Below are 106,086 nucleotides of genomic sequence, written 5' to 3'. Positions count from 1 at the left end.
CGCGCCACGCCGCTGCCGGTCGGCAAAATTTTGGCTGCTCATACCTAATAGGTTACATGTATGCGTGGATAAAACTGCACTTCAACACACCTTTAAGGCGTGTTTTGAGAATTTAACGCCTGATAAGCGGCGGGCTCGGTGTTCCACCTACAGGGCGATCTCGTCGACGAGAACCGGCTGTCGGCATGTGCTGACCTGTTGATGACGACCAGCCCGAATGTGCTGGTGTACAGCGCGATTGATGGCTGGCGGCGTCAGATGGTCGAACACGGCCACGAGTTGATGGGCGCTGCCCTGGATTTGGCGAACGAAACGCGACGCGAGATCGAGGAGATCGACGACATCGAAGTGCTTGACGAGGAACTGCTGGGCAAGCAGGCCTCGCACGATCTGGACCGGCTTCAGGTGCTGATCGATGTCTCTGCGACAGGCACTTCGGGATATCAGGCCGCCGACTGGTTGCGTGAGTACTGCCAGCTCGACCTGGGGATGACCGACCATCGCCGGGTATTGGCGACCATGTCGCTGGCCGACGGACCGGACACCGCCGGCCGGTTGATCGAGGCGCTGAAGCTGTGGCGTAAGGCCGCGCACGATTTCGCCGCGCCGCCACGGGTCGATCTGCCCACGCCTGAAGAGTTGGAACTGGAGACCGTGATGGCGCCGCGGGACGCGTTCTTCGGGACGGTAGAGGATGTTCCGGTGGAACACGCCGCCGGACGGATCTCCGCCGAGCAGATCACCCCCTACCCGCCGGGGATTCCCGCCGTGGTTCCCGGAGAACGCCTCAACGAAGCCGTGCTGGATTACCTCCGTACCGGCCTTGAGGCGGGCATGAACCTTCCGGATCCCGCCGATCCCGCGCTGGACACCGTTCGCGTCGTCGCATAGGCGGTGCGAAGGTCGGCAACAAGCCCGTCGAAGGCCTCCTGGCGGGACTCCGACGGTCCCCGCAACACCGCCGACGGGTGAATCGTCGCGACCAGCGCGGGTTCCTCGTCGAGTAGACCGGTGGCGTGCAGGATCTCGCCGCGGTGGCGTGTCAGCCGAAAGTCGTTGCCGAGCAGACATTTGGCCGCGGTCGCCCCGAGTAGCACGACAACTTCGGGAGCGACGGTATCCAGCTCGGCGAGTACCCAGGGGCGACAGGCTTCGACCTCGGTGCGGCTGGGGGTCTTGTGGATACGGCGCTTGCCACGCTCGTTGGTGGTGAACTTGAAATGCTTTACCGCATTGGTCAGATAGAGCTCGGCACGGTCAATCTCGGCTGCCGCCAAGGCTTTGTCCAACACCCGGCCGGCCGGACCGACGAAGGGGGCTCCGGCCAGGTCCTCCCGGTCGCCGGGTTGCTCACCGATCAACATCATTCGGGCCGAAGACCGTCCGGATCCGAACACGGTTTGGGTGGCATCTGCGTACAGCGGGCATCCCTTGCACTGTCGCGCCGCCTTGGCCAGCTCGCTCAGCTTATGTGTTTCGGGGACGTATGACGCCGCGCTGTTCATGACCGGTGGATACCCGCATCGACCGTTTTGTCATGCGCAGTTGGGGTATTCGTTGTCATGACAACAGGAGATGATCGCCATGACGGGGGCGTATGCCGCTAAACGGGTATTGCATCGCACAAGCAGTCTTGAGGCGGCGGCCCTGGGAATCGGCTGTCGGGTAGCCGTGAAAAATGCGATCCGCGCGTGGGCATGGCAGCCGGATCTGGCTTGGCCGTTGGGCTCGATCGACCGTCTGGTGGGTCTGATCCCTGGCCGGCCGGCCGCGTCGGTGCGGCCGGTGGCGTTGCCCAATTGCCCAGCAGAACTGGTGCGAGCACCGGGAACGTCCGGGCACAACGCGGTCCTCCACTTGCACGGTGGGGCGTTTCTCACCTGTGGGCTCAACACCCACCGTGCTCTGGCTACACGCTTGTCGGCTGCGGCAGATGCGCTGGTGCTCAACGTCGGTTACCGGATGCTGCCTGCATGCGGGCTGGCAGAAGCTGTCGAGGATGCCCTGGCCGGATTGTCCTGGCTGCGCCGACGTGGCTACGGCGCGGAACGCACGGTGATCGCCGGCGACTCGGCCGGTGGATACCTGGCCTTCGGGACGGCACTCAGGTCGCTGGCCCGCGGTATCGTTCCCGCCGCCGGTCTGGCTGCGATCTCGCCGCTGATCGACTTGGACCCGGCCCGAAAACTAGCTCACCGCAACATCTCCCGTTGCTCGATGTTCACCGGAACGGCCCTTTCGGCATTCGCCCGGTCCGTGCGTCGCAGCCAAGGCCGGCCGAATCGGTGTGACGCCGAGCCGCTGATCGACCCGGCCACCGCCGATCTCACCGGCATGCCACCGGTGATGATCCATGTGGGTGCCGACGAACTGTTGTTCGCCGATTCGGAACTGGTGGCCGAACGGCTGGCCGACGCGCACGCGTCCTGCGAGCTGCATGTCTGGAGCGGCCAGGTGCATGACTTCCCGCTGGCGGCCGACATCCTTCCGGAGGGCAGACAGGCCATCCGCTACATCGGCGACTTCGTCAAGGGCGTGACCGCCGCTTCGGTACGGACTGCAGCCTGATCGGTCCCCGGGAAGAGTTTCCCGCCGCGGCGACGCGGGCATCCCAAGACCATGAGCGATATCGAGAATGGACCGGATGACACGCTGTCGCCGAGTGAGTCGACCGATTCCGACGAGGTCGCCAACGCTGACGGCGACGAGGTCGTCGATCCGCCGGCGCAGTGGCACGGCGCGGACCGCGCCGGGCGTCCGGAATCACTCGACGACAGGCTCGCCGAGGAAGAGCCGGACGTGACGGCAGCAGAACCGCGCCCCCGCGATGTCGACGAGAACGTCGCAGAACCCCGGGACGTCGAGATCGTGCACCCCGACGACAATCCCGAGGACGATGGCGACTCCCTGTACCCGGTGGTGAAGTAACCTCAGCCGGCCTGACGTTGCAGCGTGACCGAGGCGGTATTGGCGTCGGCGTGGGTGGCGATGCCACTTCCCTGGGCCGTGACCGCCAGGGCCGTGCGGTCTCCGCGGAAAAGGTCGCGGGAGAACTCGCACGGAGAACCGTTCTGGTCATAGGTGACGCGGGTGATCAACAGCAGCGCGGCCTTGGGCTTGATCCCCAGCAGGGTGGCTTCGCTGCTGGTGGCGTTGACCGCCTCGATGCGCTCATCGGCTCGGCCGGTGACCAAACCGTATTGGGATTCCAGGAGTTCGTAGAGCGACCCGCCCAGCTGCTGATCGAGCAGGCCGGGAAAGGCATCGGCCGGAAACTGCGCGTGTTCGAGCGAGATCGGTGAGCCGTCGGCGAGCCGGAGGCGTTGGATCTCGGTGACGTAGTCGCCGGGTCCCAGGCGCAGGGCGGTTCGGGTGGCGTCGTCGGGGGTGGTGATGCGGGTGGAAAGCACCCGCGTCCCGGCGACGTAGCCCTGATTGGCCAGGAAGGCGGGGACGCCGACCACGTCGGAGAGATGGCGCTCGACCTGACCGTGGCTGATGAAGATGCCGCCGGCCCGCCCGATCACGCGGTGTACCAGCCCGGCTTCCTCCAACGCGGCCAGCACTTGACGCAGGCTGGAGCGGCTGGTGCCGTACCGTTCGGCCAGCTCGCGTTCACTGCCGAGTTTGGCGCCAGGGGTGCCCGCGTTGATCTCGGCGACGATGCGCCTGCGTAACTCCTCGCTGTGAACTGCCACCCCGGCCCCCTGCCCATGTTTTGGTACAGCCAATTCTAGCCGGGTTGAACTAGAGTTCAGCGATCGCCATGTGAGATTCGGGCAGAATCTGCCCGCCGTCTACGACCAGCGACTGTCCGGTGATGTAGGCGGCCTCGTCGGTGGCGAAGAACAGGGCAGCATTGCCGATGTCGGCGACCGATCCGAGCCGGCCCGCAGGCACCGCCGACGCCATTTGGTTTTGGTAGTCCTCACCCATTTCGATGAGTCCCTCGGTGATGATGTTGCCTGGGAGCACGGCGTTGACGGTGATCTTCTTGGGTGCCAGTTCCATTGCGGCGGTGCGCAGGAAGCCCAGTTGCGCGGCCTTGGACGCACCGTAGTGCGACCAGCCGGGGTAACCGGTGATCGGACCGGTGATCGAGGACGTGATGACGACGCGTCCGTGGCCACTGGCGGTCAGTGCCGCGAGAGCGGCCTGCACGATGTAGACGGTGCCTTTGAAGTTGACCGAGAGAACCTGGTCGATGTCGTCCGGGGTGAGGTCTTCGAGGCGACCGGACGGGAAGATGCCGGCATTGGCGCAGACGATGTCGAGTCCACCGTGGCGCTCGACGGCGGTGTCGACCACGCCGCGGGCATCCTCGGGGCTGGTCACGTCCGCACGCAGGGCACTGACCCGGCCCGGGGTGTCGGCGAGCGCCGCGACCGCCTCATCGAGGTCGGACTGATTGCGCCCGGTGATCAGGACGTGCACCCCGGCGTTGGCGAACGTCTGGGCGATGCCGCGGCCGATGCCCTTGCTGCCGCCGGTGACGATGGCCGAGCGGCCCTGAAGTGATGCGAACATATCTGGGATCCTTTGCGAGTCAGGTCAAGGTGAGGCCGCCCGAGCGCAGGTAGCGCTCGGCGAGTTCACAGCTGCCGGCGGCGTAGCTGACGGCCTTGGTGGCCGATTCCTTGGAGTGGCTGTGGCTGCCCATCCAGGCCAGCAGCAACAGCCGGCGCAGCAACACGAACGAGGCCAGCATGTCCTCGTCGGAGGCCGGCAGGTCGCGCCGTGTGCGGTAGCCGCGCATCCAGGCATCCTGCCATTCCGGCAGTGCCGGGTCATCTTCGATGAACGACACCGCGGTGCCGAAATCGTAGAAATACCAGCCGAATCCGCAGTCGTCGAAGTCGATGACGGTGATCTTGGAAGATCCTGTGGACCCTGCCGAGCCGTCCGGGTCGGGGTCCACCAGCAGGTTGGCCAGCCGAAGATCAGCGTGGATCAGACCGTAGACATCGGGGCCGGTGCCGTAGGCGTGGAGCCGGTCGTGCAACAGTGCCTGGGCGCGTTCCAGCACCTGTTGCTCGGCGGCGCCGACCCCTTCGGCGTCGTGCCAGCGGCCCCAGCGTGGTGCGGCTCCCAGGCTGTGCTCCCAGTCCCAGGAAAATCGGCCGAACCCGGCGGGGCGTTCCCACCGCTGCGAATGGTCGTGCAGCGCAGCGGTGATCCGGCCCAGCGTGTGGAAATCGTCGAGGGTCAAGGCACCCTCGTCAGGTTCGGCCCCGGCGACCATGCCGAAGTGCACGACATGGCGGTCCGTCCCGTCGGCGTCGACGGTCACCAGGCGACGGCCGTCACGGGCCGGCAGCACGGTCGGAACCGTGACGTCGCTGTCGGCGCGCAGTGCTGCCAGCCAGTCCAGTTCCGATTCGATCTCGTGGGGCCGGTGGTAGTTCTGCCGGTGCACCCGCAGGATGGATTGGGTGCCGGCGTCGTCGACGAGATAGGTGGCATTCTCGGACAGGTTCAGCAACCGCAGCGTCGCGTCCGCCCCGATGTCGTACTGGCGTAGCGCCAGTTGGGCGACATCGATCTCGTCGGTGATAACCATCTAGTGCTCCCTGCCTTCGATACCGTCCAGCACCGCCGTGATCCGGTCCCGGGCCACGGTGACCTCAGCGGTGCTGCCGCCGATGTAGAGCCTCCCAGCGGCGCCGATCATCTGCACGTCGACCACAGTAAGTCCAGGCGCGGCCCGTTCCGCCTCATTGGCCGCCACCGCCGCGAACAGCGCCGGAGTCATCTCGTAGACCAGCAAGGACTGTCCGGGCAGGATCATCGACGCCTGCCGGTTGCGGTTGAGGATCACCGCGTGCTGATCGGTGATGTTCTCGATGATGTCGTGGTACAGGACCCGCGGCCGCAACTGGTCGGAGGCCTTGTTGCCGGTGCCGGCCAGGATCGCCTCGCCGGCCCGCTGCACATCCTCCAAGTTGGCCGAGTGGATCTCGAGAACTCCGAACTGGCGTTCCACGTAGAGGATTCCGGGCTGGATGCCAGGGACTTCGCGTAGGGCCAGGTCGATCACCCGCTCGATTGCCAAGGCGGGGGACACTTCGACGATCAGCGCGTGCTCACCCTCGTACGGTGGGTAACCCCGGGCCCGGGTCGGTGTTCCGAGGTAAGCGGCGAACTGACGCTGCAGATCCTCCACCAACAGGTAGACGCGGATCTGGGTGCGAATCCGCGTGCTCTCCTCCGTTTCGGTCGGCATGGCTACTTGCTGGCGACCGAGAAGTGCGCGCCGAGCTCGTTGTGCGGACGCGGGATGACGTGCACGCTGACCAGTTCGCCTACCTGGGAGGCGGTTTCGGCGCCGGCCTCGGTGGCAGCCTTGACCGCACCCACTTCACCGGTGACGATCACCGCGACCAGGCCGTCACCGACCTGCTGGCGATCGGTGATGGTGACGTTGGCGGCCTTGACCATGGCGTCGGCGGCGGCCAGTGCAGCCACGTAGCCCTTGGTCTCGATCAGTCCGATTGCGTTGCTGGACATAGGTGTTTCTCCTTATTTGTTGGGGTTGGTAGCTGGTTTGTCGTCGATGGATCCGATGATGAGTGCGTCGACCGGGGGCGGGGTGCCGGTGAACCATCCCGAGGCCACCGATCCCTGGGCGATGAGGACACGTTCGCCGACTCCGCTGCCGAGGACGTCGAACGCGATCAGCTTCGAGCCGGTGCCGTCGATCTCGACTTCGAGGAACGCCCCGGGCGGGATGCCGTCGATCCGACGGGTCGACCACACGTTGCCGGTGACAACCGCTGAGATCATTTGCGCTCCTTCGTCGCTCGGGCGATCATTTGCGCTCCTTCTCAATCGTGATGCCCAGAGTGCGGGCCTTTTCGCGCGCCAGTGGGGTCAGTACCGCCTTGCGGCCCAGCACGAGCGTGCCGCCGGCCATGTCGGCGATGTGCCGTTCGGTCACGGCACCGGATTCGATGCGCCTACTGGCACCGCCACCGGACGATCGGGTCGACCCGGCCAGCCGGAAGCTGAGCCGGCCTGCCTTGAGATCTGCTCGGGTCTTGGGACTGTCGAAGAGCCGCAACAGCTTTCGGACGAAGTTGTCGAGATCGCGGTCGTTGTTCAGTTGCACGGTCTCGGTGCGGTTCTTGGCGTCGGCGGCTCGGGGGCCGGTCGGTTCCACTCCGAACTGGTCGGCGACCGTCGGCGGTGGTGGAGCCGGGGCCGGTGGTGGGGGGACGGCCACCGGCCCCGGAGTCTTGGCGGCCGCTCCGACATCCCGGACGGCCTCCCGCACCACCTCGCGCACCAGGGCGCGCAACTCTTCCCGGTTGATGCTCACGCGGTGGCCCTCACCAGTGCATCCTGGGCAGCTTCGGCCGCGGTGCGGACATCGGCTTCGGTGCCCGACAGGTACACCCGGCCGGTGGCGCCGATCATCCGGAAGTCGACCACCTTGATGTCCGCGGCCTTCTCGGCTTCGTTGGTGGCCAGGATGGCGTAGGACGCGGGAGCCACCTCGAGGACGAACAACGATTCGCCGGGTAGCACCATCGAGCCGATCTTGTTGCGGTTGATCAGGAACGCGTGCTGATGGTCGACGCTGGAGATGATGCGTGAGGCCAGCACGTTCGGTTGGACCGCGCCCCCGGTGTCGCCGCCGAGCTCGTCCAGAGCGGCATCGGCAGCGGCTTTGACGGCGCCGGTCTCTCCATGAAACTCCAGGTAGCCGAATTGCCGTTCCACCACCAGGATCCCGGCTTTGACCTCGGCATGTTTGAGGGCGACGTCGGTGACGCCCTCGATGTCCAGACCGGGTGCCACCTCGATGATCTGGGCAGCCTGGTTGGCGCGGGGAAGCGCACCCTTGATCCAGGTGCCCAGATACGACATGGTCTGCGGTTGCAGCCGGTCGATGAAGATGAAGGAACGAAGTTCAGCCACAGCCCTACCTCTTGATCAGTTGTGCGAGTTCTTCGGCGACCAGCGCGCGCAACTCCGCACGCAGTGCGTCCAGGCCCAGGTCGGTCGAGTGTGCGGGGGTGGACCGGCGTGGTGCCGTTCTCATCTGCGAGGGCACACCGTGACGGTCATTGGAGGCCCGCGGATACTCCGGCACCGGTCCGGCCGGTGAATGCCACGGATTGATGCCGGCGAAGTTGCCCATGGGCACGGCGGCGTCGCCGTTGTAGGCGATGCGCGCCCAGTTGATCAGGTTCTGCGGTTGCAGGTTCTCTCCGATCGAACTGCGTCCGACGAAGCCGGTACCGATCGTCATCGACGGCGCCAGGTTGGTATCCAGCCCCGAGCTGCCGGTCGAGTTGCCGACATTGACCGACACTCGGAGAACGGGCACCTGAGCCGCGAAATCAGTGATGACGGCCGGGCTTTCGCTGTGGATCGCCGCCGAGTGACCGGCACCGCCGATCCGCACCACGGCGCGTGCGGCACGGACACCCCGCGCGGCGTCGGCGGCGGTGGTCATGCCGAGCACCGGGGACAGCTTCTCGTGAGCCAGCATCTCCTCGGCGATCACGTCGGTGAACGGCGCGATCAGCACCCGGGTCTTGGGGGTGACCCGCAGTCCGGCCTGCCCGGCGATCCAGGCGGCGTCGCGGCCCACCACATCGGTGTTGAGGTGCCCGTCGGCGAACATGTAGGCCCGTAGGCGGCGTGCGCCGTCCTCGTCGAGGATGTGCGCGCCGGCGCGGGTCAGCGCACCGCTGAGCTTGCCCGCGATCGCGTCCTCGGCGATCAGGACAGACTCGTTGGTGCACAGCACCGAGTTGTCGAAGGCCTTGCTGTCCACGATCCGTTCGGCCGCGGCGTTGATGTCGGCGCTGGCGTCGACGAACACTGGCACATTGCCCGGGCCCACGCCCAGCGCCGGGTTGCCGGATGAGTACGCGGCCCGCACGACGCCGGTGCCGCCGGTGGCGACGATGACGTCGGTGCGCTCGTCAGCCATCAGTGCCTGCACCAGCGGGATCGACGGTTCCTCGATCACCTGCACGACACCGTCCGGCGCCCCGGCCGCCACCGCGGCCTCGGCCAGCAGCCGGGCCGCATCGGCCGAGCACTGCTTGGCTCGCGGGTGCGGTGCGACGACGACGGCGTTTCTCGTCATCAGCGCCAGGATCACCTTGAAGTACACCGTGGCAACGGGATTGGTGGTCGGCGTCAGTGCCAGCACCACGCCCGCGGGCCGCGGCAGCTCGACGATCTTGCGTGCTTCGTCGACGCGGGGCGAAACATAGTCGTCACCTCGGTAGTAGTCGACGATGCCACGCGAGCAGGCCCGGTTCTTGGTGACCTTGTCGGCCACCACGCCCATTCCGGTCTCGGCCACGGCTTCTGCGGCGAACCGTTCGGACGCGGCGTAGGCGGCGTCGGCCACCGCGTCGACGATCGCCGACACCGCGGCTCCGTCATAGTCGGAGTACGCACTCGCGGCCCAGCGGGCCCGCTCCAGCATGTGGCCGGCTTGTGCGGTACTGGTCATGATGCTTTGCGTCCTCTCACGACGGTCTCGGCCCTGGCCACGGCGACGGCGAGGCGGTCCAGGACGTCCTCGCAGAGCTCGCGCGAGAGCAGCAGACCTGGTTTGAACTGCAGGACACGGGGATCCAGCGTGGAGAAGATCGCCCACACGCCGTTCTCGTAGAGCTCGCGCATCACGAACTTGGCGCCCTCGGGGTGGTCGAACTCCAGACCGATCACCACACCGTTCTGCCGGATGCCGACGAACCAGTCCGGATGGTCGGCCTGGATGCGCTGCAGCCCTTGGTCGAAGATGTCGGCGATGTAGTGCACCATCGATCGCACCTCGGGGCGGGTGGAGATTTCGAGCGTCTTCAGCGCGGCGACACAGCCCAGCTCGGCGCCGCCGAAAGTGGAGATGTGGCCGAAGCCGTCCTCGTCGAGCCACTTCGCGGCGCGATCACTGAGCAGGGCCGCGGTGATCGGGTACATGCCACCGGACAGGCCCTTTCCGGTCACCAGGATGTCGGGCTCGATGCCGTGTTTGGTGATGCACCACAGCTCACCGGTTCGCATCAGCCCGGTCTGCACCTCATCGGCGATGTAGAGGGTCCCGTGCTTCTCGGTGATGGCCTTGACGGCCTCGAGGTATCCCGGTGCGGGCAGCGGGAATCCGTACGTGGCCGGGATGGTCTCCATGATGACCGCGGCGACGTCACCGGGGGCGAGGACCTTCTCCATCGCCTCGATGTCGTTGAACGGAACCTGGAGGAACTCGTCGGGCTGGTCGGCCAGGAAGAACTTGGCGAACCGGTCGTCGCCGGTGGCCACCGCCAGTCCGGTGTGGCCGTGGTAGGCCTTGACGATCGAGACGATCTTGCGGCGCTTGGTGGCGTGACGGGCGCTCTTGAGCGCGATGTCGATCGCCTCACCGCCCCCGGACCCGTACGCCACCTTCGTGATCGAGGCCGGTGCGGTCTCGACCAGTCGCTGTGCCAGGGCAGTGCGGGCCACCGACGGGAAGTGGTGGTTGCCGACGTCGAAGTGCGCCATGCCCTCGGTAATCGCCTGCATCACTTCAGGGTTGCGATGCCCGAGGTTGTAGGTGCCGCCGTTGAGATGCAGATCGATCAGGCGGCGGCCGCCCATGTCCCACAGGAAATATCCCTCGCGACGGTCGATCACCAGATCGACACCGGTATCAGTCCAGAACTGTGTCTTGTCTGGATTCCAGAACGTCTTCGCCTTGTCCAGCACTTCGGCTTTGGACTCGAACGTGAACGTGCCGTAGTCGTACATGCGGCTCCCTCTCCAGCTATCCGGTAGCTGTGATGGGCCTCACCGTAAACGGTCGCAACCATTTGTGTCAATGGTTGCGGAAAGTGCTTGCCAATCGATTTTGGTAGTGCCAATATACGTACGGCCCGGATGTGGTCCAGCCCACATCGGGTGTCCCACTGTTACCTGGAAGGTATCCCGCTAGATGACCGATCAAGCTGTCGCCGGGAGTGAAGACACAGCTCACGACGTCCAGAGACTGAAACGCAACGCCGTCGGCACCGTCGGCGTCATCTTCATGGCGGTGGCCACCGCCGCCCCGATCACAGCAATGGTCGGCAACGTCCCAATCGCAGTCGGCTTCGGAAATGGTTCGCACGCGCCGGCCGGCTACATCGTGGCAACCGTCGTCCTCGGCCTCTTCGCCGTGGGCTACGCGACCATGGCCAAGCACATCACCACCACAGGAGCTTTCTACGGCTATATCTCCCACGGACTGGGCCGGGTGGTCGGCATGGCCAGCGGCGGTCTGATCACCATGGCGTACGTGGTGTTCGAGGCTTCCCTGATCGGGATCTTCTCGTTCTTCTTCCAGAATTTCATGCAATCCCAGCTGGGGATCCACGTTCACTGGATCATCCCGGCGCTGCTGATGCTGGCGGTCAACGCGATCCTGACCTACTTCGACGTCAACCTGACCGCCAAGGTGCTCGGCGTGTTCCTGGTGACCGAGATCGTCATGCTCGCACTGGGAGCGCTGGCGGTGCTGGTCAAGGGCGGAGGTCCGCAGGGCTTTGCTGTCGCCGATACCCTCAACCCCATCGGCGCCTTCACGCCGGCAGCCGGAATCGCCGGTGCCAGTGCCGGTTTGGGGCTGTTCTTCGCGTTCTGGTCATGGGTCGGCTTCGAATCGACCGCAATGTACGGCGAAGAGTCGCGCAACCCGAAGAAGATCATCCCCCGGGCCACCATGCTCAGCGTGCTCGGTGTCGGCCTGTTCTACGTTTTCGTGTCCTGGATGGCGATCGCAGGCACCGGCCCGCAGCACGCCGTAGAACTCGCGCAGGATTCCGCGACGTCCTCGGAGATCTTCTTCGCCCCGGTGCGCAGCACCTACGGCGAGTGGGCGATCACGGTGTTCAACGTCCTGCTGGTCACCGGATCCTTCGCCTGCGGCATGGCGTTCCACAACTGCGCCTCGCGTTACCTGTACGCGCTGGGCCGCGAAGGCCTTTCCAAGGGACTGCAGAAGACCATCGGCGCAACGCATCCCACGCACGGGTCGCCCTACATCGCCTCGTTCGTCCAGAGCGCCGTTTCCTTGGTGATCATCCTCGCCTTCCTGTTCGCCGGGATGGACCCGTACGTGCACATGTACACACTGCTGGCGATCCTGGGCACCATGGCGATCCTGATCGTGCAGTCGCTGTGCGCCTTCTCGGTGATCAGCTACTTCCACATCCGCAAGAACCATCCCGTGTCCAAGCACTGGTTCAAGACACTGATCGCCCCGGGCCTCGGCGGGATCGGCATGCTTTATGTCGTATACCTGCTGTGGGAGCACAAGGATGCGGCGGCGGGCACTGCCTCGGGGACCCTGCTGTTCAAGCTGACGCCCTGGATCGTGGTGGGCATCTTCGTCCTCGGCGCGGGTATGGCCACCTACTTCAAGCTGCGCGATCCGCGTCGCTACGAGTTGATCGGCCGGATCGTGTTCGAGGACAACGTTGTTCGAGACTAGATGGACTCGTTCGAACGCGTGTTGCTGAAGTTCGTCCTCGCGTGGGCTCCCTATGGGGGACCACGCGAGGACGACGTCTGGCTGGAGTTCGGCATGACCGCCGAGCAGTTGTGTGTCCGTTTCGCCAGGATCGTCGCTGGTCAGATCCCGAAGGCCAGGGCACTTTCGGCAGCCGACCGCTGCCTGTTGGAACGTGCCTGCCGATACCTACGGCACCAGCGTGAATCAGGCAAACGCCGCGCGTAGCCGCGCCAGTTGGCTGGCCATGAAGGCCTGGGCCACCGGAGTTTTCGCCGCGATCTGGTCGAAACCGTGGAACGCCCCGTACACCTGTTCCACCTGGCAGTCGACCCCGGCGGCGCGCAGGCGCTCGGCGTAAGCCATGTCCTCGTCGTGGAAAAGGTCCAGGGTTCCCACCCCGATCCAGGCCGGGGGAAGACCGGCCAGATCCTCGCGACGGCCCGGCACCGCAACGGTGGGATCGGCACCACCCAGGTAGGCCGACCAGCCGAATCTGTTGCTGCCCTGGGTCCACAGCCGATGGCCCGGATTCTCCAACTCCGGTCCCACCGAGCGGTCGTCGAGCATTGGGTAGATCAGTATCTGAGCGGCAAGGGACACCTCGCCGCGGTCACGGGCGAGCAGGGCCAGCGCGGCAGCCAACCCGCCGCCGGCGCTGGCGCCGGCCACCGCGACGCGCGCGGAATCGACAGCGGGCAGTGCGGCCAACCATTTCAGCGCCGCGTAGCAGTCCTCCAGACCGGCCGGGTATGGGTTCTGCGGAGCCAGCCGGTACTTGACCGCGGCCACCGTGGCGCCGAGCTCCCTGGCGAAGCGCCGGCACTGGGCATCGTCCTGCGCCGGGCTGCCCAGCACATAACCGCCGCCGTGGATCCACAGCAGGGCCGGCGTCGGTTCGGCGACGCCGGCGGGCCGGTACAGCCGCACCCCGACCCCTGAGCTGAGGGTGAGCACTTCGACATCCTTGGGTGTCTGCCGGTTCTGCAGCACGGTGAGTCGTTGCAGCAGCGGCAGAGAACGCCTGGTCACCAGCTGTCGCGGGAGGAAGCGGGCGATGCGTTCGAGGTCGGGATGAAACGCGGGCCGGGCGTCTGTGTTCGCAGTCACAATTACCGTTCTACCGGGTGTCCTCGACGCCATGTCGAGCAGGCCCTCCGTCGTCCGTGCGTGCGGTTTCCCGCCAGGGTCGTGCATCGCGTGGCACCGAGACCCGCAGGCCGAAACCGGCGCGCCGTGGCGTGTCAGGGCTTGTTCAGCACGATGAACAACGAGGCGATCAGGGCATCGTGGGTCACGATGTAGTTGGTGAGGATCAGCTCCCCGGGCAGGTTCGTCTTGTCGTAGTCGCCGTCGTAGCGGGCCCGCAGCACCGTCACCCCGGACCGCTGGACCGTCTCGACGACCTGCATCGTGACCCGATCGCCGACGATCTCGTCGTGCACCCAGGTCCGGATGGCGTCTGGAGTGGTGAACTCACGCTGATTGTCGTGGACCAGTGCATCCGGGGTGAGGGTGGCCAAGACCGCGTCGACGTCGAAAGCGTTGACGGCATCGACGTACCTGCGCACCGCCGCGGGCATTTCACACTTCTGCTGAATGGACATGCCGACAGGGTCGACCGTTCGCTGACTGGAGGGTCAAGGCCAGGCGCAATCTTGAGTCTCCCCTTGGGGGAGCGGCCACACTGATCCGGTGACCATCGATCTGGTGCGGACGTCGTGGTCGACGGCGGCACGGTCCCGACGGTGTAAGCCGTCGATCCCGTCGTCCGTGCGTGCGGCTTTCCACGCCAGGGTCGTGCATCGCGTGGAGCTGCGACCGGCAGGTAGAAACCGGCCCCCCGCGAGATACCGACCTACTTCAGCAGCGGGTCGCGGGGCAGGCCCAGGATGCGCTCGGCGATGGTGTTGCGGGTGATCTCCGATGTCCCGCCGGCGATGGTCATCGCCCGGTTGCCCAGGTATGCCCGCGTCAGCTTCGGCGTCTGGCCCGTCACCCCGGCCGAGCCGACCAGAGCCATGCCCAGCTCAGTCAGATGCTGTGAGTGCTCGGCCACCAGCAGCTTGGTGACGTTGCCCTCGGGGCCCGGCTCGGCTCCGGCGATGGCCCGGCTGACCCGGCGCAGGTTGAGCAGCCGCAGCGTGTGGCCGACGGCGATCACCTCACCGGCGCGTCGCACGTAGCGGGCCCCGTCGGGATCCGCATCGATCAGGGCCACCAGCTCGTCGGCGTCGAATCCGGTCGGTGCGGCCGAACCGCCGCCGATCGAGATGCGCTCGTTGCCCAGCGTGGCCCGCGCCACCAGCCAGCCCTTGTTCACATCGCCCACCACATCGGCGTCGGGGACGAACACGTCATCGAAGAAAACCTCGTTGAAGTGCGCGTCGCCGGTCAGGCCGCGCAGCGGATTCACCGTCACCCCAGGGGCTTTCATATCGATCGCCATCATGGTGACGCCGGCGTGCTTGGGCGCGTCAGGGTCGGTGCGCACGGTGGCCAGGCCCCACTGGCAGTGCTGGGCCAAGCTGGTCCACACTTTCTGCCCGGTGACTCGCCAGCCGCCGTCGACCTTCTTGGCGGCGGTACGCACCGCGGCGGCGTCCGAACCCGCGCCCGGCTCGGAGAACAGCTGGCACCACATGACCTGTCCGCGCAGCACCGGTAGGACCCACCGCTCGCGCTGGTCATCGGTGCCGGCTTGGGCGATGGTCAGGGTCACCCAGCCGGTGATGCCCATGTCGGCGCGCTCGATATCGGTGAACTCCTCTTCGATTACCAACTGCTCCAACACATTCGCAGCGCGGCCATACGGCTTGGGCCAGTGCGGCACCAGGTAGCCGGAGTCCACCAGATAGTCGCGACGCTGGTCCTCGGGCAGCGCCTGCACCGCAGATGCGGCAGCCTGCGCGTTCTGCCGGTACTGCTCGGCTTCTGCCGGCAGCGCGAAGGACGCCCCGTGCGCCTGCCCGCTGCGTTGTCCGTCGACGACGTCGATCAGCGGATCGGCACCGTCGCCGAGGACCGCGGCCAGCGTGCGGGCCCGGCGCAGGTAGAGGTGGGCGTCGTGCTCCCAGGTGAAGCCGATGCCGCCGTGCAACTGAACGTTGGTCTCGGCGTTGAACACCACGGCACGGATGGCGTGCGCGGCGGCCACCGCGGCGGCGAAGGACGCCCCGTCGAGGTTGTCGGCGCGGGCGGCATCCCACACTGCGGCGGTGGTCTGTTCGGCGTCGACGAGCATGTTGGCCGCGTGGTGTTTGACGGCCTGGAAAGTGCCGATCGTGCGGCCGAACTGTTCGCGCACCTTCGCGTATTCGACAGCCATGTCGAGTGCGGCCCAGGACACTCCCACCGCTTCGGCCGAGCCGAGGATGCGGAACACCGTGCGCGCCGCTCGCGCCGTGCCGCGCAGGATCCGGCTGTCCTCGACTGCCACGGCCCGCAGGTCCACCGCGCCGATGCTGCGCGTGGTGTCCAGGGAATCCTGTGCGGTGACGGTGATGCCGTCGGCCGCCGCGTCCAGGATCACCAGGTCGTCGCCTGCGGCCAGCACGAGTAGCCCGGCATCGGGGGCCCCGATCACCGCGCGTGCCTGGCCGCCGAGCAGGCCGTCGGGGCCGACGTGCACCGAGCCGGCCAGCCCGAGGGCGGCAACCGTGGTGCCGTCGGCGAGGCCCGGAAGCAGCTCGGCGCGAAGGGTTTCCGGCGCGTAGCGGTCGATGATCACCGAGGCTGACACGGTCGGCAGGAACGGACCCGGGGACAATTCGCGGCCGGCTACCTCGGCCACCACCGCAAGCTCGGCGAGCCCGAAACCGGAACCGCCGTACTCTTCGGAGATGGCCAGCCCGTTCCAGCCGAGTTCGGCGCCGGCTGACCAGATTTCATCGGGATAGGTCCCGGCATCCGCGAGCGTGGCGCGGGCGGCCGCGCGGCTGTCGAGCCGGTTCAGCTGCCCAAGCGCCGCGTCGGCTAGGTCCTGGTGCTCTTCGGTGATGGCCAGCGCAGACTTCGTCATGATTAGCGAAGCTAACGGGGGTTTGAGGGTACGTCGACGTGATGCAGGTCACATTTTGACAGGTGTTGGACAAGTCGGCGAAGTTGTCGCCTGAGTCAATCCGTTGCGGGGTACGCTCGCGCAATGACGGCACGACCGGATAACCGGTACCCCGCACCGACGCTCGGAGATCGCGCGCGATGGTTGCTACGCGCCAATCCTGCCGACCACATGCTGGCACTTAGCTTGGCAACGGCTTCGCTACCGGTGGTGGGCAAGCACCTGGAGCCGCTGGGCGCGCTCACCGCCATGAGTGTGTGGGGGTTCCGTCACCTGCCCGATTTCCTCACGTCCTCGGCGAAGTCTTGGCTCACGCCGGACAACGGCGATTTGCGGCAGGCCGAGCGCGAGCAGACCAACGCGATCGCCCAGGACGCGCTGCGCGGCGTGGTCTCGCCTGCTGACCTGGCCGTCGACTGGCCGGGTCCGGACAGCATGCCGCCGTTGTGGCGCACGCTTGAGTACCGGCGCGATGTCTACCGGACCTCGGTACGTTACGGCGACGATCCGTCCCAGTTGCTCGACGTGTGGCGCCCCGAGCAGTTGCCGGCCCATCCCGCGCCGGTGTTGCTGTTCGTTCCCGGTGGCGCCTGGGTGCACGGCGGGCGGATCCTGCAGGGCTACGCGTTGCTGTCGCATCTGGCCCGGCAGGGCTGGGTGTGTCTGTCGATCGACTACCGGGTCGCCCCGCACCACCGCTGGCCCCGGCACATCACCGACGTCAAGGCCGCAATCGCCTGGGCGCGTGCCAATGTCGACAAGTTCGGCGGTGACCGTAACTTCGTCGCGATCGCGGGCTGCTCGGCCGGTGGTCACCTGGCCGCACTCGCCGGCCTCACCCCGAACGACCCGGACCTGCAGGGGGATCTACCCGACGGGGCGGACACCTCGGTCGACGCCGTGGTCGGAATCTACGGACGCTACGACTGGGAAGACCGCTCCACCGAGGAGCGGGTCCGATTTGTCGACTTCCTGGAACGGATTGTGGTGGGACGCAAGATCGATCGCCATCCGGAGATATTCCGGAAAGCCTCCCCGATCGCCCAGATCCACCCCGACTCGCCGCCGTTCCTGGTCGTCCACGGTACCGGTGACAGCGTCATCCCGGTGGCGCAGGCACGCAGTTTCGTCGACAAGCTCAAGGCGGTGTCACGGGCCGTCGTCGGCTACATTGAGCTGCCCGGGGCCGGGCATGCCTTCGACATGACCGACGGCGCCAGGACCGGGGCGATGGCAACGGCAGTTGGCTTGTTCCTCAACCAAATTCACCGGAATCGTGCGATGGATGAGGCCAAAGCGGTCATATAGACGTTTCCACACACCTGGGGAGGACACCGTGAAGCGGTTGAGTGGGTGGGACGCGTTCCTGCTGTATACAGAGACGCCCAACGTGCACATGCACACGTTGAAGATCGCGGTCATCGCACTTGATGACATGGGTGATCGGACGTTCGGGGTCGACGAGTTCCGTGAGGTGCTCCGCGGGCGGCTGCACAAGCTGGACCCATTCCGGTATCAGCTCGTCGACATCCCGTTCAAGTTCCATCACCCGATGTGGCGCGAGAACTGCGACGTCGACCTCGAATACCACGTGCGGCCGTGGCGGGTACGCGCCCCGGGCGGGCGGCGTGAGCTCGACGAGGCCATCGGCGAGATCGGTAGCGCCCCGTTGGATCGCAGCCGGCCGCTGTGGGAGATGTACTTGGTCGAAGGCCTGGCCAATGGGCGCATCGCGGTGGTCGGCAAGATCCACCACGCCCTCGCCGATGGGGTCGCCTCGGCAAATCTCTTGGCTCGCGGGATGGACCTGCAGGACGGACCGGAACGCGACGACGACTCGTATGCCACCGACCCCGCACCCACCAAGACTGAACTGGTGCGCTCGGCATTCGCCGACCACATGCGCCAGCTAGGCCGGTTGCCCGGCACGGTGCGGTACACGGCCAAGGGGTTCGGGCGGGTGCGGCGCAGCAGCCGCAAGCTGTCGCCCGAGCTGACCCGGCCCTTCACCCCGCCACCCAGTTTCATGAATCACATCCTCGACGAAAAGCGCCTGTTCGCCACGGCCACACTGGCATTGGCCGACGTCAAGGAGACGAGCAAGAAGCTCGGGGTGACGATCAACGATCTGGTGCTGGCCATGTCGTCGGGAGTGCTGCGCACGCTGTCACTCAAGTACGACGGAAAGGCCGACCACCCGCTGTTGGCCTCGGTGCCGATGAGTTTCGACTTCTCGCCGGATCGGATCTCCGGCAACCGGTTCAGCGGTGTGCTGGTGGCATTGCCAGTGGACGTTCCGGACACCGCGGAGCGGGTGCGGCGTGCGCACGACGCGGCCGCTCTGGCCAAGGAAAGCCATCAACTGATCGGCCCGGAACTGATCGCGCGCTGGGCCGCGTACATGCCGCCGGCTCCGGTCGAGGCGATGTTCAAATGGTTGTCGCATCAGGACGGCCAGAACAAGGTGCTCAACCTCAACATCTCGAACGTGCCGGGGCCACGGGAACGCGGCAAGGTCGGCGGCGCCACCGTCACCGAGATTTACTCGGTAGGGCCGATCACCACCGGCAGCGGGCTCAACATCACGGTGTGGAGCTATGTCGACCAGCTCAACATCTCGGTGCTGTCCGACGATGCCACGGTGGAGGATCCCCACGAGGTGACTGACGGCATGCTCGACGAGTTCCGCGAGATTCGCAGGGTGGCAGGTCTTTCGGACAAGCTCACCGTGGTCGAATCCGCGATGCCGCAGTAACTTCTGCACCGCGAGCGACTGTGTCTGCCGGCCGACACGCGGTGCAACAGTGACAGTTTCTGCACGCGCGCGTCGCCGCGGATCGGCCCGGGTTACGCTCCGTTGCGTGGCAGATAGAGACGTCGCCGACTATGTCGTCGTCGGTGCGGGTTCGGCCGGATCGATCGTGGCATCACGGCTGGCGTCGTCAGGTGCCGATGTGGTGCTGATCGAAGCCGGCGGCACCGAGCATCGGCCCGACGTCCGCGTGCCCACCGGGATAGCCTCGCTCTACCTGACCGCGAACTGGAAACACCAGTGCGCACCCGATCCCAGCAAAGGCGACGTCGCCGAGCAATTCCCCGGCGGCCGGATCATCGGCGGCAGCGGATCGATCAACGCCATGGTCTACGTGCGCGGACGCGCCGCAGATTACGACGGGTGGTCCGCGGCCGGATGCCCAGGATGGTCGTTCGACCAGGTTCTGCCGCATTTCAAGGCGATCGAGAACTGGGTCGGTGGTGGCGACGCGTATCGCGGTGACGCCGGTCCGATTCCGGTGTCGTGGTGTGGGCACCACCACGAGGTCGACGACGCGTTCATCACCGCGGCAACGGAGGCCGGACACGAACGCAACCCGGACCAGAACGGTCGGTCGCAACTAGGTGTTTCTCGAACCCAGGTCAGCCAGCGCCGAGGACTGCGGGTCTCGTCGGCGCACGGCTTCCTGCGATCGCTACCGCGAGGTCAACGGCCTCGGGTGCTGGCCAGGACGACAGCGTCGAGGGTCCTGATCGAGAACGGTCGGGCCGTCAGCGTTGAGTGCCGGGGACGCAAACTTCTTGCGCGCCAGGAAGTTATCTTGAGCGCCGGGGCCATCGGCTCACCGGCCTTGCTGTTGCGCTCGGGAATCGGACCGTCGGGCGCCACACTCGCCCTCCCTGGTGTCGGCGAGAACTTCCAAGATCATCTGGTCGGCACCCAATTCTGGGAATCGAGGGTGCCCACCGCGAACACGCTCGGCCCGGTCGGTGCGCTCAAGGGCATTCGTTCCTTGTTGACCCACGGCACCGGAATCCTCACGATGTCGCCGTTCGAAGCCCAGATCTTCACCGAGGAATTCCAAATCGCGGTCAGCCCCATACATTACGAGCTCAACGCCAGCACGGGCCGGACGGAGATCGAGCGGGTCAACGGGTTCACGGTGTTCACCGTGCTGATGCATCCGCAAACTCGGGGTCGGGTCGGGCTGCGCGACGGAAAGGCCCGGATCGCATTGAAGCGTCTGGGTGACAGCGACGATGTTGACCGGCTGCGCAAGGGGATGAGCCTCGCCCGGGACGTCATCGACGGCTCCGAGGCGATGCGTGGCATTGCCGGCGCATACCTGAACCGCGGCGAACAGGATCACGCCTGGCTGGCCCGTCGGGAGACCAGCATCGGCCATGCCGTCGGAACCTGCCGAATGGGTACCGATGACATGGCGGTCGTGGACCCGGAACTGCGCGTGCACGGCATCGACGGACTCCGCGTCATCGACGCATCAGTCATGCCGACCTTGACTTCGGGTAACACCAACGCACCCACCATGATGATCGCCCACCGCGCAGCCGACTTTGTTCTGGGCGGCACGTGACTAGCGACCACTTCCGGCGTGCGCCGGCGCGGAGGCGACGAGAAACTCTGCAAGTTTGGCGCTGGCGGGCCCGAGCCGTGCCTGTTCGGCCGAGGCGAGGTAGATATCCCACATGATCGCCGGTCGTATGTCGATCGCACGTAGGTCCGGATAATGGGCTGCTTCGCTGGCGGGCATGACGATGGTGCCGAGCCCGTGTCTGACCAGGCGACCGGCGATCGAGTACTCAAGGGCCACCTCGTGCGAGACTCGCGCCGTCACGCCGGCGGCCGCGAATGCGGCATCGACGAGACGTCTGAGCCCGAACTCGGGCGGGAAGCCGATCAGATCCTCATCGCAGAGTTCGGTGACCTCGACGGCGGTGCGGTGGGCAAGCGGATGATCGGGGCGGCAGACGAACACCATCGGCTCCGAGCACAACAACTGCATCTGAACGCGCGCGGGGAACCGGTCGGGGGCTGACACCAGGGCCAGGTCGAGGGATCCGTCGGTGATCGCCGAAAGGTAGGCGATCGAGCCGATTTGGCTCTGCCGCAGCCGGATGCGGACAAACGGGTAGTCGCGGTGGAAATCGCCGAGCACCATCGGTACGTCGAGGGTGCCGAAGGAGATGAGTGACCCGAGATCGACCGTTCCGGTCAGCTCCCCGTGATAGGCGCTGACCGCATCCTTGGCCAGTCGCGCGGTCTGGACCACCTGGCGGGCGTGCTCGCGGAACAACTCTCCCGCAGGCGTGATTCTGATCTGGTGTTTGGACCGGTCGAACAGTTCCACGCCGAGTTCCTTCTCCAGTTTCGACACTGCCGTGGACAAGGCTGACTGGACAACATGGGTCTGGTGTGCGGCCCGGGAGAAGCTCATCTCACTGGCGACCGCGATGAAGTACTCGAGCTGGCGGAGTTCCATGACCTCAGTATCGCGTTTCGCGATAGAAACGATCAACATTGTTCGTTGGACTTGATGAAGCGGCATTGGTCTGATGGAAGGGCAACGGTTCGAACGAAGGAAGTGCACGATGCTGGCTGCCGGCAATGTCACGGTCACCGATTTGCTGTGCGTCACCCCGCCACGGATTCCCGATGGCGCGCATGCGATGACACAGATCATCGAGATCCCGCCGGCCGACCCGGGAGTGCAGCCGCACCGCCACTCCGGGCCGGTCTTCGGGTATGTGCTGGAAGGATCGATCCTGTTCGAGCTGGAAGGCGAGGCGCCCAGGAAAATCATTGCGGGCGAAGCCTTCTGGGAGCCCGGTGGAGATGTGGTCCACTATCAGGTCGCAAATCTGGAGCAAGACCGGCGCAGCGTGTTCGTGGCGGTCTGCATCTGTGCGCCGGGTGTCGACATGATCACCATGCTGGATCCCGACGAGATCAAGGCCCGCGACCATCTGCGCCATCCGGAAGCGCGCCACATCAGGAACGGTTAACCGAGAAACGAGGAAACGACCGTGAAAGCAATCATCACCGGCGACCGCGCAGCGGGCGCCGCCGGACTGTCGCTGTCCGAGATGCCGTACCCGCACGCCGCCGAGAATGACGTCATCGTCGCGGTGCACGCGGCCGCGTTCACGCCCGGCGAGCTGGACTGGCCGGGAACCTGGGTCGATCGTGCCGGGCGGGACCGGGCACCGGCCGTCCCAGGTCACGAGGTCTCGGGCATCGTCGCCGAACTGGGCTACGGGACAACGGGCCTGACAATCGGCCAGCGTGTCTTCGGGCCCACCGACTGGGCCCGCAACGGTACCCTCGCCGAGTATGTCGCGGTCGAGGCGCGAAACCTTGTGCCGCTGTCGGCCGATGTCGACCACACTGTTGCGGCGGCACTTCCGATTTCGGGCCTGACAGCCTGGCAGGGTCTGTTCGACCATGCGCGTCTCGCGGCGGGGCAGTCGGTGTTGATCCACGGTGTGGCAGGCGCTGTCGGATCGGTCGCGGCGCAGCTGGCACACGAATGCGGAGCCCGGGTGATCGGTACCGGCCGAGCAGCGCAGCGGGAGGCCGCGCTCGATCTGGGTGCCGATGCGTTCGTGCAGCTGGAAGGCGCGTGGGCCGAGGCCGTCGGTCAGGTCGATGTGGTGTTCGACGTGATCGGCGGTGAGATTCTGGATCGCTCAGCGCAATTGGTGCGCGCAGGCGGAACCCTGGTCACCATCGCGGAGCCACCGCGAGTTCAGCCGGCCGATGCGCGTGCGGTGTTCTTCGTCGTCGAGCCTGACCGGGCACAACTCGCGACGTTGGAGCGCAAACTCCGCAGCGGCAGCCTGCGGACGACTGTCGGCGCGGTACTTCCGCTCGCGGATGCGGTGTCGGCATTCGACCCGGTGAACCGGGTCGCCGGTAAGACGATCATCAGAGTCGTCGACAGCGACTGACGTGTGTCTACTGGATCGGTTCGTCTCCCAGCACTGTGGTGCGCAGCATGTGCCGCGGAGAGTTGGGCTCGTAGGGCGCGGCTCGGTGCAGGACGCCCTGGTTGTCCCAGATGACGGTGTCACCGACGGACCACTTGTGGCTGTAGACCTTGTCCGGTGTGGTGGCGCGCGCGAGAAGTTCGGCGAGCAGCGCGCGACCCTCGTCACGATCCATTCCGACGATGTAGTCGGCGGAGGCACCCAGTACCAACGACTTTCGCCCGTTGCGGTGGGTCCACACCAGGGGGTTCTCATGGGTCGGCCGGGCCTTCCAGCGGGCCAGCTGATCGGACGTCGGGTCCGGGTAGACGCGGCGCTGCGACGCTTCGAGGGAGTGGACCACCCGTAGCGTGCCGTAGCGCTCCTTGTCGGCCTCGTCGAGCGAGTCGTAGGCGGCGTAGGTGTTGGCGAACTCGGTTTCGCCACCACAGGCGGCGACCTCGAGGGCGGACAGCACCGTAGCCTTCTGCGGGCATTCGTCGTGCATGGGCGTGCAACCGTCGATATGCCAGTCGAAGGTGGCCTTCAGGTACTCGGCGGCCTTGTTCTTCGTCTTGTCCAGGGTGATCGGGTAGATGCCCGAGACCGGGTGATGGCCGTCGGCCGATCGGTCGATCTCACCCAGCCGCTGTGAGAAAGCCACTTGGGCTTCAGGATTCAAGTGCAGGCCGTGGAATACCAATACGCCGTTGTCTTCGAGGGCATCGAGGACAGCGGCCGCCAGACTGTCGTCGGCGCCCAGGCGTTCCGGGTCGACGCCGACAACCTCGGCGCCCACCGACGTTGTCAACTTGTTGATGGTCAGCACACTCATCGGTGCGTCCTTTCGGTGGTCAGGTGCGGTTACGGCCGTGGTTCTCCGGTGCGGATCATCACGGCGTCCGCGGAGTCAGTCGGGGCCGGTTGATGCATGATCTCGACCGACATCGCGACCATGATCAATGAATAGATCAGGTGCAACAGATTGAGCGCATCATCGGGAATGTCGTCGAGCGGAAACTTGTCGCAGTACTCGATCGCATCCTCGACGCGGGGGAAGAAGGCTTCGTAGAACTCGTGCATCTCCGGCATGGTGCTGGCCAGGCGGCGCTCCCAGCGCTCGGTCTCGGTTGGCAGACACCATATTTCGGCGTAAGGCTCCAGCTCGGCGAAGGCGCTGGGCAGTCGGGACGAGGCCATCGTCACACCCCTGCCGGTGTGCGGTCGCGCTGATATTCCTCGACCCAGTCGACCGCCGTCTTGTGCAGGTGCCGCACCAGGATCTCCTGATCGTTGAGCGGATAGTCGTCGACGACGTCGTACTCGAGCGCGGCCTGGGTGCCGCCGAGCATGCCGGCGTCCTGCAGGGCGAATTCCTTGAGCACCACCGCGGCCACCTCGTGCTCGATGCGCTCGCGCACGGTGCGGGCCGGGTGGAAATAGGTGAATGCCTCGAATCGGTGCGTGTTGTGTGAAGTCGGCCAGTAGCGGTAGAGCAGGTACCAGCCGCCGTAGATCAGGATTTCAAGGTTGGGGAAGATCTGGAAGTTGCTGATGCCCCACGGATCGATGTTGCCCGGGTTGAGCCCGTGCATCGGGAGTTCACCGATATCCGGCGTCCGCCACGGACCCACCAAGCCGCTTTGGGTGGCCCGCTCGATCGGGTACATGTACTCCGGCGCCAGCAGCCAGCGCCGGGTGCCTGCGGTCGAGACCAGCCGGTGCGGTCCGTCGAGTTGAAAGTGTCCACATGTGAAGCCGGCGTTGGGGTCTCGTACCTCGGGCGGCACCTGCTGGGTGTGCAGCGAGGGCACGTGGTAGTACTCCTGGAAGGCGTCGGCGAAGATCTTCCAGTTGCTGTTGTTGTGCGCGACCCAGTCATACCGCTCGGTGAGCTTGCCGAAGGGGTAGTCGTCGAGTGCGGTGACCATGGGCCCGAGGAAGTCGCGCAGGCTCTGGCGCGGCTCGCGGTCGAAGTTGACGAAAACGAAGCCGGCCCATACATCGCAATGCACCTCGACCAGGCCGTAGTCGGCGGTGTCGAGTCCGGTGAAGCGGTCCGCGTCGGGCAGCGAGATCAGCCGGCCGTCGAGGGCGTACCGCCATCCGCAGTGCTGGCACTCGAACTCGCTTCCCGTGCTGCGTAGTTCGGTGGCACGGAAATCTGGCTGCACCAAGGTGTGCCCGCGCCGCCGGCACATGTTGTGGTAGGCACGGATGTCGCCGTCATGGTCTTTCACCAGCAGCAGCGAGGCGTCGGCCGCCTCGACCTGGCGAGTGATGTAGCTGCCGGTGTCGGGAGTTTCCTCGACCCGGCTGATGTTGAGCCACGCCCGTTTGAAGATCGCCTCCCGCTCCAGGGCATAGAAGTCTTCAGAGATGGAGTCGCGGAACGGGATCGGGGCGGTACCCAGATCGGGGTAGTGCTCGGTCCAGGATCCCTCAGCCGGTTTGGGCCACTTGGTTGCCATGAGAACCTCCGTGTGACTAGTGGGTGTGGGGACTGCTCGTCGAGCGGGACATCGCTACATCACCGCGCCGCCGTTGACCCCGAGGGTCTGCCCGGTGATGAAGCCGGCCTCGTCGGAGCACAGGAAGCCCACGGCGGCAGCGATATCCGCGCCGGTGCCCAACCGGCCGAGTGGGATGTTGGCGGCGATGGTCTCGTTGGACGGCAGGTGTCCGGCTGCTTGGGATTGGTGCTGCATCGGAGTCTCGATGCCCGACGGGGGAATGTTGTTGACCGTGATGCCGTGCGCGGCGTATTCGCGGGCCAGTGATTTCGTCAAGGTCAGCAACGCGCCCTTGGAGGCGGCATAGTGCGCCGCGAACGGAGTGCCGCGCTGGGCGCTCGACGACGAGATCATCACGATGCGGCCCCATCCGGCGTCGACCATGTCGGGGAGGGCGACCTGGCAGCAGCGGAACGTCCCGCTCAGGTTGACATCGATCATCTGCGCCCAGGACTGTTCGGTGATGTCGGCGAACGAGGCGTATCCGAACATGCCGGCACTGGTCACCAGGATGCCGACCGGCCCGAGTTCACCGCGGATCTTGCCGAAGGCCTCTTCCACCGCGGTGCGGTCGGTGATGTCGGCGCCGACCGCGAAGGCGGTGACGCCGGCTGACCGCAGGTCATCGGTCACTCGTTGTGCCGCATCGGCGTTCACGTCGAGCACGGCGATCTGGTGGCCGCGCCGGCCCAACTCGTGGCACGTCGCTTCTCCCATGCCCGATGCCCCGCCGGTCACCACGGCGACTCTGCTCATTCGTACACCACCTTTACTGTGCGGCTGGTTGGCAGTGCCTGGCACGTCACCACCCACCCCTCGGCGACTTCGTCGTCGTCGAGGGCATCGTTGTTCAGCATGCGAGCGCTGCCCTCGACCACCTGAGCCATACATGTTCCACACGAACCGGTTTCGCACGATGACGGCGCTTTCAAGCCGGCCAGCCGGGCGGTCTGCAGCAGCGTGTTGCCGGCGCGGTAGGGCGCGGTGACGGTACTGCGGCCGAGTTCGATGGTGACCTCTTCGGTGACGGCGGCTTCGTCTGGATCGGCCGCCGGGATCGCGGCCACGGTGAAACGTTCCAGGTGTATCTGCTGCTTGGGGATCCCGGCGTCGAGCAGGGCCTGTTCCACGGTGTCCATGAACGGGGCAGGGCCGCAGACATAGAAGTCGGCGGTGCTGCAGTCCTTGACGAAGTCCGCGATGGCCTGGGAGGAGACGACGCCGTCGAGTTCGTCGAGATGGTGGTGCACCTCGAGGCGGCCGCTGTGGCCTTCGGTGAGGTCCGCCAGCGCGTCCCGGAAGATCACCGATTCGAGATTGCGGTTGGCGTAGAACATCCGGGCCTTGCGGCTGGTGGTGGCCAGCGTCGAATGGACCAACGAGAGCACCGGTGTGATACCGCTGCCGCCGGCGAAGGTGACGATGTCCCGGTCGGCGTCGGTGAGGACGAAGCGACCTTCGGGTGCCGCGGTGTAGATGAGGTCGCCGGCGCGCACGGTGTCGTTGATCCAGTTGGAGACCAGGCCGTCGCGATCGCGTTTCACGGTGATCCGCAGATCGGTCCCGCTGTGCGGGGAGGAGGACATCGAATAGCACCGGCGATGTTCTGCACCGTCGATCGTCACCCGCAGGGTGACGAACTGGCCCGCCTGATAACCGAACCTGTCCATGCTCGCCTCGGGGATGTCGAGCACGAGCGACACCGCGTCGGCGGTCTCCCGGATGACGTGCTTGACCCGCAGCGGGGTGAAGCCGTCGGCATCGGGCGTAGCGGCGGCCGCCTTGGTGGGTGTCGTCATCGTCTCCATTGCGGGCAACATTATCAAGTACTTGTCATTAATCTCAAGTGGTAGATATCGACGGCGGTACGGGGGACAAGGCCAACTCCGGCAGAGGCGCGCAGACCGGACGTCGAAGCCGCCATATCGCCTGGTCGGCGAACTCGATTACCCATCGGTAACCCCTAGCCTCTAGGCTGCGCACTGGCCCTCGCGGTGGCCGGGATTGCACCGCTCCAACGTTGCACCCACCCGAGGACACCTTGATGGCGATCGCCGATGTTCCCGCCTACCTGCACCTGAGCAGTGAGGACGTCGAAGAGATCGCCTATGAACTCGACGTGATCCGCCGAGACGTCGAGGAGTCGCTCGGGGCGAAGGATGCGGCCTACATCCGGCGGGTGATCCATTTCCAGCGGGGGCTCGAGGTCGCGGCGCGACTGATGATCGCCGGCAGCCGGTCGACGACCGGTTGGTTGGTGGGAACGTGCGCGCTGGCGTACTCGAAGTCCGTCGAGAACATGGAGCTCGGCCACAACATCTCCCATGGCCAGTGGGATTGGATGAACGATCCCGAAATCCACTCCAACACGTGGGAGTGGGACATGGTCGGACATTCCGCGCAGTGGCGGTACTCGCACAACTATCGGCATCACGTCTACAGCAATGTCCTCGGCATGGACGAGGACATCGGCTACCGCCTGCATCGGGTCACCACCGACCAGCCGTGGCGCTGGGTCCACCTGGCGACTCCGGTACGAAACCTGGTGCTGGCAGCGATGTTCGAGTGGGGCATCGCCCTGCATGGCCTGCACTCCGAGCGGCTGCGGCACGAGACGCCAGAGGGCCTGGCCGTGGAGAAGCGGAACTTTCGCGACAAGATCGTTCGGCAGCTCGCCAAGGATTATGTGTTCCTGCCCGCCCTGAGCCTGCGCAGGTGGCGTCGGACCCTGGCGGCCAACGTCACCGCGAATGTGCTCCGGAACCTATGGGTGTACGTGAACATCATCTGTGGGCACATCCCCGACGGCGCCGAGACATTCGACCCGGCGGTGGTCGAAGACGAGACCAAAGGCGAGTGGTATCTCCGGCAAATGCTCGGGACGGCAAACTTCAACGCGGGCCCGCTGCTGGCGATCTCGGGCGGTCACCTGTGCTACCAGATCGAGCATCATCTGTTCCCCGACCTGCCGAGCAACCGCCTCCCCGAGGTCAGCGTTCGCGTACGGGAACTGTGCGAGAAGTACGACCTGCCTTACAACACGGCATCGCTTCCGCGCCAGTACTTCCGGACGCAACGGATCATCCACGGGTTGGCGTTCCCCGACTGGCTGCTGAGCATCGGCCGGCGACGCCGCAATTAGGCCCGGCCGCCCCCACCGGGAGACGTCATGGGTCGATGTGGTCGGAGTGCGGTGTGTGACCCGTTCCCTGCTCGATCACCCGGCGCAGCAGGGCGCGCAGCTGCTCCTGTTCCTGATCACTGAGGACACCGAACACCCGATCATGGGCGGCGACCGCATCGGCCACCACCGCCGATGCCACCGCGCGGCCTTCATCGGTCAGGAAGACCTGCAGGATCCGACCGTGCTGGGGATCCTGCTTGCGCTCGATCAACCCACGCTTCTCCAGCGCGGTGAGCGCCAGTTGCACACCTTGCGGGGTGATCAGCAGACGACGGGCCAGCTCCGCACCGGACAGACCGGGTTGGTTGCTCAACTGACGCAGCACACCGATCTGGGCAGTGGTGACACCGTGCTCTTTCACCGATTCGTTGACTTCGGTGAGCGAGAAGTAGAAGGCCTGCTTGAGCCACCACAGGGTGTTCTCGTTCAGATCCATCCTCGTCTCCTGCCACACGCGCCGACTCGACGCTAGCGCACCGCGGCCGGTTCGCGGCACTCACCTGGCCCGCAGGTCACGGGCCTTTGTAGACCACTCCGTCCTTCATCACGAACCGGACATCGAGCATCGTCGCGATGTCGGTGCTCGGATCACCCGCGACGGCGATGACGTCGGCCAGATATCCAGGGGTGAGCTGACCCAGCTCGTCAGCCGCGTCCACGAGATCCGCCGACACCGTCGTCGCGGCCTGCAAGGCCTGCATCGGGGTCATGCCGCGTTCGACGAGCGCGCACAACTCCTTGGCGTTGTCGCCGTGTGGAACCGCGGGCGCATCGGTGCCGCACGCGATGCGTACGCCGGCCGCAATGGCCTTGGGCAGCATGGCTTTCGCCCGGGGGAACACCTCGAGTGCCTTCTTGCGCAGCTCGGGCGCGATGCGGTCGATGGCCATCGCGTCGGTCAGATACGTGGTGGATACCAGGAAGGTGCCGTGGTCGGCCATCATCTGGATCGTCTCGTCGCTGGCCAGGAAGCCGTGTTCGATGCAGTCGATGCCGGCCCGGATGCATGCCTGGACGGCGGTGTCCCCGACCGCGTGCGCGGCCACCTTGACCCCGGCGCGGTGCGCCTCGTCGGCGATGGCAGCGAACTCGGCATCGGAGTATTGCTGGGCACCGGGCGCGGTGCTGTGCGACATCACACCACCGGAGGCCGACACCTTGATGAGCTTGGCGCCGTGGCGAATCTGATAGCGCACACACGCGATGACGTCCGGCACTCCGTTGGCGATGCCCTCGGCGATCGACAGCGGCATGATCCCGGGGGCCAGCCGTTGGAAGACCGTGGGGTCGAGATGTCCGCCGTACGGCGTGACTGCGTGTCCCGCCGGGTAGATGCGGGGGCCGATATGCCAGCCCTGGTCGATGGCCCGCTGCAGCGCGACGTCGAGCAGGTAGCCGCCGGTCTTGACCATCAGGCCAAGGTTGCGGACGGTGGTGAACCCAGCCTCCAGCGTGGTGCGCGCGTTCACCGCGCCGCGCAGCGTGCGGTAGGCGGGATCGTCCTGCACGCCGTGCATCGGCGTCGGTAGTCCACCCGGGTTTCCCGGCCCGCCGATCAGCAGGTTGAGCTCCATGTCCATCAACCCGGGCAGCAGGGTGGCGTCACCCAGGTCGATGACCGTGGCCGAATCCGGCAGTGGCCCTTCGGGATTGATGGCCGTGATCCGGTTTCCCTCGATGACGAGAACGGCCGGAGACCGGACCTCGCCGGCGGTCACGTCCACCCAACGGGCGGCACGCAGGACCGTAGTGGGGTTCGCTACCGGCGTCACGGCACCGGCTCGGCGACGCAGTCCAGCGACGTGGCACCGGAATCGGGTACCCGCGGCTGCTTCCAGCACTCGACCGGGAAGGACACCGTCACCATCGAATACAGCAGGTGCATCAGGTTGAGGACATCCTCGGGCATGTCATCGAGGCTGAATTTGTCGCAGAAGCTGATCGCTTCCTCGGCCCGCGGCGTGATCGCGTCGTAGAACGCCTGCATCTCGGTCATGGTGGAACCCAACCGCTTGGCGTAGCGCTGCGGCTCACTGGACAGGCACCAGTCCGAAAACCGTTCCAGATCGGCGAATTCGGCCGGGAGTTTGATGCTCATCAGTTCACACTCCTGCGGTGTTGCGCTGGTAGTCCTCGATCCAGGATGCGGTCTCCTTGTGCAGGTGCCGCAGCAGGATCTCCTGATCGCAGAGCAGGAACTCGTCGACCACTCGAGTCTCGATGGAGGTCTGCGTCGCTTCCAGCGTGTTGGCATCCTGCAGGCCGTACTCCTTGAAGGACACGGCGGCCAGTTCCTGGGCCAACCGCTCCCGTGGGGTGCGCGGCTGCGGAAAATACAGCGTGCACTCAAACGTGTGGGTGTTGAACGAGGTCGGCCAGTAGTGATACGTCAGATACCAGCCCTGGCCCCAGAACAACATGACGAAGTTGGGGAACAGTTGGAAGGAGTCCAACCCCCACGGATCGCACTTGGCGGGGTTGAGGCCGGCCGGCATCTCGCCGAGGTCCGGTTTGTCCCACGGGCCGAAAAGCCCGCTCTGACAGATGTCTTCCATGGGCTTGCGCATCTCGTCGGGCATTTCCCAGGCCCGCACCCCGGAAGTGCTCACCAATCGGTGCGGTCCTTCGATCCGGTAGTGCGGTGCCTCGAATCCCGACTCGGCGGCGGCCTTCGAATAGGCGGTCGGTGACTGGTTCGCGTGCAGGATGGGTGCGTGGTAGAACTCCTGGAAGGCATCCATGTAGAGCTTCCAATTCGCTTTCACCTCAGAGCGATAGGTGAATCGCGAGGTCATCTTGTCGAACGGGTAGCCCTCCAGGCCGGTGATCATCGGGCCGAGGAACTCGCGCAGTGACTGCTCGGGTGTTTTGGCGAAGTTGACGAAGATGAACCCTTCCCACACCTCGCAGTGCACCGGCACCAGGCCGTAGCGGCTCTTGTCGAGGTCGAAGAACTCGGCTTCCTGTTGAACGAAGGTCAGCTCGCCGTCCAGGTCGTAGCGCCAAGCGTGGTATTTGCAGGTGAACTGCCGGCATACCCCGCTGGTCTCCTCCAGCGGCATGTCGTCCCACACCAGCTTGTTGCCCCGGTGGCGACAGACGTTGTGGAAGGCCTTGACCTCGCCCGACTTGCCGCGGACCACGATGATGGAGGTGTTGGCGGCCTTCATCTCCCGGGTGAAGTAGCTGCCTTTACGCGGAAGCTGTTCCACCCGGCCCACATTCAGCCAGGCACGCTTGAAGATCGCCTTGCGTTCCAGTTCATAGATCTCGGGACTGATCGAGTCTTCATACGACACCGGGCCGGTGCCCAACTCGGGGTAGTGCTGAGTCCAGCTGCCTTCAGCCGGCTTGGGAAACCGAGCCATGCCCGCTCCTCTGCGATGTGATTCGGCCGGCGGTGCACACGATGGGCTGCGGCTGCCGGCCAGGGCTTCAAATCGACCGTAGACGCCGGTTCCGTCAATGACAAGTAGTTGATACTCTGGGCTGGACTGAGGCGGGAGGATCCGAATGGATCAGCATCTTGGGGAGTTCCTCGGAGTCGAGGCGGACTGGTCGTCCAGTGGCGACCCTGCCGAAACGATCGAGGTCATCTCACCGCACACCGAGCAGCCCATCGCTCGAGTGGTGGCGAGCCGGCCGGCCGATGTGGATGCCGCGGTCTCGGCCGCGCGCACGGCGATCGACCAGGGCCCGTGGCCCCGGCTCGACCCGGCCGAGCGCATCGCGGCGGTACGTCGTCTCGCCGAGCTGTACACACAGCGACGAAGCGAGATGGCGCAGTTGATCTCGGCGCAGATCGGCGCGCCGATCAGTTTCGCCGAGCGCGCACAGGTCGGGTTGCCGACGATGATGATGTCGGCGTTCTGTGATCTCGCCGAAAACTACCCGTGGCACGAGGCCCGGCGCGGCTTCTTCGGTTCGGACGTCCGTATCAGCAAGAGTCCGGTCGGTGTCGTCGCAGCCGTCGTGCCCTGGAACATGCCGCAGTTCCTGATCGTCACCAAGCTGGTGCCCGCGCTGCTGGCAGGCTGTGCGGTGGTACTCAAACCGGCGCCGGAATCACCGTTGGACGCACTGTTTCTGGCGGAGATACTCAAGGAGGTCGGCCTGCCGGACGGCGTCGTCACCGTCGTACCGGGGGATGCCGGCGCCGGCGCGCACCTGGTGGGCCACCCCGGCGTCGACAAGGTCTCCTTCACCGGCTCCAGCGCTGCAGGCCGGGCTGTGGCCGCCGCGGCGGCAGCCAACCTGACCAAGGTGAGCCTGGAGCTGGGCGGCAAGTCGGCGGCGATCGTGCTCGACGACGCCGACCCGGAAACCGTTGCGGCCGGGGTCCGTTCGGCCAGCCTGTCCAACAGCGGGCAGATCTGCAATGCACTGACCCGGATCCTGGTACCGGCTTCGCGTGAGCACGAGTTCGTGGACGCGTTGGCGGCCCGGATGGGTGCGATCGTCGTCGGGGATCCCGCCGACCCGGCGACCGAGCTGGGACCGCTCGTGTCGCGGCGGCAGCAGCAGCGCGTCCGCGACTACATCGATCTCGGCCGGCGTGAGGGGGCCAGGCTGGTCTGTGGGGGGACGGAGATGCCCGACGGCCTCGACACCGGCTGGTACGTGCGGCCGACCCTGTTTGCCAGGGCTGACAACGCGATGCGCATCGCTCGTGAGGAGATCTTCGGACCGGTACTCACCGTGATCAGCTATCGCGATGAGGACGACGCCATCGCGATCGCCAACGACTCCGACTACGGGCTGGCCGGCTCGGTATGGACGGCGGACACCGACCGCGGGATAAGCGTCGCCGAACGTGTACAAACCGGCACTTTCGGGGTAAACCAGGGGTACACAATGGATCCGTTTGCACCGTTCGGCGGCATCAAGGACAGCGGATATGGCCGGGAACTCGGCCGCGAAGGACTCGACGGCTACCTCGAGACCAAATCCATTGCCGTCGCAACCGCACGTTGAGGGGACCAACATGACAGTCACAACCTCGCCCAGGATTCCCGCCGCCGAACGCATCGCGGTGCGTTGCGTCGACTCCGATGTGCACCCGGTGCCCCGTCGGGGGGTGCTGGGGCAGTACATCCCGGAACCATGGCGCAGCAGATACTTCGGCAGTCACGACGTCGGGGAGTTGATCTACTACGACGCGCCGGATTACGCCCACGCCTACGCCATGCGCACCGATACTTTCCCCACCGACGGCGAGTTCGCCGGCAGCGATCCTGATCTGGCCTTCCGGCAACTGATCATGGAGGCCGGCGCCGACATCGCGGTCCTGGAGCCCGCGGCGTACTCGGCCCACATTCCCGAGGCCAACCACGCGATGAACTGTGCACTGAACGACTGGCAGGCCAATCACTGGCTGGACAGTCACAACAACTGGCATGAGCGGTGGCGCGGTTCCATCTGCCTGGCCGTTGAAGCACCGGAACTCGGGGCACAGGAGGTCGAACGGTGGGCCGGCCATCCCTTCATGGCACAGATTCTGATCAAGGCCGAGCCGCGCCCGTCATGGGGTGATCCGAAGTACGACCCGATCTGGGCCGCGGCCACCAAGCACGACATCACGGTGAGCTGTCACCTGTCCCGGGGTGAATACGACGAGCTGCCATTGCCGCCGGTCGGCTTGCCCAGCTACAACCACGATTTCATGGTCACGTACTCGCTGTTGGCGGCCAATCAGGTGATGAGCCTGATCTTCGACGGGGTCTTCGACCGGTTTCCGACACTGCGCATTGTGTTCGTCGAGCACGCCTTCACCTGGATCCTGCCGCTGATGTGGCGCATGGACGCCATCTACGAAGCCCGCAAGTCCTGGATGGACATCAAGCGCAAACCATCCGAGTACGTCAAGGACCACATCAAGTTCACCACCCAGCCGCTGGACTATCCCGAGGACAAGACCGAACTGTCGCGGGCCTTCGAGTGGATGGAGTGCGACAAGATCCTGCTGTTCTCGTCGGATTACCCGCACTGGACCTTTGACGATCCCCGTTGGCTGGTCAAGCATCTGCCCGAGCATGCCCGCGAGAATGTGATGTTCCGCAACGGGATTCAGACCTACAAGCTGCCCGAGACGGTTCCTGTGCTCGAAGGGCAGGTCCGGGTTTTCTAGGGCACTCAGGCGAACTGAGCCGCTACCGGGGGCAGGTCGAGCGTCGATCGTATGCCCGGACGCGCGGCACATACCGCGGCGACGACGTTCACCGCACGGTTGGCGGTGTATCCCGGTGTGGTCTCGGCCATCCGTTCCAGGGGTATCGGCATCCGCAGGGTCACCTCCAGCGGGGCGTCGCCGGCCACTGACACATGCCAGCCGGTTTCCCGAACCTCCCAGGCCGGCTCGAGGTCGGCGGCGCAGTACCAGGTGGCGCGGAAGGTGAGCAGCTCCTGCCCGTCACGCATTCCGGCGACGGTGATACGTTGTGCGGCAACGGTTCCAGCTTTGAGGGTGCCCGCGGCGATGTGAACTTCCTGTGGGGTGGCGGCCAATTCGCCACGGGCGGTCACCTGCTGCAGCGGCAGCCCGACCGCGTCGGCCAGCAGGAGCAGTGAGGGCCCGAAACTGGCCGCCAGATAGTCGGCGCGGAACTGGTCGAACGGTGCCAGGTCACGGCCGAACCCCATGACGTCGAACAACAACTCGGGGGAGTGGCGCTTGGACAGGTCGGCGTTTTCCTCGATGACGAGGCCATCGAGTCGTCGTTGGGTCGAGGTGAGAACCAGCGGGAGCGCCTCGGAGATGAAGCCGGGACTGCTGCCGGTGCTGTGTACCGACGCACCTCCGGCCCGGCAGGCGGTTTCCACCCGGTCCCGTAGCTGCGGGTCCATGCTCGCGGGGTGATGGAACTGACCGCAGGTTGCCACCACGTTGATGCCCGACTCCAGCAGTCGGCACACATCGTCGACGTCGAAAGTGCGCGGCATGTAGAGCACGCAGTCCGGAGACAGTGCCAGCACGTCCTCGATGCGGCCGGTGGCCCGCACACCGATCGGTGTCACGCCGCACAACTCACCAGCGTCGCGCCCGATCTTGTCCGCGCCGTAGACATGAACCCCGGCCAGGGTCATCGCGGGATGGTTGATGACCTCTCGCAGGGCCTTGAGACCGATGTTCCCGGTGGCCCACTGCACCACCTTCAGGTCAGCGCTCATCGGGCGGGGTGCAGACTCACGGGCACACCGGAATAGCGCACCATGCCGGTCACCAAGTCGACGTCGTCCCTGTCGGTCAGTTCGTTCACATTTGCCTCCACATGGCCATGCGGCACCGAGACTGCGCCGCGTCGGATCCCTGGGTCGAGTTTCGCCCGTCCGGTCATCTCACCGTGGGCGTTACGCACCGTCACGGCCGCGCCGTCGGCGACGCCGGCGGCGGCCCCGTCATCGGGGTTGATCAGCACATCGGCGGCATCGCCGAGAAAGTCCAACTGCGCGTTGAGCCGTCGCATCTGCCGACGCGGGATCAGAACCAGTGCGGCCGTATCTTTCAGGTCCGCCAACCGGTCGACGAGAATCTGCGGCGCCACTCGCCATCCGCCCATGCGCTCGATGTGCCGTTCCACCCAGGGCGCGGGCAGTTCGTGGCCGGCATCCATCCAGCCGGTCGCAGTCAGCTCTTCGAAGTCGCAGCGGGCCGCTGCCGTCAGCCCGGCGAGCACTGTGTCGTCGGGCTGACGGGGATCGGCGATCTCGTGGCCGAGTCGTCGCCCGAGTTCGGCCAGAAACCACCACATCGATCGGCGGTCACCGACGGCGGGCACCACAGCCGGCGTGTGCTGGGCGGACACCCGCGAACTGAGCGCATCCCAGATCGTGATGTCCGGGCGTTCCAGCTGATCCTTGGTCGGCAACACGTGGGTCGACATCGCCACCGTTTCGTTGGCGATGATCTCGGTGGTGGCCAGCACCTCGAGCTTGGCCAGCGCCGGTCTGAGCGCCGTGCTGTTCGGGAACGAGGTGAGCAGGCTGCCGCCGAGGTTGATCAGCGCGCGGATGTTTCCCGCCTCGATCTCGTCGGGCAATGTTGCACAGGGCCATTCGTTCATGAACGACTGCGTCTCGGGCCGGCTGCGCGGGCCCGGGCCGAACGATCCGTCCGCCGCAGAGATGGGCAGTTCGAACGTCTCGAGCTGATAGGAGAAGCCGGGATGGAACCAGAATCCGCCGGGCCGGTTCATCGAGCCGGTCAGGATCATCAGGACCCAGGCGAGCCATTGGGTGACGTTGGCCTTGTCCGCGGTCATGGTGACCCCGGTGCCCGTTTCGATAGCGATCCTTCGTGAAGCCAGCACCGCGTCCCGGAAACCCCGCAGCTGCTCGGGCGCGAGGTCGGACAATTCGGCGGTGCGCTCGAGCGTGAACGGTTCGACGGCAGCGGTCAACCGATCGCAGTCTTGCACCGGCACATCGGGATCGACTCCGCGCAACAGGATTTCGCGCACCAGATAGGCCAGCACCGCATGGTCGGTGCCGGGGCGCGGCGCCAGGTGGCCGGTTGCCAGCCGTGCGGTCTCGGTGCGGCGTGGATCGATGACCCACACCTGGCCGCGGTCGGCGATCCCGCGGACCGTGCCGGTCGGATTGGGTACGGCGATGGCATGGCCGTGCGAGATCACCGGATTCGTGCCGATGAAGACCATGAAGTCGACGTTGTCATAGTCGGGCCGGCCGGACAGGCCGACGAATCCGCCCACCAGATCCGAGATCAGCGGCTTGGCGGTGCCGTCGATCGTCAAGGGGCTGAACCTGGCCGGGGTGCCGATGGCCGCATGTAACGCTTCTGCCACTCGGGTGCCGGTGGCGTCCATGCCCACGCCCGTTCCGAAGAAGATGCCCACCGACGCGGGCCCGTGTCGGTCGATGATGCCTTTGAGGCGGGTCCCGAGATCGTCGAGACACCTTGTCCAGGAGGTGTCCTGCAGTCTGCCGTCGATGCGCAACTGCGGCCGCTCGATTCGGTCGGGATGGTGGTGCATCTGCGGTAACGCGCGGCCTTTCGGGCAGGCATAGCCCTTCGACAACGGGTGGTCCCGATCGCCGCGAACCCGGGTCACGGTGTCGCCCTCGACCTCGACGAGGATCCCGCAAACCGAGGTGCAGATGCGGCAGAAGCTCTTGACGGTCCGCACCGCGCCGCGCGTGGTGGTCGCCGACGGGCCGGGTCCTGTGGTCCAGGTCACCGAACGGAATGTAGTCAGTGGCAACAATGCTGTCAATGGCAACATTCTTGCTAGGGTGCGTGGCATGTCGACCGGGCGCTACCACCACGGCGATCTCAGGGCGGCCTTGCTTGCGCAGGCCGGCCAGACGCTGCGCGTGTCCGGTGTCGACGGTCTGTCGCTGCGCGAACTGGCGCGCGCGGTCGGGGTCAGCCACGGTGCACCCCGCAGGCACTTCGACGACAAGGCGGCACTGCTGGAGGCGCTTGTCGCCGACGGGTTTCATCGGCTGCACCGGGCGCTGGAAGACGCGGTACAGCCCGGTCATTCGGTGGGCGCCGGGCTGGAAAAGATTGCCACCACCTACATTCGATTCGCCACCGACAATCCGGCGCTGCTCGAACTGATGGCGAGCAGTCGCTACCTCGCCGAGGCTCCCGATGCCCTGACCGAGGCGCGTGATGCCGCGTTCGCCCCGGTGCGAACGCTTGTCGAGCGGGGGCAGGGCGCCGGGGAACTGGCGGCCGGCGACGTGCGTCGGGTGGGCACTTTGATATTTGCCACCGTGCACGGGCTGGCCACCATGGCCACCAATCGGATGATCGACCCACTCGACCACGACCTGATCGTCGACGCGGTCAACTCGCTGCTCACCGGACTGGGTTCGGTGCAGTGGCGGGCCGATCGGCGGGCTACCGAACCCTAGGGCAACTTGATCGCCGACACGTACATGTCGACGATCGGGCGGTACAGGTCGACGTCGTCGAGTTCGCTGCCCAGCACCACCGAGTCGCTGGTGGCGATGAGGACCTGAGCGAACGTGGGCGCCGGAATCCGCAACGTTGCGCCCCAGCGTTCCATCCCGGTGGCGATGAACTTGCCCAGTGCCTCGACGACTTCGGCGCGCTTGGCGGCCACTCGTTCCCGCGCATCGGGGTTGCGGAGTAGATAGAGCGTGAACTCGTGCCCCAATGCGGCATGTTCGGCACCGCGGTCCCGGCTGAGTTGGCGCCAGCGCTTGGCGATTTCGTCCAGCTCCGTTTCGCCGATCTGCGTCGCGCTCGACATCACCTCGGAGAAGTTCTCGAAATAGCGCCGCCAGTAGCGGTCGCTGACGGCCAGGAACAGGTCTTCCTTGGTGGTGAAGTGCTTGTAGATGGCGCCCTTCGTGTAGCCGGCGGCACGGGCGATGTCATCGAGAGTGGCTGGCGCAAAGCCTTTTTCGGCGAACACCTCCTCGGCGGCATCGAGCAGCACCGAGCGTGTGTGCTCGAGTCTGCGTTCCCGGGTCCAGCGTTCCGCCATGGCAGAAGTCTGCCACAGATTCTGAGTGACCTATTGGAATCTCAGATACCCGTGAGTATATTTGCACGGGTTGGGCGCCTCGCACCGCCGACTGCCTCCACGATCGTCAAGGGGAAACCGATCATGAGTGATCTGTCCAAGAAGTCCGTCGTCACCGAACCGGTCAGCGGGATCGCTGACCTCGAAAAGCCAGGTCCGTCGTCATCGAACGCGTTCAAGATCTGGGCGACCGTCGGCACCGTCTTCCTGGCATACACGCTGTACGTGTTCATCCGCTGGGTCACCGGACCGTACTTCGAGCCGGTGTCGGGCGGCCCGACCGAGCCACCGCTGTACATGAAGATCCCGCTGATCGCCAACGCCGTCGTGCTCTGGGTGGGTCTGCCAGTTGCCCTGTGGTTCTTCATCATTCGCCCGTGGGTTCGTGAACGTCGGATCACCCTCGACGGCATGCTGTTGGTGTCGATGGGCCTGATGATGTTCCAGGATCCGATGCTCAACTACTACAGCACCTGGTGCACGTACAACGCGTGGCTGTTCAACCAGGGCTCATGGGCGCCGCACATCCCGGGCTGGGTGGCCCACGAGGAACCCGGGCATACCGTGCCCGAGCCGCTGCTGACCAACGTCCCCGGCTATGCCTACGGTGTGCTGCTGCTGACGATCGTCGGATGCGCCATCATGCGCAAGATCAAGAACCGGTGGCCCGGTATCAGCACCCTGCGTCTCATCCTGGTCACCTACGGCATCGCGATTGTCTTCGATTTCGTGATGGAAGCCCTGGTCATGCTGCCGATCGGGTTCTACTCCTACCCAGGTGCCATCCAATCGCTGTCGTTCAATGCCGGCACCTACTACCAGTGGCCGATCTACGAGGGATTCATGTGGGGCGGTGTCCAGGCGGCGCTGTGCTGCCTGCGCTTCTTCACCGATGATCGGGGTCGCACGGTCGTCGAACGCGGAATCGACCAGATCCGTGGGGGTTTCGTCAAGCAACAGTTCATCCGTTTCCTGGCGATCTTCGGCGGGGTCAGCGCATGCTTCTTCCTCTTCTACAACGTCCCGGCGACCTGGCTCGGCATGCACGGCGATGCGTGGCCCGAGGATGTGCAGAAGCGCTCCTACTTCAACCCCGGCATCTGTGGCGAGGGCACCGACCGGCCGTGCCCCAACCCAGAGCTGCCATTGCCGACGAACCGTTCGGGCTACGTCAACCACGAGGGTCAACTGGTGCTACCGGAAGGGGTGACGATCCCGCCCGTCGTGCCGATCGTTCAGGGCGAAACGCGATGACTGTCAGTAAGTTTCGTCCGGTCACCGAACCGGAGTCCCCGCCGCCGTTCTACCGTGCCGCCGGGAGGGAGGTCGAAACCTTCCGGGCGGCCGCCCGCCGTGGCGCGCCGGTGCTGCTCAAGGGCCCTACCGGATGTGGAAAAACGCGATTCGTCGAGGCGATGGCCCACGATCTCGGCCGTGAGCTCATCACCGTCGCCGGTCACGAGGACATGACGTCGGCGGATCTGGTGGGCCGCTTCCTGCTCAAGGGCGGTGAAACCGTCTGGGTAGACGGGCCGTTGACCAGAGCGGTGCGCGACGGCGCCATCTGCTATCTCGACGAGATCGTGGAGGCGCGTCAGGACACCACGGTGGTCATCCATCCGCTCGCCGACCACCGGCGTGAATTACCGATCGACCGTCTCGGCACCACCTTGCCTGCGGCCCCGGGTTTTCAGCTGGTGATCTCCTACAACCCCGGTTACCAGAGCATCCTCAAGAGCCTCAAAGACTCGACCCGGCAACGCTTCGTCGCGATCAGCCTCGACTTCCCGGCTGCCGAGATCGAGACCGAGATCGTGGCGGCGGAGGCCGGGATCGACGCCTCCACCGCTGCATCGCTGGTGGTGCTGGGCAACGCCGTCCGGGATCTCGACGGCTCGGCACTGAGCGAGGTCGCCTCGACCCGCATGCTGATCCTCGCCGGCGGCCTCGTCGCCGAAGGACTGAGCTTGCGTGACGCCGTTCAGTCCGCCGTCGTGGAGGTGCTCTCCGACGATCCCGATGTGATTCGGGGCCTCGGCGAACTCGCCGACGCGGTCCTGCCCCCACCGTGAGCACCGGCCCGCGGCCGCACCACTTCCGTTTTCTGGCCGGATATCTCGCGGGGCGACCCGTCGATGTTGCGGTGGCCCGCGCAGGCGAGCCCGCCTACACCGACGGGCGGGTCGTCTTCGTGTCGGCAGGCGCACATCCCGACAAGCAGCGCCGCGAAGTGCTGGTCCAGAGCGCGCTTCTCGGAGCCGGAAGCCTCGACGGCCGGTACGTCAAGCGCCTGCGGGCCCGGCCTTCGCCGGCCGGCCGCTACCTGATGCTCGAAGGGCACCGGGTCTTGACCGAACTCGGTTCGACGATTCCCTTGGCGGCGGCGGTCTGCCCCGGCACAGTTCCGCAATCGGACAGTTCCGAGCAGTCGTTGCAGATCGCCCTGGGCAAGTCCAAGCTCGACCCACCACCGGATTGGTTCGGAACGATCAAACCGGGCACCCTGATCCGCACCCGCGCCGAATCAGGCTCGCAGGCCACTGCTTCCGACCTCCGGATGAACTTCGAGCAGACGTCGGAGCTGGATGACGACGACGGCGACGACGGGCCGGCAGAGAAGAGCTGGATCCTCAAACTGTTCGAGGTTCCCATCGGAACGCAGGCGCCCGCGAAATTCCTGCGCACGCTGTTCGGTAGCGCCCGTTCCTCCGGAAGCGAGGGGGCGGGCGGCGAACTGGGAGTCGCCTCGATCCGGCGGACGTCACGTGTCGGCATGAATGCTCGTCCGGTTCCGACCCCGATTCACTTCACCGGCGCCGAGAAGCCGGGTGCGGCAATCGCGGTGGGTGGTGCCAGGTACCCGGAATGGGACGTTTTCGGTGACCGGTATCGGGAGAACTGGTGCCGCGTAATCGATTTCCCCGTCACGGCAGCGGTGGATGTTTCAGCTGCCGGTGTGACGCGCGACGTCGTACTGCGACGCAGACTGGCTCGAGTGGGCCTCGGTCCCAAAGTGTTGCGTGCCCGCGCCGACGGCGACGACGTGGACACAGAGGCCTTGATCGACCTGTTCGTCGACCTCCGGTCAGGGTATTCACCGCCCGAGCATGTGTACACCGAGCGCCGCAAGCTTGCCCGCAACCTCGGTGTGCTCGTCCTCGTCGACGCTTCAGGATCGGCGACCGACGCCGACGGAGAGGGCCTTGCCGTACACGATCACCAGCGCCGCGCGGCCGCCACGCTCGCCATGACACTCGAAGAGCTCGGCGACCGCGTCGCGATCTACGGGTTTCGTTCCCAGGGCCGGCACGCCGTGCACCTACCTGCCGTCAAGACCTTCGGGCAACGATTCGGTGCCGGCGCGCGGGCCCGGCTGAGCCGGCTGCAGCCGTTCGGCTACACCCGGCTCGGGGCAGGAATCCGGGGCGCCGGTGAGATCCTCAAAAGCCAAGCGGGAACGCCTCATCGGTTGTTGGTCGTACTCTCCGACGGCTACCCATACGACGACGGCTATGAGGGTCGCTACGCGCAGGCCGACGCTGCCAAGGCACTCGAGGAATTACGTGCGGACGGGGTGGCCTGCCTGTGTCTGTCCATCGGTGCGACAGGCGACGCCGATTCGCTCGATCGGGTGTTCGGCGCCGCCAGCCACGCCAGCGCCGCGACGTTGGGCGAGCTGAGCCCGCGGATGGATGAGTTGTTCATGTCGGCCCTGCGAGAGCTGGCTGCACCCAGGCGGCGGTGAAGAATCCCGGATCAGCGGATGTCCGCGGTGTTCTGGGCTCTGACCCGAGCCCAGTTCAGGAATTCGGAGACAGCATCGGCCGTGTAGTGCCCGCGCGGTGATCCGAAGATGTCGAAGGCGTGCTGGGCGTGCGGGATCTCGGCGTAGATCACCGGGGAGTTCGACACCTCACGCAAAGCTTCGACGAATTCACGACCTTCACGCACCGGGATCAGTGAGTCGTTGACCCCGTGCAACACGAAGAACGGTGGAGCATCGGGGTGTACCAACGTGATCGGTGACGCGTCCTTGTACACCTGGTCGTTGGTGGCCAGCGGCAGTTTGACGATCAGCCGTTCCAGGATTTCGACGAATTCCTTGCGTCCGGCCCCGGTGGTGCTGAACCAGTCATAGCGGCCGTAGACGGGTACCGCGGCCGCCACCGAGGTGTCGGCGTCCTCGAAACCCGGCTGCCACTTGGCGTCATTGGGGGTCAGCGCCGCCAGCGCGGTCAGATGCCCGCCGGCCGATCCGCCGGTGATGCACACCGCGTCGGGATCACCGCCGTACTCGGCGATGTTGGCCTTCACCCAGGCCAGCGCCTGCTTGACGTCGATGATGTGGTTCGGCCACGGGTGGCGCGGGCTGATCCGGTAGCCGATCGACACACAGATCCACCCCTGCTCGGCCAGGTGGCTCATCAGTGGATACGACTGAGGCCGGCGCATACCGATCATCCAGGCTCCGCCAGGCACCTGCAGCAGAACCGGTGCTTTGCCGTCGCGGGGGAGGTCCGGGCGCATCCAGATGTCGGCGAGGTTGGCCCGATGCGGGCCGTAGTGCACAGTTTTGCGGACGTAGCGACGCCGGCTCATCGACGTGGAGTACACCTCGCCGCGGCGCAGGGGACGCAGTGCCGACGGGTACTCGTCGGCGAGAGCCTCGCGTACCGGGTCTTCGAAGTAGGGCCGCGATTGCACATTACGACGGTGCACCAGTACCAGCAGCGCCCAGGAAATCACTTTGAACAGCAGGGAGATTCGGCCGCTCGTAGAGCGATAGTCACCACGAACGGCGCGGCGCAGCGCGTCGACGGCCGACCCGGTGATCACCAATGGTGCGTTCTCCGAGGTAGGCCAGCCGAAGGCGAAGGCCAGCACGGTGCTGTAGCCCCGGCGTCCGATCGGTTTCACTGCGTTGGCGGCATTGAGCAGCTCAGCGGCCGCTGCGAGCAGCCGCCTTCTTACTCCTGGATGGCGGTCAGCCATTCACCTTCTCCTGGAGTTGGCGACGGTCGATCTTGCCGGTGCTGTTGCGCGGCAACTCTTCGAGCACGGTGATCTCCCGCGGCACTTTGTAATTGGCGAGGTTCTCCCGAACGTACGCCTTGAGCACGTCGGGGGTGGTTGTGCCGGCGAGCACCACGAACGCGGCGAGACGCTGCCCGTACTGCGCGTCGTCGACGCCGATCACGGCGGCTTCCGCGACATCGGGATGGCCGGCCAACACCTTCTCCACCTCGATCGGGTACACGTTCTCTCCGCCGGAGACGATCATCTCGTCGTCCCGGCCCACCACGAACAACCGCCCGGCCTCGTCCAGATAGCCCATATCTCCCGAGGACATGAAGCCCTCGTGGAAGTCCTTGGTGCTGCCCGAGGTGTAGCCGTCGAATTGGGTCGAGTTGCGCACGTAGATGGTGCCCACCTCGGTGGTGGGCACCTGGCGGAACTCGCTGTCGAGGATGCGAATCTCGGTGCCCTCGGCGGGTTTCCCCGCGGTGTCGGGCGCAGCGCGCAGATCGGCCGGGGTCGCGGTGGCGATCATGCCTGCCTCGGTGGCGTTGTAATTGTTGTAGATGATGTCGCCGAAGCGATCCATGAAGGCGGTGACGACGTCGGGTCGCATGCGCGATCCGGAGGCCGCGGCGAACCGCAACGTGCGCCCGTCGTAGCGGTCCAGCACATTCTCGGGCAGTTCCATGATCCGGTCGAACATCACCGGCACCACGCACAGTCCTTTGGCTCGGTGCCGGTCGACGAGCTCGAGCGTGGCCTCGGGGTCGAACTTGCGCCGGGTGACGATGGTGCACGCCATGGACGCCGCAAAGGCCAGCTGGGAGAAGCCCCAGGCGTGGAACATCGGCGCCACGATCACCACCCGCTCTTCGGTGTGCCACGGGGTGCGATCGAGAATCGATTTGAGCACCTCGGGGCCGCCACCGGAATGCTTGGCGCCCTTGGGAGTTCCGGTGGTCCCCGAGGTCAGCAAGATGACTTTGCTCTTCTCACCGCCCCGGTGTGGCTCCTGGCCGCGGTGCTGCTCGACGAGCTTGGCCACGGTGAGATCGTGGATGTTGGTGTCGGTCCAGGCCACGATCCGCGCGGCGTCGGGCCGGTCCGCGAGTGCCTGATCGAGAGTGCCGCTGAACTCTTCGTCGTAGATGACCGCACTGGTCTTGCCGGCGGTTTCACGTACCAAGACCTCGGCCAGCGCCGGTGCCGCGAACGAGGTGTTGAGCAGCAGCACATCGGCGCCGATGCGGTTGGCGGCGATCAGCGACAGCACGAAACCGCGGTGGTTACGAGCCATGATGCCGAGCACTTTCGGCGCGCCACCGGGCAGCGCCTGCAGGCCGGCGGCCAGCGCGTCGGCCTGCTGGTCCACCTGTTGCCAGGTCAGTGTGCCGAGTTCATCGACCAGGCCGGGCCGGTTCGGGCAACGCTGCGCGGACGCCGCGAAACCTGAAGTGACGCTCATGTTCTCGCGCGCCATAGCGGTGGCGATGCGCAGGTACTTGTCCGGGCGCATCGCTGTGATGATCCCGGCCCGGCGCATGGTGGTGACCAGGCCGACGGTGTCGGTGACGCGGTCCAGTGGTCCGGTCACGAGATCGAGCGGATTCACCGGTGCTCAGCCGATCACCGGGAAGCGGCGTTCTTCGGCCAGCTCGTCCAGGGCGCGTTGCATGACACGGCGGACGTGCGCGTCGACCTCGTCGATATCCGGGTTCTCGCCGAACTCGGCGAGGATGTCGATCGGCTCGAGCGTCTTCATCACGATCTTGGCCGGCAACGGCACGTTGAGCGGCAGCACCGCCGAGAGGCCGAACGGGAATCCGAATGACACCGGCACGATCTTGGTGCGGGCCAGCCGCGCGATCGGACCGAGCGCCTTGGCCACGCCGGTGCCGCGGGACAGGAACAGGTGCGTCTCCTGGCCGCCGATCCCGACCATCGGCACGATCGGCACGCCGGCGTTGATGGCCGCCTTCACATACCCGGTGCGTCCGGCGAAGTCGATCTTGTTGGCCGACAAAGTCGGCCGGTACACGTCGTAGTCGCCACCCGGGAACACCACGACCACACCGCCCGAGCGCAGCGCCTCGTCGGCGTTCTCGTGGCTGGCCCGGATGAAGCCGGTCTTCTTGAAGAACGCCGCTGTCGGCCCAACCATGAGCATGTCGTGGCTGAGGGTGTACACCGGGCGCGTGTAGCCGAACTTCTCGTAGAAGCCGGTCGCGAACACCGGGATGTCCAGCGGGAACAAGCCGCCAGAGTGGTTCGACACCACCAGAGCGCCGCCGTTGGGAAAGCTGTCCAGCCCGCGTACTTCGGCGCGGTGATAACCCTTGATCAGCGGCCGTAAGAAGCCCATGACCTTCTCGGTCAGGCCCGGATCCCACTTGGTGATTTCGGACGGGTCGATGTCGGTCGCAGCCACAGGGTCCCCCTGATGTGAATTGGAACGTGTTCTAGTTTTGCTAGTGTACCCAGGTCGAGGCGGAAAAACCCATTTGCTTTGCGGGCCCCGCCACCTACCGTCGAGTAGCCGCAGTCCATCCTCTCAAAACCAGAGGTCAACCGGCATGGCTATGATCCGGCCGGCTGATCGGCCGACTTGACCTGAACCATTGTTGAGGCAGCATGATCGACGGTCATGGGATTTGATCTCGCCGGCTACCTGGACAGAATCGATTATCAAGGTTCGGCGTCAGCCGATCTGGACACACTGCGCGATGTCGTCGCCGCCCACGGTCGCTCGATCCCGTTCGAGAACTTGGATCCGCTCCTGGGTATCCCGGTAGCCGATCTCAGCGCGGACGTATTGACCGACAAGCTCGTCACCCGCCGCCGCGGCGGCTACTGCTACGAGCACAACGGACTACTCGGTTACGCCCTCGACGAACTGGGCTACGGCGTCGACCGGCTGGCCGGACGGGTGGTCTGGATGAAAGAGCCCGACGCCCCGTTGCCCGCGCTCACCCACAATGTGCTGGCGGTGACGGTGCCCGGGGAGGCCGGACGCTTCCTGGTCGACGTCGGCTTCGGTGGGCAGACGCTGTCGTCGCCGATCCGGCTGCAGACCGGTGCGGTGCAGCAGACCCGCCACGAGCCCTACCGGCTGATCGAACTGGCCAGTCGCGGAGCGCCGGAGTATGAGTTGGCCGCGCAGGTGCGCGGGCAGTGGCAGCCGCTGTACCGCTTCACGACCGTGCCGCAGCCGCGGATCGACCTGGAGGTCGGAAGCTGGTATGTGTCAACGCATCCGGGCGGGATCTTCGTCGTGGGACTGACCGCTGCACTGGTCACCGACGACGCGAGGGCCAACCTGCGGGGCCGCAACCTGGCGATCCACCGTCACGATGGCACCGAGAAGATCCGATTCGACACGGCCGCACAGGTTCTCGACGCGCTCACCGAGCGGTTCGGTGTCAACCTGTCAGATCTCGGCGGCGTTGACGTCGAGGCCCGGGTGGCGCAGGTGCTCGACAGCTGAGCAGGCTCGGGTAACCACAGCAGGAAATGTCATGGTCCCGCGGTCGGTGGCCGACCATACTCGGTGGACGTGGAGGGCCAACCGAATGGACGTGACCGGCTGCGGGAGTTGCTCGATGCCGTCGTCGACGACGAGAACGCGGGCGTCGGCGACATGGCACGCAGCAGCTTCGCCTCGGAGTTCCACTTCTCCCGGGAAGTGCGCAGGCTCACCGGGGAGCCACCGGCGGCGCTGCGCCGACGGGTCATGCTCGAGCGGGCGGCCTGGCGGTTGCAGCAGGGGTTCGGGGTGGCCGAGGTGGCCGAATCCGAGGGATGGTCGTCGGCCGAGGTGTTCTCCCGCGCGTTCCGTCGTGCGTTCGGCGTGCCGCCGTCGCGCGCCGGCGATGTCGGTTTTCGGCTGACTGCTCCCAATGGCGTGCACTTCCATCCGCCGCAGTCGCTGTGGTGCGATTCCGGCTCGGGCGAGGAGGCCGGCCCGGATATCGCCCAGTTCATGCTCGTACACGACATCGCCGATACCGAGTACCTCATCGATGCCGCGGCTGATCTTTCTGAACGGCAATGGGCCGAGGAGGTTTCGCCGGGTCAGGTGGTGCTGGACTGGGACGGGCCAGAACCGAGTGTCGCCGCGGTGCTCGGCGCAATCGTGTGGACCAAAGAGGTCTGGTTGGCGACCATCGAAGGCAGGGACTTCCCGTCACGCGATACCACCCGTACCGCGACAGCCGAGCAACTCGCCGCGCACCACCACGTCATCGGAAAACGCTGGACCACAGTGATATCGGAGTATTCGGCGGCAGGCAGGCTCGGCGACACCGTGATCGACGCACTGTGTGATCCGCCGGAATCCTTTCAGCTGTACGGGATCGTCGCGCACGTACTGACGTACTCCGCGCACCGGCGGGCACTGGTGCGCGGCATGCTGGCACGCCACGGCGTGGCACCCGACCGGGGTGACCCATTGGAATGGATGAGGAAGGACTGACCGGTGAAGACCGTGTACTACACCGCATCGAGCCTGGACGGTTTCATCGTCGACGCCGAGGACAGCCTGGATTGGCTGATCTCGCGAAACATCGACCAACGGGGTCCGTTCGGCTATGACGAGTTCATCAAAACCATCGGTGCCCTGGTGATGGGGTCGTCGACTTACGAGTGGATTGTGAAGAACCAGCCCGACGAGTGGATGTACGAGCAGCCGACATGGGTGCTGACCCACCGCCAGGAGATCATCGTCGCCGGGCATCCGGTCCAGGTGTACGCGGGCGATGTCGGCGATCTGCACACCCGAGTGGCGACGGCCGCGGCAGGCAAGGATGTCTGGGTGGTCGGCGGGGGAGAGGTTGCCGCCCAGTTCGTCACGGCCGGATTGATCGACGAGATGATCGTCAGCTACGCGCCGTGCACATTGGGGGCGGGAGCGCCGGTACTGCCGGTCCGCTCCGAGTGGGTGCTGGCCGAAACTGCGGCCAACGGTGAGTTTGTCTGTGCGCGGTGGGTCAGGGCGCCGGCCGACTGACCCCGGGGAGACCGTTGCGCCGGACGAATTCCCTTGACTTGATCAGGAATTCGAGTTGGCGAGCGACGTCGTGCAGCGGGTCGACCGACCTCGACGACCGGCACAGCACCACGGCGCCCTCCAGCGCTGCGATGCACATCACCGCCAGGGACGACGCGTCGGATTCGTCGAAACCGTCGGCAACGAAATCGGCAGTCAATGCCGCGCGCCAGCGGTCGAAGATGGCGCCGGCCGCCGCGGTGAGGTCGGGTTCTTCGTCCGGGGCGGCGATTGCCACCGCCACCACCGGGCAACCGGCGGTGAAATCGCTTCCGGTGAGCACGTGTTCCCAGAATTCGACGAATCGTTGCACGAGATTCCATGCGCTGTCGGAGGTTTCGGCACCGATGACGTCGCCGATAGTGTCCGCGGCATATTGCAGTGCCTCCATCAGGATCTGACGGCGGCCGCCGGGGAAGTGGTGGTACACCGAACCGCGGGGTGCGTCGCTACGGGCCAGGACTTCGTCGATCGTGACGCCTGCGGCGCCCCGCTCGCGCAACACCTCTACCGCGCTGCCGAGCATGCGGGCGCGGGTCGAGCCGCGCTTGTTCCGCGGCTTCGTGGCGGTGTCAGGCGACCCGGTCATGCAGGAATTGCGAGGAACAGCGAAGGAGTATCCGCGGGGTGAGGGTGCGCACCGGGGTATGCGGTGTGCGGACCCGACCGGTGAACCGGTGACCGGCGAGGTTGAGTTCAACGACCCACATCGCGCACCGCCCTTCTATGTGATCCACCATAGAAATGGTGGAATCCTCGCATGATGTCGAGTATCCAACGAACATGCTTGTGGACAAAAGACTAGCAGGTGAACTGCTTCTGAACAGGCTCCCGTCGCGCGGGTGTCTCCGACCCAAATTATGGATATTTACATAATTGCGTGAGTAGGCGTTGACCGCCGCCATGACGACAGGGCGCGGCCATTCCGGGCCGAGTAGTAGGCGCAAATGTCCCGGAAAACCGTGGTCTTCCGGGACATTGGCGTCTGCTCGCGAGGAGAATCTCGCGGCGTCTTACTCCGGGGTGTAGCCGAACGGCAGCAGCACGCTCTTGGCCTGGGTGTAGGCGTCGATGCCCTCCGGGCCGTTCTCGCGGCCGATGCCTGAGTTCTTGTAGCCGCCGAACGGGGCACCCGGATCGAAGGCGTACATGTTCACCGCGTAGGTGCCGGTACGGATCTTCGAGGCGATCTCGATGGCCTTCGGGAAGTCGGTGGTGTACACGCTGCCGGCCAGACCGTACGGCGAGTCGTTCGCGATGCGCACCGCGTCGTCCTCGTCGTCGAACGGGATCACCACGAGCACCGGCCCGAAGATCTCCTCCTGCGCGATGGTCATCGAGTTGTCGACGTCGGCGAACACCGTCGGCTGCACGAACCAGCCCGAATCCAGGCCCTCGGGACGTCCACCGCCGGTGACGATGCGCGCACCCTCCTCGACACCCTTCTTGATGTAGCCCTCGACCCGGTCACGCTGCTTCTCGGAGATCAGCGGCCCGATCATCGAGGCCGGATCGTCGGGCAGACCGACCGGCATCGAACTGACAGCTTCCGCAAGTTTTCCTACGATCTCGTCGTACCGCGACCGCGGCGCCAGGATGCGGGTCTGCCCGACACAGGCCTGGCCACAGTTCATCAGGCCGGAGAACACCAGCATCGGCAGCGTGGAGTCCACGTCGGCGTCTTCGAGGACGATCGCCGCGGACTTGCCGCCGAGTTCCAGCGTGCAGGGCTTGAGCTTCTCGGCGGCGATCTTGCCGATCTCCTTGCCGACGCCGCTGGAGCCGGTGAACGTGAACTTGTCCAGCTCGGGGTTGGAGGTCAGCGCGCGGCCCGTCTCGGGGCCACCCGGCACCACCGAGAGAACGCCTTCGGGCAGCCCGGCCTCGGCCAACACCTCGGCGAACAAGTTGGTGGTCAGCGGCGTCTCACCGGCCGGCTTGAGCACCACGGTGCAGCCGGCGAGCAGGGCCGGGCCCAGCTTGTTGCAGGCCAGGAAGAACGGCACGTTCCAGGCGATGACGGCGCCCACGACGCCGATCGGCTCCTTGACGACCAGGGTCTGGCCGTAGATGCCGTCGCGGATGTCCTTCCAGTCGTACTTGTCGGCCGCGCCTGAGTAATACTGCAGGCTCGACACGCCTGCGCCGAACTGCATCATGTCGACGATCGTCGGAGGCTGGCCGGTCTCGAGCTTCAGCAGGTGCTTGAACTCCTCGGCCCGCTCGTTGATCAGCTCGACGGCCTTGGCCAGCACGGCCTGGCGCTGCTCGGGTGTCTGCTGGGGCCACGGGCCCTCGTCGAACGCCTTGCGGGCCGCAGCGCACGCAGCGTTGACATCGGCCTCGGCGGCCAGGGGCACCTGGCCGACCTTCTCGCCGGTGGCGGGGGAGAAGACCTCGATGACCTCCGAGGTCGAGGGCTCGACCCAGTGGCCGCCGATGAACAGCTTGTCGAATTCCGTCCTAGTCACAGCTGGCGCGGCTGACGAAGTTTGTGTCATGGCCGTCACATTACCTACGTTTCCGCAAAACGAGAACCTGTTCCAGTTGACGGTTTCAGGACGGTCGCAGTACCAGCACCAGATTGCTCACCAGGAACTCCCGCAACCCCGGCACCGCCGTCATCCACCAGGCCCATCGTGGGTGGTAGCGCGGAAAAGCCGCGATCAGCGCGCCGGTGCCGGCGGCCCACTGCAGGCCGTCGGCGGCCGATACCGCGAACAACGACGAGCCGTAGTCGTTCTTCGGTCGGTGGCCGTGTTTGCGGGTGTAGCGCTCGGCTGCCCTGGCTCCGCCCAGGTAATGCGTCAGCCCCATCTCATGGCCGCCGAACGGGCCGAGCCACACGGTGTAGGACAACACGACCAGCCCGCCCGGTTTCGTCACCCGCAGCATCTCGTTGCCCAGCCGCCACGGATGCGGCACATGCTCGGCGACGTTGGACGAAAGACAGATGTCGACGCTGTCGTCGGCGAACGGCAGGGCCATCCCGGAGGCCCGCACGAACGTGCCTTCCGTCGTGTCCACAGCTGGTCCCGCGTGCATTTCGCGCGGATCCGGCTCCACTCCGATGTAGCGCAGGCCGGCCTGATCGAACGCCGACGCGAAGTAGCCGGGCCCGCCGCCGACGTCGAGCACGGTGCGCCCGGCGGGGGACTCACCGGTGGCGCCCGTCCACAAATCCGTGGTCATCGCGACGGTGTCGGTGGCCAGCGCGCCGTAGAACCGGGCGGGTTGGCTCTGCTCGAACCGGAATTGCGCGAGTAGACGCACCGACCGGTTCAAGGTGGCCCGGCGGGCGAAGCGCGCCGAGATGTCGCTGGGCTGCACCCGCTCAACCTACTGACCGGTACCCTCAACACGATGTCTGCCCGTCCCGACCCACGCTTGCGGAGCGTCCTGCTGCTCTGCTGGCGCGATACGGGGCATCCGCAGGGCGGCGGCAGCGAGGCCTATCTGCAACGGATCGGTGCGTGCCTGGCCGATGACGGCGTCGACGTCACGCTGCGCACCGCGCGGTACCCGGGGGCGGCGCGGCACGAGGTGGTCGACGGCGTCAAGATCAACAGAGCCGGCGGTCCCTACAGCGTCTACATCTGGGCCGGGCTGGCCATGGTGGCCGCCCGCGTCGGCCTCGGGCCGCTGCGCAGGGTTCGGCCCGACGTCGTCGTCGACACCCAGAACGGGCTGCCCTTCCTGGCTCGGCTCGCGTTCGGCCGGCGGGTCGCGGTGCTCGTGCATCACTGTCACCGCGAACTGTGGCCGGTGGCCGGCCCGATGAAGGGCCGGATCGGCTGGTTCGTCGAGTCGAAACTCTCGCCGCGACTGCACCGTCGCAACCAGTACGTCACCGTGTCACTGCCCTCGGCCCGCGACCTGAATGAACTCGGGGTCGATTCCGGCCGGATCGCAGTGGTGCGCAACGGCCTTGACGAGGCCCCGGGCCCCACGCTGGAACTGCCCCGCTCCACCAGCCCGCGGCTGGTGGTGTTGTCGCGGCTGGTGCCGCACAAGCAGATCGAAGATGCGTTGGAAGCGGTCGCCGCACTGCGTGCGGAGGTGCCCGGGCTGCACCTGGACATTCTCGGCGGTGGCTGGTGGCAGCGGCGGCTGGTCGAGCACGCCGAACTGCTCGGCATCTCCGATTCGGTGACGTTCCACGGTCATGTCGACGAAGAAACCAAACACCGTGTGCTGCAGCAGAGTTGGGTCCATGTCCTGCCCTCGCGCAAAGAGGGCTGGGGGCTCGCCGTCACCGAGGCCGCCCAACACGGGGTGCCGACCATCGGCTACCGCGCCTCCGGAGGGCTGACCGACTCGATCGTCGACGGGGTCACCGGTCTGCTGGTCGAGGATCGTGAGGGCCTGGTCGCGGGGATCCGCCAGTTGTTGAGCGATCCGGTGATGCGAGTGCAGCTGGGGAGCAAGGCGCAGACCCGCAGCGACGAGTTCTCTTGGCGGCTCAGCGCGGACGCGATGCGGACCGTGCTGGGGTCCGTACGTGAGGGGCAGTACGTCAGCGGGCTGGTGTAGCCCGTCAGAGGTCCGAGTGGGGGCGTGCGGGCAACTCGGCACGTTCTTGCCCGCCATGACACGCAGATGATCGTCCACGCGCTCGCCAGAAGCTGACGGCCATCCCGAGCGCCCCGCCGGCCAGCACTCCGAGCCACACCCCATGCGCGGTGATCATCACGCCTCGGTGAGGCGAGGCCGGGTGATCGCCGCCAATCCGGTACACGGCGACGTCGCCATCCCGGTAGGCCGCTGGAAGATCCAATTCGGCCGGCACACCGTTGGTTTCGACCACCAACCAGCCGACACCGGCGTCGGCCATGGTTGGGCGGTCGGCACCCGAGCGCAGTAGATCCTGAACCGCGCGAGCCCGCCTCCCCTCCCCGCGCACCAGCTGACCGCCGATCACCAGATCGCCGGTCGACAGCACCTCGGCGCGCAGCCACCGGGGCAGCGGATCGAGTACCGGCGCGGTACCCGACCAGTAGAACAACCGCATGCTGTCCGGTGGCAGCACCACCACCGGCCGGGGATCGGCGTTGATCGTCGCTGTCGCGGCGGCCCACCCGGTCGGATACTGCACTGCGCGCATCTGATTGCCCACGCCCCAGGCCAAGTCGGGCAGTACCGCGATCAGCGCAGCACAGCCCACCGCGGCCGAAGCGGCCGATGGCACCCGCAGCCGGCGCAACGTGTCGGGTGCGGCCGCGGCAGCCAGCACGTAGCCCGGCATCGCCAGGGCCACCCACTTCTGCCCGTCACGCACCACGCCGAGGCCGGGCGCGGTCCGAATCATCGCTTCGACAAACGCGAGCCCAGGGGTGGTGGCCATGGCCGCCGGGATCACCACCGCCACCGCGGCCAGGAGCAGCAGCGGCGCCGCCGTGCGGTTGCGCAGCACCACCGGCAGGCCGAGCGCCACGATGATGATCAGCACCGCCGTCGCGACCAATGCGAAAAGCGTTGTGCGTGAGTCGGGTACCGCATCGCCGTTCCAGATGCCGGCCAAGCCGGCCAGGCTGCCCAGGGTGGCCAGGCCGGGCTCGGCCCTGGCCGCGAACGCGTGCACTCCGGCTGCCGATTCCGGCGAAGACACCGTTCCGCCGACGGCCGCGGCTACCAGCCACGGCGTCGCGGCCAGCACGGCCGTCCCCAGCGCCAGGGCGCCGACCCGCAGCCGCCCCCAGCCGGCGCCGGGCGCAGCGATGCACACCAGCGCCGCCGTGGCAGCCAGCATCAGGCCGGTCGGCGTCAACCCGGCCAGAGCGGTCCAGAACAACAGGCCCCAGGCGGCGGGACCCGGCCCGGTTTGGCCTCCTTGCGTGCGGGGCCCGGCGCGCAGGCGCAGCACGCACCCGGCCACCCAGGGCAGGCAGCCGTAGCCGACCAGCAGGCTCCAGTGGCCCTGCAGCAACCGTTCGGCCACATACGGGTTCCAGATGGCCAGCGTCGCCGCGAGAAACTGGCCGGGCAAACCGGATCCCAGCACGGTCGAGGCGAGCCGGGCCGCACCCCAACCCGCCAGCCACAGCCCCGCCACCAACAGGACCTTGACCACGATCCCGCCGTCGAGCACGACCGAGCTCACCGCGACAAGGAAATCCTGCGGCAGCGCCCGGGGCGCGGCCTCGGTCAGGCCGAGCGCCGCGTCGGTCAGGTAGGACCGCGGGGTAGAGACGCCGTCGCGCAAAAGCAGGTAACCGGGCCCCAACAGGGGCCCGGTTACCAGTAACGACAGTGCCAGCGCATAGGCCGGCAGCAGGGCGGAGCGCAGACGCAGATCTATCGGTCCGGCGGTAGATCGGACGGCCGCTGTGCGGGCAGCTTCTCGGTCTTGGCCTCCGCGCCGGGCACCTGGAAACCTTGGGTGTTGAAGAACCCGTGATCGGCGGTGTCGAGCCCGGGGTCGATCAGCGTCGACTCGGCGCGCAGCGCGAACGAACCCACGACGGCGCCACCGACCAGCGCCAGCAGGCCGAGTGCGGCGAACGTGATCGGCAGGACGCGGGTCCACAACGACACCCGGTCACGCTCGTCCTGAGCGGCCGCGACCTGTGACTCCACCGTCTCTTCGTTGTAGGTGACCTTGTAGTCGACGTAGGTCACCTCGGGCTTGAGGGCGTCACGCGCGTAGTACTGGTAGCCGTGGTCCTGCGCCTTGACGATGGTGCCGGACACCGGGTCGACCCAGAAGGTGCGCTGTGCGGCATAGAAGCGGTCCATGGTGATCCGCTCGTCGGGTTCACCGGGCACACCCCACATCGCGGCGCTGGCGGTAACCGAACTGTCGGCGTCGTCCTCGTACAGCGACGAGTACTTCACCGGCTCGGCCAGCTTTCCGTCGGAGTCGTAACCCACGTTCTGGATGAACCGGTAGGTGGTGAGCCCGTTGACGTCTTCTTCACCGTCATAGTTGGCGTCGAACGCCTTCTGCGCGATCGGGTCGAAGAACGGGTAGGTCTTCTTCTCGGTGTCGAACGGGAACCGGTAGGTCAGGCCCTCGTGCGGCAGCGCCACGTTCGTCGGCGGCTTCTCGTCCTCGATGGCCCGCGGCTTCTGCAGCGCCCCGCCCGGGTTGTTGTCGCTGGATACGGCAAGTGCCGTGCTGCGGTTCATGGTGACGGTGTCCACCATCGCCAGCAGCAGGCCGGAGTCCTTCTGCCGGTCGGTGCGCCGCAGCGTGCTGCCCACCTGCAGTGTCACCACCTCGGCGTTGGACGGAGATTCCACGCTGACCTGCTGTTGAAGGGCGACCGGTACGTTGCGGTCGACGGAGAACTTCTCGGCCACCAGCGATTCCGGATCAAAAGCGGTCGCGGTGCCATCGCTGACCAAGCTGGTATCCAGGTTGAGCGGGATCTTGGCGATCTTGCCCTTGGTGTAGGTGGTCAGCAACAGTGCGGCAATGAGTAGGGCTGCACCCAGCCCCATCAGTCCGCATGCTGCGATACGCAGCGCCACTGCGCGGTTCAAACCGGGCCTCCTTCAGTGTGGGCCAACTCGTCGTGAGGCAAACCCGTTTGACCCTAACAGCACTATTTAAGGCCATCACTTACTCCGGTGGCACGCCGCGGGTGCATTGACCCGCAGTTTGGCGGGGTTGCCACGGCGCGGCACACTGGTCGCCGTGGCGACCGGAGCATCGGACCCCGACAACGGTCCGGAGTCTGTCGGCGGAACGCGCAGCTTCCTGCCGGCCGTCGAAGGCATGCGCGCCTGCGCGGCCATGGGCGTGGTGCTTACCCATGTGGCCTTTCAAACCGGGCACACCACCGGGGTGAGCGGCCGGTTCTTCGGCCGGTTCGACCTCGCGGTCGCGGTGTTCTTCGCGTTGTCGGGCTTCCTGCTGTGGCGCGGTCATGCCGCGGCTGCCCGGGGTTTGCGTCCTCGCCCCCGCACGGGCCATTACCTGCGCTCCCGCGTCGTGCGCATCATGCCGGGTTACGTGGTCGCCGTCGTGGTGATCATCCTGCTGCTTCCGGAGGCCAAGGCCGATCTGACGGTGTGGGTGGCGAACCTGACCCTGACCCAGATCTATGTCCCGTTGACGTTGACGGCGGGGCTGACGCAGATGTGGAGCCTGTCGGTCGAGGTCAGTTTCTATCTGGCTTTGCCGGTGCTGGCGCTGCTGGCGCGGCGGCTGCCGGTGCGGGCCCGCGTCGGCGTGATCGTCGCGCTGGCAGCACTGAGCTTGTTGTGGGTGCGCATCCCGTTCTCGGGCACCACCGGGCTCAACCCGTGGAACTGGCCGCCGGCGTTCTTCTCCTGGTTCGCCGCGGGCATGGTGCTGGCCGAACTCACGGTGAGCCCATTCGGTTGGGTACATCGGCTGGCCCGGCGCCGGGTGCTGATGGGTGTCATCGCTGCGGTGGCGTTCGCGATCGCGGCCTCGCCGCTGGCCGGGCTGGAAGGGCTGCGCCCGGGCTCGGTCGGCCAGGTGACACTGAAGACCGCGATGGGTGCCATCGTCGCGGGCGCGCTGTTGGCCCCGCTGGTCCTCGACCACCCCGATACCGGACACCCGATTCTGGGCAACAAGGTGATGGTCACGCTGGGCCGTTGGTCGTACGGCCTGTTCGTCTGGCATCTGGCCGCCCTGGCGATGGTGTTCCCGATGATCGGGGAGTTCTTGTTCAACGGGCAGATGCTGGTGGTGCTGGTGCTGACGTTGGTGTTCGGCTTCGCGCTGGCCGCAGTGAGCTACGCGCTGGTGGAATCACCGTGCCGGGAAGCGTTGCGGCGCTGGGAGTACCGCAACGAATCCCCCGTGCCTCCGCTGGACAGCTCGATCACCGACGAGCCTGAGCCTGCGCCAGCCGCGCGATGACCTCGTCGCGCACCGCGGTTCGCCGGGCCTTACCCGCGTCGTCGCGCAGCGGGGTGTCGGCGAACTCCACCCACGTGGGCACCTTGTAGCCGGACAGACGCTCGCGAAGGAAATCCTGCATGGCCTCGGCGTCGAGGCCTGACCCGTCACACGTCTGCACCATCGCGTACGGCACCTGCCCCAGATCCTCGTGCGGTACGCCGACGACCAGACAGGACAACACGTCCGGATGCTCGGCCAGCGCCGCTTCGATCTCGGCCGGGTAGACGTTCTTGCCACCCACGGTGAACATGTCCACCCGCCGGTCGTTGAGGTAGAAGAACCGCTCCTCGCCGTCGTCGACGTAGTACCCGAGATCTCCGAGGGAGTCCCATCCGGCGCGACTCTTCGCCGTACTGCCCACGTAACGGTAGGTGGGCGCGCTGCCGGGACCGGGCCGCATGTAGATCTCACCGGTCACGCCAGGGGGACATTCGGCTCCGTCGTCGTCGAGCACCTTCATCTCGCCGGCCACCACGACACCGACCGAACCCGGATGCCGCAGCCACTGCTCACCGGAGATGAAGGTCAACGCCTGCAGTTCGGTGCCGCCGTAGAGCTCCCACAAAGCGTCGGGGCCGACCAGCTCGATCCAGGCCTGCTTGACCGCAGGTGGGCAGGGCGCGCCGACGTGCCAGAAGCGGCGAATACTGGACAGGTCATAGGCTTTCGGGTCGGCCCGATACACCGGCAGCAGGCGTTGCATGATGGTCGGCACCGTGGTCAGGAACGTCACGCGGTGTTCGGTGACGAGCGCCAGGAACTCCACCGGATCGAAACGGGGCATCAGCACGAGGTGATGGCCCTGCAGCAGGGCGATGGCGAAGGTGGTGAAACCGGTGTTGTGGCTCATCGGCACCGACATCAGCGTGACGTCGCCGGGCTGAGCGCCCAGCGGAACACCGATCAGGGCCGGCACCCGGCTGTCGCCGCCCGCCTCGATCAACTTCGGCCGGCCGGTGCTGCCACCTGAGGCCATCGACTTCCACGTCGGCGAGACCGCCTCGGGCAGTGGTGCCGCAGACAGCTGGGGCTCCGGGGCGAAACCGGCTGGAACCCAGGGTGTTTCACCGGCGTCGCGGCCGACGACCAGGGCCCGGGGACGCAACGCGAGGATGCCGTCGAACTCGGCGTCCGGCAACCGGGGCGACAACGGTTGCGGCACCGCGCCGAGCTTCCAGGTGGCCAGGACGGCCTGCACCCATTCGATCGAGTTGGGCAAACTGATGGTGACGTAATCGCCTTGTCGCACACCGCGTTCGGCGTAGGCGCGGGCGAGTTGATTGGTGGAGTGGTCCAGTTCGGCCCGGGTGAGCGTGACGCCCTGGCAGGTCACCGCCGGCCGGTCGGGGTCGGCATCGGCCAGCTGGGTGAACTGCGCCGGGATCGTCGGGACGGCGTCGGTCATCTCAATACCCGCCCTTGGTCTCGAAGATCCGTCGTGGATTGTGCACCAGCATCGTGGTGATCTGCTCCTCGGTCACTCCGCGCTCGCGCAACGCGGGCAACACGTCATTGTGGATGTGCAAGTAGTGGCTGTTCGGAAGGGCCTGCGCGGTGAGCTCGTCGGGCAGCGCGTCGAAGTAGCACCAGGTGTCGTGCGAGAGCACCATCTTCTCGGCGTGGCCGCGCTCGCACATGGTCGCCACCGTCGCGACCCGTTCCTCGAACGGAAGGAAGACGTCGACACCGAACCGGTCCATGCCGATGTAGGAACCGTTGGCGATCAGCTCTTCGAGATAGCCGGTGTCGGTGGTGTCGCCGCAGTGGCCGATGATCACCCGGGACAGGTCCACGCCTTCCTCGGCGAAGATGCGCTGCTGTTCGAGGCCCCGCCGGCTCGCCGCGTGGGTATGGGTGGAGATGGGCACCCCGGTCTGCCGGTGAGCCTGGGCGACGGCCCGCAGGACCCGTTCGACGCCAGGGGTGACGCCGGGTTCGTCGGTGGCGCACTTGAGGATTGCCGCCTTGATGCCGGTGTCGGCGATGCCGTGGTCGATGTCGCGGACGAACATCTCGGCCATGGGATCCGGACGGCCGTTGTTGGGCGCGTTGAAGTGGAAGGTCAGCGGCAGGTCGTTGTAGGTGTAGAAGCCGGTGGCGACGACGATGTTGAGGTCGGTGGCCTCGGCGATCCGGGCGATACGCGGAATGTAGCGGCCCAGTCCGACCACGGTGAGGTCGACGATGGTGTCGATGCCGCGGGACTTGAGTTCGGTGAGCCGTGCGATCGCATCGGCCTCCCGGCTGGCCTCGTCACCCCAGGACTCGGGGTAGTTCTGGGCCATCTCGCTGCTCATGATGAAGACGTGCTCGTGCATGAGCGTGACGCCGAGGTCGGCGATATCGATGGCTCCGTGGGCGGTGTTGACTGTCGGCACGAGCCCGATGCTAGGTCGATCAGCCCGTCGCGCGTGGGGATTCGGCGTCTAGCCGGCCGCCTCGACCGCCGCCATCACCTCGGGGGTGGCGGGGTCGAGGACGTCATCGAAGTCATGGTGTTTCTGTACGTACTTCGCGACGTACGGGCAGACCGCGACAAGGCGCTTGCCGGCTGCGCGGGCATCGGTCAGTGCGGCCGAGACCAACTCGCCGGCCAGGCCGCGGCCACTGAACTCGTCGTCGACCTCGGTGTGATGAAAGATGCGCTGATTGCCGGAGTCGACATAGGCAGCCAGGCCGGCATGCTTGCCATCGACGGTGAGCTCGTAATGGCGGGCTTCGGGTACGTTGCGGACTTCAGCCATGTCTCCACTATGCCGCAGTGGCACTGGCACGATCATGCAGATGGCCGCCACCACCACGTCGACCTGGGCGCCGTTGGCGTCGCCGATCTACCGCGCGCTGTGGATCGCGCAGTTCGTCTCCAACCTGGGCACCTGGATGCAGACCGTGGGGGCCCAGTGGATGCTGGTCGGGGATCCGCGCGCCCCGGTGCTGGTACCACTGGTGCAGACCGCCACCACGCTGCCGGTGATGCTGCTGGCCCTACCGTCCGGCGTGCTCGCCGACCTCGTCGACCGGCGCAGGTTGCTGCTCGCCACCCAGGGGGCCATGGCGGCCGGGGTGGCGGCGCTCGCGACTTTGACGGGCGCCGGGTTGGCCACCCCTACGGTGCTGCTGACCCTGTTGTTCCTGATCGGCTGTGAGCAGGCGCTGACCGCGCCCGCCTGGCAGGCGATCCAGCCGGATCTGGTTCCCCGCGAACAGATTCCAGCTGCGGCCGCGCTGGGCAGCATGAGTATGAACGGCGCCCGGGCGATCGGTCCGGCGATTGCCGGGGCGCTGGTTTCCCTGTCGGGCCCGACGCTGGTGTTCGCGCTCAACGCGGTCTCGTTCGCCGGCATCGTCGTCGTCCTGTTGGTCTGGCGCCGCCCCGCCATCCAGCACGTGCTGCCCGCCGAGCGACCGCTGGCCGCCCTCGGGGCGGGTGGCCGGTTCATCCGCAGGTCGCCGATCATCAGGCGAATTCTGCTCAGAGCGGTGTTGTTCATCGCGCCGGGCAGTGCCCTGTGGGGCCTGCTCGCGGTCATCGCGGAGAGACAGCTGGGGTTGTCCTCGTCCGGCTACGGCCTGCTGCTGGGTGCGCTCGGGGTCGGAGCCGTGCTCGGCGCGCTGGTCCTGGGGCGCTTGCAGTTCGCCTTCGGCCTGAACACGTTGTTGATCGTCGCGGCGTTCGGATTCGCCGGCGCCACTGCGGTTCTGGCGCTGGTCCACAATTTCGGCATCGTTCTGGCCGCGCTTGTTCTCGGCGGCGCGTCCTGGCTGTTGGCGCTGTCCACGCTCAACGCCTCGATGCAGCTGAGCCTGCCTGCCTGGGTTCGGGCCCGCGGGCTGTCGGTGTATCAGTTGACGTTCATGGGTGGTCAGGCCATCGGCTCGCTGGTGTGGGGGCTGGTCGCCGGCGCGACGTCCACTGTCACGTCGCTGCTGATCAGTGCCGGGCTGCTGGTGTTCTGCGCGGTGTCGGCGTGGTGGTGGCCGTTGCACGCGCGGACCGGCGATCTCGACATGACCCCGTCGGCGCACTGGCCCGAACCTGCCTTGGTGTTCGAACCAGAGCCGCCTGACGGTCCGGTCCTGGTGCTGACCTCCTACCGGGTGGCACCCGAGCAGGAGCGCGAGTTCTTCGCTGCCATGGGCGCTTTGGGCCGGTCCCGCCAGCGCACCGGGGCCACGCAATGGCGGCTGTTTCGCGCCGTGGAACGCGAACGTGTTTTCGTCGAGGCGTTCGTGGTGCGGTCATGGGACGAGCACCTGCGCCAGCACCGCACCAGGCTGACGGGCAACGACCTGCTCATCGAGCAGACGGTTGAGCGCTGGGTTGAGGGTGAGCCGGTCTCGCACCATCTGATCGCAGTGAAGACTCCTTGACTGTGAGGCCGATCACAGTAGTATGACCAGTGGTCATACAGGCTGGAGAGTCAGATGCCGACGGTCACCTGGGCACGTTTGGATCCCGCTCGCAGAGCCGCGGTGGTCGAGGCCGCCGAGGCGGAGTTCGGGGCACACGGGTACTCCCGTGGCAGCCTCAACGTCATCGCGCGACGCGCGGGCGTGGCGAAAGGCAGCCTGTTCCAATACTTCGCGGACAAACGTGACCTCTACGCGTTCATCGCCGACATCGGCAGCCAGCGGGTGCGCGGGTACATGGAGGAGCGGATCCGCACCCGCGACCCGAATCGACCGTTCTTCGAATTTCTCACCGACCTGCTCGACGATTGGGTGGCCTACTTCGCCGACCACCCGCAAGACCGTTCGTTGCACGCGGCGGCCAGCTTCGAGGTGGACACCGATGCCCGGGTCAGCGTGCGAACCGTGATCCACCGCCACTATCTGGAGGTGCTGCAGCCTCTCGTGCGGGACGCTCAGGTCCGGGGAGACCTCCGAGCCGACGCCGACGCCGGCGCGTTGCTGTCGCTGTTGTTGATGATCTTTCCGCACCTTGCGCTGGCGCCGTATGTGCGTGGGATGGATCCGATTCTGGGCCTGGACGAGCCCAGCCCCGAGCAGCCGGCACTGGCCGTGCGCAGACTCATCGCAGTATTGCGGGCCGCGTTCACGGTACCCAATTCCCCATTGACCACCCGAGCAGCCCACCAGACCTGAGGAGGTCAATTCCCATGTCACACACAAAGTTCGGTTCGCTGGCCAAAGGCGGTCTCAACTGGGACGGTGTGCCGTTGCGTCTGTTCGCCGGGGGAAACGCCAAGTTCTGGAATCCGGCCGACATCGACTTCTCCCGCGACCGGGCGGACTGGGAGGCGCTGACGGCCCGGGAACGTGAGTACGCCACCCGGCTGTGCGCGCAGTTCATCGCCGGGGAGGAAGCGGTGACCAAGGACATCCAGCCGTTCATGAGCGCGATGCGGGCCGAGGGCCGCCTGGGCGACGAGATGTACCTGACGCAGTTCGCGTTCGAGGAGGCCAAGCACACGCAGGTGTTCCGCATGTGGCTCGACGCCGTCGGGATAACCGATGATCTGCACAATTACTTCGACGAGCTTTCGGCTTACCGACAGGTGTTCTACCAGGAGCTGCCGGCATCACTCGACGCGTTGTACGCCGACCCGTCGCCGGCCGCCCAGGTTCGGGCCTCCGTCACCTACAACCACATCGTCGAAGGCATGCTCGCGCTCACGGGTTACTACGCCTGGCACAAGATCTGCGTCGACCGGGGGATCCTGCCCGGGATGCAGGAACTGGTCCGCCGGATCGGCGACGACGAGCGTCGCCACATGGCGTGGGGAACGTTCACCTGTCGTCGCCACGTCGCCGCCGACGATGCCAACTGGACAGTCTTCGAGGACCGGATGAACGAGCTCATCCCGCTGGCGTTGCGTCTCACCGAGGAGGGCTTCGCCCTCTACGCCCCGGACATTCCATTCGGCCTCGTGCAAGACGAGTTCATGCAGTACTCCGCCGACAAGGGCATGCGCCGATTCGGCACCATCAGCAGCGCCAGAGGCCGGCCGCTCGAAGAGATCGACCTCGACTACTCACCGCTGACGCTGGAGGACACGTTCGCCGACGAGGATGCACGCGCATTGGCGGCGACCGCATAGACCGCGAGCGTGCGGTGTCGGCGAACCCCTCAGCCGCCGACACCGCACGCCGTGCGCACCACATAGTGCGCAACCACGCGAACACAGCTAAGCCGCACGCTCAGCCCGCCAACTGACTGCTTCGTTAGTTACTGCATCCAGTCGGGCGCAATCCAGGTCCGCAACCCGCGATCCCCCCCGCAGCAAAGTGTTTCCAGGACTGCGCCACGCGTGCCGGTACCGTAAGTACCGCATACCTGTGTTGTCAACAGCTACGCGGAATCCTCCGGTTTTCTGCGGTGCAAGCCCAGGTCAGGCGTGACCGCGGACGCCGCGACGAACACCACCGACAACAGTGCGAGCAGCTGTACCCAGGGCGAGTGCCCGACGTAGCCGTCGACCGACCGCCACGGATGCCGGCTCAGCGCCGCCCCGGCCAGGATCAGGCCGCCCGCAGACACGGTCACGGTCAGCTTCTCGCGCCAGCGCTCTCGACCGCGCAGCAGGTAGCCCAGTCCCAGCGCGCCACCGGCGACCAGCAATCCCGGCAGGCCCGAAATCGCCGCGCCCACCACGAGCACCGCAGCCCCGGCCGCCGCAGGCGGCGGTTGCCACGGCCGCACCGGCTCCAGGTCCGGACTGCGGCGACGAGCGGGCCACAACGCGAGCAGAGCCAGTAGCGGAAGCAGGGCGAGCCCGCCGATCAACCCGATGCGGTACGGACGGTTCGAGGGGAACGACAGCGTCACGGTATCGGCGTCGCCGGCCGGGACCACCCAGCCCTGCTGCCAACCGTTGACCTTCACCGGGGTCAGCACGGCTCCGTCGGCCTTGCGGGCGATCCAACCCGGGTTCACGCTTTCGGGCACCACCAGCACCCGGGCGTGGGCACCGGCCGGCACCCGGGCCTCACGATGGTCCGGTGACCACACCGGCGTCGCGACGGGAGACGTTGTCGCCGCGCGTAGTTGGGTGGCCGCGGGAGTGTTCAGCACGACGCCGTCGACCACGAACGCCGAGCCAGGACTGACCAGCAGTTCTTGTTGACCGGCCGGCAGCGCGATCGGGCCGGTCCGACACGGGTGGGCCGGAATCGGATCGCCGTCGAGCAGGGCTCCCACGGTGGTGCGCACCGAGGTTTGGACGAACTGGCCGGCCACGCCGATGATCGGACCCTGACCGCATGGAAGTGACACCGTCCGTTTGCGATTGGCGGCCGAGTCGGCTGCGGCGACGGGCTTGCCGCGAACGTCGAGCACCGTCAGTTCGGCCAGCCCGGGGGGCTTGAGCTGATCGAAGCCGAGCGAGGTGCGGTCGATGATGTCGTTCCACCCGAGCAACGACACCGTGATGGTGTCCGTCACCCGGGGTTTGAGTTTCGCCGTCTGTACGTCGCCGTTGCCCGTCAGCTTGTGCACCTGGGGGCCGTCGCCGAGGTCGATCGAAACCAGCGTCGGGTGCGCGGGCGGTTGGTGGGCGCCGGGGTCGATCCGCAGGGCGCCGACTTTCGTCGGAGCGGGCAACTTCAGCGTCAGCGTGGGCGGCGCCTTGAACTGGACGACGCGTTGCGGCGCGGTCCAGGACGTGCGGGGGTCACCGTCGGTGGCCGCGTAGGAAGAACCGAGCACATCGATCGGGTCGGCGTCACCGGAGGCGCGGGTGGTCCCGGGCTGGGCGACCATATCGGCCAGCTGGGGACCCTGGCGCGCCCGGATCCACACCGTCGGCTCGACATCGGTGTGGGTGGGCACCGTCAGCGTGCGACTCAGGTTCACCGGCTCTTCGGAGGCCAACGCCAACGCCGCCGCACACCGCACCCCGACCGGACTGTCCACGCAACCAGACCGGCCCAGCAGTTCGGTGCCGAGATCCCATTGAGCGACAACAGAATCGGTCGGGGGTGCGGGAACCTCTACGGTGTGGCGCAGGTTGATGGGATGGGCGAATCCCGACGCGTCGTACTGGGTCACTGACAGGTCGGTGATGCCGAACTGCACGCCGGCGGATCCGTCGTCGGTGGCGACGGCGGTGATCCGCACCCACGGAGACTCGCCCACCGGCAGCGGCACGGTCAACTGCTGACCGGCGGTGTCGAAACGCAGGCTGCTGGTGCCGGTCGCGGTGGCCACCTCGATGCGGCGTACCTGCGCCCCGACGGCGGTGGCGCTGGGGGTGATGGTCAGTGTGGCGTTGGTGACGGGGTGATCGAAATCGACCTGAAGCCACTGCCCGACGGCGGCCTGCAGGGCGTTGGACACCCATGACGTCGAACCGTCGTTGTCGATGGCCGCGGCCGGGCCGGTGGCCGGCGCCACGTTGGGCAGTGCGGTGGAGTCCGCGGCCGAACTCGACACCGAGATCCGTCCGCCGTTCCACTTGCCGTACACCGGGGCGGCCCCTTCGACCGGGTAGTCCGGCACCCGGTTGTGGGTGTGACGCGCATCGTCGGGGGTGCGGATCGCCGAGGCATGGTCGTCGACGCGGCCGTAGTCGATCTCTCGCGCGGTGGGGGTGTCGGTGACGATCACGCCGGCCGCTCCGCGCGGTTGGACCGCCAGACCGGCGCGCTCGGCGTCGGCGGACAGCAGCATCGGACCCAGCGGAGGCATCCCGTCCAGACGGCGTCGCTCATCCAGGCGCAGCAGCGCCTCGGGGGCACCGGCCACCCGCGTCATCGCGTCGGCGTCGACAAGATACGGCGCGCCCGGGTTGGTCCCGCCGGTGCCGACCCGGTAGATCTCGACGGCGGGGTACCGCGGTCGCAATCCGCTGTCTGCGACGAAGCCCTCCAGCGTCCCCGGACCCACCGGTGCGCCGAACTCTGCCACCTTCGTCAGCCCGGGGGAGCCCTCGATCGACCGGTGTACCAGCACCGGGCGGGCCGACCGGGACACGTCGGGATCAAGGTCGTTGCGCACCACCACATAGGAAATGCCTTGGCGGGCAAGGCTGTCGGCCAGCCCCGCGGAGGGCCGGCCGGCGGCGAACAACCGCTGCACCGAATCCAGGGCGCGGATCGTCTCCGGCGGGGTCAGCGGGATCGAATCCCGTACACCCCACGGGCTGGACCCGAGCACCTGCAACGGCTCGTCGTGACTGTTGCCCCACGTCTGGGTGGCGAACGGTGCGCCCGGCGCCACCAGCACCCGGCCCCGCTCGGTGTTGTGTGCATCCAGCCAGTCCGCCGTGTCGTGCCAGTACTGCGGGATCGCGGTGAACGTTCCGGCCGGGGCGATACGGCCGGTCCAGGCGAGCGAGGTTCCGGCGACCAGGGCGGCGAGCACCACGATCGCCACCGCGACCCGCTTGTCACGTTCGGGCCGGGAGAATGCCTGCATCCACACTGCCCGGGGTGCGCTGCCCGGCAACGGAATCCGGCCCAACAGGTGCGCCAGGCCCAGCGCCAGCGGAAGTCGCAGTACCGGATCGAGCTTGGCCAGGTTGCGCAGCGGCGTGCCAGTGCCGTCGAGGAAGTCATCGACGGCTGCGCCCAGCGGCGATCCCAGTCCCCCGGAATAGCCCAGGGCCAGCAACACCACGCCGATCAACAGCATGGTGATCAGCCGGCCTCGCGCGGGCATCGAGCGCAAGGCGAGGCCCGCCAAACCGGCGGCGGCCACCAAGGTGGTCGCCAGCACCGCGACCGTGCTCGTCACGAGCGAGGCCGCCGCGGTGGCCGTCGATGCCACGAACGGCGTCCAGGTGTGGGTACCGCGCAACATCTCGGTCAGCGACATCCACTGTGTGGTGACACCCGAGGATTCGATGAAGTCCAGGAACGGAGGGCTGATCCGGCCCAGCAGCACCAGCGCCACGACCCACCAGGCGACCGCCAGCGCCGTGCAGCCGAACCACCACGCGGTGAACCGCCACCACAGCCGGTTCGGCCGGTGACAGGCCCACCAGATGATCGCAGCCAGGCAGCCGGTCAACGTCGCGAAGGCGTTGACCGCACCCATCAGCGCCACCGCGCCTGCCGACCGGGCCGCCATCAGCCGCAGGTTGCGGTCGCCTTGATCGGATGTCGCCGCCGACGCGGCTCCGCGGAACGCCAGGATGACCGGCAACAGCACCCACGGCGCCAGCATGATCGGCAGGGTTTCCGACGAGATCGCCCCGAGCGTGGTCAGCACCCGCGGTGACAGCGTGAACGCGAGCGCACCGAGAACGCGCGACCCGGTGCTGCCGATGCCCAGTGCCTCGGCGACCCGCAACACTCCCCAGAAACCGACCGTCAGCAGCAGTGCCCACCACAGCCTTTGGGTCACCCACCCGGGAACGCCGAGCAGGTCACCGGCCAGGAAGAAGGCGCCGTGGGGAAACAGGTATCCGTAGGCCTGGTTCTGTGCCTGCCCGAACGGCAGATCGCTGTTCCACAGATTGAACGCACGTGCCAGGAAGCGCAGTGGATTGGCGGTCAGGTCGAGCTTTGTGTCGGGTGATATCTCTCCGGGCGACTGGGCGAAAGTCAGGAGCAGAGTCGCGGCGGCGACCACCCACAACCAGCGCCGCGAAAGTGGCGGGTCAAGCGCCCGCCGCGTTGGCGGCACATCCAAGCTAAGACCGGTCGCCGTACTCGACCCGGTTGAGCACCGATGACGCCGGGTCGCCCGCCTGCAGCGGAGGCTTCGTGTCCTGCTGCACCATTAGCGTCACACCGAAGACGGCAGCCGCTCCCAACAGCAGGCCGACTACGACGCCGGCCGCTGAGGGGATGACGAACCGGTTCACCCGGCCAACCTAGCATGGCGACACACCGAATCCGTGTGAGGCGGACCTGGCTCGACACGCAGAGAATCGATTACTGCTTATTCAGCGGCTAAGGTCGGAGCCCATGGCTTCACCGCGTCTCGTCGCAACCTTCGCAGCGTTGTCCGGGCTGTTGCTGGCCTGCTCCCCGAGCACCCCGGCGCCAGAGTCTCAATCTCCGGACACGAAGCCGCTGTCCACTCACGCACCGATGCCGGCGGCTCCGGTCTGCGACCTGGCTGCCCTGTCGCCCCGCGACAAGCTGGCCCAGCTGTTGACCGTCGGCGTCACAGACGCGGCCGACGCCCGGTCCGTGGTCTCCGAGCAGCACGTCGGCGGGATCATGATCGGCAGCTGGACCGACCTGTCGATGCTCAACGACGGTTCCCTGCCCGACATCTCGGCGGCCGGCCCGTTGCCGCTGGCGGTCACCGTGGACGAGGAGGGCGGCCGGGTGTCGCGGCTGGCCTCGCTGATCGGTGAGCAGCCGTCGGCGCGGGTGCTGGCCCAGACCAAATCCGTCGACGAGGTGTACGGCATCGCACTCGAGCGCGGCAAGAAGATGCGCGGCCTCGGCATCACCGTCGACTTCGCGCCCGTCGTCGACGTCACCTCCGACCCCGACGACACCGTCGTCGGAGACCGGTCCTTCGGCGACGATCCGGCCAAGGTGACCGAATATGCCGGTGCCTACGCCCGCGGCCTGCGCGACGCCGGGGTACTGCCGGTGCTCAAGCACTTCCCCGGCCACGGCCATGGCTCGGGCGACTCGCACACCGCCGGGGTCGTCACCACACCGCCGCTGGCCGAGCTGCAGAACAACGACCTCGTGCCTTACCGGACCCTGACCACACAGGCCCCGGTCGCGGTGATGGTCGGACACCTGGAGGTACCCGGCCTGACCGGATCCGATCCGGCCAGCCTCAGCCCCGCGGCGTATGACCTGCTGCGCTCGGGCAACTACGGCGGTCCGGGCTTCAACGGCGTCATCTACACCGACGACCTGTCCAGCATGGCCGCGATCAATCAGCGCTACGGCGTGGCCGCGGCAGTGCTCAAGGCATTGCAGGCCGGGGCCGACAACGCGCTGTGGATCACCACCGACGAAGTGCCCGCAGTCCTGGATGGCCTGGAGAAGGCACTGGCCGACGGCCAGCTGAACCAGGCCGCCGTGGATGCTGCGGTGCAACGCAATGCCGATGCCAAGGGCGGCGTGCGCTGCTGATTTCTCTCCACCAACAGACGCATATGTCCCGCCGTCTCCGGCGTGTCGGGGACATATATGTCTGCTCGCGGTGACGCTTATCCTGTTCGGATGGCAGGTGGAACGAAGCGGCTGCCCAGGGCCGTGCGTGAACAGCAGATGCTCGACGCTGCTGTGCAGATTTTCTCGGTCAACGGCTATCACGAGACCTCGATGGACGCGATCGCCGCGGAGGCCGAGATCTCCAAGCCGATGCTGTACCTCTACTACGGCTCCAAGGAGGAGTTGTTCGGCGCCTGCCTGGACCGGGAGCTGACGCGTTTCGTCGATGTGGTGCGCGGGGAGATCGACTTCACCCAGAGCCCCAAGGATCTGCTGCGCAGCGCTGTGCTGGCATTCCTGACCTACATCGATGCCAACCGGGCGTCGTGGATGGTGCTCTATACCCAGGCCACCAGCTCGCAGGCGTTTGCGCACACCGTCCGCGAGGGCCGCGACCGGATCATCGACCTGGTGGCCCGGCTGCTCAGCACCGGTACGCGTAACCCGCAGCCCGACAGCGACTTCGAGATGATGGCGGTGGCGCTGGTGGGTGCAGGCGAGGCGATCGCCAGCCGGGTCAGCACGGGCGATGCCGACGTCAACGAGGCCGCCGAGCTGATGATCAATCTGTTCTGGCGCGGCTTGAAGGGCACGCCGTCGGACGCCGGAACACAGTCGATCCCCGCTGGCTAGACAGCCACGCCCTCCACGAGGCTGAACGGGGACGCCGTCTGGACCACTCGGGTCAGCCGGAACCCGGCTTGTTCGTAGAGACGGCGGTACTCGGCTTCGTTACGCTCGCGGGCCGCGATGCCGATCAGCATCTCCATGTCGATCCACTTGCCCAGGTACTCGCGGTCGTGTTCGGGGATGACCGACTCGACGAGCAGCAGTGTGGTTCCCGGGGTGGCCGCCGCGCGCACATTGCGCAGGATCTTCACCGCCTCGTCGTCGGGCCAGTCGTGAATGATGTTCTTCAGCAGGTAGGCATCGGCGCCTTCGGGCACGTTGTCGAAGAACGACCCGGCAAGTACCTTCACTCGCTCGGCCACGCCGTACCTGCCGAGCAGTTCCGGTGCGCCTTCGACCACCTGCGGTAGGTCGTAGAGCAGCCCCCGAGCCCCGGGTGTGGCGGTCAGGACGGCGGCCAGCATCCGGCCGTGCCCACCCCCGACATCGGCGATGGTGCTGAATCGGGTGAAGTCATAGGCCGCCGTGACCGGAGCGATCGCGAGTTCGGAGACGCTGGTCATGGCGTCGTTGAAGATCGCCGAGAGTTCCGGCTCGGACCCGATGTAGTCGAATGCGGCCCGGCCACGGAGCTTGGGAATGACGGCCTCACCGGTGCGGACCGCGTCGGCGAGGTGGCTCCAGTGCTCGCGATGCTGCGGTGATCCGACGAACTTCGCCATGCCCGCGACCGAGACCGGCGCATCTTTGCGGAGGGTGTCGCCGAGAGCATTGAGCGCATAGCGCCCGTCGCGGGTGCGGCGGAAAATCCCTTCGCTGACAAGGGCTCTCATCAATCGGTTCAGCGTATCGGCGTTGGCCCCGACACGTCGGGCAAGCTCCTCGGGGCGCAACGGACCGCCGGCGAGCGCATCTGCAACTCCGAGCTGCGCGGCGGCCGAGATGCCCTGGGCGATCCAGGCACCGAGAATCATCTCCAGCATCGCCGCCGGCGGTGGTGCCGCACGTCGATACAGCTGATGCAGATGATGGCGGACGCGTTCGACCACTCGAACCACTCGGGCGGGCGGCACCTTGGCGGGACTCACCGGATGACTGTAGGCCAGGGTGGTTGAGGCGTGGGTCACCATGGCGGACAGCAAACCGAGCGGGCGTCGGGGCCCGTCGCGTCCGCCGCCTAAAGTGGTGCCAATGTTCAATGCGACGGAAGCGCCCGGCCGTGCCTGAACCGGGTGTGAGCGGCCCCTCGCTGGACCAGCTCTATCAGCTCAATCGCGAGGTCGCCGATTCGCGTTCGGCCCGGCTGCTGGCGACGAACAACCTGGCCACGTACCTCACCCTGATGGAACGCCACCTGGACCGCGGTGCCAAGCTCACCGAGATCGAGCTCGTGGTTCGGCTGGAACGTGATCTGGCCGACCTGGGCTCCGAAACGGAGCAGTCCGCCCTGGCGCTGATCAAATACTGGGCCAGTCAGGGCTGGCTGCACCGGATCACCGAGCAGTCCGGCGCCACCGAACGCAACGTCTGCTACCTCACCTACGAGGCGCGGGCCGTTCTGGATTTCGCCCGCCGGATGCGTCGCGAGGACACCATCGCCACCGGCGGCTCGATCACCGGCATCGCCGCCGGGTTGCGCCGGGTGGCCGGTCAGGTCAGCAACGATCCCGAACGTATCCGGGCTGACATCGAAGCCGAGATCGCCAAGCTGCGTGACGAATTGGATGCCCTGGACCAGGGACAGCGTCCCGAACCCGACCTGGTCGACGTGGAGGACGAGGCCCGCGCCATCGCCCTGCAGATGGAACAGATCATCTCTGACATCGGCCAGTACGGCAGCATGCTCAACCGCATCACCACCCGCCTGCTGGACGCCTCCGCCGACACCGATCTGGGCTACCGCGAGCGCCAGCGCCAGTTGTTCGACGATTACGAGTCGCTGTTCGCGTCCCGCGAGAGCGCGTCGTACACCGCTTTCACCCGGATGATTCAGGACCCTGAACAGCGCGCGGCGCTGGTGGCCGACATCGACGCGGTCACCCGTGAGCTCCCGCACCTGGATCCGGGCCTACGGGAGGTGATGACCGGATTCTTCGGCCTGGTATCGGCGCAGACGGCCGAAGTCGGCCGGACCAGACAACGCTGCGCGCGCCGCATCAAGCGCTTCGTCGCCTCCGGAACCCTCGAGCACAGCCGCGGCGTCACCCGCCAGCTCAACGACGCCTTGGCCAGTGCGCATGACCTGCTCAGTGTCTCCCTGGCGGACAGCCGCATCGGTGTCGAGGTGCCGTTGGTCCGCACCGACTTCAATTCGATTGGCGCCGTGGCATTCAAGATCCGTGACGCGATCCCGCCGTCGCAGGCCGAGCCCTCGGAAGGTGAGGTGAATCTGTCGGCGTTCTCGGCACTGGCCTCGCAGGTGGATGCCGCCGAGCTGGCTTCACTGATCAACGGCGCGGTGCAGCGCGGCCCGTTGTCGTTGCCCGATGCGATCGGGATGCTGGATTCGGCCTACCTGGGGCACGTGATCGTCCTGTGGTCCTGGGCGCTCAAGCAGCAATCCACCGACCGGGCCGAATCCGTCCGGGTGCGGTTCCGCTCACTGGAGGGCACCGACCGCGAAATCGAGATCCCCCGACTGGTTTTCACCGAGCCGATCCCTACCGTCAGCGAGAGCCTGCTATGACCGACACCCCCGACCTGTCGCCCGTCAAAGAGTCGCCCGTCAAAGATGGGGTGATCGATTTCGATGCCCTGCCCAGCATCGACGCCGTCGAGCGGACCACCGACCAGCGTCGCGCACCGCGCTTCGACGGGGATGTCAGCGAACTACCCGACCGCGCCTGCTGGGCCCTGCAGCACCTGCTGTCGCGGCGCTACGTCAGCAAGGACAATCATTCCGAGCTGTGGGCCTGGGTCACCCGCTACCGCACCGAGCTCACCGTGCGGTTGTCGGAACTCGATATGCGACTGTGCATCTCGGATGACCACGACATCGCCTACGTCGAGCAGGCCGACTACGAGTCGCAGTGGCGGCGCCGGCTGCTGCGACGCGAGACCCTCAACACCTACGACTCGATCCTGGCCCTGCACCTGGCCAAGCTCATGCGCGCCGCGGCCCGCGACGAGAACGTGTTGATCAGCCGTGACGAGATCCACGAGCTGTTCGCCGGGGTGAACAACGACACCGACCGCGACACCGCCTCGTTCGACAAACGGATCGACAACGCGATCGAGCGGCTCACCGACATCGAGATGCTGGCACGCAACCGCGAGGACGAGGACAGTTTCACCATCAGCCCGGTGGTCAATGCGATCATGACGGCCTCGATGATCACCGAATTGCAGCAGCAGTTCGAGCAGCTCAAGCGGGCCGCCAACGGCACTCTCGACGATTCCGGCGACACCGACCTTTCCGAACGGCTCTCCGACGATGTGGACGCTCATGGCTGAACCGACCAACCAGTTCTCTCTGTCGCGCCTGCAGGTCATCAACTGGGGCGTGTTCGACGGCTATCACTCGATCCCGTTCAGCCCGCACGGGACACTGATCACCGGGTCCTCGGGGAGCGGTAAATCCTCACTGCTGGATGCGATTTCGCTGGCCTTCCTGCCGTCGCACCGCCGTAACTTCAACGCCTCCGGCGACACCACCGCGGCGGGTTCGGGCACCGGCAAGCGCACGGTCGACAAGTACGTGCGCGGCGCCTGGGGTGAGCGGCGCGAGGGCACCAACCGCCAGATCATGTACCTGCGGGGGACGGGCCCGGCCTGGTCGGCGGTCGCGGTCACCTACAGCGACCGCACTGGGCGCTCGGTCACCGGGTTGGTGCTCAAATGGCTTGCTGCCGAGAAAAATTCGGATCCGGGCAGCCGCTACTACTTGATCGACGACGATCGGGACATCTTCGGGCTGTGTAACCGGTGGGCGGCCAACGGGTATGACGCTGCGGTGTTCCGCGACGACGGCTGGACCGGGGGCCGCAGTGAGAGCCAGTACCTGGCCCAGCTGTATTCCAGTATCGGCATCCGTGCCTCCGACGCTGCCCAACAGCTGCTCGGTAAGGCGAAATCACTCAAAAGCGTGGGCGGCCTGGAGCAATTCGTCCGAGAGTTCATGCTCGACGAGCCGGCCAGCCTCAGCGGCGTGGAGGAAGCGCTCGAACAGATCAACCCGCTGGTCGAGGCCCGCGGCCTGCTCGACGTGGCCCGGCGTAAACGCAACACCCTCGGCAACATCGCCGCGGTACAGGCGCGTTACGCCGACGAGGCGGCCAAGTTCGGGGTGATCGACACCATCGACAACGCGATGATCCGCGATTACATCGACCATGTGCGGCTGGCCCAGGCCGGTCCGGAGATAGCCAACCTCGACGATCAGATCACCCAACTCGGCGCCCAGCGAGACGAGTTCGGTACCCAGCAGCGCCAGCTCAAGAACGAGCACAATTCGCTGATGGCTCAAATCAACACCGTCACCGTGGATCTGGTGCCGTTGCAGCAACGCCTCACCGAGGCCGAGCGGATCAGCGAGGAGGTGTCGCGCCGACGCAGCACCTATGAGGACAAGGTCACCTCGCTGGGGCTGACCCCGCCGGACGACGGCGAGGAATTCTGGTCGCTCCGCGAAACTTTGATGGAGGAAGCCGACCGGCTGCACCGCGAACTGTTCACGGGCAATCAGCCCTATGTCGAGGCCTCGGCCAAGGAAGTCCGCGCCCGTGAGGCACGCGAGAATGTGGAGGCCGAGCTGGAACGCGTGCAGCGACTGGGCTCCCCGCTGCCGCGGACCGAATATGAGATGCGGGCCCGTATCGCCAGGGCGCTCGACATCTCCGAGCGTGATCTGGTGTATGTCGCCGAGCTGATGGAGCTCAAGCCAGATGAGTCCCGGTGGCGGCTGGCCGTCGAGAAAGTGTTGCGCGGGGCCGGTTTACGTCTGCTGGTGCCCGACGCCCATATGGAGCGGGCGCTGCGCTTCGTCAACGAGAACGACATGCGCGGCCGGATCCAGCTGCAGCATGTCCAGCATGGTTCGCAGTTGCGGACCCCGCCTCCGGGCACGCTGGCCACCAAACTCCAGTTGGCCGACCCGACGCATGACAGCGCCGTGGAGGCGCTCAACGTGATCGCAAGCACCGGCGATTACGTGTGTGTCGACGGGCCGGGGGAGTTCACCGAGCAGCCCCGCGCGGTCACCGATCAGGGCCTGCGCAAAGACAGTGGCAGGCTTTCGATCAAGGACGACCGGTCGAGGCTGCGGCCCTCCGACTACATCTTCCTCGGCGGGACGGCCGCCAAAATCGAAGCGCTGCAAGATGATCTGACGGCCGCGCAGGATCTGTACCAGGTGGCGCGCACTGCGCGTGAGCGGCTGGACGACCACCGCGGACAGTTGCAATCACGGGAACGGGCCTGCCGAGCGCTGTGCGACCAGTACATGCAGTGGAGCGACATCGACACCGATTCGGTCGATGAGATGCTCGAGCGGCTGCAGGACGAACACAATCTGCTGGTCTCGGACAATCCGGATGCCGAACGGCTGCAACAGCGAGCCGACGAATGTTGGGAGCGAGTCGAGAAGGTCATCCAGCAGATCGGCTCGCTCAACGAACGTGAGACCGCACTGGATCGCAGGCGAACCGCGTTGCTGGAGCTGAGCGAGGTGCTGACCGAGCGGCTCGGCTCGAACGAGTTTCCGTCGCATGCCCGCGACACGATCGACGGATACGCCACCGACATCGCTCTGACCCTGGAATTGCTCGAACCGGAGCCGTACCGAAACGAACTGATCCGCGTCATCAGCCGAGAGCGGGATCGGTTGCGGGCGGACCGGAACCGCTCGCACGACGAGTTGGCCGGGATCATGGCCGCATACGACAGCGCGTTCCCCGATGCGATCCCCAACGACAGCGATGTGTTCGACGAGCGGGTGCACGACTATGTGGCGCTGTGCCGCCGGATCGACGAGCGTGAGCTACCCGACGCCTACGAGCGGATGCAGCGGCTGATCACCGAGCAGGCTCCGGGCGCGATCCTGAACTTGCACATGATCGCCGACAACGAGGCCCGTCGGATCACTGAGCAGATCGCCCGGGTGAACACGGGCTTGGGTGCGGTGGAGTTCAACCGGGGCACCCGGCTCACCCTGCATGCGGGCACCCGGCACCTGGCGGCCGTCGACGAACTGAACGAGAAGGCCCAGCGGATCTCGGCGCGCGTCTCCCTGGTCAGCTTCGGCGACGAGACTGCGATGTTCGAGCAGTACACCGACATACTTCAACTCCGGAAGTTGTTGGCCGGCAACACCCCCGAGGACCGGCAGTGGACCCGTGACGCGCTGGATGTGCGCAACCGGTTCGTGCTGTACTGCGAAGAGCGCGACGCCGAGACCGGCGAGGTGATCCGCACCTACAGCAACTCCGGTGACAACTCCGGCGGTGAGCAGGAGAAGTTGATGGCGTTCTGCCTGGCGGGGGCGTTGAGCTTCAACCTGGCCAGCCCGGACAGCAACGACACCCGGCCGCTGTTCGCCCAGTTGATGCTGGACGAGGCGTTCTCCAAGTCGGATCCGCAGTTCGCCCAGCAGGCGTTGTCGGCGTTCCGCAAGTTCGGCTTCCAGTTGGTGATCGTCTCGACCGTGCAGAACAGCACGACGATCCAGCCCTACATCGACAACGTGGTGATGGTGTCCAAATCCGACGCCTCGGCGCCCAACGCCCGGCCGGTCGCTTCGGTCACCTCGGCGTCGATCTCGGAATTCGCTGACCTGCGACGCACTTCGGGCGACGCGGTACCCAGCGCCTGATGTAGCGGCGAGCGTGCGTACAGATCGCGTTATCGCGTCAGATCGCGATCTGTACGCACACTCGGTGGGTCAGAGCCCGGTGACCGTCGCGGTCAGGTGCGGGTAGCCCTTCTTCAGGTTGCGCAGGGTCAGTTCCCAGCCGTTGGTGTCGCGCTCGACGTAGAGACCGGCTTTCGCAGGCAGCACGACGGGCTTGGCGAACCGCACCGAATACTTGACCGCCTCGGGGAGCTGCCCCTCGATGTTGGTCAAGACAGCTGCGGCACTGTACATCCCGTGCGCGATCACGGTGGGGAAGCCGAACAGCTTGGCGGCGATCCCGTTGGTGTGGATGGGGTTGTGGTCCCCACCGATCGACGCGTAGTTCCGGATCTGGCCCGCGGTGATGTTCAGGATCGCGTTGGGCGGCGGCAGCTTCGGCTGCTTCTCCGGTTCCGGTTTGGGCTCACCCGACAGGCTGGTCTTCTGCTGGTGCAGGAACGTCGTCACCTGATGCCACGCCACATCGTTGCCCACCTTGAGGTCGGTGACGATGTCGACCAGCAGGCCTTTGCGGTGTTCACGCAGGTTCTCCGCGTGCACGGCCGCGTTCACGGTATCGGTCACCTTGACCGGCTTGTACTGCGTGATGTGGTTTTCGATGTGCACCGAACCCATTGCGGCGAACGGAAAATCGAATCCGGTGACCAACGACATCACCGTCGGGAAGGTCAGTGCGAACGGGTAGGTCAGCGGCAGGGTGTCGCCGAAGCGCAACCCGGTCACCTGTGCATAGGCGGCTACGTTGGCCGGGTCGATGGGCAGTTCGTCGACCGTGATGGTGTGCGCCGGCAGGGTGTCGTCGCGCGGGATGAACGGCAGGGCGCCGACGACGGCGCGCAGCATGTTGTTCACGTGCTCACGCCCCCAGCATGGCCTGGCCGCAGACCCGGATGGTGTTGCCGGTCACCGCATTCGAGGCGGGGCTGGCGAAGTAGGCGATCAGCTCGGCCACGTCCACCGGCTTGCCGCCCTGGAACAGCGAGTTGAGCCGGCGGCCGACCTCACGGGTGGCCAGTGGGATGGCGTCGGTCATCTTGGTCTCGATGAAGCCGGGGGCCACGGCGTTGATCGTGATGCCCTTTTCGCCCAGCACCGGGGCCAGCGCGTCGGTGAGCCCGATCATCCCGGCCTTGGTGGCGGCGTAGTTGGTCTGGCCGCGGTTACCGGCGATGCCGGCCATCGAGGACAGCCCGATCACCCGGCCGCCCTCGCCGAGTGCACCGGCTTCCACCAGGCCCTCGGTGAGGCGCTGCGGGGCAAGCAGGTTCACCGCGATCACCGAATCCCACCGGCTCTCGTCCATGTTGGCCAGCAGCTTGTCGCGGGTGATGCCGGCGTTGTTGACCAGCACGTCCACCTTGCCGCCGTGCTGCGCGGTGACATGGGCGACGATCTGCTCGACTGCGTCGTCGGCGGTGACATCCAGCGTCAATGCGCTGCCACCGACCTTCTCGGCGACCTTGCCCAGGTCCTCGGCGGCCTGGGGAACGTCTACCGCCACCACGGTCGCGCCGTCACGCGCGAACACCTCGGCGATGGTCGCGCCGATGCCGCGGGCCGCACCGGTCACCACGGCCACCTTGCCGGCCAGCGGCTTGTCCCAATCGGCCGGCGGGGTGGAATCGGCGGCGCCGACCCGGTACACCTGTCCGTCGACGTAGGCCGACTTGGCCGAGAGGATGAAGCGCAGCGTGGACTCCAGGCCAGTGGCGCCCGGCTTGGCGTCGGCGGCCAGGTACACCAGCGATGCGGTGGCACCGCGCTGCAGCTCCTTACCCAGCGAGCGGGTGAAGCCTTCGAGGGCGCGCTGCGCGATCTGGGCGTGGACGCTGTCCGCCTCATCCGGGGTGGTGCCGATGACGACCACCCGCGCGCAGGAGGCCAGGTTGCGCAGCACCGGGGTGAAGAACTGGTAGAGCTCTTTGAGCCCGGAGGCGTCGGCGATACCGGTGGCATCGAGCACGACGCCGCCGAACGAATCGGCCCAGCGGCCGCCGATGTTGTTGGACACCACGTCGTAGTCGCCGGCCAGTGCGGCGCGCATGGGCTCGACGACGCGGCCTTCCCCGCCGATCAGCAAGGAACCGTTCAAGGGCGGCTGGCCGGGGCGATACCGGCGCAATGTTTCGGGCTGCGGCACGCCCAGCTGCTTGGCCAGGAACGATCCCGGCCCGGAGTTGACGACTTGGGAGAACAGGTCGGAAGCCACTTCAGCTGCCTTTCGCTTCGCAGTACTGCGTTGTCTACACCGAACTTACTCCAGAGTAAGAACAGTGGGTAATATGGCCCCGGACAACCCGACAGTGGAGGGCAAACAGATGGCCAACAACACGACCCGGCGACGCGTTGCCGTATTGGGTGGCAACAGGATTCCGTTCGCGCGGTCCGACGGCGCGTATGCCAACGCCTCCAACCAGGACATGTTCACCGCCGCCTTGGACGGGCTGATCGACCGTTTCGATCTGGCCGGTGAACGTCTCGGCGCGGTGATCGGCGGCGCGGTGCTCAAGCACAGCCGCGATTTCAACCTCATGCGCGAATGCGTGCTGGGCAGCTCGTTGTCGCCCTACACGCCTGCCTACGACATCCAGCAGGCCTGCGGCACCGGTCTGCAGGCCGCGACCGCGGCCGCGAACGCCATCGCGCTGGGGCAATACGACTCCGCGGCGGCAGGTGGCGTGGACACCGCCTCCGACGCCCCGATCGCGTTCGGCAACGACCTGCGCCAGGTGCTGTTGGGCTTGCGCCGGGCGAAGTCCAACCTGGACCGGCTCAAGCTGGTCGGCAAGCTGCCGGCCGCGCTCGGCGTGGAGATCCCGGTCAACAGCGAGCCCCGCACCGGCATGTCGATGGGCGAGCATGCCGCGGTCACCGCCAAGAAGATGGGCGTCAAGCGCGTCGACCAGGACGAACTGGCCGCCGCCAGTCACCGCAACATGGCCGCCGCCTACGACAGCGGATTCTTCGACGATCTGGTCACGCCGTTCCTTGGCCTGTATCGCGACAACAACCTGCGGGCGGACTCCACGCCCGAGAAGCTGGCCAAGCTCAAGCCGGTGTTCGGCGTCAAGGCCGGCGACGCGACCATGACCGCGGGCAACTCGACCCCGCTGACCGACGGTGCCTCGGTGGCGCTGCTGGCCAGCGAGGAGTGGGCTCAGGCGCACGGTCACGAGCCGCTGGCCTACTTCGTCGACTCGGAGACCGCCGCCGTCGACTACGTCAACGGGCCCGACGGCCTGCTGATGGCGCCCACCTACGCGGTGCCCCGGCTGCTCGCCCGCAACGGACTGTCACTGCAGGATTTCGACTTCTACGAGATCCACGAGGCGTTCGCGTCGGTGGTGCTGGCCACGCTGGCGGCCTGGGACTCCGACGAGTACTGCAAGGAGCGCCTCGGCTTGAGTACGGCACTGGGAAGGCTCGATAAATCCAAGCTCAACGTCAACGGGTCGTCGTTGGCGGCGGGCCATCCGTTCGCGGCCACCGGCGGCCGGATCGTGGCGCAACTCGCCAAGCAACTGAGCGAGAAGAAGAAGGAAACCGGTCAGCCGGTGCGCGGACTGATCTCGATCTGCGCCGCCGGTGGGCAGGGCGTCGCCGCGATTCTGGAAGCCTGATGCGGGCGTGACCTCCACAAACGCCGGCCGGAAAAACATTCGAAAAGTTTGTTTTCTCCGGTGTGTAACGGCCACGGCGTAGAGGTCGATACACGGGTAGCTCCGTGTTGCCGTCTGACCCCCCGACCCGACGGCAACACGGGGCACCTAGCTTCTTATTCTCGGCAAAATCGGCCGTACTTTTCTCTGGTTTGAGGGGTACCCGAGGCGTACGATCGAGCCTACGACGGGTTCGGGAGTGACTGATCCAAAGAGTCGGTACAGGGGTGAAAAACCGGCTGCGTGAGACAAATTGAGACGCCCCCAAGTGTCCTCCCGAACCCGCCCTATTTTCTGAAGTCCCTTCGCCTTCTGGTCCCCTGCGACTGTTCTCCGCATAGCGTGGTGCCATGCAGATCAGCCTCATCGCCTCCCTCAGTGACACCGGCAGCCGCTCCCCGGTCGACGCCACCGTAGAGAACCTCGCGCAACTGCGCGACGAGGGGTTCCGGCGGGTGTGGATGACGCAGATGCCCTATGAACCCGACCTGCTGACCGTGCTCGCGGTGGCTTTCCGTGAGGTCGACGGGATCGAGGTCGGCACGGGGGTCATCCCCATTCAGAATCAACACCCGATGCTGCTGGCCCAGCGCGCGCTCACGCTCAGCCTGATCAGCGGCGGCCGGTTTCTGCTCGGGCTCGGCATGACGCACGCCGCGGTGACCGAGGGTATGTGGGGCATTCCGTGGGACAAGCCCCTCCGCCGCCTGCGTGAGTATCTCGACGGGCTGCAGCCGCTGCTGGCCGGCGAGCCCGCCGACGCTCCGGGCGAGACGGTCACCACGCGCGGCGCACTGCAGATCCCCGGCGCGCCGGCACCCGATGTGTACATCGCCGCCCTGGGACCGCAACTGCTCAAGCTCGCGGGTCGCCGCACCGCGGGCACCGTCACCTGGATGACGGGGCCGACCACGCTGGCCGAGCATGTTGCCCCGACACTGCGGGAGGCAGCCGGGGACCGCCAGGTGCGGGTGGTCGCGGCACTCCCGGTGAGCGTCACCGATGACGTCGACGGCGCCCGCGCCCAGGCCGCCAAGCAGTTCGCGATGTACGGGCACTTGCCGTCCTATCGGGCCATGCTCGACCGGGAGGGCTATGCGGGCCCCGAGGACGCGGCCATCATCGGCGATGAAACCACTGTGGCGGAACGCATCCGGGCGCTCGGCACCGTCGGTGTCGACGAATACGTCGGGGTGGTGTTCGACGCTTCCGCGGAAACCCGGGCCCGCACAAGGGCTCTGCTGCGCTCCCTCGACAGCTGACGGTGTGGCCAGCCACACCCCATATTGGCTGGACAGCACCATGTTCCGGTGCCACCCTGTCCGGCAACGATGATGACCGTGACAACCACCGCAAGCACATCCACCTCCGCATCCGATGGCCGGCGCCGAACGCTGAGAACCCCGTTCACCGCGGCGGCCTGCCGTGGCTATCTTTATTTCCTGCTGGTGAGCGTCCTTGCTCTCGTCGGTGTCGTCTACCTGTTCGTGACCGGCCTGACCTCCGGGCTGTTGCTCGTCACCCTGATCGGCATACCCCTGCTGGCTCTCGTGGTGCTGTCGGGTCGATGGTGGAACGCGCTGTACCGGTCGCTGGCCCGGCTGGTCGGGGTCACGATCGACCCATCGGCGCCCTTTGTACGGCAGGCCAGTTGGGCTCACACCGTGGCGGCTGCGCTGACGGACGGCGTCGGCTGGCGCAGCCTGGGTTTCCTTCTGCTGCAGAGCGTCGTGATGACACCCGTCGGCTATGGGGTGGTGGTCGGGGTGGTGGCATCGGCGGTCCTGGTGGTCTCCCCGATGATCTGGGTGACCACCGGTGAAGCGATCGTCAGCCTCGGCGAACCCGTGGACTCGCTCGGCACCTACCTCCTGCTGTCGGCGGGTGGACTGCTCGGCCTGTATCTGTTGGCGTGGATCATGATCGGAATCGGGCGTGCCCATGTCTGGCTGGCCGAAACATTGCTGGCCCCGACCGATCGCGAGCGCCGGGTCGGCGAGCTCGAGCGGGCCCGTGCCGATGTCGTAGACGATTCGGCAGCGACATTGCGCCGGGTCGAGCGTGATCTGCACGACGGAACCCAGGCCAGGCTCATCGCTGTGGCGATGACGCTGGCCCGCGCCGAGGAGAAGATGGCCGACCCGGACAAGGCTGATCGGGCCCGGCAACTGGTCTCCGACGCGCTGGCGAACACCAAGGACACCCTCACCGAACTGCGTGATCTGGTCCGCGGGATCCGTCCGCCTGCATTGGATCTCGGTCTGGTGCCGGCTGTGCAGACATTGGCGGCGCGAAACCCCGTCCCCGTCGAGTTGGTCGATGACCTCGCCGTACGCCCATCGATCGGTGTCGAGACGCTGGCGTACTTCTGTGTGGCCGAGTTGCTCGCCAACGTGTCTCGGCATTCCGGCGCGACGCGAGCCACGGTGCGGTTGTCCAGCGATGCTCACGGATTGCGGATCACTGTGACGGACAACGGGTCCGGTGGAGTCCAACCCGCCAATGGCTCAGGATTGACAGGGTTGACAGATCGCCTGCGCATGGTGGACGGCCACCTCGACATCGACAGTCCTCTCGGCGGCCCCACCACGGTCAGTGCCGTCGTACCGTCAGGGCCGCGGCAGTGACCCGGCTGGCGATCGCCGAGGACAACGCGATCCTGCGGGACGGCCTGTCCCAACTGCTCGTCGAACGTGGGCACGACGTCGTGGCCAAGGTGGGTACGGCCGACCAGATACGCGAGATCGCCGAGACACTGCGGCCTGAAGTGTTCGTCGTCGACATCCGCATGCCGCCGACCTTCACCGACGAGGGGCTGATCGCGGCGGTCTCGTTGCGGCGTTCCCATCCGGATGTCGGTGTGCTCGTGTTCTCGCAGTGGGTCGAGACCCGTTATGCCGCTGAGTTGCTGGCGGGGAACCCGGAAGGGGTGGGCTATCTGCTGAAGGACCGCGTGGCCGACATCGGCGAGTTCGACGCCGCGGTGCGGCGCGTGGCTGCCGGGGGCACGGCCCTCGATCCGGAGGTGGTGCGCCAGCTGATGGGGACCCGGCGCAGCGGCGATGCGTTGGCTCGGCTGACTCCCCGCGAACGCGAGGTTCTTGCCCTGATGGCCGAGGGGCACTCGAACAGTGCCATGGCCGCACATCTTTCGATATCTGAACGTGCCGTAGAGAAACACATCGGCGGCATCTTCACCAAGCTCGACCTGGCGCCGTCGACGGCGCACCACCGGCGCGTGCTCGCTGTCGTCACCTACTTGAACTCATAGGGCTCGGGGTTCGGTTCGAGCAGGCGGCGCACCGAGGTGCGTGATCCGTACGGACGCAACATTCGGCTGGCCGGGCGGGGTCGCACGATCTGCGGCCACCAGAACCACCGGCCCAGCAGCGCGGCGATCGACGGTGTCATGAACGATCGGACGATCAAGGTGTCGAAGAGCAGACCGAGGCCGATGGTGGTGCCGATCTGGCCGAGCACGATGAGATCGCTGAAAATGAACGACGACATCGTCGCCGCGAACACCAGACCGGCCGCTGTCACCACCTTGCCGGTACCGGCCATGGCGCGGATGATGCCGGTTTTGAGCCCTGCCCCGATCTCTTCTTGGAATCGGGATATCAACAGCAAGTTGTAGTCAGCACCCACCGCCAGCAGCAGGATGATCGCCAGCGCCAGCACGATCCAGTACAGCTGGATGCCGAAGATGTACTGCCACACCAGGACTGACAGGCCGAACGATGCACCCAGAGAAAGCACCACCGTGCCGACGATGACGATCGCGGCGATCAGGCTGCGGGTGATGAACATCATGATGAGCAGGATGAGCGACATGGCCGCCAGGGCGGCGATGATCAGGTCGTACTTGGCGCCGTCTTGAATGTCCTTGTAGGCGGACGCTGTTCCGGCCACGTAGATCTTTGCGTCCGACAGGGGAGTGGCCTTGATCGCGTCGAATGCGGAGTCTTTGAGGGCGTCGATGTGTGAGATGCCCTCTGGGGTGGCGGGAGTGCCCTCATGCGTGATGATCATGCGGGCGGCCTTGCCGTCGGGTGAGAGGAACAGCTTCAAGCCGCGCTTGAAGTCAGGGTTGTCGAATGCTTCTGGGGGCAGGTAGAACGAGTCGTCGTTCTTGGCCGTGTCGAACGCCTGCCCCATCGCGGTCGCGTTCTCGAGGGCTTCCTGGGACTGTGCGTTGGTTCCGGCCGTGGTCGCGTAATTGGACAGGGTCAGATCGCGGTTTCGTTCCTGGATGGCGATCTGCGGCGGCAGGAGCGCAACGAGTTGCGGTTGCAGTGCATCGAGTTTGTCGAGGCTCGCGGTGATCTGTCCGAACTGATCGCTGAGCTTGTCGATCCCGTCGAGCGCGTCGAACACCGACCGCAGCGCCGCACACATCGGAATGTCGAAACAGTGTGGCTCCCAGTAGAAGTAGTTGCGCAGCGGCCGGAATTGGTCGTCGAAGTTGGCGATCTTGTCCCGCAGATCGTTCACGATCGCGACGGTGTCGTGGAAGGCCTGGGTCTGCTCGTGGGTGGCGGCAGCACTGGCCTGCTGCAGTGCGACCTGCCGTTTGAGGATGTTGATCGTGTTGGACAGCTCGTTGGCCTGCTTGAGCAGATCGGCCGCGCGGTCCTGCTGGTAGCCCAGATTCATGATCTGGCTGGCGCTTTGTGCGCTGATCTGAAAGGGGATCGAGCTGTGCTTGATCGGTGTGCCCAACGGCCGGGTGATCGACTGCACCAGCGCAATGCCGCGGGTGTGCAGAACGGCTTTGGCGACGCGTTCGAGGACCAGCATGTCCGCGGGGTTGCGCATGTCATGGTCGGTTTCGATCATCAGCAGCTCGGGGTTGAGCCGGGCCTCCGAGAAATGGCGGGTGGCGGCGGTGTAACCGACGTTGGCCGGGGCCGACTCCGGGAGGTAGGGCCGCCCGTCGTAGCTGGTTTTGTAGCCAGGTAGGGCGAGCAGGCCGACGAGTGCGATCAGACACGACACCACCAGGATGGGGCCGGGCCACCGCACGATCGCCGTACCGATGCGTCGCCAACCGCGGGCCTGCAGCTTGCGTTTCGGCTCCAGTAGGCCGAACCGGCTGAAAATGGTCAACACGGCAGGCCCGATGGTCAGCGCTGCCGCCAGCGTCACGAGCACGCCGATGGCGGCCGGCACGCCCAGAGTTTGGAAGTAGGGCAGCCGGGTGAAGTGCAGGCAGGCCACCGCGCCGGCGATGGTCAGCCCCGAGCCGACGATGACGTGCACCGTCCCGCGGAACATGTCGTAATACGCGGTCTCGCGGTCCATTCCGCGAGTTCGTGCCTCGTGGTACCGGCCGATGATGAAGATGCCGTAGTCGGTGCCCGCGGCGATCGCCAACAACGTCAGCAGATTCGTCGAATACGTGGACAGTCCGATGATCCCGGAATGCGCCAGCGCGGCCACGACACCGCGTGCCGCGGCCAGTTCGATCAGGACCGTCGCCAGCACGATCAGCATCGTGACGATCGAGCGGTAGACCACCAAAAGCATCACGGCGATGACCAAGAAGGTTATGCCGGTGACCCTTTCGGTTCCTTTACTGCCGACTTCGAAGTTGTCGGTGATCAGCGGTGCGGCGCCGGTGACGTAGGCCTTGACCCCGGGAGGCGGTGGCACGCCGGCCACGATGTCGCGGATGGCGTCGACGGACTGGTTTGACAATGCCTCGCCCTGATTGCCGGCCAGGTACACCTGCACCAGGGCGGCCTTGCCGTCCTTGCTCTGCGAGCCGCCCGCCGTGAGCGGATCCCCCCAGAAGTCCTGAATGTGCTCGACGTGTTCGGTGTCCGCGGCCAGGCGTTTCACCAGGGTGTCGTAGAAGCGGTGGGCGGCGTCACCGAGAGGCTGTTCGCCTTCGAGTACGACCATTGCCGCGCTGTCGGAATCGAACTCGTCGAAGACCTGGCCGATGTGTCGCATCGCCACGGTCGACGGCGCGTCCGGTGCGTTGAGACCGACCGAGCGCGCGGCGCCGACGATTTCCAACTGCGGCACAAGGATATTCGTCAGCGCAGCTACCGCAACCCACACCAGCACGATCGGTACGGCGAGCAGGCGAATGGTCCGCGCGGCCCTGGAACGTTCGATGCGTTCGGTGCCGTGGGCGCTCATGCGGACTTGTCCAAGCAGGCGATGTAGCCGTTCACGTTGTCGGTGGATCTTTCGTCCTTGACCACACCGTTGACGGTGATGCGGCAGCCGATGGTGTCGCCGTCGCCTTGCGCCCGTAGATCGGCGAAAGTGTCGGATCATCGGTGACCAGCGTCTGCGACCAGGGCAGCGGGACGTCCTCGGCGCGCTGCGGCTGTGCGTCGATGTCCAGATAATTGATGGTCGCGATCGAACCGGGCGATCCGAACACTTCGAAGAGAACCCGCTTCGGGTTGTATCCAGTGTTTTCCAGGGCGTCGGCGCTCGGGCGGGACACCTCGTTGTCGGAACCGAAGATGCCGTGCAATCGACTGACGGTGAAGGCGACGACCGCCACCACAAGTACGGCCACGATCACCGTCCAGCGCCGCTTTACCAGGCGTCCTACCGAGATCCCCTGCATCTCAGAGCCTTTCGACAACGGCGCCAGCGCGCCGGGAGGCGAGAGTCTTTTGGCCGTTCCAAGCACCTGAACGGTACCGTACGGTACAGTCGTGGGCCGGGCAAGACCTATGGACGATGGGCTTGCCGAGAAGGAAGGATTTCCGCGTGGCTTCCGCTTCGACACACGGTGGTTCGGCGCCGGCTCCCGCGTCGCAGTGGACCGAACGCGAAGGCGAACTCCTGGCGGTGACGCTGCGGCTGTTGCAGCAGTACGGATACGACCGTTTGACGGTGGAAGCCGTTGCGACGGAGGCAAAGTCCAGCAAGGCCACCATCTACCGGCGCTGGCCGTCCAAGACTGAACTCGTCCTGGCGGCGTTCATCGAGGGCACCCGGGTTCAGCTGGTCCCACCCCGGACCGGCTCATTGCGTTCGGACCTGTTGAGCATCGGTGCGTCGGTGTGCGCACAGGCTCGCGAGCACGGCAGCACGATGAGTGCGATCATGTCCGAGATTGCGCACAGCCCGGAACTGAGCGCCGCCCTGCAGAGCCATTTCGTGCTGCAGCGCAAGAATCTGATGGCCGAGGTTCTGGCCGACGCGGTGGCCCGCGGCGAGATCGCCGCGGAGGCCATTCACGACGAGCTCTGGGACGTCATGCCGGGTTATCTCGTGTTCCGCTCCCTGATCCCGGGACGTCCGCCGACCGAGGAGACGGTTCGTGCCCTCGTGGACGACGTGTTGATGCCGAGCCTCACCCGGTTCTAGCTCAGGTCTGCGTCAGCGGCGGCGCCACCACACCAGCAGGCCGATCGCCGCGAGCACCGCGATCACGGCTGCCGCCGGCACCACCGGTTTCGACCTCGCGGCCTCGGTTGCGGCGTGTGCCCGGTCGACCACGGCGTCCTTCGTCTCCGCTGCCTTGTCCTGGGCACGGCCCTTGACGTCGAGTTTGTCCGACAGTGCGGCCACCGTCGCGCCCAACTCGTTGCGCGTCGCGTCGATGTCGGATTGCAGTTCGTCGATACCGGCCTCTGGCCCCGGTTCGGGCGGAAGTCGATCAGCGTTGGCCATGTCGTGCCTCCTTGAGCTCATTGAGGTCCTGCTTCACGCTGTCCACAGACTCGGTGGCCGGTGGTGGAACCTGTTTGGCCTGGCTGCGGCTCACCATCGCGGCCACTGCGGCGCCGAGGAACAGCACGGCGGTGACGATCACCGCGGAGGCCCATACCGGCAGGGCCAGCGAGATCGCTGCGACCACCGCGGCGATGGCCGTCATCAGGCCCAGCACCGCAAGCAGGCCCGCGGCACTGATCAGCCCGGCACCGATTCCGGCGTGGCGTGCGGAATCCTGGAACTCCCGCTGCGCCAGTCGTAACTCGTCGCGAACCAGGCGTGTTGTCTGCTCCTGCAATTGGCCGAGGAGCTGCGTTGTGGATGCTTCGCTGATTGTTCGTGATTCGGTAGTCATGGGTTGGCCTTCCTCAGACGTACTACTTCTCTCACAAGCAGTGCCCGACAGCGGGCCGGGCAAAACCTGGTAGCGGGTAGCTCATCGTTAGCAACTGTCCGATTCGGGGTACCCGCACTGGCAGCCGGAAGCCGTTTCTTCCGGGCGGTTGCCGATGTGAGGAGGACCCGTGAGCCGACGCGCGAAGATGATGTACCTGCCGTTGTCCATGGCGATGAGTGTGGGCGGGGGTCTGCTGGCCAGCGCGTTGTTCGCCCAGATCTGGAAGCGCATCGACGAGCCCAATATGGAGCCGCCCGATCCCAAAGATCTGGAGCGGTCGACCGCAAAGGCGTTGACTGCGGCCGCCATACAGGGGCTGGTGTTCGGGTTGGTCCGAGCCGCGGTCGACCGGGCAGGCGCCAAGGGCTACCGGGCACTGGCCCACGAGTCGCCGGTGTAGCTCAATCAGCCCAGGCCCGACGGCCGGTTGCGCGAACACGGCTGAGGGTGACGTGGTGTGACCCGTCGCAGCGCGCGTGGGTGGCGAGCGCGTCGTTTCGGCGCCCTTCGACCCGGCTGATGTGCCGGTTGAGTGCGCGCTTTTGCTGGGTGGTCAGCGAGCGGCCGCGGTGGGCGAGGAGTTCCAGTTGCTGCCAGCTCAGTCCGTCGAGCTCACCGTCGGTGTCGTGGGTGGCGACGACGACGCAGCCGCGCAGCAATGGCACCGATTTGGGAGTGAAAGATGTTGTGGCCAGCAGAAGTTCGGTTGCCTGACGGTTCACGTGTCGCTGGCACGAATGGGTGGAGGGGCTGAACCAGAAGTCGAATTGCCGATCGGCGGAGGTCAGGCAGTGCAGCCCGTGGTCGTGGACGAGTTGGTCGATGTCGGCGGTGGTGTAGGCCCGGGTTTCATAGATGGCGCCATTGACGCTGAAATATAGGACGGTGTTCATGGTGATGTTCCATTCGTCTCTTTCTTTTTCAGTGCGGCCGCGGGCGTGCGGCGCTGTTACTGGAGTTACCCGTGTGACGAACGGGGTAAACCTTGATAACGATCAGAACACCGTTCGCCTCAGCGCAGGCCGTTGAGCGCCCAGACTGTCAGATACGCCAGCCCGAAGAAGGCTGCCACCGCTATCGCCACCCCCGTCGATTGCACATACGACAGCGGTGAGCGCACCCATTCGAACGTCGCCGCCATCACTGCATCCGGACGCGTCACCAAGTCCCAGGAGTTCCACCGCTGGAACCGTCCGATCACCACGCCGACCGCGCACAGCGCCACCGACATCACGGCCACCAGCCAGCCCCAGACCGGACCGAACTCGTCGTCCAGGCGGCGATGCACGAGTAGGAGTGACACCACTCCCAGCAGGATCCCGGTCCACGCGGCGAACCCGTACTGCAACACATGGCGCCACAGTTCGTAGCCCTCACCGAGGTGCACCAGATCGGTGACCAAATACGGCGCGTTGGGCAGGAAGGCCAGCCAGACCGCACCCAGCGGCAGCAGCCACAGCCGGCGCTCGACCAGATCGAAGGCGATCGCGAACACCATCGGGATCCAGGCCAGCACGAGATTCCACACCAGGAACTTGGTGGGGTACGACATCGGTGCGGCCGGATCGGTGATCCCCAGGGCGAGGGTCAGCGCCGTCGTCGCCATCAGGGAGACGACCAGCAGGATGCCACGGGCTTCGGTCATGCGACCAGTGTGCCTGGTCGGGTTTGTCAGCTGAATGTTGGCTTGTGTTCCATGATTTGGCTAATCGGGCACACAGGCCGACAGTGGGCGCATAACGCAATGAGGCCCTGGGCGAACCCAGGGCCTCATTGGTGTACGGCTTTTTAGAACGCAGCCTCGTCGAGCTCCATCACCTCGTTGTCGAGGGTCTCGATGACCTGACGGGTGCTGGTGAGCAGCGGCAGCATGTTCTTGGCGAAGAACGATGCAGCGGCGATCTTGCCCTCGAGGTAGGTGCGGTCATCGCCGGTGGCGCCGGCGTCGAGCTTCTCGATGGCCACCGAGGCCTGGCGGGCCAGCAGCCAGCCGAGCAGCAGGTCGCCGACCGACAGCAGGAACCGGACCGAACCGAGACCCACCTTGTAGATGCTGGCGGAATCTTCCTGCGCGGCCATCAGGTAGCCGGTCAGGCTGGCGGCCATGCCCTGGACATCGGCCAGTGCCGTGCCGAGCAACTCGCGCTCGGTCTTGAGGCGGCCGTTGCCGGTCTCGTTCTTGATGAACTGCTCGATCTCACCGGCAACGAACGCCAGCGCCTGACCCTTGTCGCGGACGATCTTGCGGAAGAAGAAGTCCTGCGCCTGGATGGCGGTGGTGCCCTCGTAGAGCGAGTCGATCTTGGCGTCGCGGATGTACTGCTCGATCGGGTAGTCCTGCAGGAAGCCGGAACCGCCCAGGGTCTGCAGGCTCTCGGTCAGCTTGGCGTAGGCCTGCTCCGAGCCGAAGCCCTTGACCACCGGCAGCAGCAGGTCGTTGACCTTGTGCGCGAGCTCGGGCTCGACACTGTGCAGCGTCTTGGCGACGTCCTTGTCCTGGAAGGTCGCGGTGTACAGGTACAGCGCGCGCATGCCCTCGGCGTAGGACTTCTGCGTCATCAGGCTGCGACGCACGTCGGGGTGATGCGTGATGGTGACGCGCGGGGCGGTCTTGTCCATCATCTGGGTCAGGTCGGCACCCTGCACGCGCTCCTTGGCGTATTCCAGAGCGTTCAGGTAACCGGTCGACAGGGTGGCGATGGCCTTGGTGCCCACCATCATTCGGGCCTGCTCGATCACGTCGAACATCTGCGCGATGCCGTTGTGGACCTCGCCGACCAGCCAGCCCTTGGCAGGCTTGTCGTGCTGGCCGAAGGTCAGCTCACAGGTGGCCGAAACCTTCAGGCCCATCTTGTGCTCGACGTTGGTGACGTACACGCCGTTGCGCTCGCCCAGCTCGCCGGTCTCGAAGTCGAAGAGGAACTTCGGTACGAAGAACAGCGACAGGCCCTTGGTGCCCGGGCCTGCGCCCTCGGGGCGGGCCAGCACCAGGTGGAAGATGTTCTCGAACAGGTCATCGGAGTCGGCGGAGGTGATGAACCGCTTCACGCCGTCGATGTGCCAGGAGCCGTCCTCCTGCTGGACAGCCTTGGTGCGGCCGGCGCCCACGTCGGAACCGGCGTCGGGCTCGGTGAGCACCATGGTGGCGCCCCAGCCGCGCTCGGAGGCCAGGACGGCCCACTTCTTCTGCTCTTCAGTCGCGTTGTCGTAGAAGATCTGCGCGAATGCGGCACCGCCGGCGTACATCCACACGGCGGGGTTGGCGCCGAGGATGTGCTCGTTGAGGGCCCACAGCAGAGCCTTGGGGGCGGGCACGCCGCCGAGTTCTTCGTAGAGGCCGACCTTGTCCCAGCCGCCGTCGATCGCCGCGCGCACCGACTTCTTGAAGGGCTCGGGCAGGGTGACGGTGTGGGTCTTGGGATCGAACACCGGCGGGTTGCGGTCACCATCGGTGAACGAGTCGCCGATCGGGCCCTCGGCCAGGCGAGCCATCTCATTGAGCATCTCGCGGGCCGTATCGGCGTCCAGGTCGGTGTAGTCACCGGACCCGAGGGCCTTGTCCAGGCCGAAGACGTCGAACAGGTTAAAGACCTGGTCACGGACATTGCTCTTGTAGTGGCTCACTTTTCCTCCTTGTGAGAATGCCACCTGAGGTTGGGTACTTCGGATAAGTTACCCACCAGTAACTGCGGCCAACTATACCGTTCAGTAACTTCAACGCAAAGAAACTCTGAGCAATTTCTGGGAGCTAACCAACCCAGCGGTTGATCGACCTATGTACCGCACCATCGAAATCGCCCTGAACTGCGGTTTCGTCACATTGTGACGATCCTCACGAATATCGCCATTAGGGTGGGCGGATGCGTCGAATCGCGGTGTGGGGTACGGGAAACATGGGGGCGACGGCCATCAGATCGGCCAGGGCGTTTCCCGGGCTGGAATTGGCGGCAGTCATCACCTCGTCAGAGGACAAGGCCGGTCGTGATGCCGCGATGTTCGCCAAGCTGGACGAGCTGACCGGGGTCAATGCCACGACGGACGTCGACGCGGCCCTGGCCGAGTGCGACGCCGTCGCCTACATGTCCTCCGGCGACATTCGGCCGGAGGAAGCCATCGCCGAGATCGAGCGGTGCCTGCGGGCCGGCAAGCAAGTGGTGACGCCCTCGCTGTATTCCCTCTACGACCCGGCCTCGGCTCCGGCGGAGTGGGTAGAGCGGCTCACCGACGCGGCGGTGGCGGGCAACTCCGCGCTCTTGGTCAGTGGTGTCGACCCGGGTTGGGGCAATGACGCGCTGGCCGTGATCGCGGCCGGGCTGTGTACCCGGATCAAGACCATCCGGTGCCAGGAGATCTTCGACTACTCCACCTATGACCAGCCGCACGCGGTGCGCGTGCTCTGTGGTTTCGGTGGGTCGATGGACGAGACGCCGATGATGCTGTTGCCCTCGATCCCGACCATGGTGTGGGGCGGCAACGTACGGCTGATCGGCCGCGGGCTGGGTCTGGAGATCGACGACATCACCGAGACGGTCGAACGGCTCCCGCTGACCGAGTCCGTCGACAACGTGCTCGGACACTTCGAGGCCGGCACGCAGGGTGCGTTCCGGCTTCAGGTCATCGGATGGGCCGGCGGCGTCGAGCGCGTCATCATCGAACACATCACCCGCATCGATCCCGGCTGTGCCCCGGACTGGCCACAGCCCGACCAGGGCGTCGGCGACCACCGGGTGATCGTCGACGGCGATCCGCAGCTGAGCATCGTGGTCCGTGCCGACGTGCCGGGCGGCACCCGCGCTGACGGCGGCAACACCACGGCGGCCAACCGACTCTTGGGCGCGATCGATTGGCTGGCCACCCAGAAGCCCGGCATCTACGACGGCCTCGACGTGCCGCTGCACCCGCCGCTGCCGCCCGAGGTCGAGGCCACCCGCTGGATCTGACCTTCTTCCGCTGACCAGTCCCCCGCAAGCGGGCGGGTCCCAGCAAATGTCCCCGACACGCTGAGCGTGTCGGGGACAATTTGCGTCTGCTGCTCGCGGGGGTTAGTCCGCAGCCGCCTCAGCGGGCTCGGCCGGTGCCTCAGCGGGCTCGGCCGGTGCTTCCGCCGATGCCTCTGTAGATGCCTCGGCAGGTTCCGCGTCGGGCAACTGGGCGACGAGGTACTCGGCCAGCCCACCGATGGTGGGGTAATCGAACACCGCGGTCGCATTGAGCGTGAACTTGCCACCGAACTGACTGTGCAGCCGATTGCGAAGTTCGATCGCCATCAGCGAGTCCGTGCCGAGATCCAGGAAGCGGCTGGTCGCGGCGGGCGGTGAAGCGAGCCGCAGGAAGTTCTGCACTTCCTTCTGCAAGAACTCGGTGACGAACCCGGCACGCTGCGGCACGGGGATCTCGAGCAGTTGCTTGAGCACCTCGCTGTCGCCGACGACCTCGCCGACCGCACTCGGCAACACCAGATCGAGGATCGGCGGCCGCTGGCTGCCCAGCACCTTCGCGGCCCGCTGCCAGTTCGCCTTGAGGACGGTGGCCTGGCCGGTGCCGTTGGCGACGACCTCGCCCAGCGCGGCCAGCGCCGCCGAAGGCTCCAGCGGAATCAGGCCCTGGGCACTGATGTTCGCAGTCGCCGCCTCCGAGGACGCCATACCGCCCTGACCCCACGGGCCGAAGTTGATACCCGTGGCGGGCAGGCCGTGTGCCCTACGTTGCGCGATCAGACCGTCGAGCAACGCGTTGGCCGTCGCATAGTTGGACTGACCCGGTGAACCGAACAAGCTCGACACCGACGAGGACACGATGAAGAAGTCCAGATCGTCATCCTTGGTCAGCCGGTCCAGATATGCGGCGCCGAAGGCCTTGGCCGCCAACGTCGTCCGGAACCGTTCCACACTCTGCTGGCCGAGGAGCGCATCATCGAGCACGCCGGCCAGGTGCGCGATACCGGCAAGTGGTGGCAATTCCGCGCGGATCCGTTCCAAGAGCTTCGCCACCTCGGCCTCTTCACCCACATCGGCGGTGAACACGTGGATGCGGGTCTTGTTGCGCTCGGTGATCTCGTCGATCAACCGTTGTGCATCCGCATCGGGGGCACGACGGCTGGTCAACACGATGTCTCCGGCACCTCGCTGGGCCAGATACGACGCGGTGTGTAGACCGATCGCCCCGAGCCCGCCTGTGATGAGGTAGGTCCGGTCCGGCTGCGGTGCAAGCGGATTCGGTAGCTGGCAGACGATCTTGCCGATGTGCCGGGCCTGCTGCATCCGCCGGAAGGCCGTCCGGGCCTCGGTCAGCGGGTAGATCTCCGCGGGCAGCGGTTTCCACACCCCCTTGGCCAATCCGTCCGAGACCTCGGTGAGCAGGTCGCGGATGCGATCCGGCTCGGTGAACATCACGGTGTCCAGCGCGACGATCTCGTAGGAGACGTCGGGCCGGGCCTCGGCCATCTGCTCGGCTGACCAGATGTCACGCTTGGCGATCTCGGCGAAGCGGCCGTTGCGGGCAGTGGCCTTCAGCGTCGCTTCGATGAACCCTTCGCTGGTCAGGGAGTTCAGCACCACATCCACGCCGGCACCGTCGGTGTCGGCCAAGATCTGGTCGGCGAAGTCCGTTGTCCGCGAGTCGTAAACGTACTTCACACCCAGGTTGCGCAACGTCGCGCGCTTGAAGGTGCTGGCCGTCGCGTAGACCTCAGCGCCGCACTGCTGTGCCATCTGGACGGCCGCCAGGCCGACACCGCCACTCGCGGCGTGGATGAGCACCTTGTCGCCAGGCTTGAGCTGCGCCCAGTCGAAGGACAGGCGGACCGTCAGGGCCGCAGCGGGAATCGTGGCGGCCTCGACCGCGCTGACGCCGTCCGGGATCGGCGCCAGGAACTGGGCCGGCACGTTGAACCTGCTGGAGAACGCGCCCTGCATGGAGCCGTAGACGCGCTGGCCCACTTCGACTCCGGTGACGCCCTCACCCAATTGCGTGACGACACCGGCGAAGTCACCGCCGATCGGCCCGGGGTCGCCCGGGTAGAGGCCCAGGACGTTGAGCACGTCGCGGAAGTTGAGCCCCGCGGCCTCCACCCGAACCTGCACGTAGCCCTCGTCCGGTGCGGGCACCTCTTTCTCGGTGATTCGCAGATTGTCGATCGCGCCGCGCTCGGTGGGGGCCAGGACGTAATCGTTTCCGCGAGGCACCGTGAGATGGCCGCTACGGGCCCAGGGCAGTAGCCGGGAAGCCAACAGCTTGCCTTGCCGCACTGCGATTTCCGGCTCTTCGACCGGCGTCACCAACAGATTCGCGAGTGCCTGCACGGCTTCACCAGACCCGTCGGTGTCGACGAGCTTGGCGCGCAGCGCCGGTTCCTCGTTGATCGTGGTGCGGCCGAATCCCCACAGGGCCGCTTGCACCGGGTCGACCGGTTCCCCGGATTCGGTGGCCACGGCCCGCTCGGTGACGATCCACAGACCGCCGGGCAATTTCACCTCTCCGCCCTGCACGGTGTGCACCGCGCTGAGCAGATTGGCGATCTCGGTCTCGAGCCGGGCCTGGCGGTCCGCGCTCGATTCCTCTGCACCCGCTGCGGTGGCCCGCCAGATAACACCGGAGAACGGCAGACCGCGTTCCTTGGCCTGGGTCAGCACCTGCCCGAGGAGTTCTGGATCGGTGCTGTGGTCGAACGGGATGCAGCCCGGAACCTTGGCGGCCAGTTCGTCGAATCCGGCGATCAACCAGGTGCCGCTGGCGTTTTCGGCTGCGTCCTCGGCAGCCGGCGGTACCGGAACCTCGTGCCAGCCCAGGGTGTACAGCAGGCGGGTGGCGTCGCCGCCGAGTCCGCGCAGCAGTGCTTCGCGAGGCGCGCGCTTGACGGTGAAGTCACGCACGCCGCCGAGATACCGGCCATCGCGGTCGAGGTAATCGAGATCGAAGACCTGGGTCTCGCTGTCCAGGGCGCTCTCATGCCACCGGGCACGGCAGTAGAAGCGCCGCGGCATCTTCTCCTTCAACGTCACCTGCCCGTACCGCAGCGGCAGGAACAGGTCATTCACGCCCTGCTCAGCCGCCAGAAGCGCGGGGAACGCGGGGAAGGCGACACCGGTGCACAAGTCCATCAGGACCGGGTGCATCGGCTCGGTGCCGAGTTGTTCGGCGAGTTCCTCGCCGACCAGGATGTCGCCGATCGCCTCGCCTTCGCCGAGCCACAACGACTTCAGCGAACCGGACCACGTCGGACCCCAGGCCAGTTCCAGATCGGCGAAGGTCTCGAACAACTCCTGCGGACGCATGCGTTCGAGGCGCTCGATCGCTTCGTCGACCGGATCCGACTCATCGGGGGCCTGCTCTTCGGAGAGCCCGGCGAGCACCGTGCCTTCGGCATTCAATGACCAATCGGCGCCACGCTCCCCGTACGGGCGGCTGTGTACCTGGAACTTCCAGCCGTCACCCTCGTCCAGCGGGTGCAACGTCAATTGCACCTCGCGAGAACTCTTCTCGGGCAGGATGATCGGCTCGTAGAAGAAGACATCCTTGGCATGCGCGGGGGTACCGACCGCGGCCAGCGCCATCGCGGCGTATGTCGCTCCGGGGACCACCACGGTGCCGTAGATGACGTGGTCGGACAACCAGGGCTGCGATTTGACCGACAACCGGCTGGTGTAGACCGAATCGCCGGAGGCGAGGTCCTTTCCACTGCCGAGGATCCCCGATCCCACGGCACCGTTGACATCAGCGGTGATTCCGGTGCCCTTGGGCCAGAAGCGACGTCGCTGGAACGGGTAGGTCGGCAACTCGAGTCGCCGCCTGGGCCCGCGATGCAGGGCGCCGAAATCGGGCCGGTGACCGCCGACGTAGGCCGAGGCCAGTGCGTCGGCGATCTGCCGCCGATCAGAGACACCCTTCCGCATGGAGACGATCGCACGCGGCGCCGCCAAGTGTTCCGGCCAGACCTGTACCGCGGCTCCGGTCAGCACCGGTTGCGGACCGATCTCCATCAGAATCGAGCAGCCCAGCGCGGCCACTGTGCGCACGCTCTCGGCGAACTGCACCGGCTGGCGGGAATGCCTGCGCCAGTACTGGGCGTCGAGTGGGGTCTGGGCGGTGAGCACGGTGCCGGTGCGGTTGCAGACCAGCGGCATCGTGGGTTTCGCGAACTGCAACTGCCCTGCGTAGGCCTCGAATTCGTCGAGCACCGGATCGAGCAGTTCGGAGTGGAACGCGTGGCTGGTCTCCAGCCAGGTGCACCGGACCCCGTCCTCCTCGAACTTCTCGACGATCTGTTCGAGGTCGTCACCCGGCCCCGACAGCACGGTGTTGGGCCCGTTGTAGGCGCCCACCGAGACCCGCGGAAATCCACCGGCGATCTGTTCGACGTGCTTGGGGTCGGCGAATACCGCCACCATGCGCCCACCTTCGGGCAGGCTGCCGAACAGTCGTCCGCGCTCGGCCATCAGACGGGCGCCGTCTTCGAGGCTGAACACCCCGGCAACGCATGCCGCGGCGTACTGGCCGACACTGTGCCCGAGCACGACATCGGGTTCGATCCCCCAGGACTGCCACAGCCGGGCCAGGCCCATTTCCACGGCGAAGATCGCCGGCTGTGCAAATGAGGTGTGCCGCAGTGTTTCTGCAGCCTTGCCTCCGGTTTCGCGATTGTCGGCCAGCAGCACGTCGAGCAGTGGCTGCGGCAAGATGTCGTTGACCGCGTCCGCGCAACGGCGGACCGTTTCGGCGAAAACGGGTTCGGCGTCGAACAACTCACGCGCCATGCCGGCGTACTGGCTGCCCTGCCCGGTGAACAGCCACGCCGTCATCGGGTGATGCGGGCGCTCGCCCCGTACCACACCGTGCCGCAGCCGGTTCTCGGCCAGTTCGGCCAGCCCTGCACGGGCCTCGGCGACCGAATCCACGACCAGAGCGGCGCGATGTTCGAAGTGCGAACGGCCCGTCCCGGCAGTGAGGCACAGGTCGGCGAGATCTGCGTCGGGATGGTTGCCCAGCCAGGTTTCGTACCGCTGGGCCAATGTCGCCAGCGCTTCGGGCGACCGGGCGGACAGGGCCAGCACCTCTACCTGCTTGGGCTGTTTTTCCGTTGCCGCACCGTTGTTTTCCGGTGCCGCTCCCTCGGCGCGATCCCCGCCGGTCTGGTGCTCATCGGCGGGCGCGGCCTCGGGCGCCGGTGACGGGGCCTCTTCGACCAGCACGTGGGCGTTGGTCCCGGTGAATCCGAAGGAGCTCACGCCGGCACGTCGGGGCCGGCCGTTGGCCTGCCACGGCATCGCTTTGTCCACCACCTGTACGGGCAGCGAATCCCACGGGATGTGCGGTGACGGATTCTCGAAATGCAGGCTCTGCGGCAGAGTTTCGTGCTGCAGCGACAGCACCACCTTGATCAGGCCGGCTGCCCCGGAGGCCGACTCGGTGTGGCCGATGTTGGTCTTCACCGACCCCATCAGCAAGGGCCGGCCGGCATCACGCGAGCCGCCGTAGGCAGCCGCGGCCGCCTGCACCTCGATGGGATCACCCAGCGGGGTCCCGGTTCCGTGTGCCTCGAGGTAATCGACATCGCCTCCGTTCAGGCCGGCCCGGGCCAGCACGGTACCGATGAGGCGTTGCTGGGCACCGCCATTGGGCACGGTCAGGCCGCTCGAAGCGCCGTCCTGGTTGACCCCGCTGCCCGGGATGACCGCGCAGATCCGATCGCCGTCGCGCTGCGCGTCGCTCAGCCGCTTGAGGACCAGGATTCCGCAGCCTTCACTGCGGACGTAGCCGTCGGCGGACGCGTCGAACGTCTTGCACCGCCCGACCGGCGAGAGCATCCGGGCGCGGGACGCGGCGACCACGGTCACCGGAGACAGCAGGACGTTCACGCCGCCTGCCACTGCCATGTCGCAATCGCCGGATTGCAGTGCCTGGCAGGCCTGGTGGACGGCGACCAACGCCGAGCTGCACGCGGTGTCGACTGCCACCGCGGGCCCCTCGAGCCCGAGCGCGAAGGCGACGCGGCCCGAAACGGCGTTGAGCGCGTTGCCGGTGATGAAGTGCGGCTCGATCTTGTCGATCGGCTCTGCTGACAGCAGGTGCGCGTACTCGTTGGCGGCCACACCCACGAACACACCGGTTCGGCTGCCGCGTAGGCGCTCAGGTGAATGCCCGGCTCTTTCCAGGCCTTCCCACACCGTTTCGAGGACCAGTCGCTGCTGCGGTTCGATCCAAACTGCCTCGCGCGGAGAGATGCCGAAGAACTCAGGATCGAATCCGTCGATGCCGTCGAGGAACCCGCCGTGGCGCGTGTAGGTCTTCCCGGGAGCGTCGGGGTCCGGGTCGAAGAACTCGTCGATGTCGAAGCGTTCCTCCGGCACTTCCCGGATCGCGTCGACGCCGCCGGACAGCACGTCCCAGAACGCTTCGGGGTTCGGTGCGCCGGGGAACCGGCACGACACCGCGACCACGGCGATCGGGTCGTCGGTGCGCGTCGCGGCCACCGATGCGGTTGTCGGGTCGGACTTCTGCTCGGCCAGTCCGAGTACCTCGCCGAGCAGGTAATCGGCCACGTCGGATATCCGGGGATGGTCCATCACCACGGTGACCGGGATTTCCTTGCCCACACCCTGTTCCATGCGGCGGCGCAGTTCGACGGCCATCAGTGAGTCCATGCCCAGGTCGAAGAACCCGGCGTCCTCACGGATTTCGCCGGCATCGACGCGGGTCACTTCGGCGACGGAGTCGCGCAGGTAATCCGTCAGGAGCTTCTTACGTTGCTGCACCGGGGCATTCGTGAGCTGCTCGACCAGCTTGGTCTTGCCGGATGCGGTGACCGGCGACGCCGTGCCCGACTGGGCGGGCAGTTCACCTTCCAGCTCTGCCAGGAATCCCCGCCGGCCCGCCTGCTGGAACAGCGGCAGGAATCGGGGCCAGTCGATACGCGCGATCACTCCCTGCGCGGGGCCGTGCGCCGAAGAGGCCGCCACCACATCGGCCAGGCCGGCCAGCGCGTCGGACGGCGACAACGGCTTGATTCCGCGTTGCTCGAGCCGGGCGCGGGATTCCGCGTCGGCCATACCTGCCGACCAGGGACCGAAGTTGACGCTGGTGCCGGCGATGCCCTGATTGCGCAGGCGCCAGGCCAGCCCGTCCAGGAACGCGTTCGCCGCGCTGTACGCGGTCTGACCGAACCCGCCCCACACCGATGCGATCGAGGACGTGCTGATGAAGAAATCGAGGTTGTCGTCGGCCGTGGCTTCACTCAGATGCCAGGCGCCCCAGACCTTCCCGGCGAAGACCCGGTCCACCTCGGCGTCGTCGAGCTCGCTCAGCGGAGTGGTGCCGTTCTCACCCGCGGCGTGCACGATGCCCGCGAGCGGCGGCAGCTCAGCCCGCACACTGGTCAGAAGGCGTGCGACGTCGTGGGCGTCGGCGACATCGGCCGTGGCGACCCGGATTTCGCAGCCGTGCTGGGAGCACAGTGCGTCGATGTGTTTCTGAGCGGCCTCACTTGGCTGGCGGCGACTGGTCAGCACCAACTGCTTGGCACCGTGCGCGGCCAGGTAGCCGGCGACCTCGAGTCCGATGGAGCCGAGCCCCCCGGTCACCAGATAGGTTGCGGTATCGCGCAATTCCAGCGGCTTGCCGCTCGGCAGATCCTGTGGTCGCACCAGCCGGGGCACGTAGACGTCTTGACCGCGCAGCGCGATCTGGTCTTCCTTGACCGCCGATTCGGATCCCGTCGTGATGCGGTTGAGCAGCGTGGACCATTCGCCGGACGTGACGTCGGACAGGTCGGCCAGACCACCCCACAGTTGAGGAAGCTCAAGGGCCGCGGCGCGGCCGAATCCCCACAGGGCGCTCTGCTCGGGTGTCACGGTGTCCGCGTCGGTGACGCACTGTGCTCCGCGGGTGACGAGCCAGATGGGTGCCCTGAGATCAGCGGCGACCGCCGCGCGGAAGAGTCGCCGCGTTCCGGCCAGGATCTGGTGTTGCATGCGCAGCAACGACCGCATCGAGGGGACACCGTCGGAGTCCACCGCGGCGACGTGGATGATCCGCGTCGTCGAATCGCCTGCCGCCGCGACGCGCAACGTGTCTGCGAGCTGCTCCTCGTCGGTGTCCGATGCCGGCAGTCCGAGGATCCGGTATTGCTGTCCGCGTGCGGTGAGTGCCTCGACCAGGGGTTTGACGGCTTCGGATTCCTCGCCGATGAGGATCCAGGAGCTATCGGCGGCGTCGGATCCGGACAGCGGTGTGAGGGCTTTGTCCCAGCGGAACTCGTAGCGGTCGTCCGCGATGGACTGCGTCGAGCGTTGCTGATTGTGCTGCGCGGCAAGCTTGGTCAGTACCGCCCGGGTTTGATCGTCGTCGCCTGCGCCACCGAGCAGGGCCGCGAGCTCTTCGATGCGGCCGTCCTCGAGAAGGCGGACTGCCTGGGTGCGGGCGGCCACGTGCTGTTGCTGGTTCGGCTCTTCCCGGTTGTCGCGGTACCAGTACTGGCGGTGCTCGAACGGGTAGGTCGGCAGGTCGAGCTTTCGCGCGTGCGGCTGCCGGAAGGCGCCGAACTCGGGCAGGTGGCCCAACACGTATGCATCGGCCACGGCTTCGGTGATCTGCCGATGGTCGGCGGTGTTCGGCCGCAACGAGGCGATCACCCGCGGTGCGGTGGCCGGGTCGGGCCACGCGCCGAGGGCCGTTGCGGTGAGCACGGGGCGGGGACCGATCTCCAGCAGCACCTTGCAGTTCAGATCGGCCAGGGTGCGCACGCTCTTGGCGAACTCCACCGGTTGGCGCGCGTGACGGCGCCAGTACGCGCCATCCATCTTGACGCTGCGTCCCAGCGCGGCGCCGGTGCGGTTGTCGATCAGAATCCGTTGTGGTGCTTGAAAAGTGAACTGGTTTGCGTATGCCTCGAACTCGTCGAGGATCGGCTCGAGCAACGCCGAGTGGAATGCGTGGCTGGTCTCCAGCCAGTCGCACCGGATCCCGTCGGCGGCCAATCCGGCCACCGTTTTCTCCAGGTCCGCGACCGGTCCGGACAGCACGGTGTTGGCACCGTTGTACGCCGCCACCGACAGCGTGGGGTACTCGTCGGTGAGGCTTTCGACCCGTTCGGCCGCGGTGAACACCGCCACCATCCGGCCACCTGCGGGAAGGCTGCCGAAGAGGCGGCCGCGTTCGGCCATCAGCTTGGCGCCGTCTTCGAGGCCGACCACTCCCGCGACGCAGGCCGCCGAGTACTGACCGACGCTGTGACCGAGCACCACGTCCGGTTCGATTCCCCAGGACTGCCAGAGCCGCGCCAAGCCCATTTCCAGGGCAAACAGCGCCGGCTGGGCGTAGGACGTCTGCCGTAACGTCTCTTCGGCACCGGGGCTGTCCAGGTCGAAAATGACGTCCAGCAAAGGCTTTTCGAGCATGTCGGCGACCGCGGCCGCACACCGGTCCAGGGTTTCGGCGAACACGGGTTCGGTGTCGTACAACTCGCGGGCCATGCCGGGGTACTGGCTGCCCTGACCGGTGAACAGCCAGGCCGTCTTGGGGGTGTCATGAGATTCCCCGCGGACCAGGCCGGGGGCCGGGCGGTCGTCTGCCAGCGCCCCGAGGAGTTCGACCGCGGCGTCTCGGGAATTGACCACCAGCGCGGCGCGGTGTTCCAGGTGTGCTCGTCCGACTCCGGCGGTCAGGCACACGTCGGCCAAGGTGGCTTCCGGGTGCGCGGTCAACCAGCTGCGGTACTGGTCAGCGAGCTGCACGAGGGCCGCGGGCGTGCGCGCCGACAGCGGAAGGATGCTGAATCGCCTGTCCTCGGACACTCCGGCCGCCTCGGGCACGACCACCGGAGTCGGTTCGGGCGCTTCTTCGAGGATGACGTGCGCATTGGTGCCGGCGAACCCGAACGAGCTGACGCCTGCGATGCGCGGTTGACCGTTGCGTTCCCACGGCCGCGAATCCTTGACGACCTCGACTGCCAGCCGGTCCCACGGAATGTGCGGCGATGGGTTTTCGAAGTGCAGGTGCTTGGGTAACGTCTCGTTTTCGAGCGACAGGATCACCTTGATGACGCCGGCGATCCCGGCGGCTGCTTCCAGGTGCCCGATGTTCGTCTTCGCTGAGCCGATCAGCAGGGGTCGCTCGGCGTCGCGCCCGGATCCGAGCACTGCACCGGCGGCCTGGGCCTCGATCGGATCACCCAGTGACGTTCCGGTGCCGTGTGCTTCCAGGTAACCGACTTCGCTGGGTTCGACGCCCGCACGTTTCAGGGCGGCGGCGATAACCCGTTGTTGTGCTACACCGTTCGGCACGGTCAGCCCGCCGGATGCGCCGTCCTGGTTGATGGCGCTGCCGCGAATCACGGCTCGAATGTGGTCACCGTCGCGGATTGCGTCGTCGAGGCGTTTGATGACGATGACGCCGCAGCCCTCGCCGCGCACATAGCCGTCGGCAGCGGCGTCGAATGTCTTGCAGCGGCCGTCGGGTGCCAGCATGTGCGCGCTCGAGAAGGTGATCATGGTGGCCGGAGTGAGCAGGACATTCGCCCCACCGGCCAGCGCGAGATCGCACTCGCCAAGGCTCAGCGCCTGGCACGCCTGGTGGATTGCCACCAGCGATGAGCTGCACGCCGTGTCGACCGCGACCGACGGACCCTGCAAGCCCAACCGATAGCTGATCCGCCCCGCTGCCGCGGCATTGGAGGTCCCGATGGCCATGTAGGCCTCGATCTCGGGGTACGTCAGCTCGTCAGACGCCATTCCCAGGTAGTCGTGGGTGGCCAGGCCGACGAAGACACCGGTGTTGGTGTCGGCCAAAGCTGTTGGTGCGGTGCCGGAATGCTCGATGGCGCGCCACGAAGTCTCAAGCAGAAGTCGATGTTGAGGGTCCATCAAGCGGACCTCGCGGGTCGACATCCCGAAGAACGGTGCGTCGAACCCGGTTACGTCGTCGACGAACCCGGCGCGCCGCGTGACGACCTTGCCGGGCGAGCCCGGTTCCGGGTCGAAGAACTCGTCGGCGTCCCAGCGGTCCTGGGGTATCTCCGAGACCGCGTCGCGGCCTTCGCGCAACACGTCCCAGAACGCTTCGGCGTCCGGAGCGCCGGGAAAACGCGCCGCATAGCCGATTACGGCAAAGCGAGGGGTGGTTTCGGTCGGATGGTCGGCGATTCCCATGCCGTTGTACTCCTTGCATCGGCGGTCACACGGTGACTGCGCGGGACATTTATCGCACGCGAAAATTGTCCGCCCCCCGACGGCACTACGCACTATGTCAGACGAACCTGTGACGTGTGGTGCCTAGGGTGTGGCCTCAGGTGGGGTGGGCAG

General features: G+C 66.4%; 85 protein-coding genes and 3 pseudogenes. 37 read left to right on the top strand and 51 right to left on the bottom strand.

Annotation, left to right across the window (positions count from 1 at the left end):
• Positions 1-132: 132 nt before the first annotated feature.
• Positions 133-891 (top strand): annotated as a pseudogene (locus E0T84_RS17740) (ornithine decarboxylase); the annotation flags it as partial.
• Here the strand turns inward: E0T84_RS17740 and E0T84_RS17735 are convergent.
• Entirely contained in the window at positions 807-1,505 is a 699-nt protein-coding gene (locus E0T84_RS17735; RefSeq protein ID WP_083284050.1) for a UdgX family uracil-DNA binding protein, read from the bottom strand. The pseudogene E0T84_RS17740 and the gene E0T84_RS17735 sit on opposite strands and share 85 nt — an antisense overlap.
• A gap of 70 nt (positions 1,506-1,575) precedes the next feature.
• Here E0T84_RS17735 and E0T84_RS17730 point away from each other — a divergent pair, with 70 nt between their 5' ends.
• On the top strand, positions 1,576-2,568 hold the full coding sequence (locus E0T84_RS17730; RefSeq protein WP_138745085.1) for an alpha/beta hydrolase: 993 nt from the start codon (positions 1,576-1,578) through the stop codon (positions 2,566-2,568).
• A gap of 51 nt (positions 2,569-2,619) precedes the next feature.
• A complete protein-coding gene (locus tag E0T84_RS17725; protein WP_070185776.1) occupies positions 2,620-2,928 on the top strand; it encodes a hypothetical protein in 309 nt (102 codons plus the stop codon).
• 2 nt (positions 2,929-2,930) lie between these two features.
• On the opposite strand, the gene E0T84_RS17720 is transcribed toward E0T84_RS17725, so the two are convergent.
• The 10 genes from E0T84_RS17720 to E0T84_RS17675 are packed head-to-tail and all read right to left on the bottom strand — an operon-like array spanning position 2,931 to position 10,755.
• Positions 2,931-3,698, bottom strand: a complete 768-nt coding sequence (locus tag E0T84_RS17720; protein ID WP_070945457.1) for a GntR family transcriptional regulator — start codon at positions 3,696-3,698, stop codon at positions 2,931-2,933.
• A 49-nt stretch (positions 3,699-3,747) separates the two neighbouring features.
• The gene (gene fabG / locus E0T84_RS17715) at positions 3,748-4,527 is read right to left on the bottom strand and encodes a 3-oxoacyl-ACP reductase FabG (protein ID WP_070185778.1); all 780 of its coding nucleotides are present in this window, start codon (positions 4,525-4,527) and stop codon (positions 3,748-3,750) included.
• 19 nt (positions 4,528-4,546) lie between these two features.
• Positions 4,547-5,560 (bottom strand): phosphotransferase enzyme family protein, encoded by a 1,014-nt coding sequence (locus E0T84_RS17710; RefSeq protein ID WP_070185779.1) that lies wholly within the window; start codon positions 5,558-5,560, stop codon positions 4,547-4,549.
• Positions 5,561-6,223 carry a microcompartment protein gene (locus E0T84_RS17705; protein WP_070185780.1) on the bottom strand — a complete coding sequence of 221 codons (663 nt, stop codon included), beginning with the start codon at positions 6,221-6,223 and terminating at the stop codon, positions 5,561-5,563. It abuts the gene before it with no gap.
• Positions 6,224-6,225: 2 nt separating this feature from the next.
• Complete coding sequence (locus E0T84_RS17700; protein WP_054600762.1) at positions 6,226-6,507, bottom strand: BMC domain-containing protein; 282 nt, start codon at positions 6,505-6,507, stop codon at positions 6,226-6,228.
• A 12-nt stretch (positions 6,508-6,519) separates the two neighbouring features.
• Entirely contained in the window at positions 6,520-6,783 is a 264-nt protein-coding gene (locus E0T84_RS17695; protein ID WP_070185781.1) for a EutN/CcmL family microcompartment protein, read from the bottom strand.
• 25 nt (positions 6,784-6,808) lie between these two features.
• Positions 6,809-7,318 (bottom strand): hypothetical protein, encoded by a 510-nt coding sequence (locus E0T84_RS17690; RefSeq protein ID WP_070945455.1) that lies wholly within the window; start codon positions 7,316-7,318, stop codon positions 6,809-6,811.
• Entirely contained in the window at positions 7,315-7,920 is a 606-nt protein-coding gene (locus E0T84_RS17685; protein ID WP_070185783.1) for a BMC domain-containing protein, read from the bottom strand. The genes E0T84_RS17690 and E0T84_RS17685 overlap by 4 nt, the downstream gene beginning before the upstream one ends.
• A gap of 4 nt (positions 7,921-7,924) precedes the next feature.
• Complete coding sequence (locus tag E0T84_RS17680) at positions 7,925-9,478, bottom strand: aldehyde dehydrogenase family protein (RefSeq protein WP_138745084.1); 1,554 nt, start codon at positions 9,476-9,478, stop codon at positions 7,925-7,927.
• Positions 9,475-10,755: an aspartate aminotransferase family protein gene (locus E0T84_RS17675; protein ID WP_070945453.1), complete on the bottom strand. Its 1,281-nt coding sequence runs from the start codon at positions 10,753-10,755 to the stop codon at positions 9,475-9,477. The genes E0T84_RS17680 and E0T84_RS17675 overlap by 4 nt, the downstream gene beginning before the upstream one ends.
• 184 nt (positions 10,756-10,939) lie before the next feature.
• Between E0T84_RS17675 and E0T84_RS17670 the strand changes: the two genes are divergently transcribed.
• Both E0T84_RS17670 and E0T84_RS17665 read left to right on the top strand, forming a co-directional pair.
• A complete protein-coding gene (locus E0T84_RS17670) occupies positions 10,940-12,475 on the top strand; it encodes an APC family permease (RefSeq protein WP_070185786.1) in 1,536 nt (511 codons plus the stop codon).
• A complete protein-coding gene (locus tag E0T84_RS17665) occupies positions 12,476-12,721 on the top strand; it encodes a hypothetical protein (RefSeq protein ID WP_070185787.1) in 246 nt (81 codons plus the stop codon).
• On the opposite strand, the gene E0T84_RS17660 is transcribed toward E0T84_RS17665, so the two are convergent.
• From E0T84_RS17660 to E0T84_RS17650, 3 genes are all read right to left on the bottom strand, one after another.
• Positions 12,701-13,603 (bottom strand): alpha/beta hydrolase, encoded by a 903-nt coding sequence (locus E0T84_RS17660; RefSeq protein WP_070945451.1) that lies wholly within the window; start codon positions 13,601-13,603, stop codon positions 12,701-12,703. The genes E0T84_RS17665 and E0T84_RS17660 overlap by 21 nt on opposite strands.
• 134 nt (positions 13,604-13,737) lie before the next feature.
• Positions 13,738-14,100 carry a nuclear transport factor 2 family protein gene (locus tag E0T84_RS17655; protein WP_070945450.1) on the bottom strand — a complete coding sequence of 121 codons (363 nt, stop codon included), beginning with the start codon at positions 14,098-14,100 and terminating at the stop codon, positions 13,738-13,740.
• Between the two features lie 251 nt (positions 14,101-14,351).
• Complete coding sequence (locus E0T84_RS17650; protein ID WP_070945449.1) at positions 14,352-16,514, bottom strand: acyl-CoA dehydrogenase; 2,163 nt, start codon at positions 16,512-16,514, stop codon at positions 14,352-14,354.
• Positions 16,515-16,637: 123 nt separating this feature from the next.
• Here E0T84_RS17650 and E0T84_RS17645 point away from each other — a divergent pair, with 123 nt between their 5' ends.
• The 3 genes from E0T84_RS17645 to E0T84_RS17635 all read left to right on the top strand — a co-directional run bounded on the left by E0T84_RS17645 (position 16,638) and on the right by E0T84_RS17635 (position 20,923).
• On the top strand, positions 16,638-17,861 hold the full coding sequence (locus E0T84_RS17645; protein WP_070945448.1) for an alpha/beta hydrolase: 1,224 nt from the start codon (positions 16,638-16,640) through the stop codon (positions 17,859-17,861).
• Between the two features lie 28 nt (positions 17,862-17,889).
• Entirely contained in the window at positions 17,890-19,308 is a 1,419-nt protein-coding gene (locus tag E0T84_RS17640; protein ID WP_070945447.1) for a wax ester/triacylglycerol synthase family O-acyltransferase, read from the top strand.
• 106 nt (positions 19,309-19,414) lie between these two features.
• Positions 19,415-20,923 carry a GMC family oxidoreductase gene (locus tag E0T84_RS17635; protein WP_070945446.1) on the top strand — a complete coding sequence of 503 codons (1,509 nt, stop codon included), beginning with the start codon at positions 19,415-19,417 and terminating at the stop codon, positions 20,921-20,923.
• Here the strand turns inward: E0T84_RS17635 and E0T84_RS17630 are convergent, their stop codons facing one another.
• Positions 20,924-21,829 carry a LysR family transcriptional regulator gene (locus E0T84_RS17630; protein ID WP_138745083.1) on the bottom strand — a complete coding sequence of 302 codons (906 nt, stop codon included), beginning with the start codon at positions 21,827-21,829 and terminating at the stop codon, positions 20,924-20,926. It abuts the gene before it with no gap.
• Positions 21,830-21,938: 109 nt separating this feature from the next.
• Between E0T84_RS17630 and E0T84_RS17625 the strand changes: the two genes are divergently transcribed.
• Together E0T84_RS17625 and E0T84_RS17620 are read left to right on the top strand one after the other, a co-directional pair.
• On the top strand, positions 21,939-22,352 hold the full coding sequence (locus tag E0T84_RS17625; RefSeq protein ID WP_070945444.1) for a cupin domain-containing protein: 414 nt from the start codon (positions 21,939-21,941) through the stop codon (positions 22,350-22,352).
• Positions 22,353-22,373: 21 nt separating this feature from the next.
• A complete protein-coding gene (locus tag E0T84_RS17620) occupies positions 22,374-23,297 on the top strand; it encodes an NADP-dependent oxidoreductase (protein WP_070945443.1) in 924 nt (307 codons plus the stop codon).
• A gap of 7 nt (positions 23,298-23,304) precedes the next feature.
• Here the strand turns inward: E0T84_RS17620 and E0T84_RS17615 are convergent, their stop codons facing one another.
• Genes E0T84_RS17615 through E0T84_RS17595 form a run of 5 tightly spaced genes read right to left on the bottom strand, consistent with a single transcriptional unit; the run spans position 23,305 to position 27,636 of the window.
• Complete coding sequence (locus E0T84_RS17615) at positions 23,305-24,150, bottom strand: TauD/TfdA family dioxygenase (RefSeq protein ID WP_138745082.1); 846 nt, start codon at positions 24,148-24,150, stop codon at positions 23,305-23,307.
• A 29-nt stretch (positions 24,151-24,179) separates the two neighbouring features.
• Positions 24,180-24,515 carry a hypothetical protein gene (locus E0T84_RS17610; protein ID WP_070185796.1) on the bottom strand — a complete coding sequence of 112 codons (336 nt, stop codon included), beginning with the start codon at positions 24,513-24,515 and terminating at the stop codon, positions 24,180-24,182.
• 2 nt (positions 24,516-24,517) lie between these two features.
• On the bottom strand, positions 24,518-25,786 hold the full coding sequence (locus E0T84_RS17605) for an aromatic ring-hydroxylating dioxygenase subunit alpha (protein ID WP_138745081.1): 1,269 nt from the start codon (positions 25,784-25,786) through the stop codon (positions 24,518-24,520).
• Between the two features lie 54 nt (positions 25,787-25,840).
• Complete coding sequence (locus E0T84_RS17600; protein ID WP_070185798.1) at positions 25,841-26,584, bottom strand: SDR family NAD(P)-dependent oxidoreductase; 744 nt, start codon at positions 26,582-26,584, stop codon at positions 25,841-25,843.
• Positions 26,581-27,636, bottom strand: coding sequence for a ferredoxin--NADP reductase (locus tag E0T84_RS17595; RefSeq protein ID WP_070945440.1), 1,056 nt, complete (start codon positions 27,634-27,636; stop codon positions 26,581-26,583). Before E0T84_RS17595 ends, E0T84_RS17600 begins: the two co-directional genes overlap by 4 nt.
• Positions 27,637-27,872: 236 nt before the next feature.
• On the opposite strand from E0T84_RS17595, the gene E0T84_RS17590 reads away from it, so the two are divergent.
• A complete protein-coding gene (locus tag E0T84_RS17590; protein ID WP_070945439.1) occupies positions 27,873-28,970 on the top strand; it encodes an acyl-CoA desaturase in 1,098 nt (365 codons plus the stop codon).
• Between the two features lie 25 nt (positions 28,971-28,995).
• On the opposite strand, the gene E0T84_RS17585 is transcribed toward E0T84_RS17590, so the two are convergent.
• The 4 genes from E0T84_RS17585 to E0T84_RS17570 form a co-directional block, all read right to left on the bottom strand.
• Complete coding sequence (locus tag E0T84_RS17585; RefSeq protein WP_070185801.1) at positions 28,996-29,448, bottom strand: MarR family winged helix-turn-helix transcriptional regulator; 453 nt, start codon at positions 29,446-29,448, stop codon at positions 28,996-28,998.
• 76 nt (positions 29,449-29,524) lie between these two features.
• Positions 29,525-30,784, bottom strand: coding sequence for an amidohydrolase family protein (locus E0T84_RS17580; protein ID WP_138745080.1), 1,260 nt, complete (start codon positions 30,782-30,784; stop codon positions 29,525-29,527).
• Positions 30,781-31,110, bottom strand: a complete 330-nt coding sequence (locus E0T84_RS17575) for a hypothetical protein (RefSeq protein WP_070185803.1) — start codon at positions 31,108-31,110, stop codon at positions 30,781-30,783. Before E0T84_RS17575 ends, E0T84_RS17580 begins: the two co-directional genes overlap by 4 nt.
• A gap of 4 nt (positions 31,111-31,114) precedes the next feature.
• A complete protein-coding gene (locus tag E0T84_RS17570) occupies positions 31,115-32,380 on the bottom strand; it encodes an SRPBCC family protein (protein WP_070185804.1) in 1,266 nt (421 codons plus the stop codon).
• A 145-nt stretch (positions 32,381-32,525) separates the two neighbouring features.
• Here E0T84_RS17570 and E0T84_RS17565 point away from each other — a divergent pair, with 145 nt between their 5' ends.
• Positions 32,526-33,986 (top strand): aldehyde dehydrogenase, encoded by a 1,461-nt coding sequence (locus E0T84_RS17565; RefSeq protein ID WP_070185805.1) that lies wholly within the window; start codon positions 32,526-32,528, stop codon positions 33,984-33,986.
• A 10-nt stretch (positions 33,987-33,996) separates the two neighbouring features.
• The gene (locus E0T84_RS17560) at positions 33,997-35,139 is read left to right on the top strand and encodes an amidohydrolase family protein (protein WP_070185806.1); all 1,143 of its coding nucleotides are present in this window, start codon (positions 33,997-33,999) and stop codon (positions 35,137-35,139) included.
• A gap of 5 nt (positions 35,140-35,144) precedes the next feature.
• On the opposite strand, the gene E0T84_RS17555 is transcribed toward E0T84_RS17560, so the two are convergent.
• Together E0T84_RS17555 and E0T84_RS17550 are read right to left on the bottom strand one after the other, a co-directional pair.
• Positions 35,145-36,179, bottom strand: coding sequence for a dihydrodipicolinate reductase (locus tag E0T84_RS17555; RefSeq protein ID WP_138745079.1), 1,035 nt, complete (start codon positions 36,177-36,179; stop codon positions 35,145-35,147).
• The gene (locus E0T84_RS17550; RefSeq protein ID WP_239251671.1) at positions 36,176-38,206 is read right to left on the bottom strand and encodes a molybdopterin-dependent oxidoreductase; all 2,031 of its coding nucleotides are present in this window, start codon (positions 38,204-38,206) and stop codon (positions 36,176-36,178) included. Before E0T84_RS17550 ends, E0T84_RS17555 begins: the two co-directional genes overlap by 4 nt.
• Positions 38,207-38,270: 64 nt before the next feature.
• On the opposite strand from E0T84_RS17550, the gene E0T84_RS17545 reads away from it, so the two are divergent.
• On the top strand, positions 38,271-38,891 hold the full coding sequence (locus E0T84_RS17545; protein WP_070945437.1) for a TetR/AcrR family transcriptional regulator: 621 nt from the start codon (positions 38,271-38,273) through the stop codon (positions 38,889-38,891).
• On the opposite strand, the gene E0T84_RS17540 is transcribed toward E0T84_RS17545, so the two are convergent.
• Complete coding sequence (locus E0T84_RS17540; RefSeq protein WP_070185807.1) at positions 38,888-39,490, bottom strand: TetR/AcrR family transcriptional regulator; 603 nt, start codon at positions 39,488-39,490, stop codon at positions 38,888-38,890. The genes E0T84_RS17545 and E0T84_RS17540 overlap by 4 nt on opposite strands.
• A 123-nt stretch (positions 39,491-39,613) precedes the next feature.
• Here E0T84_RS17540 and E0T84_RS17535 point away from each other — a divergent pair, with 123 nt between their 5' ends.
• Genes E0T84_RS17535 through E0T84_RS17525 form a run of 3 tightly spaced genes read left to right on the top strand, consistent with a single transcriptional unit; the run spans position 39,614 to position 43,274 of the window.
• Positions 39,614-40,783 carry a spirocyclase AveC family protein gene (locus tag E0T84_RS17535; RefSeq protein WP_138745078.1) on the top strand — a complete coding sequence of 390 codons (1,170 nt, stop codon included), beginning with the start codon at positions 39,614-39,616 and terminating at the stop codon, positions 40,781-40,783.
• Positions 40,780-41,601 carry a CbbQ/NirQ/NorQ/GpvN family protein gene (locus E0T84_RS17530; protein WP_138745077.1) on the top strand — a complete coding sequence of 274 codons (822 nt, stop codon included), beginning with the start codon at positions 40,780-40,782 and terminating at the stop codon, positions 41,599-41,601. The genes E0T84_RS17535 and E0T84_RS17530 overlap by 4 nt, the downstream gene beginning before the upstream one ends.
• Positions 41,598-43,274 carry a nitric oxide reductase activation protein NorD gene (locus tag E0T84_RS17525; RefSeq protein WP_138745076.1) on the top strand — a complete coding sequence of 559 codons (1,677 nt, stop codon included), beginning with the start codon at positions 41,598-41,600 and terminating at the stop codon, positions 43,272-43,274. Before E0T84_RS17530 ends, E0T84_RS17525 begins: the two co-directional genes overlap by 4 nt.
• An 11-nt stretch (positions 43,275-43,285) precedes the next feature.
• On the opposite strand, the gene E0T84_RS17520 is transcribed toward E0T84_RS17525, so the two are convergent.
• From E0T84_RS17520 to E0T84_RS17510, 3 genes are read right to left on the bottom strand one after another with little or no spacing between them, the layout of a single operon-like run.
• On the bottom strand, positions 43,286-44,521 hold the full coding sequence (locus tag E0T84_RS17520) for an alpha/beta hydrolase (RefSeq protein ID WP_138745075.1): 1,236 nt from the start codon (positions 44,519-44,521) through the stop codon (positions 43,286-43,288).
• Positions 44,514-46,142: an acyl-CoA ligase FadD12 gene (gene fadD12 / locus E0T84_RS17515; RefSeq protein WP_138745074.1), complete on the bottom strand. Its 1,629-nt coding sequence runs from the start codon at positions 46,140-46,142 to the stop codon at positions 44,514-44,516. Before fadD12 ends, E0T84_RS17520 begins: the two co-directional genes overlap by 8 nt.
• Before the next feature lie 24 nt (positions 46,143-46,166).
• Complete coding sequence (locus E0T84_RS17510; protein WP_070945431.1) at positions 46,167-46,976, bottom strand: 1-acyl-sn-glycerol-3-phosphate acyltransferase; 810 nt, start codon at positions 46,974-46,976, stop codon at positions 46,167-46,169.
• Positions 46,977-47,192: 216 nt separating this feature from the next.
• Here E0T84_RS17510 and E0T84_RS17505 point away from each other — a divergent pair, with 216 nt between their 5' ends.
• The 3 genes from E0T84_RS17505 to E0T84_RS17495 all read left to right on the top strand — a co-directional run bounded on the left by E0T84_RS17505 (position 47,193) and on the right by E0T84_RS17495 (position 49,553).
• Positions 47,193-48,032, top strand: a complete 840-nt coding sequence (locus tag E0T84_RS17505; RefSeq protein WP_070945430.1) for an arylamine N-acetyltransferase — start codon at positions 47,193-47,195, stop codon at positions 48,030-48,032.
• A 63-nt stretch (positions 48,033-48,095) separates the two neighbouring features.
• Positions 48,096-49,019 carry a helix-turn-helix domain-containing protein gene (locus E0T84_RS17500; RefSeq protein WP_171055068.1) on the top strand — a complete coding sequence of 308 codons (924 nt, stop codon included), beginning with the start codon at positions 48,096-48,098 and terminating at the stop codon, positions 49,017-49,019.
• A gap of 3 nt (positions 49,020-49,022) precedes the next feature.
• Positions 49,023-49,553: a dihydrofolate reductase family protein gene (locus E0T84_RS17495; RefSeq protein WP_138745072.1), complete on the top strand. Its 531-nt coding sequence runs from the start codon at positions 49,023-49,025 to the stop codon at positions 49,551-49,553.
• Here the strand turns inward: E0T84_RS17495 and E0T84_RS17490 are convergent.
• The 3 genes from E0T84_RS17490 to E0T84_RS17480 form a co-directional block, all read right to left on the bottom strand.
• Positions 49,534-50,181, bottom strand: coding sequence for a TetR/AcrR family transcriptional regulator (locus E0T84_RS17490; RefSeq protein ID WP_138745071.1), 648 nt, complete (start codon positions 50,179-50,181; stop codon positions 49,534-49,536). The genes E0T84_RS17495 and E0T84_RS17490 overlap by 20 nt on opposite strands.
• Before the next feature lie 424 nt (positions 50,182-50,605).
• Positions 50,606-52,093, bottom strand: coding sequence for an aldehyde dehydrogenase (locus E0T84_RS17485; protein ID WP_070185846.1), 1,488 nt, complete (start codon positions 52,091-52,093; stop codon positions 50,606-50,608).
• A gap of 55 nt (positions 52,094-52,148) precedes the next feature.
• Positions 52,149-52,907: a class I SAM-dependent methyltransferase gene (locus tag E0T84_RS17480; RefSeq protein WP_171055070.1), complete on the bottom strand. Its 759-nt coding sequence runs from the start codon at positions 52,905-52,907 to the stop codon at positions 52,149-52,151.
• Between the two features lie 48 nt (positions 52,908-52,955).
• On the opposite strand from E0T84_RS17480, the gene E0T84_RS17475 reads away from it, so the two are divergent.
• A complete protein-coding gene (locus E0T84_RS17475) occupies positions 52,956-54,125 on the top strand; it encodes a glycosyltransferase family 4 protein (protein ID WP_138745070.1) in 1,170 nt (389 codons plus the stop codon).
• 4 nt (positions 54,126-54,129) lie between these two features.
• On the opposite strand, the gene E0T84_RS17470 is transcribed toward E0T84_RS17475, so the two are convergent.
• Positions 54,130-55,866, bottom strand: a complete 1,737-nt coding sequence (locus E0T84_RS17470) for a hypothetical protein (protein WP_371726036.1) — start codon at positions 55,864-55,866, stop codon at positions 54,130-54,132.
• A 20-nt stretch (positions 55,867-55,886) separates the two neighbouring features.
• The gene (locus E0T84_RS17465) at positions 55,887-57,077 is read right to left on the bottom strand and encodes a DUF3068 domain-containing protein (protein ID WP_138745069.1); all 1,191 of its coding nucleotides are present in this window, start codon (positions 57,075-57,077) and stop codon (positions 55,887-55,889) included.
• Positions 57,078-57,312: 235 nt separating this feature from the next.
• Here E0T84_RS17465 and E0T84_RS17460 point away from each other — a divergent pair, with 235 nt between their 5' ends.
• Complete coding sequence (locus E0T84_RS17460; protein WP_234998225.1) at positions 57,313-58,431, top strand: acyltransferase; 1,119 nt, start codon at positions 57,313-57,315, stop codon at positions 58,429-58,431.
• Here the strand turns inward: E0T84_RS17460 and E0T84_RS17455 are convergent.
• Genes E0T84_RS17455 through E0T84_RS17445 form a run of 3 tightly spaced genes read right to left on the bottom strand, consistent with a single transcriptional unit; the run spans position 58,394 to position 61,217 of the window.
• Positions 58,394-59,878, bottom strand: coding sequence for an AMP-binding protein (locus E0T84_RS17455; RefSeq protein ID WP_070185820.1), 1,485 nt, complete (start codon positions 59,876-59,878; stop codon positions 58,394-58,396). The genes E0T84_RS17460 and E0T84_RS17455 overlap by 38 nt on opposite strands.
• Position 59,879: 1 nt before the next feature.
• Positions 59,880-60,851 (bottom strand): phosphotriesterase, encoded by a 972-nt coding sequence (locus E0T84_RS17450; protein WP_070185821.1) that lies wholly within the window; start codon positions 60,849-60,851, stop codon positions 59,880-59,882.
• Between the two features lie 48 nt (positions 60,852-60,899).
• Entirely contained in the window at positions 60,900-61,217 is a 318-nt protein-coding gene (locus E0T84_RS17445) for a GNAT family N-acetyltransferase (RefSeq protein ID WP_070185849.1), read from the bottom strand.
• A 34-nt stretch (positions 61,218-61,251) separates the two neighbouring features.
• Here E0T84_RS17445 and E0T84_RS17440 point away from each other — a divergent pair, with 34 nt between their 5' ends.
• The 3 genes and pseudogenes from E0T84_RS17440 to E0T84_RS17430 all read left to right on the top strand — a co-directional run bounded on the left by E0T84_RS17440 (position 61,252) and on the right by E0T84_RS17430 (position 64,535).
• Entirely contained in the window at positions 61,252-62,844 is a 1,593-nt protein-coding gene (locus E0T84_RS17440; RefSeq protein ID WP_138745087.1) for an MFS transporter, read from the top strand.
• Positions 62,845-62,898: 54 nt separating this feature from the next.
• Positions 62,899-63,589, top strand: a pseudogene (locus E0T84_RS17435) (TetR/AcrR family transcriptional regulator); the annotation flags it as partial.
• 4 nt (positions 63,590-63,593) lie between these two features.
• Positions 63,594-64,535 (top strand): R2-like ligand-binding oxidase, encoded by a 942-nt coding sequence (locus E0T84_RS17430; protein WP_138745068.1) that lies wholly within the window; start codon positions 63,594-63,596, stop codon positions 64,533-64,535.
• 251 nt (positions 64,536-64,786) lie between these two features.
• Here E0T84_RS17430 and E0T84_RS17425 read toward each other — a convergent pair whose 3' ends face one another.
• Both E0T84_RS17425 and E0T84_RS17420 read right to left on the bottom strand, forming a co-directional pair.
• Positions 64,787-69,064, bottom strand: a complete 4,278-nt coding sequence (locus E0T84_RS17425; protein WP_212757717.1) for an alpha-(1->3)-arabinofuranosyltransferase — start codon at positions 69,062-69,064, stop codon at positions 64,787-64,789.
• Positions 69,065-69,071: 7 nt separating this feature from the next.
• Positions 69,072-69,245 carry a DUF2613 domain-containing protein gene (locus E0T84_RS17420; protein ID WP_138745066.1) on the bottom strand — a complete coding sequence of 58 codons (174 nt, stop codon included), beginning with the start codon at positions 69,243-69,245 and terminating at the stop codon, positions 69,072-69,074.
• Positions 69,246-69,348: 103 nt separating this feature from the next.
• Here E0T84_RS17420 and E0T84_RS17415 point away from each other — a divergent pair, with 103 nt between their 5' ends.
• Positions 69,349-70,488, top strand: coding sequence for a glycoside hydrolase family 3 N-terminal domain-containing protein (locus E0T84_RS17415; RefSeq protein ID WP_070185825.1), 1,140 nt, complete (start codon positions 69,349-69,351; stop codon positions 70,486-70,488).
• Between the two features lie 90 nt (positions 70,489-70,578).
• The gene (locus tag E0T84_RS17410) at positions 70,579-71,202 is read left to right on the top strand and encodes a TetR/AcrR family transcriptional regulator (RefSeq protein ID WP_070185826.1); all 624 of its coding nucleotides are present in this window, start codon (positions 70,579-70,581) and stop codon (positions 71,200-71,202) included.
• Here the strand turns inward: E0T84_RS17410 and E0T84_RS17405 are convergent.
• Positions 71,199-72,287 carry a methyltransferase gene (locus tag E0T84_RS17405; RefSeq protein ID WP_070185851.1) on the bottom strand — a complete coding sequence of 363 codons (1,089 nt, stop codon included), beginning with the start codon at positions 72,285-72,287 and terminating at the stop codon, positions 71,199-71,201. The two genes, E0T84_RS17410 and E0T84_RS17405, sit on opposite strands and share 4 nt — an antisense overlap.
• A gap of 110 nt (positions 72,288-72,397) precedes the next feature.
• Between E0T84_RS17405 and E0T84_RS17400 the strand changes: the two genes are divergently transcribed.
• Genes E0T84_RS17400 through E0T84_RS17390 form a run of 3 tightly spaced genes read left to right on the top strand, consistent with a single transcriptional unit; the run spans position 72,398 to position 78,007 of the window.
• Positions 72,398-73,885 (top strand): DUF3375 domain-containing protein, encoded by a 1,488-nt coding sequence (locus E0T84_RS17400; RefSeq protein ID WP_171055067.1) that lies wholly within the window; start codon positions 72,398-72,400, stop codon positions 73,883-73,885.
• Positions 73,882-74,652 (top strand): DUF4194 domain-containing protein, encoded by a 771-nt coding sequence (locus E0T84_RS17395; protein WP_138745064.1) that lies wholly within the window; start codon positions 73,882-73,884, stop codon positions 74,650-74,652. Before E0T84_RS17400 ends, E0T84_RS17395 begins: the two co-directional genes overlap by 4 nt.
• Positions 74,645-78,007 (top strand): ATP-binding protein, encoded by a 3,363-nt coding sequence (locus E0T84_RS17390; protein ID WP_171055066.1) that lies wholly within the window; start codon positions 74,645-74,647, stop codon positions 78,005-78,007. Before E0T84_RS17395 ends, E0T84_RS17390 begins: the two co-directional genes overlap by 8 nt.
• Before the next feature lie 69 nt (positions 78,008-78,076).
• Here the strand turns inward: E0T84_RS17390 and E0T84_RS17385 are convergent, their stop codons facing one another.
• Positions 78,077-78,892 (bottom strand): MaoC/PaaZ C-terminal domain-containing protein, encoded by an 816-nt coding sequence (locus E0T84_RS17385; protein ID WP_070945479.1) that lies wholly within the window; start codon positions 78,890-78,892, stop codon positions 78,077-78,079.
• A 13-nt stretch (positions 78,893-78,905) separates the two neighbouring features.
• Complete coding sequence (locus E0T84_RS17380; RefSeq protein ID WP_070945413.1) at positions 78,906-80,258, bottom strand: 3-oxoacyl-ACP reductase; 1,353 nt, start codon at positions 80,256-80,258, stop codon at positions 78,906-78,908.
• A 109-nt stretch (positions 80,259-80,367) separates the two neighbouring features.
• On the opposite strand from E0T84_RS17380, the gene E0T84_RS17375 reads away from it, so the two are divergent.
• The 4 genes from E0T84_RS17375 (at position 80,368) to E0T84_RS17360 (ending at position 84,979) form a co-directional block, all read left to right on the top strand.
• On the top strand, positions 80,368-81,669 hold the full coding sequence (locus E0T84_RS17375; protein ID WP_070185853.1) for an acetyl-CoA C-acetyltransferase: 1,302 nt from the start codon (positions 80,368-80,370) through the stop codon (positions 81,667-81,669).
• 389 nt (positions 81,670-82,058) lie between these two features.
• Positions 82,059-82,970 carry a TIGR03564 family F420-dependent LLM class oxidoreductase gene (locus E0T84_RS17370; RefSeq protein ID WP_138745062.1) on the top strand — a complete coding sequence of 304 codons (912 nt, stop codon included), beginning with the start codon at positions 82,059-82,061 and terminating at the stop codon, positions 82,968-82,970.
• Positions 82,971-83,042: 72 nt separating this feature from the next.
• Positions 83,043-84,335 (top strand): sensor histidine kinase, encoded by a 1,293-nt coding sequence (locus tag E0T84_RS17365; RefSeq protein WP_234998222.1) that lies wholly within the window; start codon positions 83,043-83,045, stop codon positions 84,333-84,335.
• The gene (locus E0T84_RS17360) at positions 84,332-84,979 is read left to right on the top strand and encodes a response regulator transcription factor (protein WP_070185833.1); all 648 of its coding nucleotides are present in this window, start codon (positions 84,332-84,334) and stop codon (positions 84,977-84,979) included. Before E0T84_RS17365 ends, E0T84_RS17360 begins: the two co-directional genes overlap by 4 nt.
• Here the strand turns inward: E0T84_RS17360 and E0T84_RS17355 are convergent.
• Together E0T84_RS17355 and E0T84_RS17350 are read right to left on the bottom strand one after the other, a co-directional pair.
• Positions 84,964-87,858, bottom strand: a complete 2,895-nt coding sequence (locus tag E0T84_RS17355) for an RND family transporter (protein ID WP_138745061.1) — start codon at positions 87,856-87,858, stop codon at positions 84,964-84,966. The genes E0T84_RS17360 and E0T84_RS17355 overlap by 16 nt on opposite strands.
• A pseudogene (locus tag E0T84_RS17350) lies at positions 87,855-88,300 on the bottom strand (MmpS family transport accessory protein). Before E0T84_RS17350 ends, E0T84_RS17355 begins: the two are co-directional and overlap by 4 nt.
• 146 nt (positions 88,301-88,446) lie before the next feature.
• Here E0T84_RS17350 and E0T84_RS17345 point away from each other — a divergent pair.
• Positions 88,447-89,049 carry a TetR/AcrR family transcriptional regulator gene (locus E0T84_RS17345; RefSeq protein WP_070185835.1) on the top strand — a complete coding sequence of 201 codons (603 nt, stop codon included), beginning with the start codon at positions 88,447-88,449 and terminating at the stop codon, positions 89,047-89,049.
• Positions 89,050-89,061: 12 nt separating this feature from the next.
• Here E0T84_RS17345 and E0T84_RS17340 read toward each other — a convergent pair whose 3' ends face one another.
• Positions 89,062-89,355 carry a DUF3618 domain-containing protein gene (locus tag E0T84_RS17340; protein ID WP_070185836.1) on the bottom strand — a complete coding sequence of 98 codons (294 nt, stop codon included), beginning with the start codon at positions 89,353-89,355 and terminating at the stop codon, positions 89,062-89,064.
• The gene (locus E0T84_RS17335; RefSeq protein WP_070185837.1) at positions 89,342-89,752 is read right to left on the bottom strand and encodes a phage holin family protein; all 411 of its coding nucleotides are present in this window, start codon (positions 89,750-89,752) and stop codon (positions 89,342-89,344) included. The genes E0T84_RS17340 and E0T84_RS17335 overlap by 14 nt, the downstream gene beginning before the upstream one ends.
• A gap of 187 nt (positions 89,753-89,939) precedes the next feature.
• Between E0T84_RS17335 and E0T84_RS17330 the strand changes: the two genes are divergently transcribed.
• Positions 89,940-90,194, top strand: a complete 255-nt coding sequence (locus tag E0T84_RS17330) for a DUF4235 domain-containing protein (protein ID WP_138745086.1) — start codon at positions 89,940-89,942, stop codon at positions 90,192-90,194.
• A gap of 1 nt (position 90,195) precedes the next feature.
• Here E0T84_RS17330 and E0T84_RS17325 read toward each other — a convergent pair whose 3' ends face one another.
• The 3 genes from E0T84_RS17325 to E0T84_RS17315 form a co-directional block, all read right to left on the bottom strand.
• Positions 90,196-90,687, bottom strand: a complete 492-nt coding sequence (locus tag E0T84_RS17325; protein WP_138745060.1) for a hypothetical protein — start codon at positions 90,685-90,687, stop codon at positions 90,196-90,198.
• Between the two features lie 119 nt (positions 90,688-90,806).
• The gene (locus tag E0T84_RS17320; protein ID WP_138745059.1) at positions 90,807-91,439 is read right to left on the bottom strand and encodes a DUF1361 domain-containing protein; all 633 of its coding nucleotides are present in this window, start codon (positions 91,437-91,439) and stop codon (positions 90,807-90,809) included.
• Positions 91,440-91,582: 143 nt separating this feature from the next.
• A complete protein-coding gene (locus tag E0T84_RS17315; RefSeq protein WP_138745058.1) occupies positions 91,583-93,418 on the bottom strand; it encodes an acyl-CoA dehydrogenase in 1,836 nt (611 codons plus the stop codon).
• Between the two features lie 236 nt (positions 93,419-93,654).
• Here E0T84_RS17315 and E0T84_RS17310 point away from each other — a divergent pair, with 236 nt between their 5' ends.
• Positions 93,655-94,734 (top strand): dihydrodipicolinate reductase, encoded by a 1,080-nt coding sequence (locus E0T84_RS17310; protein ID WP_138745057.1) that lies wholly within the window; start codon positions 93,655-93,657, stop codon positions 94,732-94,734.
• A 102-nt stretch (positions 94,735-94,836) separates the two neighbouring features.
• Here the strand turns inward: E0T84_RS17310 and E0T84_RS17305 are convergent, their stop codons facing one another.
• Positions 94,837-105,933 carry a type I polyketide synthase gene (locus tag E0T84_RS17305; protein ID WP_138745056.1) on the bottom strand — a complete coding sequence of 3,699 codons (11,097 nt, stop codon included), beginning with the start codon at positions 105,931-105,933 and terminating at the stop codon, positions 94,837-94,839.
• Between the last annotated feature and the right edge of the window lie 153 nt (positions 105,934-106,086).

Origin of the sequence: Mycobacterium sp. DBP42 (genome assembly GCF_005924235.1) — a bacterium.
GTDB lineage: Bacteria > Actinomycetota > Actinomycetes > Mycobacteriales > Mycobacteriaceae > Mycobacterium > Mycobacterium syngnathidarum.
The sequence above is the reverse complement of the archived record's forward strand: the minus strand, read 5'-3'. Positions and strand labels throughout refer to the sequence as shown.

Coding starts and splice junctions, on each gene's coding strand:
- E0T84_RS17565 (WP_070185805.1), top strand. CDS start 32,526: ATGGATCAGCATCTTGGGGAGTTCCTCGGAGTCGAGGCGGACTGGTCG.
- E0T84_RS17485 (WP_070185846.1), bottom strand. CDS start 52,093: ATGACACAAACTTCGTCAGCCGCGCCAGCTGTGACTAGGACGGAATTC.
- E0T84_RS17545 (WP_070945437.1), top strand. CDS start 38,271: ATGTCGACCGGGCGCTACCACCACGGCGATCTCAGGGCGGCCTTGCTT.
- E0T84_RS17680 (WP_138745084.1), bottom strand. CDS start 9,478: ATGACCAGTACCGCACAAGCCGGCCACATGCTGGAGCGGGCCCGCTGG.
- E0T84_RS17710 (WP_070185779.1), bottom strand. CDS start 5,560: ATGGTTATCACCGACGAGATCGATGTCGCCCAACTGGCGCTACGCCAG.
- E0T84_RS17455 (WP_070185820.1), bottom strand. CDS start 59,878: ATGACCGACGCCGTCCCGACGATCCCGGCGCAGTTCACCCAGCTGGCC.
- E0T84_RS17650 (WP_070945449.1), bottom strand. CDS start 16,514: ATGACGAAGTCTGCGCTGGCCATCACCGAAGAGCACCAGGACCTAGCC.
- E0T84_RS17370 (WP_138745062.1), top strand. CDS start 82,059: ATGCAGATCAGCCTCATCGCCTCCCTCAGTGACACCGGCAGCCGCTCC.
- E0T84_RS17575 (WP_070185803.1), bottom strand. CDS start 31,110: ATGAGCATCAAACTCCCGGCCGAATTCGCCGATCTGGAACGGTTTTCG.
- E0T84_RS17430 (WP_138745068.1), top strand. CDS start 63,594: ATGTCACACACAAAGTTCGGTTCGCTGGCCAAAGGCGGTCTCAACTGG.
- E0T84_RS17730 (WP_138745085.1), top strand. CDS start 1,576: ATGATCGCCATGACGGGGGCGTATGCCGCTAAACGGGTATTGCATCGC.
- E0T84_RS17305 (WP_138745056.1), bottom strand. CDS start 105,933: ATGGGAATCGCCGACCATCCGACCGAAACCACCCCTCGCTTTGCCGTA.
- E0T84_RS17530 (WP_138745077.1), top strand. CDS start 40,780: ATGACTGTCAGTAAGTTTCGTCCGGTCACCGAACCGGAGTCCCCGCCG.
- E0T84_RS17670 (WP_070185786.1), top strand. CDS start 10,940: ATGACCGATCAAGCTGTCGCCGGGAGTGAAGACACAGCTCACGACGTC.
- E0T84_RS17560 (WP_070185806.1), top strand. CDS start 33,997: ATGACAGTCACAACCTCGCCCAGGATTCCCGCCGCCGAACGCATCGCG.
- fabG (WP_070185778.1), bottom strand. CDS start 4,527: ATGTTCGCATCACTTCAGGGCCGCTCGGCCATCGTCACCGGCGGCAGC.
- E0T84_RS17385 (WP_070945479.1), bottom strand. CDS start 78,892: ATGCTGCGCGCCGTCGTCGGCGCCCTGCCGTTCATCCCGCGCGACGAC.
- E0T84_RS17705 (WP_070185780.1), bottom strand. CDS start 6,223: ATGCCGACCGAAACGGAGGAGAGCACGCGGATTCGCACCCAGATCCGC.
- E0T84_RS17335 (WP_070185837.1), bottom strand. CDS start 89,752: ATGACTACCGAATCACGAACAATCAGCGAAGCATCCACAACGCAGCTC.
- E0T84_RS17395 (WP_138745064.1), top strand. CDS start 73,882: ATGACCGACACCCCCGACCTGTCGCCCGTCAAAGAGTCGCCCGTCAAA.
- E0T84_RS17600 (WP_070185798.1), bottom strand. CDS start 26,584: ATGAGCAGAGTCGCCGTGGTGACCGGCGGGGCATCGGGCATGGGAGAA.
- E0T84_RS17665 (WP_070185787.1), top strand. CDS start 12,476: ATGGACTCGTTCGAACGCGTGTTGCTGAAGTTCGTCCTCGCGTGGGCT.
- E0T84_RS17610 (WP_070185796.1), bottom strand. CDS start 24,515: ATGGCCTCGTCCCGACTGCCCAGCGCCTTCGCCGAGCTGGAGCCTTAC.
- E0T84_RS17675 (WP_070945453.1), bottom strand. CDS start 10,755: ATGTACGACTACGGCACGTTCACGTTCGAGTCCAAAGCCGAAGTGCTG.
- E0T84_RS17655 (WP_070945450.1), bottom strand. CDS start 14,100: ATGTCCATTCAGCAGAAGTGTGAAATGCCCGCGGCGGTGCGCAGGTAC.
- E0T84_RS17390 (WP_171055066.1), top strand. CDS start 74,645: ATGGCTGAACCGACCAACCAGTTCTCTCTGTCGCGCCTGCAGGTCATC.
- E0T84_RS17570 (WP_070185804.1), bottom strand. CDS start 32,380: ATGGCTCGGTTTCCCAAGCCGGCTGAAGGCAGCTGGACTCAGCACTAC.
- E0T84_RS17725 (WP_070185776.1), top strand. CDS start 2,620: ATGAGCGATATCGAGAATGGACCGGATGACACGCTGTCGCCGAGTGAG.
- E0T84_RS17540 (WP_070185807.1), bottom strand. CDS start 39,490: ATGGCGGAACGCTGGACCCGGGAACGCAGACTCGAGCACACACGCTCG.
- E0T84_RS17440 (WP_138745087.1), top strand. CDS start 61,252: ATGCAGATGGCCGCCACCACCACGTCGACCTGGGCGCCGTTGGCGTCG.
- E0T84_RS17590 (WP_070945439.1), top strand. CDS start 27,873: ATGGCGATCGCCGATGTTCCCGCCTACCTGCACCTGAGCAGTGAGGAC.
- E0T84_RS17365 (WP_234998222.1), top strand. CDS start 83,043: ATGACCGTGACAACCACCGCAAGCACATCCACCTCCGCATCCGATGGC.
- E0T84_RS17505 (WP_070945430.1), top strand. CDS start 47,193: ATGGGATTTGATCTCGCCGGCTACCTGGACAGAATCGATTATCAAGGT.
- E0T84_RS17735 (WP_083284050.1), bottom strand. CDS start 1,505: ATGAACAGCGCGGCGTCATACGTCCCCGAAACACATAAGCTGAGCGAG.
- E0T84_RS17355 (WP_138745061.1), bottom strand. CDS start 87,858: ATGAGCGCCCACGGCACCGAACGCATCGAACGTTCCAGGGCCGCGCGG.
- E0T84_RS17490 (WP_138745071.1), bottom strand. CDS start 50,181: ATGACCGGGTCGCCTGACACCGCCACGAAGCCGCGGAACAAGCGCGGC.
- E0T84_RS17310 (WP_138745057.1), top strand. CDS start 93,655: ATGCGTCGAATCGCGGTGTGGGGTACGGGAAACATGGGGGCGACGGCC.
- E0T84_RS17535 (WP_138745078.1), top strand. CDS start 39,614: ATGAGTGATCTGTCCAAGAAGTCCGTCGTCACCGAACCGGTCAGCGGG.
- E0T84_RS17630 (WP_138745083.1), bottom strand. CDS start 21,829: ATGGAACTCCGCCAGCTCGAGTACTTCATCGCGGTCGCCAGTGAGATG.
- E0T84_RS17615 (WP_138745082.1), bottom strand. CDS start 24,150: ATGAGTGTGCTGACCATCAACAAGTTGACAACGTCGGTGGGCGCCGAG.
- E0T84_RS17520 (WP_138745075.1), bottom strand. CDS start 44,521: ATGGCTGACCGCCATCCAGGAGTAAGAAGGCGGCTGCTCGCAGCGGCC.
- E0T84_RS17445 (WP_070185849.1), bottom strand. CDS start 61,217: ATGGCTGAAGTCCGCAACGTACCCGAAGCCCGCCATTACGAGCTCACC.
- E0T84_RS17595 (WP_070945440.1), bottom strand. CDS start 27,636: ATGGAGACGATGACGACACCCACCAAGGCGGCCGCCGCTACGCCCGAT.
- E0T84_RS17460 (WP_234998225.1), top strand. CDS start 57,313: ATGCGCGCCTGCGCGGCCATGGGCGTGGTGCTTACCCATGTGGCCTTT.
- E0T84_RS17400 (WP_171055067.1), top strand. CDS start 72,398: ATGCGACGGAAGCGCCCGGCCGTGCCTGAACCGGGTGTGAGCGGCCCC.
- E0T84_RS17320 (WP_138745059.1), bottom strand. CDS start 91,439: ATGACCGAAGCCCGTGGCATCCTGCTGGTCGTCTCCCTGATGGCGACG.
- E0T84_RS17625 (WP_070945444.1), top strand. CDS start 21,939: ATGCTGGCTGCCGGCAATGTCACGGTCACCGATTTGCTGTGCGTCACC.
- E0T84_RS17475 (WP_138745070.1), top strand. CDS start 52,956: ATGTCTGCCCGTCCCGACCCACGCTTGCGGAGCGTCCTGCTGCTCTGC.
- E0T84_RS17325 (WP_138745060.1), bottom strand. CDS start 90,687: ATGAACACCGTCCTATATTTCAGCGTCAATGGCGCCATCTATGAAACC.
- E0T84_RS17700 (WP_054600762.1), bottom strand. CDS start 6,507: ATGTCCAGCAACGCAATCGGACTGATCGAGACCAAGGGCTACGTGGCT.
- E0T84_RS17415 (WP_070185825.1), top strand. CDS start 69,349: ATGGCTTCACCGCGTCTCGTCGCAACCTTCGCAGCGTTGTCCGGGCTG.
- E0T84_RS17585 (WP_070185801.1), bottom strand. CDS start 29,448: ATGGATCTGAACGAGAACACCCTGTGGTGGCTCAAGCAGGCCTTCTAC.
- E0T84_RS17695 (WP_070185781.1), bottom strand. CDS start 6,783: ATGATCTCAGCGGTTGTCACCGGCAACGTGTGGTCGACCCGTCGGATC.
- E0T84_RS17605 (WP_138745081.1), bottom strand. CDS start 25,786: ATGGCAACCAAGTGGCCCAAACCGGCTGAGGGATCCTGGACCGAGCAC.
- E0T84_RS17645 (WP_070945448.1), top strand. CDS start 16,638: ATGACGGCACGACCGGATAACCGGTACCCCGCACCGACGCTCGGAGAT.
- E0T84_RS17375 (WP_070185853.1), top strand. CDS start 80,368: ATGGCCAACAACACGACCCGGCGACGCGTTGCCGTATTGGGTGGCAAC.
- E0T84_RS17410 (WP_070185826.1), top strand. CDS start 70,579: ATGGCAGGTGGAACGAAGCGGCTGCCCAGGGCCGTGCGTGAACAGCAG.
- E0T84_RS17340 (WP_070185836.1), bottom strand. CDS start 89,355: ATGGCCAACGCTGATCGACTTCCGCCCGAACCGGGGCCAGAGGCCGGT.
- E0T84_RS17330 (WP_138745086.1), top strand. CDS start 89,940: ATGATGTACCTGCCGTTGTCCATGGCGATGAGTGTGGGCGGGGGTCTG.
- E0T84_RS17555 (WP_138745079.1), bottom strand. CDS start 36,179: ATGAGCGCTGACCTGAAGGTGGTGCAGTGGGCCACCGGGAACATCGGT.